Annotated in this window: 116 protein-coding genes, 2 tRNA genes and 1 pseudogene (1 of these 119 only partly in view); 72 read left to right on the top strand and 47 right to left on the bottom strand. The window is 57.4% G+C overall.

The genetic code is table 11. The features are described from left to right. Window positions 1-34: 34 nt before the first annotated feature. Window positions 35-111, top strand: a tRNA-Met gene (locus ACR0AP_RS09905). 136 nt (window positions 112-247) lie between these two features. On the opposite strand, the gene ACR0AP_RS09910 is transcribed toward ACR0AP_RS09905, so the two are convergent. The 3 genes and pseudogenes from ACR0AP_RS09910 to ACR0AP_RS09920 form a co-directional block, all read right to left on the bottom strand. Further along, entirely contained in the window at window positions 248-646 is a 399-nt protein-coding gene (locus ACR0AP_RS09910; protein ID WP_480506609.1) for a cupin domain-containing protein, read from the bottom strand. A 296-nt stretch (window positions 647-942) separates the two neighbouring features. Then, on the bottom strand, window positions 943-1,638 hold the full coding sequence (locus ACR0AP_RS09915; RefSeq protein WP_480506815.1) for a LysR substrate-binding domain-containing protein: 696 nt from the start codon (window positions 1,636-1,638) through the stop codon (window positions 943-945). Window positions 1,639-1,662: 24 nt separating this feature from the next. Continuing rightward, window positions 1,663-1,854 (bottom strand): annotated as a pseudogene (locus ACR0AP_RS09920) (helix-turn-helix domain-containing protein); the annotation flags it as partial. A 121-nt stretch (window positions 1,855-1,975) separates the two neighbouring features. Here ACR0AP_RS09920 and ACR0AP_RS09925 point away from each other — a divergent pair. The 7 genes from ACR0AP_RS09925 to ACR0AP_RS09955 all read left to right on the top strand — a co-directional run bounded on the left by ACR0AP_RS09925 (window position 1,976) and on the right by ACR0AP_RS09955 (window position 9,181). After that, a complete protein-coding gene (locus tag ACR0AP_RS09925; protein WP_480506610.1) occupies window positions 1,976-3,031 on the top strand; it encodes a dipeptidase in 1,056 nt (351 codons plus the stop codon). 34 nt (window positions 3,032-3,065) lie between these two features. Next, window positions 3,066-4,661 (top strand): ABC transporter substrate-binding protein, encoded by a 1,596-nt coding sequence (locus ACR0AP_RS09930; protein ID WP_480506611.1) that lies wholly within the window; start codon window positions 3,066-3,068, stop codon window positions 4,659-4,661. Beyond that, window positions 4,662-5,720 carry an ABC transporter permease gene (locus ACR0AP_RS09935; RefSeq protein WP_480506613.1) on the top strand — a complete coding sequence of 353 codons (1,059 nt, stop codon included), beginning with the start codon at window positions 4,662-4,664 and terminating at the stop codon, window positions 5,718-5,720. Next, a complete protein-coding gene (locus ACR0AP_RS09940; RefSeq protein WP_480506614.1) occupies window positions 5,717-6,628 on the top strand; it encodes an ABC transporter permease in 912 nt (303 codons plus the stop codon). The genes ACR0AP_RS09935 and ACR0AP_RS09940 overlap by 4 nt, the downstream gene beginning before the upstream one ends. Then, a complete protein-coding gene (locus tag ACR0AP_RS09945; RefSeq protein WP_480506615.1) occupies window positions 6,625-7,473 on the top strand; it encodes an ABC transporter ATP-binding protein in 849 nt (282 codons plus the stop codon). Before ACR0AP_RS09940 ends, ACR0AP_RS09945 begins: the two co-directional genes overlap by 4 nt. A 1-nt stretch (window position 7,474) precedes the next feature. Beyond that, complete coding sequence (locus tag ACR0AP_RS09950; protein WP_480506616.1) at window positions 7,475-8,230, top strand: ABC transporter ATP-binding protein; 756 nt, start codon at window positions 7,475-7,477, stop codon at window positions 8,228-8,230. A gap of 210 nt (window positions 8,231-8,440) precedes the next feature. After that, window positions 8,441-9,181, top strand: a complete 741-nt coding sequence (locus ACR0AP_RS09955) for an outer membrane protein (protein ID WP_480506617.1) — start codon at window positions 8,441-8,443, stop codon at window positions 9,179-9,181. Window positions 9,182-9,337: 156 nt separating this feature from the next. Here the strand turns inward: ACR0AP_RS09955 and ACR0AP_RS09960 are convergent. Further along, window positions 9,338-9,427, bottom strand: a tRNA-Ser gene (locus tag ACR0AP_RS09960). A gap of 433 nt (window positions 9,428-9,860) precedes the next feature. On the opposite strand from ACR0AP_RS09960, the gene ACR0AP_RS09965 reads away from it, so the two are divergent. Further along, complete coding sequence (locus ACR0AP_RS09965; protein ID WP_480506618.1) at window positions 9,861-11,843, top strand: phosphatase PAP2 family protein; 1,983 nt, start codon at window positions 9,861-9,863, stop codon at window positions 11,841-11,843. 31 nt (window positions 11,844-11,874) lie between these two features. Beyond that, window positions 11,875-13,236, top strand: a complete 1,362-nt coding sequence (locus tag ACR0AP_RS09970) for a hypothetical protein (protein WP_480506620.1) — start codon at window positions 11,875-11,877, stop codon at window positions 13,234-13,236. Between the two features lie 8 nt (window positions 13,237-13,244). On the opposite strand, the gene ACR0AP_RS09975 is transcribed toward ACR0AP_RS09970, so the two are convergent. Next, on the bottom strand, window positions 13,245-14,186 hold the full coding sequence (locus tag ACR0AP_RS09975) for a YcaO-like family protein (protein WP_480506621.1): 942 nt from the start codon (window positions 14,184-14,186) through the stop codon (window positions 13,245-13,247). 68 nt (window positions 14,187-14,254) lie between these two features. On the opposite strand from ACR0AP_RS09975, the gene ACR0AP_RS09980 reads away from it, so the two are divergent. Continuing rightward, window positions 14,255-14,566, top strand: coding sequence for a hypothetical protein (locus tag ACR0AP_RS09980; protein WP_480482958.1), 312 nt, complete (start codon window positions 14,255-14,257; stop codon window positions 14,564-14,566). Window positions 14,567-14,598: 32 nt separating this feature from the next. Further along, entirely contained in the window at window positions 14,599-16,218 is a 1,620-nt protein-coding gene (locus ACR0AP_RS09985; RefSeq protein ID WP_480482960.1) for a hypothetical protein, read from the top strand. Window positions 16,219-16,224: 6 nt separating this feature from the next. Here ACR0AP_RS09985 and ACR0AP_RS09990 read toward each other — a convergent pair whose 3' ends face one another. From ACR0AP_RS09990 to ACR0AP_RS10000, 3 genes are all read right to left on the bottom strand, one after another. Continuing rightward, window positions 16,225-16,608, bottom strand: coding sequence for a carboxymuconolactone decarboxylase family protein (locus ACR0AP_RS09990; protein ID WP_480506622.1), 384 nt, complete (start codon window positions 16,606-16,608; stop codon window positions 16,225-16,227). Window positions 16,609-16,843: 235 nt separating this feature from the next. Then, complete coding sequence (locus ACR0AP_RS09995) at window positions 16,844-17,932, bottom strand: aromatic ring-hydroxylating oxygenase subunit alpha (protein WP_480506623.1); 1,089 nt, start codon at window positions 17,930-17,932, stop codon at window positions 16,844-16,846. Continuing rightward, a complete protein-coding gene (locus ACR0AP_RS10000; RefSeq protein ID WP_480506624.1) occupies window positions 17,929-18,816 on the bottom strand; it encodes a MurR/RpiR family transcriptional regulator in 888 nt (295 codons plus the stop codon). The genes ACR0AP_RS09995 and ACR0AP_RS10000 overlap by 4 nt, the downstream gene beginning before the upstream one ends. Window positions 18,817-18,883: 67 nt before the next feature. Here ACR0AP_RS10000 and ACR0AP_RS10005 point away from each other — a divergent pair, with 67 nt between their 5' ends. The 6 genes from ACR0AP_RS10005 to ACR0AP_RS10030 are packed head-to-tail and all read left to right on the top strand — an operon-like array spanning window position 18,884 to window position 26,470. Then, window positions 18,884-21,337, top strand: a complete 2,454-nt coding sequence (locus tag ACR0AP_RS10005; protein ID WP_480506625.1) for an FAD-dependent oxidoreductase — start codon at window positions 18,884-18,886, stop codon at window positions 21,335-21,337. Next, the gene (locus ACR0AP_RS10010; RefSeq protein ID WP_480506626.1) at window positions 21,337-22,419 is read left to right on the top strand and encodes an alcohol dehydrogenase family protein; all 1,083 of its coding nucleotides are present in this window, start codon (window positions 21,337-21,339) and stop codon (window positions 22,417-22,419) included. The genes ACR0AP_RS10005 and ACR0AP_RS10010 overlap by 1 nt, the downstream gene beginning before the upstream one ends. Beyond that, window positions 22,416-22,994: a dimethylsulfonioproprionate lyase family protein gene (locus tag ACR0AP_RS10015; protein ID WP_480506627.1), complete on the top strand. Its 579-nt coding sequence runs from the start codon at window positions 22,416-22,418 to the stop codon at window positions 22,992-22,994. The genes ACR0AP_RS10010 and ACR0AP_RS10015 overlap by 4 nt, the downstream gene beginning before the upstream one ends. Continuing rightward, a complete protein-coding gene (locus ACR0AP_RS10020) occupies window positions 22,991-24,097 on the top strand; it encodes a mandelate racemase/muconate lactonizing enzyme family protein (protein WP_480506628.1) in 1,107 nt (368 codons plus the stop codon). The genes ACR0AP_RS10015 and ACR0AP_RS10020 overlap by 4 nt, the downstream gene beginning before the upstream one ends. After that, window positions 24,094-25,197, top strand: coding sequence for a mandelate racemase/muconate lactonizing enzyme family protein (locus ACR0AP_RS10025; RefSeq protein WP_480506630.1), 1,104 nt, complete (start codon window positions 24,094-24,096; stop codon window positions 25,195-25,197). Before ACR0AP_RS10020 ends, ACR0AP_RS10025 begins: the two co-directional genes overlap by 4 nt. A 1-nt stretch (window position 25,198) precedes the next feature. Next, on the top strand, window positions 25,199-26,470 hold the full coding sequence (locus tag ACR0AP_RS10030; RefSeq protein ID WP_480506632.1) for an aspartate aminotransferase family protein: 1,272 nt from the start codon (window positions 25,199-25,201) through the stop codon (window positions 26,468-26,470). 223 nt (window positions 26,471-26,693) lie between these two features. Here ACR0AP_RS10030 and hemC read toward each other — a convergent pair whose 3' ends face one another. Then, the gene (gene hemC / locus ACR0AP_RS10035) at window positions 26,694-27,659 is read right to left on the bottom strand and encodes a hydroxymethylbilane synthase (protein ID WP_480506634.1); all 966 of its coding nucleotides are present in this window, start codon (window positions 27,657-27,659) and stop codon (window positions 26,694-26,696) included. Between the two features lie 106 nt (window positions 27,660-27,765). Here hemC and hemE point away from each other — a divergent pair, with 106 nt between their 5' ends. Next, on the top strand, window positions 27,766-28,800 hold the full coding sequence (hemE, locus tag ACR0AP_RS10040; protein WP_480506635.1) for a uroporphyrinogen decarboxylase: 1,035 nt from the start codon (window positions 27,766-27,768) through the stop codon (window positions 28,798-28,800). A gap of 81 nt (window positions 28,801-28,881) precedes the next feature. Here the strand turns inward: hemE and ACR0AP_RS10045 are convergent, their stop codons facing one another. Then, complete coding sequence (locus ACR0AP_RS10045; protein ID WP_480506636.1) at window positions 28,882-29,970, bottom strand: CaiB/BaiF CoA transferase family protein; 1,089 nt, start codon at window positions 29,968-29,970, stop codon at window positions 28,882-28,884. Window positions 29,971-30,140: 170 nt separating this feature from the next. Between ACR0AP_RS10045 and ACR0AP_RS10050 the strand changes: the two genes are divergently transcribed. The 6 genes from ACR0AP_RS10050 (at window position 30,141) to uvrC (ending at window position 36,828) form a co-directional block, all read left to right on the top strand. Beyond that, window positions 30,141-31,070: an ABC transporter ATP-binding protein gene (locus tag ACR0AP_RS10050; protein ID WP_480486548.1), complete on the top strand. Its 930-nt coding sequence runs from the start codon at window positions 30,141-30,143 to the stop codon at window positions 31,068-31,070. Then, window positions 31,067-31,828, top strand: a complete 762-nt coding sequence (locus ACR0AP_RS10055; RefSeq protein ID WP_480506637.1) for an ABC transporter permease — start codon at window positions 31,067-31,069, stop codon at window positions 31,826-31,828. Before ACR0AP_RS10050 ends, ACR0AP_RS10055 begins: the two co-directional genes overlap by 4 nt. Window positions 31,829-31,942: 114 nt before the next feature. After that, complete coding sequence (locus ACR0AP_RS10060; RefSeq protein ID WP_480474918.1) at window positions 31,943-32,740, top strand: S49 family peptidase; 798 nt, start codon at window positions 31,943-31,945, stop codon at window positions 32,738-32,740. Window positions 32,741-32,911: 171 nt separating this feature from the next. Next, window positions 32,912-33,874, top strand: coding sequence for a calcium/sodium antiporter (locus tag ACR0AP_RS10065; protein ID WP_480506816.1), 963 nt, complete (start codon window positions 32,912-32,914; stop codon window positions 33,872-33,874). 21 nt (window positions 33,875-33,895) lie between these two features. Then, entirely contained in the window at window positions 33,896-34,675 is a 780-nt protein-coding gene (locus ACR0AP_RS10070; RefSeq protein ID WP_480506638.1) for an SDR family oxidoreductase, read from the top strand. A gap of 290 nt (window positions 34,676-34,965) precedes the next feature. Beyond that, on the top strand, window positions 34,966-36,828 hold the full coding sequence (gene uvrC, locus ACR0AP_RS10075) for an excinuclease ABC subunit UvrC (RefSeq protein WP_480506640.1): 1,863 nt from the start codon (window positions 34,966-34,968) through the stop codon (window positions 36,826-36,828). Here uvrC and ACR0AP_RS10080 read toward each other — a convergent pair. Beyond that, complete coding sequence (locus ACR0AP_RS10080) at window positions 36,825-37,709, bottom strand: DMT family transporter (protein ID WP_480506642.1); 885 nt, start codon at window positions 37,707-37,709, stop codon at window positions 36,825-36,827. The genes uvrC and ACR0AP_RS10080 overlap by 4 nt on opposite strands. A 174-nt stretch (window positions 37,710-37,883) precedes the next feature. Here ACR0AP_RS10080 and pgsA point away from each other — a divergent pair, with 174 nt between their 5' ends. Genes pgsA through ACR0AP_RS10095 form a run of 3 tightly spaced genes read left to right on the top strand, consistent with a single transcriptional unit; the run spans window position 37,884 to window position 39,248 of the window. After that, window positions 37,884-38,552 (top strand): CDP-diacylglycerol--glycerol-3-phosphate 3-phosphatidyltransferase, encoded by a 669-nt coding sequence (gene pgsA, locus ACR0AP_RS10085; RefSeq protein ID WP_480506643.1) that lies wholly within the window; start codon window positions 37,884-37,886, stop codon window positions 38,550-38,552. A 3-nt stretch (window positions 38,553-38,555) separates the two neighbouring features. Further along, complete coding sequence (gene moaD, locus ACR0AP_RS10090) at window positions 38,556-38,801, top strand: molybdopterin converting factor subunit 1 (protein WP_209506660.1); 246 nt, start codon at window positions 38,556-38,558, stop codon at window positions 38,799-38,801. A 3-nt stretch (window positions 38,802-38,804) separates the two neighbouring features. Next, a complete protein-coding gene (locus tag ACR0AP_RS10095) occupies window positions 38,805-39,248 on the top strand; it encodes a molybdenum cofactor biosynthesis protein MoaE (protein WP_480494390.1) in 444 nt (147 codons plus the stop codon). A gap of 55 nt (window positions 39,249-39,303) precedes the next feature. On the opposite strand, the gene ACR0AP_RS10100 is transcribed toward ACR0AP_RS10095, so the two are convergent. From ACR0AP_RS10100 to ubiA, 3 genes are all read right to left on the bottom strand, one after another. Beyond that, window positions 39,304-39,624, bottom strand: a complete 321-nt coding sequence (locus tag ACR0AP_RS10100) for a hypothetical protein (protein ID WP_267365430.1) — start codon at window positions 39,622-39,624, stop codon at window positions 39,304-39,306. Between the two features lies 1 nt (window position 39,625). Beyond that, window positions 39,626-41,545, bottom strand: a complete 1,920-nt coding sequence (locus ACR0AP_RS10105; protein WP_480483002.1) for an OmpA family protein — start codon at window positions 41,543-41,545, stop codon at window positions 39,626-39,628. Between the two features lie 64 nt (window positions 41,546-41,609). Beyond that, on the bottom strand, window positions 41,610-42,572 hold the full coding sequence (gene ubiA / locus ACR0AP_RS10110) for a 4-hydroxybenzoate octaprenyltransferase (protein ID WP_480506645.1): 963 nt from the start codon (window positions 42,570-42,572) through the stop codon (window positions 41,610-41,612). Window positions 42,573-42,583: 11 nt separating this feature from the next. Between ubiA and ACR0AP_RS10115 the strand changes: the two genes are divergently transcribed. The 8 genes from ACR0AP_RS10115 (at window position 42,584) to pheT (ending at window position 51,332) form a co-directional block, all read left to right on the top strand. Then, complete coding sequence (locus ACR0AP_RS10115; protein ID WP_480506647.1) at window positions 42,584-43,309, top strand: 16S rRNA (uracil(1498)-N(3))-methyltransferase; 726 nt, start codon at window positions 42,584-42,586, stop codon at window positions 43,307-43,309. Next, window positions 43,306-44,151, top strand: coding sequence for a GNAT family N-acetyltransferase (locus ACR0AP_RS10120; protein ID WP_480506648.1), 846 nt, complete (start codon window positions 43,306-43,308; stop codon window positions 44,149-44,151). The genes ACR0AP_RS10115 and ACR0AP_RS10120 overlap by 4 nt, the downstream gene beginning before the upstream one ends. After that, window positions 44,148-44,675, top strand: a complete 528-nt coding sequence (locus ACR0AP_RS10125) for a hypothetical protein (RefSeq protein WP_209506653.1) — start codon at window positions 44,148-44,150, stop codon at window positions 44,673-44,675. The genes ACR0AP_RS10120 and ACR0AP_RS10125 overlap by 4 nt, the downstream gene beginning before the upstream one ends. A 66-nt stretch (window positions 44,676-44,741) precedes the next feature. Continuing rightward, complete coding sequence (locus ACR0AP_RS10130; RefSeq protein WP_267365439.1) at window positions 44,742-46,112, top strand: glutamate--cysteine ligase; 1,371 nt, start codon at window positions 44,742-44,744, stop codon at window positions 46,110-46,112. Between the two features lie 71 nt (window positions 46,113-46,183). After that, window positions 46,184-47,257, top strand: a complete 1,074-nt coding sequence (gene pheS, locus ACR0AP_RS10135) for a phenylalanine--tRNA ligase subunit alpha (RefSeq protein WP_480506650.1) — start codon at window positions 46,184-46,186, stop codon at window positions 47,255-47,257. Next, a complete protein-coding gene (locus tag ACR0AP_RS10140; protein WP_480506651.1) occupies window positions 47,258-47,836 on the top strand; it encodes a hypothetical protein in 579 nt (192 codons plus the stop codon). 214 nt (window positions 47,837-48,050) lie between these two features. Then, a complete protein-coding gene (locus ACR0AP_RS10145) occupies window positions 48,051-48,857 on the top strand; it encodes a CE1 family esterase (RefSeq protein WP_480506652.1) in 807 nt (268 codons plus the stop codon). Between the two features lie 78 nt (window positions 48,858-48,935). Continuing rightward, complete coding sequence (gene pheT, locus ACR0AP_RS10150; RefSeq protein WP_480506654.1) at window positions 48,936-51,332, top strand: phenylalanine--tRNA ligase subunit beta; 2,397 nt, start codon at window positions 48,936-48,938, stop codon at window positions 51,330-51,332. 43 nt (window positions 51,333-51,375) lie between these two features. On the opposite strand, the gene ACR0AP_RS10155 is transcribed toward pheT, so the two are convergent. Continuing rightward, a complete protein-coding gene (locus tag ACR0AP_RS10155) occupies window positions 51,376-52,260 on the bottom strand; it encodes a LysR family transcriptional regulator (RefSeq protein WP_480506656.1) in 885 nt (294 codons plus the stop codon). A gap of 86 nt (window positions 52,261-52,346) precedes the next feature. On the opposite strand from ACR0AP_RS10155, the gene ACR0AP_RS10160 reads away from it, so the two are divergent. Together ACR0AP_RS10160 and ACR0AP_RS10165 are read left to right on the top strand one after the other, a co-directional pair. Then, on the top strand, window positions 52,347-52,979 hold the full coding sequence (locus ACR0AP_RS10160; protein WP_480506657.1) for a methyltransferase domain-containing protein: 633 nt from the start codon (window positions 52,347-52,349) through the stop codon (window positions 52,977-52,979). A gap of 74 nt (window positions 52,980-53,053) precedes the next feature. Continuing rightward, the gene (locus ACR0AP_RS10165) at window positions 53,054-53,503 is read left to right on the top strand and encodes a YtoQ family protein (protein ID WP_209506645.1); all 450 of its coding nucleotides are present in this window, start codon (window positions 53,054-53,056) and stop codon (window positions 53,501-53,503) included. Window positions 53,504-53,550: 47 nt separating this feature from the next. Here the strand turns inward: ACR0AP_RS10165 and ACR0AP_RS10170 are convergent, their stop codons facing one another. Then, a complete protein-coding gene (locus tag ACR0AP_RS10170) occupies window positions 53,551-54,249 on the bottom strand; it encodes a glutathione S-transferase N-terminal domain-containing protein (protein WP_480506659.1) in 699 nt (232 codons plus the stop codon). A 142-nt stretch (window positions 54,250-54,391) separates the two neighbouring features. On the opposite strand from ACR0AP_RS10170, the gene mscL reads away from it, so the two are divergent. Both mscL and ACR0AP_RS10180 read left to right on the top strand, forming a co-directional pair. Beyond that, window positions 54,392-54,820 carry a large conductance mechanosensitive channel protein MscL gene (gene mscL, locus ACR0AP_RS10175; RefSeq protein ID WP_209598698.1) on the top strand — a complete coding sequence of 143 codons (429 nt, stop codon included), beginning with the start codon at window positions 54,392-54,394 and terminating at the stop codon, window positions 54,818-54,820. A gap of 130 nt (window positions 54,821-54,950) precedes the next feature. Continuing rightward, on the top strand, window positions 54,951-55,739 hold the full coding sequence (locus tag ACR0AP_RS10180) for a mechanosensitive ion channel family protein (protein ID WP_480506817.1): 789 nt from the start codon (window positions 54,951-54,953) through the stop codon (window positions 55,737-55,739). 161 nt (window positions 55,740-55,900) lie between these two features. Here ACR0AP_RS10180 and ald read toward each other — a convergent pair whose 3' ends face one another. Further along, on the bottom strand, window positions 55,901-57,019 hold the full coding sequence (gene ald / locus ACR0AP_RS10185) for an alanine dehydrogenase (RefSeq protein ID WP_480506660.1): 1,119 nt from the start codon (window positions 57,017-57,019) through the stop codon (window positions 55,901-55,903). Between the two features lie 135 nt (window positions 57,020-57,154). On the opposite strand from ald, the gene ACR0AP_RS10190 reads away from it, so the two are divergent. Then, a complete protein-coding gene (locus ACR0AP_RS10190; RefSeq protein ID WP_209506641.1) occupies window positions 57,155-57,613 on the top strand; it encodes an Lrp/AsnC family transcriptional regulator in 459 nt (152 codons plus the stop codon). A gap of 3 nt (window positions 57,614-57,616) precedes the next feature. On the opposite strand, the gene ACR0AP_RS10195 is transcribed toward ACR0AP_RS10190, so the two are convergent. Next, window positions 57,617-58,456: a CPBP family intramembrane glutamic endopeptidase gene (locus ACR0AP_RS10195; RefSeq protein WP_480506662.1), complete on the bottom strand. Its 840-nt coding sequence runs from the start codon at window positions 58,454-58,456 to the stop codon at window positions 57,617-57,619. A gap of 252 nt (window positions 58,457-58,708) precedes the next feature. Between ACR0AP_RS10195 and ppk2 the strand changes: the two genes are divergently transcribed. Then, on the top strand, window positions 58,709-59,647 hold the full coding sequence (gene ppk2, locus ACR0AP_RS10200) for a polyphosphate kinase 2 (protein ID WP_267365547.1): 939 nt from the start codon (window positions 58,709-58,711) through the stop codon (window positions 59,645-59,647). Between the two features lie 48 nt (window positions 59,648-59,695). Here the strand turns inward: ppk2 and ACR0AP_RS10205 are convergent, their stop codons facing one another. Further along, window positions 59,696-60,823: a CAP domain-containing protein gene (locus ACR0AP_RS10205; protein ID WP_480506664.1), complete on the bottom strand. Its 1,128-nt coding sequence runs from the start codon at window positions 60,821-60,823 to the stop codon at window positions 59,696-59,698. Between the two features lie 297 nt (window positions 60,824-61,120). Then, window positions 61,121-61,327 carry a 30S ribosomal protein S21 gene (gene rpsU / locus ACR0AP_RS10210; protein WP_005614280.1) on the bottom strand — a complete coding sequence of 69 codons (207 nt, stop codon included), beginning with the start codon at window positions 61,325-61,327 and terminating at the stop codon, window positions 61,121-61,123. A 111-nt stretch (window positions 61,328-61,438) separates the two neighbouring features. Between rpsU and ACR0AP_RS10215 the strand changes: the two genes are divergently transcribed. After that, window positions 61,439-62,131: a COQ9 family protein gene (locus ACR0AP_RS10215; RefSeq protein ID WP_480506665.1), complete on the top strand. Its 693-nt coding sequence runs from the start codon at window positions 61,439-61,441 to the stop codon at window positions 62,129-62,131. A 61-nt stretch (window positions 62,132-62,192) separates the two neighbouring features. Next, window positions 62,193-63,179: an NAD(P)H-quinone oxidoreductase gene (locus ACR0AP_RS10220; protein WP_480506667.1), complete on the top strand. Its 987-nt coding sequence runs from the start codon at window positions 62,193-62,195 to the stop codon at window positions 63,177-63,179. 30 nt (window positions 63,180-63,209) lie between these two features. Here ACR0AP_RS10220 and ACR0AP_RS10225 read toward each other — a convergent pair whose 3' ends face one another. Further along, window positions 63,210-64,067 (bottom strand): DUF2189 domain-containing protein, encoded by an 858-nt coding sequence (locus tag ACR0AP_RS10225; protein WP_480486575.1) that lies wholly within the window; start codon window positions 64,065-64,067, stop codon window positions 63,210-63,212. Window positions 64,068-64,260: 193 nt separating this feature from the next. On the opposite strand from ACR0AP_RS10225, the gene ACR0AP_RS10230 reads away from it, so the two are divergent. Next, entirely contained in the window at window positions 64,261-65,244 is a 984-nt protein-coding gene (locus tag ACR0AP_RS10230; protein WP_480483039.1) for a quinone oxidoreductase family protein, read from the top strand. A 128-nt stretch (window positions 65,245-65,372) separates the two neighbouring features. Here the strand turns inward: ACR0AP_RS10230 and ACR0AP_RS10235 are convergent, their stop codons facing one another. The 8 genes from ACR0AP_RS10235 to ACR0AP_RS10270 form a co-directional block, all read right to left on the bottom strand. Then, a complete protein-coding gene (locus ACR0AP_RS10235) occupies window positions 65,373-65,849 on the bottom strand; it encodes a YHS domain-containing (seleno)protein (RefSeq protein WP_480506669.1) in 477 nt (158 codons plus the stop codon). A gap of 193 nt (window positions 65,850-66,042) precedes the next feature. Further along, window positions 66,043-66,312 (bottom strand): hypothetical protein, encoded by a 270-nt coding sequence (locus tag ACR0AP_RS10240; RefSeq protein WP_480506671.1) that lies wholly within the window; start codon window positions 66,310-66,312, stop codon window positions 66,043-66,045. Further along, window positions 66,309-66,914 carry a glycerol-3-phosphate 1-O-acyltransferase PlsY gene (plsY, locus tag ACR0AP_RS10245; RefSeq protein WP_480506673.1) on the bottom strand — a complete coding sequence of 202 codons (606 nt, stop codon included), beginning with the start codon at window positions 66,912-66,914 and terminating at the stop codon, window positions 66,309-66,311. Before plsY ends, ACR0AP_RS10240 begins: the two co-directional genes overlap by 4 nt. Beyond that, a complete protein-coding gene (gene pyrC / locus ACR0AP_RS10250; RefSeq protein WP_480506674.1) occupies window positions 66,914-68,194 on the bottom strand; it encodes a dihydroorotase in 1,281 nt (426 codons plus the stop codon). The genes plsY and pyrC overlap by 1 nt, the downstream gene beginning before the upstream one ends. Continuing rightward, the gene (locus ACR0AP_RS10255; protein WP_480506675.1) at window positions 68,191-68,577 is read right to left on the bottom strand and encodes a hypothetical protein; all 387 of its coding nucleotides are present in this window, start codon (window positions 68,575-68,577) and stop codon (window positions 68,191-68,193) included. Before ACR0AP_RS10255 ends, pyrC begins: the two co-directional genes overlap by 4 nt. Further along, entirely contained in the window at window positions 68,562-69,080 is a 519-nt protein-coding gene (locus tag ACR0AP_RS10260; RefSeq protein WP_480506677.1) for a hypothetical protein, read from the bottom strand. Before ACR0AP_RS10260 ends, ACR0AP_RS10255 begins: the two co-directional genes overlap by 16 nt. After that, window positions 69,077-70,012 (bottom strand): aspartate carbamoyltransferase catalytic subunit, encoded by a 936-nt coding sequence (locus tag ACR0AP_RS10265; protein ID WP_267366053.1) that lies wholly within the window; start codon window positions 70,010-70,012, stop codon window positions 69,077-69,079. The genes ACR0AP_RS10260 and ACR0AP_RS10265 overlap by 4 nt, the downstream gene beginning before the upstream one ends. Window positions 70,013-70,071: 59 nt before the next feature. Beyond that, complete coding sequence (locus tag ACR0AP_RS10270; RefSeq protein WP_480506678.1) at window positions 70,072-70,686, bottom strand: scavenger receptor class F, member 2; 615 nt, start codon at window positions 70,684-70,686, stop codon at window positions 70,072-70,074. Window positions 70,687-70,769: 83 nt separating this feature from the next. Between ACR0AP_RS10270 and ACR0AP_RS10275 the strand changes: the two genes are divergently transcribed. The 6 genes from ACR0AP_RS10275 (at window position 70,770) to ACR0AP_RS10300 (ending at window position 78,261) form a co-directional block, all read left to right on the top strand. Beyond that, a complete protein-coding gene (locus ACR0AP_RS10275) occupies window positions 70,770-71,537 on the top strand; it encodes a uracil-DNA glycosylase (protein WP_480506679.1) in 768 nt (255 codons plus the stop codon). After that, window positions 71,534-72,133, top strand: a complete 600-nt coding sequence (locus ACR0AP_RS10280; protein ID WP_480506680.1) for a metallophosphoesterase family protein — start codon at window positions 71,534-71,536, stop codon at window positions 72,131-72,133. Before ACR0AP_RS10275 ends, ACR0AP_RS10280 begins: the two co-directional genes overlap by 4 nt. Next, window positions 72,130-72,750 (top strand): LysE family translocator, encoded by a 621-nt coding sequence (locus tag ACR0AP_RS10285; RefSeq protein ID WP_480506682.1) that lies wholly within the window; start codon window positions 72,130-72,132, stop codon window positions 72,748-72,750. The genes ACR0AP_RS10280 and ACR0AP_RS10285 overlap by 4 nt, the downstream gene beginning before the upstream one ends. Window positions 72,751-72,756: 6 nt before the next feature. After that, window positions 72,757-73,299 carry a molybdenum cofactor biosynthesis protein B gene (moaB, locus tag ACR0AP_RS10290; RefSeq protein WP_480483061.1) on the top strand — a complete coding sequence of 181 codons (543 nt, stop codon included), beginning with the start codon at window positions 72,757-72,759 and terminating at the stop codon, window positions 73,297-73,299. Window positions 73,300-73,405: 106 nt separating this feature from the next. Then, a complete protein-coding gene (locus ACR0AP_RS10295) occupies window positions 73,406-74,854 on the top strand; it encodes an efflux RND transporter periplasmic adaptor subunit (RefSeq protein ID WP_480506818.1) in 1,449 nt (482 codons plus the stop codon). Window positions 74,855-74,859: 5 nt separating this feature from the next. Continuing rightward, complete coding sequence (locus ACR0AP_RS10300) at window positions 74,860-78,261, top strand: efflux RND transporter permease subunit (protein WP_480506684.1); 3,402 nt, start codon at window positions 74,860-74,862, stop codon at window positions 78,259-78,261. On the opposite strand, the gene ACR0AP_RS10305 is transcribed toward ACR0AP_RS10300, so the two are convergent. Both ACR0AP_RS10305 and ACR0AP_RS10310 read right to left on the bottom strand, forming a co-directional pair. After that, a complete protein-coding gene (locus tag ACR0AP_RS10305) occupies window positions 78,258-78,677 on the bottom strand; it encodes an NUDIX hydrolase (protein ID WP_480506686.1) in 420 nt (139 codons plus the stop codon). The genes ACR0AP_RS10300 and ACR0AP_RS10305 overlap by 4 nt on opposite strands. Before the next feature lie 4 nt (window positions 78,678-78,681). Beyond that, on the bottom strand, window positions 78,682-79,482 hold the full coding sequence (locus tag ACR0AP_RS10310; protein ID WP_480506687.1) for a protein-disulfide reductase DsbD domain-containing protein: 801 nt from the start codon (window positions 79,480-79,482) through the stop codon (window positions 78,682-78,684). A gap of 157 nt (window positions 79,483-79,639) precedes the next feature. On the opposite strand from ACR0AP_RS10310, the gene ACR0AP_RS10315 reads away from it, so the two are divergent. Further along, window positions 79,640-80,194 carry a YqgE/AlgH family protein gene (locus ACR0AP_RS10315; RefSeq protein ID WP_209506616.1) on the top strand — a complete coding sequence of 185 codons (555 nt, stop codon included), beginning with the start codon at window positions 79,640-79,642 and terminating at the stop codon, window positions 80,192-80,194. Here ACR0AP_RS10315 and ACR0AP_RS10320 read toward each other — a convergent pair whose 3' ends face one another. Then, window positions 80,195-81,145, bottom strand: coding sequence for an L-threonylcarbamoyladenylate synthase (locus ACR0AP_RS10320; protein WP_480506689.1), 951 nt, complete (start codon window positions 81,143-81,145; stop codon window positions 80,195-80,197). Between the two features lie 138 nt (window positions 81,146-81,283). Between ACR0AP_RS10320 and ACR0AP_RS10325 the strand changes: the two genes are divergently transcribed. The 7 genes from ACR0AP_RS10325 (at window position 81,284) to ACR0AP_RS10355 (ending at window position 87,788) form a co-directional block, all read left to right on the top strand. Next, the gene (locus ACR0AP_RS10325) at window positions 81,284-82,987 is read left to right on the top strand and encodes an acyl-CoA dehydrogenase (protein WP_480506690.1); all 1,704 of its coding nucleotides are present in this window, start codon (window positions 81,284-81,286) and stop codon (window positions 82,985-82,987) included. Then, window positions 82,987-84,033: an MBL fold metallo-hydrolase gene (locus ACR0AP_RS10330; protein WP_480506691.1), complete on the top strand. Its 1,047-nt coding sequence runs from the start codon at window positions 82,987-82,989 to the stop codon at window positions 84,031-84,033. Before ACR0AP_RS10325 ends, ACR0AP_RS10330 begins: the two co-directional genes overlap by 1 nt. Before the next feature lie 4 nt (window positions 84,034-84,037). Then, on the top strand, window positions 84,038-84,490 hold the full coding sequence (locus ACR0AP_RS10335) for a DUF6173 family protein (protein ID WP_267364542.1): 453 nt from the start codon (window positions 84,038-84,040) through the stop codon (window positions 84,488-84,490). 56 nt (window positions 84,491-84,546) lie between these two features. After that, complete coding sequence (locus ACR0AP_RS10340; RefSeq protein ID WP_480506693.1) at window positions 84,547-86,388, top strand: glycerophosphodiester phosphodiesterase family protein; 1,842 nt, start codon at window positions 84,547-84,549, stop codon at window positions 86,386-86,388. Further along, entirely contained in the window at window positions 86,375-86,914 is a 540-nt protein-coding gene (locus ACR0AP_RS10345) for a hypothetical protein (RefSeq protein WP_480506694.1), read from the top strand. The genes ACR0AP_RS10340 and ACR0AP_RS10345 overlap by 14 nt, the downstream gene beginning before the upstream one ends. 89 nt (window positions 86,915-87,003) lie before the next feature. After that, window positions 87,004-87,138, top strand: a complete 135-nt coding sequence (locus ACR0AP_RS10350) for an aa3-type cytochrome c oxidase subunit IV (protein ID WP_267364539.1) — start codon at window positions 87,004-87,006, stop codon at window positions 87,136-87,138. 17 nt (window positions 87,139-87,155) lie between these two features. Continuing rightward, window positions 87,156-87,788 (top strand): hypothetical protein, encoded by a 633-nt coding sequence (locus ACR0AP_RS10355; RefSeq protein WP_480475007.1) that lies wholly within the window; start codon window positions 87,156-87,158, stop codon window positions 87,786-87,788. Here ACR0AP_RS10355 and ACR0AP_RS10360 read toward each other — a convergent pair. Then, window positions 87,777-88,109: an AzlD domain-containing protein gene (locus ACR0AP_RS10360; protein ID WP_267364537.1), complete on the bottom strand. Its 333-nt coding sequence runs from the start codon at window positions 88,107-88,109 to the stop codon at window positions 87,777-87,779. The genes ACR0AP_RS10355 and ACR0AP_RS10360 overlap by 12 nt on opposite strands. Beyond that, a complete protein-coding gene (locus ACR0AP_RS10365; protein ID WP_209598672.1) occupies window positions 88,106-88,816 on the bottom strand; it encodes an AzlC family ABC transporter permease in 711 nt (236 codons plus the stop codon). The genes ACR0AP_RS10360 and ACR0AP_RS10365 overlap by 4 nt, the downstream gene beginning before the upstream one ends. Here ACR0AP_RS10365 and ACR0AP_RS10370 point away from each other — a divergent pair. From ACR0AP_RS10370 to ACR0AP_RS10390, 5 genes are read left to right on the top strand one after another with little or no spacing between them, the layout of a single operon-like run. Next, window positions 88,815-89,753 (top strand): formate dehydrogenase accessory sulfurtransferase FdhD, encoded by a 939-nt coding sequence (locus tag ACR0AP_RS10370; protein ID WP_480506695.1) that lies wholly within the window; start codon window positions 88,815-88,817, stop codon window positions 89,751-89,753. The genes ACR0AP_RS10365 and ACR0AP_RS10370 overlap by 2 nt on opposite strands. Next, window positions 89,750-90,406, top strand: coding sequence for a molybdenum cofactor guanylyltransferase MobA (mobA, locus tag ACR0AP_RS10375; RefSeq protein WP_209506605.1), 657 nt, complete (start codon window positions 89,750-89,752; stop codon window positions 90,404-90,406). The genes ACR0AP_RS10370 and mobA overlap by 4 nt, the downstream gene beginning before the upstream one ends. Next, window positions 90,403-90,894, top strand: a complete 492-nt coding sequence (mobB, locus tag ACR0AP_RS10380) for a molybdopterin-guanine dinucleotide biosynthesis protein B (RefSeq protein WP_480506696.1) — start codon at window positions 90,403-90,405, stop codon at window positions 90,892-90,894. The genes mobA and mobB overlap by 4 nt, the downstream gene beginning before the upstream one ends. Continuing rightward, window positions 90,891-92,960 (top strand): molybdopterin-binding protein, encoded by a 2,070-nt coding sequence (locus ACR0AP_RS10385; RefSeq protein WP_480506697.1) that lies wholly within the window; start codon window positions 90,891-90,893, stop codon window positions 92,958-92,960. The genes mobB and ACR0AP_RS10385 overlap by 4 nt, the downstream gene beginning before the upstream one ends. After that, the gene (locus ACR0AP_RS10390) at window positions 92,957-93,550 is read left to right on the top strand and encodes a GNAT family N-acetyltransferase (protein ID WP_480506698.1); all 594 of its coding nucleotides are present in this window, start codon (window positions 92,957-92,959) and stop codon (window positions 93,548-93,550) included. Before ACR0AP_RS10385 ends, ACR0AP_RS10390 begins: the two co-directional genes overlap by 4 nt. On the opposite strand, the gene ACR0AP_RS10395 is transcribed toward ACR0AP_RS10390, so the two are convergent. The 3 genes from ACR0AP_RS10395 to ACR0AP_RS10405 form a co-directional block, all read right to left on the bottom strand. After that, window positions 93,547-94,542, bottom strand: coding sequence for a hypothetical protein (locus ACR0AP_RS10395; protein ID WP_480506699.1), 996 nt, complete (start codon window positions 94,540-94,542; stop codon window positions 93,547-93,549). The genes ACR0AP_RS10390 and ACR0AP_RS10395 overlap by 4 nt on opposite strands. Before the next feature lie 14 nt (window positions 94,543-94,556). Beyond that, window positions 94,557-95,027 carry a transcription elongation factor GreA gene (gene greA / locus ACR0AP_RS10400; RefSeq protein ID WP_209506599.1) on the bottom strand — a complete coding sequence of 157 codons (471 nt, stop codon included), beginning with the start codon at window positions 95,025-95,027 and terminating at the stop codon, window positions 94,557-94,559. Between the two features lie 234 nt (window positions 95,028-95,261). After that, window positions 95,262-95,642: a VOC family protein gene (locus ACR0AP_RS10405; protein ID WP_209598670.1), complete on the bottom strand. Its 381-nt coding sequence runs from the start codon at window positions 95,640-95,642 to the stop codon at window positions 95,262-95,264. 81 nt (window positions 95,643-95,723) lie between these two features. On the opposite strand from ACR0AP_RS10405, the gene soxR reads away from it, so the two are divergent. The 4 genes from soxR (at window position 95,724) to ACR0AP_RS10425 (ending at window position 100,589) form a co-directional block, all read left to right on the top strand. Next, the gene (gene soxR / locus ACR0AP_RS10410) at window positions 95,724-96,179 is read left to right on the top strand and encodes a redox-sensitive transcriptional activator SoxR (protein WP_209598669.1); all 456 of its coding nucleotides are present in this window, start codon (window positions 95,724-95,726) and stop codon (window positions 96,177-96,179) included. A 136-nt stretch (window positions 96,180-96,315) separates the two neighbouring features. Beyond that, window positions 96,316-97,962, top strand: a complete 1,647-nt coding sequence (locus tag ACR0AP_RS10415; protein WP_480506700.1) for an electron transfer flavoprotein-ubiquinone oxidoreductase — start codon at window positions 96,316-96,318, stop codon at window positions 97,960-97,962. A gap of 145 nt (window positions 97,963-98,107) precedes the next feature. Then, a complete protein-coding gene (locus ACR0AP_RS10420) occupies window positions 98,108-99,778 on the top strand; it encodes a tetratricopeptide repeat protein (protein ID WP_480506819.1) in 1,671 nt (556 codons plus the stop codon). Next, window positions 99,768-100,589 carry a 4-(cytidine 5'-diphospho)-2-C-methyl-D-erythritol kinase gene (locus ACR0AP_RS10425; RefSeq protein WP_480506701.1) on the top strand — a complete coding sequence of 274 codons (822 nt, stop codon included), beginning with the start codon at window positions 99,768-99,770 and terminating at the stop codon, window positions 100,587-100,589. Before ACR0AP_RS10420 ends, ACR0AP_RS10425 begins: the two co-directional genes overlap by 11 nt. Here the strand turns inward: ACR0AP_RS10425 and ACR0AP_RS10430 are convergent. Further along, window positions 100,582-101,580: a polyprenyl synthetase family protein gene (locus ACR0AP_RS10430; RefSeq protein ID WP_480506820.1), complete on the bottom strand. Its 999-nt coding sequence runs from the start codon at window positions 101,578-101,580 to the stop codon at window positions 100,582-100,584. The two genes, ACR0AP_RS10425 and ACR0AP_RS10430, sit on opposite strands and share 8 nt — an antisense overlap. A gap of 56 nt (window positions 101,581-101,636) precedes the next feature. Between ACR0AP_RS10430 and ACR0AP_RS10435 the strand changes: the two genes are divergently transcribed. The 3 genes from ACR0AP_RS10435 to ACR0AP_RS10445 all read left to right on the top strand — a co-directional run bounded on the left by ACR0AP_RS10435 (window position 101,637) and on the right by ACR0AP_RS10445 (window position 102,909). Beyond that, window positions 101,637-101,852 carry a putative signal transducing protein gene (locus ACR0AP_RS10435; protein ID WP_050604033.1) on the top strand — a complete coding sequence of 72 codons (216 nt, stop codon included), beginning with the start codon at window positions 101,637-101,639 and terminating at the stop codon, window positions 101,850-101,852. Continuing rightward, window positions 101,849-102,613, top strand: coding sequence for a tRNA1(Val) (adenine(37)-N6)-methyltransferase (locus ACR0AP_RS10440; RefSeq protein ID WP_480506702.1), 765 nt, complete (start codon window positions 101,849-101,851; stop codon window positions 102,611-102,613). Before ACR0AP_RS10435 ends, ACR0AP_RS10440 begins: the two co-directional genes overlap by 4 nt. A 131-nt stretch (window positions 102,614-102,744) precedes the next feature. Then, on the top strand, window positions 102,745-102,909 hold the full coding sequence (locus ACR0AP_RS10445) for a YdcH family protein (protein ID WP_083445267.1): 165 nt from the start codon (window positions 102,745-102,747) through the stop codon (window positions 102,907-102,909). Here ACR0AP_RS10445 and yddG read toward each other — a convergent pair. The 9 genes from yddG to ACR0AP_RS10490 form a co-directional block, all read right to left on the bottom strand. Then, complete coding sequence (yddG, locus tag ACR0AP_RS10450) at window positions 102,906-103,772, bottom strand: aromatic amino acid exporter YddG (protein WP_209598665.1); 867 nt, start codon at window positions 103,770-103,772, stop codon at window positions 102,906-102,908. The genes ACR0AP_RS10445 and yddG overlap by 4 nt on opposite strands. Further along, window positions 103,769-104,716, bottom strand: a complete 948-nt coding sequence (locus ACR0AP_RS10455) for a transcriptional regulator GcvA (protein ID WP_480506704.1) — start codon at window positions 104,714-104,716, stop codon at window positions 103,769-103,771. Before ACR0AP_RS10455 ends, yddG begins: the two co-directional genes overlap by 4 nt. Before the next feature lie 298 nt (window positions 104,717-105,014). Then, window positions 105,015-105,737 carry an acetoacetyl-CoA reductase gene (phbB, locus tag ACR0AP_RS10460; RefSeq protein ID WP_209506587.1) on the bottom strand — a complete coding sequence of 241 codons (723 nt, stop codon included), beginning with the start codon at window positions 105,735-105,737 and terminating at the stop codon, window positions 105,015-105,017. Between the two features lie 187 nt (window positions 105,738-105,924). Next, window positions 105,925-107,100: an acetyl-CoA C-acetyltransferase gene (locus ACR0AP_RS10465; RefSeq protein WP_480506706.1), complete on the bottom strand. Its 1,176-nt coding sequence runs from the start codon at window positions 107,098-107,100 to the stop codon at window positions 105,925-105,927. Window positions 107,101-107,290: 190 nt separating this feature from the next. Next, entirely contained in the window at window positions 107,291-108,124 is an 834-nt protein-coding gene (locus ACR0AP_RS10470; RefSeq protein WP_480506708.1) for an EAL domain-containing protein, read from the bottom strand. A gap of 103 nt (window positions 108,125-108,227) precedes the next feature. Next, window positions 108,228-108,416 carry a hypothetical protein gene (locus ACR0AP_RS10475; RefSeq protein ID WP_480506710.1) on the bottom strand — a complete coding sequence of 63 codons (189 nt, stop codon included), beginning with the start codon at window positions 108,414-108,416 and terminating at the stop codon, window positions 108,228-108,230. 91 nt (window positions 108,417-108,507) lie between these two features. Then, window positions 108,508-109,479 carry a sterol desaturase family protein gene (locus ACR0AP_RS10480; protein ID WP_480483110.1) on the bottom strand — a complete coding sequence of 324 codons (972 nt, stop codon included), beginning with the start codon at window positions 109,477-109,479 and terminating at the stop codon, window positions 108,508-108,510. Continuing rightward, entirely contained in the window at window positions 109,476-109,862 is a 387-nt protein-coding gene (locus tag ACR0AP_RS10485; protein ID WP_480506712.1) for a hypothetical protein, read from the bottom strand. The genes ACR0AP_RS10480 and ACR0AP_RS10485 overlap by 4 nt, the downstream gene beginning before the upstream one ends. A gap of 304 nt (window positions 109,863-110,166) precedes the next feature. Then, the gene (locus ACR0AP_RS10490) at window positions 110,167-110,733 is read right to left on the bottom strand and encodes a TlpA disulfide reductase family protein (RefSeq protein WP_480506714.1); all 567 of its coding nucleotides are present in this window, start codon (window positions 110,731-110,733) and stop codon (window positions 110,167-110,169) included. A gap of 21 nt (window positions 110,734-110,754) precedes the next feature. On the opposite strand from ACR0AP_RS10490, the gene argH reads away from it, so the two are divergent. Continuing rightward, a protein-coding gene (gene argH / locus ACR0AP_RS10495) for an argininosuccinate lyase (protein ID WP_480486632.1) crosses the window boundary here: on the top strand, window positions 110,755-110,772 show its beginning. The gene runs 1,371 nt beyond the window's last position; the window shows 18 of its 1,389 coding nt (coding positions 1-18); its start codon is at window positions 110,755-110,757; its stop codon lies off the right edge, out of view.

Here is a 110,772-nt window from a genome sequence, read left to right on the forward strand (position 1 = left end):
CTCTCTAACACGATGAAAACAAATCTGACTCTGACGCGGGATGGAGCAGCCCGGTAGCTCGTCAGGCTCATAACCTGAAGGTCGTAGGTTCAAATCCTACTCCCGCAACCAATACTTCCAGTCAGATATCAAGCACTTAGCCTCGCATCACGCGAGGCTTTTTGCGTTCGGGCCTTTGGCACTGGAAGCACTGTGGAAGCAAATGGGACGAAAAAACTGCGCTGCTGGTCCCCAACGGTATTTTGCGTCACCCTGGTACAAGGCTTTCAAGTTCCGGCATCAGAACAACGCTTTCCTGTTCGTTCGGGTCCGTGCGTGCGATAACTGCAACTGCGGGTTCATTCCCATCGTTGAACGGAAGGTGCGGAGTGTTTGATGGTATATAGATCAGGTCTCCTGCTTGCGTTTCCATAACGTGTTCTAGCCTGTCGCCCCAATACATCTTAGCAGACCCGGAAATCACATAAATCGCGGTTTCATGTGTCTCATGTTTATGCGCCCTGGCGCGCCCTCCGGGCGGGACCGTGAGCAGATGCATGCAGATAGCTTGGCTTCCTACCGTCTGTCTGGCGATGCCTTCGAAGTAATCGAACCCCTGTTTCCCGGAATAGGTTTCGCCGGGGTGCAGTTTCGCACAATCCGCCATCTAGGTATTCCTTCCTAAGATTTGAGCGAGAGAATGATACGCCAGCTTCGCCTGGAAACGTAGGGAAATCAGAAGCGGGTTTTGGGCGGAGATTCTAACGAGCCTTATGAACGAACCGCATACCGGGTGATACGGCCTGAGATACATAAGGACGAAGAAACCCACGTTTGCGGACGTTACTCATACCAAACTGTGCACGTAGCCATGACAGGTCCGTACCTCGACCCTCCTCCAAAATCTTCCCTGTTGGGCGGTCACATGGCGTATTGCCATTGAAGACCTTTGGAAAGATTTCATTACCTCGGGTCAGAGAAAGGGTCCGGAGGGGTATTCAATCGCAGATGCCGCATGAATGCCCGTGCGATCCTTGGAACCGGTTTTTGATCAGAGACCACAAAATGGCCCCGGTACCGCATAAGAGATTCAAATCGGACAAATGCCAGGTCGGGAGATCGGTAATGGTAGACGGGAAAGGGATTGATAACAGACAGCCCCAATCCTTCGCGCGCCATGTCGGCAGCGGCGAATGAGGTTGAAACTTCGGCAACGATCCTCGGTTTAGCGCGCACTTGATGAAGCAACCGGTCCAGCTGCCCGCGCCGCCCATGTCGATACGTCAGCGCGATCAGCTCTTGCTCATGCAAGTCTGAAGGCGTCAGAACGGTGCGTTCAGACAGAGGATGTTCGGGTCGCATGACGCAAACGGCTGGTGACTCGCGAAATGGTATAAGTTTGATGCCAGCGCGGCTTTGTTCAATCCCGGTCACGGCAAGATCAAATCGGTTCTCAAGCACGCCAAGCGTGACCATATCCGACGTTGTCACCTCAAGGTTCACGAAAAAACCGGGATTCCCGCGAATGAAACTGGCGATGAGGGAAACGATGTATCGATGAGCATAGCTGGGCGGTGCAACGAGGCGCAGTGTTTCCTGCACAGTTTCGCCCGGACCATCGATCCTGTCCAATGCCTCGAACAAAGGATCCAATCGCATATTCAGCCTTACGGCTTCTTGCGTCGGTCGCAATCTGCCTGCATCCCGTTCGAACAGTGTTCTGCCCAGTCGATCCTCTAAGCTGCTGACCGAGCGACTAACCGCGGACTGAGACAAGCCGAGCTGTCGTGCGGCAGCGGCTGTTGTTCCAGACTGCATGAGCGCACGGAGCGCCTGGTATTCCGGCAGAGAATGCCAGTTGCGAGGTTTCTTCATCGCTGGGCGCCCGCATGATTCCGACTAGCTCTATGAGTAAAACTCATCAAGATTTTTTGCAATCATGATGATTGCGTCTGTTAGCGTGTGTCGAAATGACACTAACCTGGGAAAAACGAGTTTGAGGACCCTCCCTCTTATCTTTGATGGGCACAATGATGTTCTGTCAAAACTGGCCTCGTCAGGCGGTCTGCCCGAAGCGGGCCGCTTCCTGACCGGGCTCGAAGGTGCAATCGACTCTGTTAAATCCAAGGCCGGTGGATTTGGCGGAGGCTTCTTTGCCGTCTGGGTCCCTTCGCCTATCGATGCCGATGCTAAAATGGAAGAAATGGTCCAGCCTAGCTATGACCTGCCGCTTCCCAATCATATAGACGCCGAAGATGCTCTGCCCTCAGCGCTGGGGCAGATTGCCATACTGCTGGAACTGGAACGTTTGGGGGCGTTGAAAGTGGTTCGATCAGTTTCGGATATTCGAAACAGCATGGCGCTAGGCCAGATTGCGGCCATTTTTCACATCGAGGGCGCCGAGCCGATTGATGCCGATCTGCATTCGCTTGACGTGTTTCATGCGGCGGGGTTGCGATCATTGGGGCCCGTGTGGAGCCGACCCAACATTTTTGGCCATGGTGTGCCGTTTAGATATCCATCGGGGCCGGACACTGGCCTTGGATTGACGGATCATGGACTGCGGCTTGTGCAGCGATGCAATGCGCTGGGTATCATGTTGGATTTGTCCCACCTCAATGAAAAAGGTTTCTGGGATGTAGCGCGGTATTCGGATGCGCCTTTGGTCGCAACGCATTCGAATGCCCACGCCATCTGTCCGCACGCGCGAAATCTGACCGATGATCAGCTTCGCACCATCGCGGAAAGCGACGGGATGGTCGGGTTGAACTTTGCCACTGCGTTTCTGCGTGAGGATGGTCGGATGCTGTCCGATGTGCCGTTGATGCAGGTTCTGAAGCACCTTGACCACCTGATCGGGATAATGGGTGAAGACCGGGTCGGGCTTGGGTCCGATTATGACGGGGCGGTCGTGCCGGACGACGTGAAGGACATCTCGATGCTGCCTCGATTGAGAGATGCCATGGTGACCCATGGATACGGCGAAGAGCTCATCAAGAAGCTCTGCCACGAAAACTGGTTGCGTGTTCTTGAGAAGACCTGGGGCTCGTAACCGTTAGTGAAGACTTGATGACAGAGAGGACAAAATGAACGCATTTAACAGATTGCTTACCGGTGCGGCGCTAGGATTGGCGCTGGCCGTGACCTCGACTTCGGCAATGGCCGAAACGCCGCCGAACATGCTGGTTATCGCGCATCGTATCGACGACATCACGACGTTGGACCCGGCCGAAAGCTTTGAGTTTGCGGGTTCGGATGTCAGCCGGAATGTCTATCAGAAGCTGGTGAACTTCGACCCGCTCAATCTGGATGCTGGCTATCAGCCCGACATCGCTGAAAGTTGGGATGTGTCTGAAGACGGCAAATCGATTACCTTCAATATCAGGGAAGGGTTGACCTTTCACTCTGGTAATCCGGTGACGGCAGAAGATGTTGAATTTTCACTGCGTCGGGCGATCATTCTAAACAAGACCCCGGCCTTTATCCTGACTCAGTTTGGGTTCACGCCGGAAAATGTCGAACAAACGATTGTCGCGGACGGCAACACTCTGACGATCACGACGGACAAACCCTATGCGACATCCTTCGTTCTGAACTGTCTGACCGCTACCATCGGCGGCATTGTCGATAAGAAGACGGTGATGGAACACGACAAGGATGGCGACTTGGGCAATGAATGGCTCAAGACCAATACTGCTGGATCTGGGGCTTATAGCCTGGTCAGCTGGAAACCCAATGAAAGCGTAACACTGAAGTCGAACCCCGATTTCTATTTGGGTGCTCCGGCCATGGAGCGCGTGGTTGTCCGTCACGTTCAGGAAAGCGCCAGCCAGCGCCTGTTGCTGGAACGTGGTGATATCGATGTCGCGCGCAACCTGAATCCAGAAGATGTTGCCGGCGCTTCATCTGTTGCCGGCGTAAAGATTGCAGACGAGCTTAAGGGCCGCCTGATGTATGTTTCGCTGAGCCAGAAACACCCTGAGCTGAGCAAGCCTCAGGTTCGGCAGGCGTTCAAGTATCTGGTTGACTATGAAGGGATGCGCGACAGCTTCCTGAAAGGGCAATACACGATCCACCAGAATTTCCTGCCCCAAACCTATCTCGGTGCCTCTGACGAGACGCCGTTTAGCTTTGATGTGGAAAAGGCCAAGGCCCTGCTGGATGAAGCAGGTGTAAGCGGGCTTGAGATCGAAGTTGGTGTGCGTGAAGCGCAGGAACGGATCGAAATCGCCCAGTCGCTACAGAATGCGCTGAGTCAGGTTGGCATCACGATGAACATCACCGTGGGGACCGCCAAACAAATTTTGGCGCGGTATCGTGCGCGGGAACTGGATGTTTACCTTGGCGCATGGGGGCCGGACTATCCCGACCCGCAGACGAACGCAGGTACCTTTGCCTATAACCCGGATAATTCGGACGAAGCCAATGCCACAGGATTGCTGGCTTGGCGGAATTCTTGGGATACCGGCGGGTTGACCGACAAAACGGACGCGGCCGTTATCGAAAACGACACCGCGAAACGCGCTGACATGTACAAGGAAATCCAGGCCGAGTTCCGCGAGACTTCGCCGTTTGTCATCATGTTCCAGCAGATTGAGCAATCGGCCCTGCGTGAAAACGTGACGAATTTCTCAACCGGTCAGGCGATTACATCGGCGTCGTATTGGCAGGTGACCAAGTAAATGGCACTGGCCGAAAGACCAACTGAGGGGCGCCGCTCGGCGCCTCTTATCCATTGGATCAAGAGTATCCTGAAAACTCTTGGCACCATCGCAATTACAATGCTGGGTCTGCTTTTCGTGACCTTCATCATCGGTCGCGTGATGCCGATCGACCCGGTGCTGGCAATCGTCGGTGAACGCGCATCGCAATCGACTTATGATGCGGTCTATCAACAGCTTGGTCTTGATAAGCCGCTGTTGGTTCAATTTGGATATTACCTTTGGGATGTTCTGCACGGTGATTTTGGCGATTCACTTCTGAATGCCCGCCCGGTTTCTCAGGATATTGCCCGCGTCTTCCCTGCCACGCTGGAATTGGCGACTTTGGGCGTTCTGATTGGAATCTTTCTGGGTGTTCCGCTTGGTGTGATCGCCGCAGTCAAGCGCGGATCATGGATCGATCAGATCGCCCGTGTGGTCGCGCTTGTCGGGTATTCAATGCCAATCTTCTGGCTGGGGCTCATGGGGCTTCTGGTCTTCTACGGGATACTCGGCTGGGTTGGTGGCCCGGGCCGCCTGGATATCTTCTACGAGGACATAGTGCCCTCACGCACTGGGCTGATTTTGGTAGACAGTGCCTTGGCCCAGGATTGGGATGTCTTCCGCAATGCGTTGTCCCATATTATCCTGCCCGCGGCATTGCTGGGGTACTACTCGCTTGCCTACATCAGCCGGATGACCCGATCCTTCATGCTGGAACAGTTGTCAGCCGAGTATGTCATCACCGCCCGCGTCAAAGGGCTGTCTGAAAGACAAGTTATCTGGCGCCACGCCTTCAAGAATATCCGGGTGCAGCTGATCACAGTGATCGCACTCAGCTATGCCAACTTGTTGGAAGGATCAGTTCTGACCGAGATCATCTTTAGCTGGCCGGGGATCGGCAGCTATATCACGACGGCCTTGCTGAGCGCCGATATGAATGCCGTTCTTGGAGGAACCGTTGTTGTCGGGCTGATCTTTATCTGCCTGAACATATTCTCGGACCTTCTTTACCGTTTCTTTGATCCGAGGTCGAAATGAGCGACATGACCTTGCGCCAGTGGCTGCTGACCGACGAGCCGACTTCGCGCCGCCATGCCAGATTGGCCAGCTTCTACAAAAGCTGGCTGACTTTGCGATCAAACTCGATGGCAATGGTCGGGTTGGCGATTCTTGTCGTCCTTGTTCTGACAGCGGTCTTTGCGCCTTTTCTCGCGCCGCACGATCCCTTTGTTCAGAGCCTGTCCAGCCGACTTCTCCCCATCGGGGCTGAAGGGCACCTGTTGGGAACCGACAGCTTGGGGCGGGATATTCTGTCACGCCTGATCTTTGGGGCGCGAATTACACTCTACATCGTAGCTCTTGTGGCGCTCATCGCACCGATTGCGGGGCTTCTGGTCGGGACTGTTGCGGGATATGTGGGGGGATGGACGGATGTGATCCTTATGCGCATCACGGATATTTTCCTCGCTTTTCCACGACTTGTTCTGGCGTTGGCGTTTGTCGCGGCGCTTGGGGCAGGGATTGAAAACGCTGTTCTGGCAATCTCACTCACGGCGTGGCCGCCCTATGCACGTATGGCGCGTGCAGAAACCCTGACCATCCGGTCAACAGACTATATCAACGCGATACGCCTTCAGGGTGCCGGGCCGCTGCGCATCATCACCCGGCATATCTGGCCACTTTGCATCTCATCTTTGATCGTGCGGGTCACGCTGGATATGGCCGGGATCATTTTGGCTGCCGCCGGCCTTGGTTTTCTGGGGTTGGGGGCACAACCTCCAAGCCCGGAATGGGGTGCCATGATATCCGAGGGTCGAAGGTTCATCCTTGACCACTGGTGGGTGGCCACGGTGCCGGGGCTCGCAATTTTCACGGTTTCGCTGGCCTTCAACCTGTTGGGTGACGGGCTGCGGGACGCGCTTGATCCAAAGGACGGTGGGCAATGAACTTACTCGACATCGAAGATCTGTGGGTTCGTTTCCCAACCCGTCAGGGCGTGTTTGACGCCGTGCGGGGCGTGTCGTTTTCGCTGGGGCGCGAGCGTCTGGGGATCGTCGGCGAAAGCGGCTCGGGCAAGTCGATGACGGGGCGGGCGATTCTGCGCCTGATCAGAAATCCGGGTATCGTGGAGGCCAAACACATCAATCTGGAAGGCCGAGACCTGATGAAGCTCAGCGAGCGCGAGATGCGTGAGGTGCGAGGCAAGCAGATCTCCATGGTTATGCAGGACCCCAAGTTTTCTCTGAACCCGGTGGTCACGGTTGGCGAGCAACTCATGGAGGCATACCTTCAACACAATTCCGGCTCTAAGGCCCATGCGAAAAAGATGGCTATTGAGATGTTGGACAATGTCTCAATCCGTGATCCTGAGCGGGTGATGCGGGCATACCCGCATGAGGTGTCCGGAGGCATGGGGCAGCGGATTATGATTGCGATGATGTTGATTCCCAACCCCAAGATACTGATTGCCGACGAACCAACGTCGGCACTTGATGTCAGCGTTCAGCGGCAGGTGCTGAATATCATGGACGGATTGGTCAAGGAGCGGGGGATGGGCCTGATATTCATCAGCCACGACCTGAATCTGGTGTCTGAATTCTGCGACCGTGTCCTCATCATGTATTCAGGTCGGATCGTCGAGGTTTGCGAGGCTGACAAGCTGCATCAGGCCCAACATCCCTATACCCAGGGCTTGCTGAACTCGCTGCCGCGCCTTGATGAAAAATGCAACCACCTGAGTGTTCTCACACGCGATCCGTCTTGGTCCGAAGCCCCAAGCGTGAGGGGCTGAAATGAAGGCACTGGAAATCAACCATCTGAATGTCTGGTTTGGTCATGCACACGACCGGGTCGATGCGGTGAAAGACGCAAACCTTGAAGTCGCGCAGGGCGAGAGTTTTGGCCTTGTGGGCGAAAGCGGGTCCGGCAAGTCGACAATTCTGAGGGCAATAACGGGACTTGCACCGCAATGGTCGGGCACAATCCGCGTAGAAGGTCAGGCGATATCCGGGTCCCGGCGGGATCGGTCATTCTTTCGAACCGTCCAGATGGTGTTTCAGGACCCGTATGCATCGTTACATCCCCGACATACTGTCGACCAGGTCCTCAGTGAAACAATTCATCTGCATGGGTTTGGAGATATCGATAAACGCGTGAGCGATTTGCTCAACGACGTCGGACTTGGGCAAAGATTCCGGTTTCGGTATCCACACCAGCTTTCCGGTGGTCAAAGACAACGCGTGGCAATCGCAAGGGCCTTGGCAGGTGAGCCGGACATCCTGCTTTTGGACGAACCCACGTCAGCTTTGGATGTCAGCGTTCAGGCCGAGGTTCTCAACCTGTTGACTGACCTGCGCAAACAGCGCGGATTGACCTATCTGATGGTGTCTCACGATCTTCCGGTTATCGCACATATGTGCGAGCAGTTGGCGGTCATGAGAAATGGTGAAATTGTTGAGGTCATGTCCTCGGAAACACTGCGTTTGGGGAACCCAAGCCACGAGTATTCCAAGCAATTGTTGACCGCCTCTGTTGCCCCAAACCAGTAGCGACTGTTCGTTAGAAGCAGGATTATTCTTCGTATGATCATTTCGGGGGACGCACGACAGCGTCCTTTAGCATTTCCGGTGTGAACGCACCTTTTGATTGATAAGGACCGTGTTGGCACTACAGCGATCGAGATATTGGAAACGGCTACAAATTGTGTAACCGTAAAGCATGCAAGTAATGCAATATAAATTTTAGCAACGAGGTCACTGATGAAAAGCAAGGTGCAAAACTTGGCGATTGCGGTTGCGTTACTGATCGCGCCACCTGTTTCAGCCCAGCAATCTGATTGGTCTTTTTCGGGCACAGCTTATCTGTTCATGGCCGAAACGGATATTTCTCTTGCAACACCAAGTGGAACAATCGACGGCACGTTGAGTTTTTCAGACGCTCTCGAAAACCTGGATTTTGCGTTTATGGGCAGTATTTCCGCGTCTAACGGGCGCTGGTTGTTGCTTGCGGATTACAACTACACCGATTTGGCGTTCAGTAACTCAACTCCCGGCCCGGCGTTTTCGAGTTTGGATACCTCTGCCACAACACAATTCCTCAGCGGCTATGTCGGGTACCATGTTTATGAGACACCTGCGATCAGCGTGGCCTTAGCAGGGGGGTTCAGGTGGTTCAGCACGGAAACCACGTTCAGATTGCAACCGGGAGTTGCCGCCGGACGAAGTGTGACGACCGATGACAACTGGACTGATCCAATCGTCGCTGCCCGTGCACGCGTTCGGATTTCTGACAAATGGTCAGGGACCGGATTTGTGGATTACGGCGGATTTCGGAGTGGTAGCGAAACCTGGCAAGTTCTGCTGACCGCAGATTATGAAATCAATGACAGATGGCTGATCCGGGGCGGGTACCGCTATGTTTCCTTCGATCATGAGATCAACGGCAATGATTTCAAGTTTGACCAATCAGGTCCGCTGCTGGGCGCAACATACAGGTTCTGAAGATAACGTCAGGCGCAACCCCGGTACTAGTCAATTAAATAAAAGCGGTTGAGCGCTGTTGTTAACAAGGGGCGTTGTTGCCCGCCAGACCGGAACGCACAACTTGATGTCTTGTAAGCAGTTGTTTTTATATAATTATTTATTGACTTTGGTGGGTGGCGGAGACGAAGGGATTCGAACCCTCGAGACGGTTTCCCGCCTACTCCCTTAGCAGGGGAGCGCCTTCGACCACTCGGCCACGTCTCCGCCGACGGGTATATCCGTGCAAGCAACGGAAATACAAGGTCAATTCCGCAGTGTTTGGATTTTTTTACAGATCCATCCGAACTCTTTGAAATAGAACGGAATCGCGCCGGTTTGCATCCTCCATTGGCAAGACTTGGTTCACTTTCTTCAGACCCAATGCAGTTCGTAATATCCTTAGAATCGCGGGCCTTGCCTGTGGCATCTGGCCTTATTTTGCGAGAATCTGAACGTGGCAAGTCTACAGCCGCGTTCAAGTGTTCGGTTGGCTTTGCAACGTGATAACGAGTCACGATTTCTTGCGTGACTGCCTTCCGCACGCCAGCGAGAATCTGACAACTTATTGAAAAAGCGTAGAAAACACATTCCCTTTTTTGAAGTCACGATCTGGTAACGCCGTGATGCGATTCGTTCTGTTGTTGATGAGGAGAACATCATGTCGCAACATACCGTTCCGTCTGAACCATGGCAGAACCCTGATGAAGCCAATCAAAAGGTAAGCCGGGGTCGGCGCCGTTTGAGTGTGTTGGCGCGTTCCACTCAGGAGGTTTTCAAGGATCACAACGGTGAATCGGACCTTTTTGAAGGGACATGGCCCACGAATTTCTCGAAGGGTTTGCGTCATGACGTGAACGGGATTGTCGACGCGCAGGTCTATACCGAGTTTCTGGAAGAAGTGGCTGATCCGACCTGCACCGACAATCATGGCAATCGGTTGGCGTTGTTCGACACGCCAGCCTACTCCGGGCCCTTCCGCACCGCGCCATCAGAGGGTGGTGAATTTAGGTGGCGTGCGTGGGAAGGGCCAATCCTGGGCCATCGGCTTGGCCTCAACGGATGTGACGCCGGGGGTTTGGGAATTGCCCCTGCGCCCCGGCTTGGATCGGATGAGTTGGCGGCGGAGATGGCCGAGATTTACGCGATGGCCTATCTGCGGGATGTGCCGTTCGAATCCATCAGGGATGGTGTCAGTGATGCGGCCAACGTGGCGGGTGCCCTTTGTCAGATGGAATGGTTCCGGCGCGATGGCAGCCCTCGGGACGCTGATGGCGCAGAGATTGGAAAGGTTTCGGCGGCGCGGCGGGTTAGGGACGGTGGCGGCCTGACCCCTCAAACCCTGTTTCGCGGTTGCTCACAGGGCTGTGCACAGGGACCGTATCTGTCGCAGTTCCTGGTACAAGGCCACGATCCACTGACAGCAGATCAAGCGCGCCGACAAAAGCAAAAGCTGACTCAGGCAATGGCCGCCGGGGCTGTTCCCTTCGGCGCTTTGAGGATCGACCAGAAGATCCAGCCGCAGGCGGCGGGCGTGGACTATCTGCGGGATTGGGCTGAGTGGCTGGACGTTCAAAACGGGGCGGACACGACGGCTGAACAAGCCTTTGAGAGCTTTGGATCGAAATTCATTGAAACACCGCGCGACCTTGCCTCTTACGTGCATTTTGACAGAATTTATCAGGCTTTTTTCAATGCTTGCCTGCTGATGCTAGGACAAGGCACGCCGACAGACGAAGGTCTGCCTGAGGATGGATTTGCTGGTGTGCGTGATCCAGGCTCTGCCTGGGGCGGTGCGCATGTTTTGTCCCTGCTTACGGAAACCGGAGCGCGGGCCCTGCGGGCCGCGAAACGACAGACCTTTCAGGTGCACAATCGTGCCCGACCGGAAAAGCTGGGCAGTATCACGAGTTTGATGGCGAACGGTTACGGCACGGAACTTGGCGCGGCCGAGCCATTTGCCGCGGCCCATCTGGGAAAACTCGAAGCGGCGACAAGCGAAGGTTTCAGCCTTATGGATGCAATCGCCGCCTCGCCTTCGGTGAAGCGGTTTGCGCATAACGCCATGTCCCATAAAGGCTTGCCGCGAAATGACCGTAACTTGCTGCTTCCGGTTGCTTACCCCGAAGGGTCGCCAATGCACCCGTCTTATGGGGCGGCTCATGGTGCCGTTGCCGGGGCATGCGTCACAGTGCTCAAGGCTTTCTTCAGAACGCACGCTTTGGATGGATTACGGGTTTCTTTGGCTGCGGCTGGTCTGCCTCGGGTCCTTGTGCCAGCTGCGGGGGGTAAGACCCTGATCGACTCGACCCGACCGGAAGACAGTGCAGACTGCCTGACGCTGAATGGCGAGCTGAACAAGCTGGCTGCGAATATTGCACTTGGGCGCAATCTGGCAGGGGTTCATTTCTATAGCGATTATTTCGACAGTATCCGGATGGGTGAGCGTATCGCGGTCGGAATACTGGCAGAGCATATGGCAAAATCACCGACGTCATCGAAAGTGTCGCTGGAGACTTTTGACGGCGATCATCTCAGCATCTCGGGAAAACGGTCTTCTGGCAGTGAAATCCACGTAGCCAATAGTTCGCCTGAATTGTGGTGGACCCGCCACCTGCCAGAGCAGGCAGGTTGGGGCGGATGAGGTTTCAGATTTTTTCGGAGGGAGATTTTTCATGATGCTTACGTACCCGTCAACGATGATGATCTCTCGAACCAGGCTGGAACTGCCGTGGCAAGTATTGATGGCAGATCAGCCCTGCGTTTCAGATACAGATCGGTGTTCGGTGATGGCTGTTTTTCAATCTCCAGGTTGCGCCGATAGGGGGGTGAGTGAAGCCGCCCTGTCGGACTGGAACTCGAGAATTGAAGGGTTCTTTGATGGCAATGGAGTGAGCCCGTTCCTGGTCATGGACCCAGACGACATCGTCGATGGTCAGATATCGACGGGGTTCAAATGGTCTGCCAACCCGCGCGAGCCCCGGGATTGTCTGGGCGAGGATCTGGCCGCCAGTCTTTCGGATCAGGGTTGGGCAAGCAGGGCTGAGCTGCACAATGAATTTCTGGAATATGCGCTGATTTTACGGCCCGGTTCCGACGGCAAAATGCGGCCGAAGCGCTTTGTCGCTACGACCGAACTGATGGAGTGGTGGAGAACCATGGCAGTGTTCGATCTGGATCACTTCCTTTCGGTCGTTGAAACCGTATCCAGATGTTCATATTCCTGCGAAGAGTTGTTCGGGGTTTCGCGAGCAGACTGGTGCGCATTGGATGTGCCTCAACGCATTGCTCGTTTTCACAAAAGACTGGTGGGAACAGATTTTGCCCACCCACCAGAGCATCCGTTGAATATCGAACATGCTTTGTTCATGATCAGAGAAACGAACAGCCTGAGCGACCTGATCGCTACAATGCATCTTTCCTCATTCCCATATGTTGTCGGCAATGGTGAAAACAGAAGGCCCGCGCGGCTTGATGAAGTGTTACATTTTGCCGACCGACAGGATTTGTATTGTCGCCATGCGGGATCTGGGTTGGCGGGTGAAGCCCTTGATCTGGCCTTCTCCAGGGGCACAGCGACACCGACAGGGCGCGCGATGGCGTTCGCGAATCCTCTGGGGCTTTATATTCGGGCGTTTCACATGTCCGAACTCTTCGTGGATGCGGTGAATGTGCCGACAGATTGGGTGCGTTATCCGCGCGGTGAAGCGGGAATGCCCATGCGCCTTGAGTTCGGGCCGGGCGACGATGATCCGCGGTTTCTGGACGATATCACCATGGGAACAGGGTCGACCGCACGGCCTGCGTCGGGTTATGCGCTTGCCGGCCTGATCGAGGTTGGCCCTTTGATAACAGTGGCGGCCAATCCACGCGCGATCACAAGGGTCGAATTTGTTGAAGTCCCGCCAGTTGATCCAAGCGACATCGTTTGTGGACTGCCGGAAACCCAACGATGCAAACAGATTTCTGAATTTGCGGACCGGACTGAAACCGAGGTCTCTGGCAAACTGGCGCTAACTCGCCAATTCAGTCACTGACAAAGGTTTCAAACCGGCACGGCTTTGACAACGGGCAAAGGTATTTCCGGCGCGGTCATATCGAATATGGCAATCGGGCGACCGGCAGCGTTGGCCGCCGCTGTCAATACAGTCATCAGCGTCGGGTCGGGACTCTGCCAGGCGTCCACATCGAAAAAGGATGCCGGAGTTGCCGGGCGATCGGTTCGCGCGCCGCGATACAGTCGGAACAAGCGCGCCTGTTCCTCATTCATCGCGTCATCTGTCACGCCGGTGTGGTCAAGGGTCACCATGTTGCGCCAGGACACAACCGCTTCGCATGCTGCGTGCCAGACACCTGTCGCCAGATCGGCGGAAAAAGCCGTTCCATAAGTTGGCCGCCCGCCATCCGCATCAGCGCAGACCGCACGCAGTAGCAGGCCGACGCCCGAAACCACGCGAACGTGAACGCTCAGATTGCGCAGGTGGGTGTTCAGCCAGCGGGCCAGATCGCGCGGCAACGCTGTTTCGGGTAACACCTGGTCGAACCCGCGTGGTCCAAGCGCGTGTTCCAGACATTCAAGCGCGGCCCACAGCGCAGCGGCTTCATGTGTTGGTCCGGCTGCGGCCCCCTTCGACGTGATCTGTCCGTTGCTGCCCTGCGCACCCAGAGCAAGGGCATCACGTGGCAGAACATGCGTGGCACCATCCGATGAAATCAGGCTTTCGCGGGTTTCGGGCGAATCCGCGCTGTATTGCAGCGCATAACGTTCGATCGCCTCGAATCCCGAAAGCCGCGCGGCTTCGTTCCGGTTACGCGCCGTGCCAAAGGACACTCGTTGTTTCATTGCGCCAGCGGGTGGCACTGTTCCGTTTCGCAAATTGATCATGCGAAAGGCGGTGTGGATCGGAGCACTTTTGGGAAATTCAGCAAAAGAAGGTCCGGAAATAATCCCTGCGTTTTCGGCCAGTTCAATCAGCGCGTCGGTCATTTTTGTTTCCGGATAGGTATGTAACGGGTTATACAAATGGTTGTGGTTGTTAAGAAAGGACTTTTAGTATGGCTCGTTTGACTATTAATCCGAAATACACACTTAAGGATCTTGGGTGTGAAGTTCTGAACGCCGCCCGGAGCAACGCGCTGGGATCACAAGAGGGTCGCGACGCGGCTGAGCGACAGATTCATGAAATCCTTGCTGATGTCGGTAATCCTGCAGTGGAGTTTGTTTATGATTCCAAGAACAAGGTTCATATCGTAATCCCTGATCTGAGCGATAAAGAGCCAGACCCAAATCCCGATCACGAGTCATGGTGCTGCAAGCTGGCCTATGAAGCGATGGGTGGCATTGTCGTTTATGGCTGTGGTTCCTGATCGCAGTATCTGAACTTGCCTGAGGAGTTTATTTGAGTAAGGCAAAAACCAAGATATTCCTGACCGGTCCGTTTCAGGTGATTTGCAACGACGGCCAGGATGCAACACCACGCGGCACCAAGGCGAAAGCGCTTCTCGCCTTGGTGTTGTTGTCTAAGAATGCTGTTCGCAGCAGGGCCTGGCTGCAAGACAAGCTTTGGAGCAAAAGCTCACCTGCACAGGGTGCGGCCTCGTTGCGCAAGGAACTTAGTGTCCTGACCAAGCATCTGGCCGGGTTCGGTCTGGGGTTTTTGGACATCGGGCGCGAGAATGTCTCCATCGACCTGAAAGCGCTTGAAATTGATTTGTTTGATGAACCGCTTCAACCGGATCGCGCCGAGCTTCTGGAAGGGTTGGATGTTGCAGACCCGGAATTTGAAGACTGGTTGGCAGTTGAACGGCAAGCGTATTGGGACGTTGGTTTTGATGAAAATGCGCCTGTCCCGGTTGGCGCGCGCTTTCCATCCCATTGGGGGCATCAGAGACCTGCAATTGTAGTCGAGCCGTTTGAAGTAATTGGTGACGATAACAATATCAACGTTGCGGCGGCGTCGATACGGGACGAATTGCTTTTCCTCTTGGGTACGTTGTCGGATGTCATCGAATTGCGTGATGCGCGCAGGCAAGAAGGGCCTGTCGACGGCTATATGCTAAGCGGCAGCGTGGTAGCGGCCGAAGGACTGCGGGTGGCGGCACAATTAACATCAACCGTGGATCAGGTGTGCCTATGGACCGAACGTTTCCGGTTTCGGGAAAAGGATACGTTTGACGCCGTTGAAGAAATCGCAATGAAAGTTGTCGAAGCGCTTCAACTACGGCTGCGGGATGGTCACTGGTCCGACATCTGGTCAGCACGCGCCACATCCACCGAAGTTTGGACGGCATTTCAGAATGGTCGCATTCAGGAGAGCCTTACGACCAAGGACGGCCTGTTTCGTGCCATCCGCCAGTATGAGGTCTGTTTGCAGCGCGATCCGGACTATCTGCCTGCGCGGATCGCTGTCGGATTCTGCCGCCTGGATCTGATCCGGTTGGGCATGGAAGATTCGCCGGAAAAAACGCTGGCTCTGGTCGAGGCCGACTGCGCCGTCATGCGTGAAAAACACCCGGCGGATCCTTATTGCGCCGCACTCGAAGCGTTTACCCACAGTGTTGCTGGCCATACTGCCGAGGCTTGCCAGCTGATGCGCAAGGTACTTGAGAGGTTCCACAGCAGCCCCGAATTGCTGGGCTATTATGGTGTCTTGTTGATGTATGATGACCGGCTTGAGGACGGAATAGCCACGTATCGGCAGGCCCTCGCGTTAACGCCGCACCCGCCGATCTGGATCGAGGCGAACCTGTCCATGACCCTTGCCCTCTCCGGAGACAAGGCAGCATGGCAGCACGCGCATAATGTCTTGCGAGTGGACCCCGGCAGCGTGCGGGCGCGGGTTGTGTTATGCATGTTGTCCGCCGCCGCTGGCAACCAGTCACTGGCACGCCGGCACGCCCGTCGCATCCTGGAATTGCAGCCCGGTTTCACGGCAGAGCGCTGGGCCTGGCCGGGCTGTTTCAAAAACAGAAAATACTATGACGAAGGTGCACGACTGTTGGCCGAAGCAGGTCTGTGATGGCGTCTAATTGTCGTCCAGCACTTTGCGGGCGACGCGGAAACACTCCAACGCCTGCGGAACGCCGCAATAAATCCCGACCACGTGGATGATGGCGCGTATTTCTTCTTTGGTCGCCCCGTTGGTGATGGCACCCCGGCAGTGGATTTCCCATTCATGCATCTTTCCCAGTGCTCCGATCATGGACAGGTTCATCATCGACCGCGTTTTTGCGTCGATCACGTCATCCCCCCAGCCAAAACCCCAGCACCAGGCGGTCATGGCTTCCTGAAACGGGCGGGTGAAATCATCTGCTGCTGCAAGGTTCTTTTCCACATACTCTGCGCCCAGTGTATTCTTTCGTTGTTCCAACCCTTTCAGGAACAGGTCTTCGTCAAATAAGTCGGCCATTACGGGTCTCCGGTTTGTCAGCGTGTCAGGCGGTGTTTGTATGCGGGATCGTAGTGTGATTTCATCCGGTGGTGCACCTGTATACCCGGTCCGGCATGTCCACTATGTCGATATACCCAAGTGCTTTGGGCAAAATCCGGTCAATTTCGCAAGGGTGCCAGTCCTTGGGCATCAGCGTGGTTGATCTACCCGCTCAAGGGTAGGGCAAGCAGGTTATGTCTGCCTGGGGTGGGTTTCATTCCACGGCCTCGCGCATCCATTGTTGCAACTTGGCGATTGAGTGTTCGGACATCACACCGCAGCCTGGATCCAGCACCAGCGGGCCGGGGCGGTAACCACGGGATCTGAGGCCGCGATGCACGGATTCCACAAGCCGGATGTCTTCTTCGACCGTTGTTTCCCTGTCCTGAACGGCCAATTGCCTGATCACCGCGCTTTCCGAACCACCTTCGGTGTACCAACCGCGCCAGACGGTGCAGTGATCCGTGTCACTTGCGCGCCAGTGATATGTGTTCAGCACATTGCCCGGATAGCACTGGAACGAAAACATCGGCCACAGGAACCAAGACTGGTAATCGCCCGCATGAGGCACTGACAGGTCGATAGGGTAGGTCATCTTGTCGAGACTCTGACATTCGGTCGTGTGGCGCAGCACGAAACCGCCGCCTGCATCGGGTTGGATGTCGTAGGTTTCGGGCTTGACGACACCTTCAGCGAATGTCGGGTGGTTGGTCGGACAGTGATAACACTCCGAGTAATTCTCGACGCTGACCTTCCAGTTGCAGTGTTCGGGGATCTCGACCCATTCCAGCGGCTCAAGCTCGTCGACATGCGGGACAAATGTACGGATTTCCTGCCGCACTCCGGGATACCAGTCATCCATCGGGGCTGCGTTGTCGTCGAGATTGACGAAGATGAACCCATTGAAGATTTCGGTCCGGACCGCCGTCAGGCAGATTGCACTGCGGTCAAATCCGGGGACGGATTTGATATTTGGACCCGCGCGCAACTGACCTGACAATTCATAGGTCCAGGCGTGGTATGGGCAGACGACGACGCGGGTGTTTCCTGCGCCCGAGACCATTTCATGCGCGCGGTGCTGGCAGACGTTATAGAAGGTGCGGATTTCGCCGTCGCGGCCGCGAATGCAGAACAGGTTCTGGCCGGCGATCTCAAACGCAAAGTAATCCCCCGTTTCCCGGACCTGCGCGACATGGCCCGCAAACTGCCACGTTCGGGCCAGAAGCCCCTGCATTTCCTGTTCGAAAATCGCAGGGTCGGTATAGTATCGCGCGTCCAGTGAGTGGGTCAGGGGTGCGTTCATTCGGGTTCCTCCGCATAGATGCCAAGCTGATGGCGACGACGATGGAAACGTTCGACGCGTTCGACGATCTCGTCGCTGGATACCGCGATCACGAAAGACAGCAGCGTTTCCAGCAGCGCGATGGTCGAAACGGATGACGGGAAAAACTGCGGGGTATCTGCTGCGACGACAAACCCGTGATGGGCGTTCCGGATCACAGGGCTGGCCGGACTGTCCGAGATACCAATGACAGTCAGGCCCTGCTGACGTGCCAGTTTGACCGCCTCGATCACTTCCGTTCGGTAGGGATGACAGGTGATCGCAATCAGCACGTCCTGCTCATCGGCCCAGGCCAGATCGTCTACCGGGGTTGAACCGGGGCGGGGGATTGCATGAAACTGCTTCATCCCGGTCGAAGCCAGATAAGTAAAGTTGCGCGCGTTGGAGTTGTTGACGCCTACGCCGAGTGTGAAAATCTGGCGAGAATTCCAGATGGCTTCGGCAGCAGATTTCAGGCGGTTCGCGTCGATCCCTGCAAATGTTTCCTCGATATTCCGGATCGCGGCACCGATCATATCGGCATACAGCCCGCCCAATTCACCGGATTTGCCGATGTCCTGAAGCCATCTGGCGCGGTCTGGAAACGACACGCGCCCTTTTCGGATCGCGTCGCGAAAGGGTTCGCGAAAATCTTCGTACCCTTCAAACCCCACTTGCCGCGCCATGCGCACGAATGTGTTGGGCTTGACCTTTGCCGCCTCGGCAATTTCGCGCACGGTTGAAACCCCTACATCCGTAGGGTTTTCCAGAACGTAACGCGCGGCTTTCTGCGCCTCAGGGGTCAGGGCGTCCCACTCTTCGGTCAGGCGATCCAGAACAATTGATGATACATTTGTGTCATTCATGATTGACGATGGTACAAATGTGGAATTAGCCTGTCGAGCAGAAAAGCGACTCGGGAAGAGGAAAATCATGTCCGGGATTGAACTGCCTTCACACGCACGTGTGGTCATCGTCGGAGGCGGCGTCATGGGCGTTGGTCTGGCCTACCATCTAGCCCATGAAGGCTGGGGCGAAGAGACTGTTCTGCTGGAAAAGGCCGAGCTGACCAGCGGCAGTACATGGCATGCGGCAGGGCAGATTACGCATTCAACTTCAAGCTTTGGTCTGGGCAAATGCGTCGATTACAACATCGGCTTGTATTCCGGCCTGCTGGAGGCCGAGACAGGTCAGCCTGTCACGTGGCATGGCTGTGGCTCGTTCCGCCTTGCTTATACCGAGGATGAGATGGACTGGCTGCGCCACACTTTGTCGGTTGGTCGGTCGCTGGGCTTCAATATCGAGCTTGTCGGCCCCGAGAAGGTGGCTGAACTGCATCCGTTTTATAACCTCGAGGGTGTTCTGGGCGCGCTGCACACGCCCGATGACGGCCATGTGGACCCGACCAACGTGACCATGGCGATGGCCGCCGGGGCACGCCAGAAGGGCGTGCGCATTTTCCGCAGCTGCCGGGCGACGAACATCACGCAGGGCGCAAACGGTGAATGGATTGTTGAGACCGAACGGGGAGCCATCATCTGCGAGCATGTGGTGAACGCGGGCGGCACCTACGCGCGCCAGATGGGCGAATGGTCCGGGCTGCAACTGCCGATGACGTCAATGACGCACCATTATTTCGTGACCGAGCCGGTGCCGGAATTCCAGAATCTGGACAAAGAACTGCCGGTGATCCGCGATGACCGCAAAGTCTCGGGTTATATCCGGATGGAGCAGAAGCGTGGCCTGATCGGAATATACGAGAAAGCGAATCCGAACTCGGTCTGGCATGATCACTGCCCTTGGGAGTATGAGAACTGGTTGTTCGACGCGGATTATGACCGGGTAATGCCATGGCTTGAGGAAAGCCTGAACCGGATGCCGATCTTTGCCGAGCTGGGCATTCAGCGCGATGTGCATGGGGCGATTTCGCACCCGCCGGACGGCAACCCCCTGATCGGTCCTGCGCCGGGTGTGCGGAATTACTGGTGTTGTTGCGGGACGCAGATCGGGATCGGCTGGGGCCCGGGTCTGACCCGAGAACTGGCGCGCTGGATGGTGCATGGGGCTGCCGATATCTCGATGCGGGATTTCGATCCGCGCCGCTTTGGCAGCTATGCCACCAAAGACTGGCAAGTGATCAAGGCGGAAGAAGATTATTGCTTACGTCACGAAATCCCGTTTCCACACTTCAATCGAATTGCAGGGCGTCCGATCAAGCCGTCGCCACTGTTTGAGTTGCTGAAGTCTAAAGGCGCGGTACATGAAGAGGTCTATGGCTTCGAACGCCCCCGCTGGTTCGCCCGGGACGGCGTGGAACAGCGCGATCACTATTCCTTCCGCCGCACCCCTGCCGACGACATGGTCGCGGCCGAGGTCAAAGCCGTGCGCGAACGTGTCGGCATCATGGATGTCACCGCCTTCACCAAAGTCGAAGTATCGGGGCCGGATGCCTATACCCTGTTGGATCGGTTGACTGCTAACAGGATGCCGCAAAAGGTTGGCTCGATCACGCTGACCCATATGTTGAACCGTCGTGGCCGGATTGAGTTGGAGACTACGATTGTCCGCATCGCCGAAGACCGCTTCTATCTGGTCTGTGCGGCGTTCTTCGAACAGCGCTTGCTTGATCACCTGGCACATCAGCGCAAGGGTGAAGTTGTGCAAATCACCGCGCTGTCTTCTGATTGGTCGGCCTTGTCGCTGAACGGTCCCCGATCACGCGAAGTTCTGGCGCGCTGTACGGATACCGATCTGAGCAATGCCGGGTTCCGCTGGCTGTCAGCGCAGGAGGTCACAATTGCCGGTCATAAACTCTGGGCGTTTCGCATGTCTTATGCGGGCGAACTGGGTTGGGAACTGCATATGCCTAACGCTGCCTGCCTTGATGTCTACAATGCGCTATGGGCTGCGGGCGAAGCGTATGGCATTGCGGACTATGGCAGCTTTGCCATGAACGTGATGCGGATGGAGAAGGGCTTCAAAGGGGCAGGTGAGCTGACCAACGAGGTCACTCTGGCCGAGGCTGGCGTGCTGCGCTTTGCCCGTACGGACAAGGATTACCTGGGCAAGGACAAGACGTTGAACACCGATCTGCCATGGGTATGTGCCTATCTGCAAGTCGAGCCGGATGGCGAAATTGATGGCCATGGAGGCGAGGCGGTGACGCTGGACGGGCGTGTCATAGGCTCGACAGCTTCGGTCGTATTCGGCCACACGGTCGGTAAGATATTGGCCTTTGCATACATCAAATCCGAAGCAGCAAAAGTGGGAACCGAATTGGAGGTCGTGATTCACGGCAAGCCGCGTTCGGCCCGAGTACTGGATAAGCCCGCCTACGATCCAGACAGCCTGCTGCCCCGCACAGACGCAGTAGTGGAGACCGCCTGATGAGCCTGCCCGCCACAATGAAAGCCATGGTCACGATGGGCCACGGAGGGTTAGAGCAGATAGTTTGGCACGATAAATGGCCGCGTCCTGAACCTGCGGAGGGTGAAGTGCTGATCAAGGTTGCGGCATGTGGCCTGAACAATACGGACGTCAACACGCGGTCGGGTTGGTACTCCAAGACGGTCACAGCCGCAACGACCGGTGGTGCGTTTGAAGAGGTTGGCGAAGAAGATCCCACCTGGGGCGGTAATCCGATCACCTTCCCGCGAATTCAAGGGGCCGATATCTGCGGGCATATCGTTTCCGTCGGCGAAGGTGTTGACCAGGCACGTATTGGCGAGCGTGTCATCACGGATGGCTGGCTGCGCGATCCGGTGGAACCCGACAATATGGACAAGACTGGTTATTTCGGCTCGGAACGGGATGGTGGTTTTGCCGAATACGCGACAACTCTGGCGGTGAATGCTGTGGCAATCACCTCGAACCTGACGGATGCTGAACTGGCAACTTTTTCCTGCTCTTACTCCACCGCCGAAGGCATGTTGACCCGTGCCAATGTGACCGGCGAGGATACGGTTTTGGTTCCAGGTGCTTCCGGCGGTGTGGGCGGCGCGCTTGTGCAACTGGCCAAACGGCGCGGCGCGCGTGTGATCGCGATGGCATCCGAATCCAAACACGCGGACGTGGCCAGGCTTGGCCCTGACGTCATTCTGCCACGCGCTCCTGCGAACCTGCGCGAGGCGCTGGGCGCGGAAAAGATCAGTGTGGTTGCCGATGTCGTAGGCGGGCCATACTGGCCGAACCTGATCGACATATTGGAACGGGGTGGCCATTATACCTGTTCGGGCGCAATTGCAGGCCCGATTGTCGAACTTGATCTGCGTACATTCTACCTGCGCGATCTGACCTTCACCGGTTCGACCGTCATTGACCCTCAGGTCATGAAGAACCTCGTAACATACATCGAGGCCGGTGAGATCAAGCCAGCGCTTGCCGCGACATACCCGCTGGAGGAGCTCCGAGAAGCACAAGCCGCGTTCATCGCCAAAGAGCACACCGGCAACATCGTGGTGATGCCATGACGCTTGATGATGTTCTCGAAGTTGCCCGGCAAATGCACCATGCGCATCCTGATCTGTCTGCGTTCGCGCCTTGGCCGGGTGATCTGACCCCGACGGGGTTGGATCCCGCACCCATTCCCGCAACGAGACTGGTGGCAGCCTTTGACCTAGTTGAAGACGTGCCAACCCGCGACCTGATCGCGGCGGTCAAAGCGACTGCGCATCTGGCACATTGGAAACACACCTACACCGAAAACGAAGTTGGTGCGGATTTCCTGAACCGATACGGCTATTATGAGCTGTTCGGTCCAACCGGACATTTTCACTCGACCCTGCTGCGTGGCTACATCGCGTTTTGGGGGGCTGGCCTGAATTACGATTGGCACAGCCATCAGGCCGAAGAACTCTACCTCGTCCTTGGCGGAGGTGCGTTGTTCAAGGTCGATGGGGACGAAACATATGTTGGTGCCAATCAAACGCGCTTGCACGCAAGTTGGCAAAGTCATGCCATGGTTACCACAGATCAGCCGATCCTGACTTATGTTCTGTGGCGCGGTGAAGGCATGTGTGATCTGCCCCGGATGGATATCGCATGAAGATCAAGGCTATCACTGTATATCACATCGATCTCCCGCTAGAGCATCCATATTGGTTGTCTGGTGGGCGGCTGAAATTCGAAACGCTTGACGCGACAGTCGTGAAAATCGATACCGATGCGGGGTTTGTTGGCTGGGGTGAAGGGACCCCATGGGGCCATACCTATGTGCCCGCACATGGTCCGGGTATCCGCGCCGGAATTGAAACGATGGCGCCGTTCATTCTGGGCCTGGATCCGCGGCGGGTTCTGGATGTGGAACGGGCGATGGATCTTGCCGTGCCCGGGCACCTTTATGCCAAAAGCCCAATTGATATGGCCTGCTGGGATATCGCGGGTCAGGCGGCGGGTGTGCCGATTGCCGATCTGATGGGGGGTGGATCGCGGACACCGCGCCCGATAGCGTCCTCGGTCGGGGCGAAATCCGTCGACGAAACGCGCGCGGTCATAGAGCGGTACCGCCAGCGGGGCTACATCGCCCATTCTGTGAAGATCGGTGGTGACGTTGAACGGGACATCGCGCGTGTTCGCGATGTCGAGAGTATTCGGCGACCCGGCGAGATCGTTCTTTATGATGTCAATCGTGGCTGGACGCGTCAGCAAGCGTTGCGTGTGATGAGCACCTGCGCGGACCTGAATGTCATGTTCGAACAACCTTGTGAGACGCTGGATGACATTGCTGCAATCTCGGGGCTTCACCCGTCACCCGTTTCAGTGGACGAAAGCCTCGTGACTTTGCAGGATGCGGCCCGTATTGCCCGCGATGGTCTGGCTCAGATTTTCGGGATCAAGTTGAACCGCGTCGGCGGGCTGACCAAGGCTGCGCGCATGCGGGATATCGCGCTGGCCCATGGGATAGACATGTTTGTAATGGCCACAGGCGGTACGGTTCTGGCCGATACCGAAGCATTGCATCTGGCCGCGACCATCCCGGATGACAACTGCCTTGCAGTATGGGCCTGTCAGGACATGATCACGGTCGATATTGCCGGTGGGCGTGGGCCTCGGAATGTTGATGGCCATTTGCACCTGCCAGAAGAACCCGGGCTCGGTGTTCATCCGGATGAAAGCACATTGGGTGATCCAGTGGGAGTATACGCTTGAAAATCAACAAGATAACGCTCTGGTCTGTTGATCTGACAAGTCACGAAACGTACCATATGGCTGAAGGCAAGACCTGTGCCACTGTGAAATCCCATGTCCTGAGCCTTGAAACGGACACCGGTCACAGGGGGTGGGGTGAGGTCTGCCCGATCCCGCATTACCTGCCGGCCTATGCGGACGGGGTGCCAGGTGCCATTGCTGAGATGGGGCCCGAAATTCTTGGGATCACCCCTTTTGGTGCAGACTCTCCCATGCGCAAGCTGGACGGGTTTCTGCAAGGGCATCAATACGCGAAATCGATCGTCGATATCGCGCTTTGGGACCTGTTCGGTCAGGCGGCAGGGTTGCCGGTTTATGCGGTGTTGGGTGGGCGAACGCAGGCGGATATGCCGCTCTATCATTCGATCACCTGCATCGCACCGGACGAGATGGCGCGTATTGCCAAATCCGCTTTTCAAACCGGAATCCGGCAGTTTCAGGTCAAGCTGGGTGTCGAGGGAGATTGGCAGGCGGATGCCGAGCGGCTGATCAAAGTGCGCGAAGCCGTGGGAACCGGGCCGTTGGTATATGGTGACTGGAATTGTGGAGCATCGCGATTGCAGGCGACCCGTACCGGGCGTGCGGTGGCACATCTGGACGTGATGTTGGAACAGCCCTGCAAAACGCTGGAAGACTGTGCCGCTGTCCGTCAGGCTACTGGTCTTCCGATGAAAATCGACGAGAGTGCCTTTGATCTTGCCTCGCTTTTGCGTGCGTATGAACTGGGTTGCATGGATGCGGTGGCGCTTAAACTTTCGAAATTCGGCGGATTGTCAGCAATGCGTCGTGCACGGGATCTGACCGTGCATCTGGGTGCCGAGATTTGCGCGGAATGCACATGGGGGTCTGACATTATTACTGCGGCTTCACTTCACTTTGCGGCGTCGACGCCGAAAGGTTCTCTGATGAACACGTGCGACTTGTCGTCTTACGTGGCCCCGCGTCTGTGTCCTGATGCACCAATTCGTGAAAACGGCCGGATTGCTCCGCCCGAAGGTCCGGGTTTAGGTGTTGTGCCGGACCTCGATATCCTTGGCACCCCAATTCTGGAGATCGACTGAGATGCTGAAAATCCAATCACAATCCGAATGGATTGCTCGCGCGAACGAAGTTCTACCCGCCGGGGGGTTTGGCAACTTCGATCCGGGCATCATCATCGCCCGTGGTGAAGGCAGCCGTGTCTGGGACGAGGACGGCAACGAATATGTCGATTACCTGATAGGGTCGGGTCCGATGCTGCTGGGCCATGGCCACCCCGAGGTGATGGAAGCCGTATTGGAACAGTTGCCAAAAGGGATGACGTTTTTTGCAAACAACAGCAAGGGCATCGAATTGGCCGAGGCCATCATCGACGCCGTTCCCTGCTGCGAGCAGGTGCGCTTTGTCGCGTCAGGCGGCGAAGCCGACATGTATGCGATTCGCCTGGCGCGGGCTTATGCCGGGCGCAGCAAGATCCTGAAGTTTGAAGGCGGTTATCACGGTATGAGCGCCGAGGCGCAGATGAGCCTTGCCCCAAGCCGCAGAGTCAATTTCCCGCAGGCAGTTCCCGACAGCGCTGGTATCCCGGACAGCGTGGCCGAGCAAATGCTGATCGCGCCCTTTAACGATCTGGAAGCCGTCGCTGCTTTGCTGGAGGAAAATGACGACGTTGCCGCGATTATGGTCGAGCCTTTGCAACGGATCATTCCGCCAATGCCGGGATATTTGCAAGGCCTTCGAACCCTGTGTGATCAACATGGTGTGTTGCTGATCTTTGATGAGATCGTCACCGGATTCCGGCTGGCTTATGGCGGGGCGCAGGAACGATACGGGGTCAAACCGGATATCTGCACTCTGGGTAAGATCACAGGCGGTGGCTTCCCTCTGGCTGCGCTCGGTGCCAGCGTCGAGATCATGAAGCATTTCGATAAATCGAAGGTCGGGGAAGAAGGTTGGCTGATGCAGTTGGGGACCCTATCAGGGAATCCGGTCGCCTCGGTCGCAGGGCTTAAGACGATGGAGATTCTGCGGCGTGATGGCGCGTACGAGCGTTTGCGCGCAATTGGAAAACACTTGCAGCAGATTCAGACGGACGCCTTGAATGAAGCGGGTATCGCGCATCGGATATGCGGTGACGAGACTTTGTTTGACATCTATTTCACCAACGCCGAGTGCCGCGATTATCGCAGTGCAAACCATGATGATCCACAGCGTAACGCCACTTATAATGCGGTGCTGCGCGCTCATGGAATCTTTAAGTCTCCGGGCAAGCTTTATCCGTCGCTGGCGATCACCGATGCGGATTTGGATCAGACACGCATCGCCGTCCGTCACGCCGTTGATGCGATTTCCTGAAGGTTGGATGTATACAACGTAAACGGGTCGCTGTTGAGTTCAACAGCGACCCGCTACCTTTGGAAGTCGGGGGTCAGCCTCGCCCCCTCGAATACTGATTAAATCACCGGCAATCTGAAAACTTTTCGATACTTTCGAGACTGACCCGACTTCCTCATCGGTATGTCACTTTAATGCCCGAGAATCTCGGCGGTCACAGTGATCAAGTTCACACTGCCTTAAATTAATTTGAATTTTTCCAATCGAAAAAACCCGGACCTGCCTGTTCCAACAGGTCTGCCGCCATCGCGCGGGCCATTTCCGGCCCGTCTTTGATGGAACCGGTCACATCTCTGTTCACGGTTTCCGATCCATCTGGGCGCAGGACTTCGCCGCGCAGCCTTAAGTTGTCTCCGTCCAGTTCTGCCAGACCAGCGATCGGAGTTTCGCAAGATCCGTCCAGCGCGGCCAGCAAGGCGCGTTCAGCGGCCAGCCGCCATCCTGTTTCCGTGTGATGAATCGCTTCAAGCATTTCAGCCGCGCGCATATCGTTGCTGCGCCGTTCGATGCCAATGGTACCCTGTGCAATCGCGGGCAGCATGTCATCCGGAGAAATGGCGCTGGCTGGAATCTCGTCCATGCCCAGACGGCGAATGCCAGCCATGGCCAGAAAAGTGCAATCCGCGACACCGGCTTCCAGCTTTTTCAGCCGCGTCTGCACGTTCCCGCGAAACTCAACCACTTTCAGGTCCGGCCGCCGGTTCAGCAGCTGTGCCCGGCGCCGTAAAGACGAGGTGCCGACGACGGCCCCTTCAGGCAGATCGTGGATCGAGTTAAGGCGCGGCGAGATGAAAGCGTCACGCACATCCTCGCGCGGAAGGAATGTGTCCAGAACCAGCCCTTCGGGCTGCTCAACAGGCATGTCTTTCGTTGAATGCACGGCGATATCGATTTCGGCGCGCAACATCGCCTCTTCGATTTCCTTGGTGAACAGGCCCTTGTTGCCGATTTCCTTCAGGGGACGATCCGCATCGATCATGGCGCGATTGTCGCCAGTTGTTTTGATCACGACGATTTCAAAGGCCGCTTCGGGCAGATCGAAGGCATCGCTCAGACGTTGGCGCGTTTCATAGGCCTGAGCCAGAGCCAGCGGCGAACCACGAGTGCCGATTCTGAGGGGCGATGCGGGGGTGGGCAGGGTCAAAGTCATGTGCACAGCTTTAGTCGCGTCACATTGCCCTGACAATGGGGGCTGAGCTTGACAAATTGCCGCCGAAGGACGACCCGTTGCGAAAACCGGAAGACTGGGGGCGAAAATGGCCGAAACAAAGAAACTGCTGCGGGCGCTGGCGGGCGAAGTACAGGATGTGCCGCCAATCTGGATGATGCGCCAGGCGGGTCGGTATCTGCCGGAATACCGGGCTACCCGTGCCCAGGCTGGGGATTTTCTGTCATTATGCTATAACCCGGAACTGGCCGCCGAAGTCACATTGCAGCCAATCCGGCGCTATGGGTTTGATGCTGCGATCCTGTTTGCCGATATCCTGCTGGTACCGCAGGCGCTGGGTGCGGATTTATGGTTCGTGACCGGTGAAGGCCCACGTTTATCGACTATCACGCGGCAAGCGGAGTTTGATGCGCTGAAACCGGTTGACGCGATTCATGAGACATTGTCGCCCGTTTATGAAACGGTTCGGATCCTGTCGCGAGAATTGCCGTCTGAGACCGCGTTGATCGGGTTTGCCGGCGCGCCCTGGACAGTCGCGACTTACATGATCGCCGGGCGTGGAACACCCGATCAGGGACCAGCTCACGCTCTGCGAGAAAGCGATACTGTTTTATTCGAGGCGCTGCTGGATCGCATCACGGCCGCAACAATCGAGTATCTGTCGGCTCAGATCGACGCCGGGGCTGAGGTGGTCAAGATTTTCGACAGCTGGGCGGGTTCCCTGAAAGGTGAGGCGTTTCGCAGATACGCTGTGGAACCATGCCGTGTGATTACGCAGGCCATCAAGGAGCGTCATCCCGGCATTCCGGTGATTGGTTTCCCGCGCGAGGCGGGGGAGGGGTATATTGGATTTGCCAAGACGACTGGCGTGGATTGCGTCGCGCTGGACAACTCGGTGTCGCCCGATTGGGCCGCCAGACATGTACAGATTGATGGTTGTGTACAGGGAAACCTGGCCTCGTCGCATATGGTGACCGGTGGACAGGCTCTGGTGGACGAAACGCGGCGGATTGTCGAGGCGTTCTCGAACGGGCCACACATCTTCAACCTGGGTCATGGGATCACGCCGGATGCCGATCCTGAGAATGTTCAGTTGATGATCGATACGGTGCGCGGGCGGTAGTCAGATTAAAGGGGGCCAGCCCCCTTCTTGGCCTGCGGCCAATTCATCCCCCGGGATATTTTGCGCCAGATGAAGTGCGGATCAGCTCAGGCTGTCGAGCTCTGCGAGGATGTCCTTGGTATGCTCGCCGCGTATGGGACTGGGTTTCGGGGTCCAGTCATGACCTGAAAACCGTGGGGCGGCGGCGGCCTGAAATGCGCCGTCAAAATCCTGCCAGCAGTTGCGATGGGTGTTCATCGGGTGTGAGCGGGCTTCGTCCGGGCTGAGAACAGGAGCAACGCAGGCATCTGTTCCGCGAAACAGGGCCTCCCAATGGTCGCGCGGTTGACTGGCGAAGATGTCGGTTAGACGGCGTGAAAGCGAAGGCCACAGATCTCGGTCGTATTGCCGCTGAAACTCGGTATCGTTTGTGAGGCCCAGTAAGTTCAGAAATTGCATGTAGAATTTTGGTTCGAGGCATTGAACGGAAATAAAACCACCGCAGGCGCAGGCGTAGGTGCTGCTCCAGTGGGGACCGTCCAACAGGCTTTGACCCCGGGTTTCAGACAGGTTGCCGGTTTGGCGCATTGTCATCAATAGGTTCATCATATGGGCCGAGCCGTCATAGATTGCCGCGTCAACGACGGTACCTACACCGGTGCGTTGCGCATTGATGAGCCCTGCCAGAACGCCTGCCACAAGATACATGGCCCCACCGCCGATATCACCCACCAAAGTTGGCGGGGTCTGCGGTTCTTGGCCGGGACGTGATGCATACCAGAGCGCCCCGGACAGGGCGATGTAATTCAGGTCATGCCCAGCCGTGTCGGCCAGCGGGCTATCCTGCCCCCAGCCCGTCATGCGCCCATAGACCAGTTTTGGATTGCGGGTCAGGCAGACATCGGGCCCGAGCCCCAGTTTTTCCATCACACCAGGGCGGAATCCTTCGATCAGCGCATCGGCTGTGTCAATAAGGCGAAGCGCGGTCTCCAGATCATTGGCGTCCTTCAGATCAAGTGCGATGGATCTTTTGCCCCGATCCAGCAGGGAACGTTCCGGCATGCCCGGTGTCGTGGCGCCCCCTTTGCGATGGATTGTTATCACGTCAGCGCCAAGATCTGCCAGAAACATGGCTCCAAACGGGCCGGGACCCAGACCTTCAAGTTCGAAAACACGTATTCCGTTCAGCATCAGGGCCCTCCATTCCCGGCAGAGTTTGCTGGCTGGTGTCGGGATTGCAAGCCGGATGATTGCTGGCGCGGGCGGTCTTCCTTTTGGCAGTTGTTCATCACATGGTGCGGAATGGGCCTGTTATCCCTGTGTTCGGGGCGATAGGGTTTGGGCCAGAACGGGGAGCGGATATGACGACCATTTTATCCATCAGAGATCTGCGCAAATCCTACGCCGATGGGTTCGAGGCGCTGAAAGGTGTGTCTCTGGACATTGAAGAAGGCGAAATTCTTGCGCTTCTGGGGCCGAATGGGGCGGGAAAAACCACTCTGATCTCGACGATCTGTGGAATAACCACGCCAACATCCGGCACGGTCTCAGTCGGCGGGCACGACATTCAGTCGGACTATCGCGCAGCGCGCAGGATGATCGGGCTTGTCCCGCAAGAGATCGCGCTGGAACCGTTTGAAAAGGTCTGGAACACAGTTCGGCTGTCACGCGGGTTGTTTGGGCTGGGCAAAGACAACGCCCGGATAGAGGACATTCTGCGCAAGCTCTCGCTATGGGACAAGCGCAAGAACCCCATCAAGGAGTTGTCGGGCGGCATGAAACGCCGCGTGCTGATCGCCAAGGCCTTGGCGCATGAACCACGGGTTTTGTTTCTGGATGAACCGACGGCAGGTGTGGATGTCGAGCTGCGCAAGGATATGTGGGAAATCGTGGCCGAGCTGAAACGGGACGGTGTCACCATCATTCTGACCACCCACTACATCGAAGAGGCAGAAGCCATCGCGGATCGCGTCGGCGTCATCGACAAGGGTGAGTTGCTTTTGGTGCAGGACAAAGACACGCTTATGGCGCAGATGGGCAAAAAGCAGATTGTCGTCATGCTCACCGAGCCAATCGCCAAGATTCCCGATGATTTGGCCAGCCACAATCTGACCCTCAACGGCGCGGGGGATAGCCTGATCTATACCTACGATACCCATGCGGATCGCACGGGGATAACGACCCTGTTGAATGACGTGTCGCAGGCCGGACTGGTGTTGCGCGATGTGCAGACACGGCAATCGAGCCTGGAGGAGATATTTGTCAATCTGGTATCCGGAGAGGCGGCATGAACTGGACCGCAATCGCTGCAATCTACCGGTTCGAAATGGCCCGCTTCTTTCGCACCCTGGCGCAAAGCTTCCTGTCACCGGTTCTTTCCACTTCGCTGTATTTCGTGGTATTTGGCACCGCCATCGGCAGTCGAGTTCAGGAGGTCGAGGGTGTATCCTACGGCGCGTTCATCGTCCCGGGCTTGATCATGCTGTCTGTGGTGATGCTTTCGATCTCGAACGCGTCTTTCGGAATTTATTTCCCAAAGTTTCTGGGCACCATCTACGAGCTGTTGTCGGCGCCGGTGAATTTTATCGAAATCGTGATTGGGTATGTCGGTGCGGCGGCCACCAAAGCGCTGTTCGTGGGGTTGGTCATTCTGGCCACGTCGACCTTTTTCGTCGACATACGGATCGAACATCCCTTTGCCATGGCGGCGTTCTTGATCCTGTCATGTCTCAGCTTCTCGTTGCTGGGTTTTATCATCGGGATATGGGCCAGTAATTTTGAACAGATGTCATTGGTGCCGCAGCTTGTGGTCACGCCGCTTATCTTCCTTGGCGGTACGTTTTATTCAATCTCGATGCTGCCGCCTCTGTGGCAGACGATCACGTTGTTCAATCCGGTCGTCTATCTGATTTCGGGGTTTCGCTGGTCGTTTTTCGGGCTTGCGGATGTGCCCATTGCCCTGAGTTTGCTGGCCATCATAGCCTTTACCGGGGTGTGTCTGGCGGTCATTGGCTGGATCTTCAAAACCGGCTGGCGCATTCGCAGCTAACCCACGCCGGTGCGTTGCATTTTTGCCCATCGAGTGTGTGAATCTGGTTCACGTCGCGTTCAAGGTTCGAAGAGTCCCTTGTTTACGGGATGGCGGCACTCTACATCGGCACCCATGAAGCTCAGCCTGCCGTTCGTCAAAAAACATCCCTGTGTGGCCATCGTCCGCCTGTCCGGCGCCATTGGAATGGCCGGGCGCGGGTCCTTGAATGACGCCACGCTGGCGCCGGTTCTCGAGAAAGCCTTTCGCAAGGGAAAACCTGCGGCCGTGGCGCTTGAGATCAATTCACCGGGCGGATCCCCTGTCCAAAGTTCAATGATCGGTGCGCGCATTCGGCGTTTGTCCGAAGAACTGGACGTGCCGGTCATCGCTTTTGTCGAAGACGTCGCTGCATCCGGTGGGTATTGGCTGGCCGCCGCAGCGGATGAGATCTGGGCCGATGACAGTTCCGTGCTGGGATCGATCGGTGTGATCTCGGCTGGGTTTGGCGCGCATGTCTTTCTGGCGCGGCAAGGGTTTGAGCGGCGGGTTCATACCGCTGGGAAATCGAAGTCCATGCTCGACCCGTTTTCACCAGAAAAGAAAGAGGACGTAGCCCGCCTGCAAGGGTTGTTGGGTGATATCCACGAGAATTTCATTGCGCATGTCAAAGATCGGCGCGGGGACAAGCTGAATCAGGAAACTGATCTGTTCACGGGCGAGGTCTGGCTGGCGCGTCGCGCGCAGGAACTGGGGCTGATCGACGGCATCGCCCATCTGAAGCCAAAGATGCAGGACCGTTTCGGTGACAAGGTCAAATTCCGCCGCTATGGCGTGAAAAAACCGATCTGGACCCGGTTTGGGACCAGCCTGGCGCAGGACGCTATTGCAGGATTAGAGGAGCGGGCAGCCTACGCGCGTTTCGGTTTGTGACGTGATCGTAAAGGCTGTCACTCTTTTTCTGATCGCTATGGGCGTATTGGCAATGTTCGGCAAGTTGCGGTTTCCCGGGCAGAAAAAGCTGAGCTCGGCAAAATGTCCGCGATGCGGTCGGTATCGCATCGGAAAGGGCCCCTGTACCTGTGAAAAAGGAGGCCGGGCTTGATCACCACGTGGCTGCTGTCTGGTCTTGGCTTGTTGATCCTGTTGCTGGCAGGCGATGCCTTGGTGCGTGGCGCAGTGAACCTGAGTCTGCGTTTAGGTGTCCCGGCTCTGATCGTCAGTCTTACGATTGTGGCCTTCGGCACGTCCGCGCCCGAGTTGTTGATTGCTATCAGCGCCGTCAAGGAACACGCACCGGGTATCGCGCTGGGCAATGTTGTCGGATCAAACACGGCCAACATCCTGTTGGTTCTTGGCCTTCCAGCGATGCTGGCAACGATCCACACCAGCGAGTGCGACAGCCGTAGGAACTATGCCTTCATGCTGATGGCGACGGCCTTGTTCATAGGGTTGGCGTTTTGTGGAACATTCACCGTCGTCAGCGGCCTGATCCTGCTGGCGGCTTTGGGCCTGGTTCTGATGAATGCCTTTCGTGAAGCAAAGGCGCACCGCAAGGCCTGTGGGGAAGCCTGTGCCGATGACGACGACCTTGAAGGCCTGGAAGAAGCCGATCCTGACATGCCTTACTGGAAGGTATCGGTTTACCTGATCCTAGGCCTTGTAGGCCTTCCAATGGGGGCGCACCTGCTGGTGGAAAATGCGACGGTCATCGCCCGGACCTATGGTGTCAGTGAGACGGTTATCGGTCTGACCCTGATTGCGGTTGGAACGTCTTTACCCGAACTGGCAACAACCGTCATGGCCGCGTTGCGCCGGCAGGCCGATGTTGCCCTAGGCAACGTGATCGGATCGAACATGTTCAATCTTCTGGCCATTATCGGGATCGCAACCTGGTTCGGGCGTATCCCGGTTGATCCCGGTTTCCTGTATTTTGACCTTTGGGTCATGCTGGGCGCTTCGCTGCTTCTGGTTCCCTTTGTTGTTTTCAAGCAGGATATCTCTCGCGTTTGGGGTCTGGTACTGACCTTCCTTTATGCGATTTATATCACTGTATTGCTGGTGTGATCTGACAAAACGAGGTGAAGCATGACCCGAGCTTTAGTGACCGGTGCCGGTATTCGTCTGGGTCGGGCCATGGCGCTTTTTCTGGCGGGTCGCGGATATGATGTCGCCGTTCACTATGCGTCCTCAGAACGCCCCGCGCACGAGACTGTGGCGGAGGTTCAGGCATTGGGCCGACGGTCGGTGGCCTTGCAGGCTGATCTGCTGGACGAGGCACAGGTGCAGGACCTGCTGCCCAAAGCAGCCGAGGCTCTGGGCGGGCCGATCACCTGTCTGGTGAACAACGCCTCAATCTTTGAATATGACAGTGTTCACACCGCGACCCGTCAAAGCTGGGACCGCCATCTCGACAGCAATCTGCGCGCACCGTTCGTTTTGACCCAAGCCATGGCCGGGCAGGGGCTGGCCCCGGACACAGACGAAAATGGCGAACCCCTTGCGACCGGTCTGATCATCAACATGGTGGACATGCGTGTACGCAAGCTGACACCCGAGTTCATGTCTTACACCATTGCCAAAATGGGGCTATGGACGCTGACCCGTACCTCGGCACAGGCGCTGTCCCCGGCAATCCGGGTCAATGCCATTGGGCCTGGCCCGACGGTACAGGGGCATCGTCAAAGCGCCGAGCATTTCCAGGCGCAACGATCGAATACTGTTCTGGAACGCGGGTCAAATCCATCGGATATCACTGCCGCATTGGGGTTTTTTCTGGATGCGCACGCGGTAACGGGACAACTGATATGCGTGGATGGCGGTCAGCACCTGGGGTGGAAAACACCGGATGTTCTGGGTGTGGAATGAGCATTTCCGCTGCAAGTTTTGCACCGCGCACGTTCATGTTACCTACGTGTTACAAAAATGTCTTTTTTTTCATACACTTGCTAAATGCTTGAAAAAATAACTATCAAAATCAATAGCTTGATAATGTGCCTATTTTTTGTGCAGGTTGATGAAGTGGTAATGAAACAAGGGAAATTCTAAGACTGTGAAAACTTATCTTCACACTTATCCACAGGAATCGTGGATTTGTTTTCTCTTGATCTGAGGCCCGCAAGATTGCAGCCAGTAAAAGAGAATCATATCGGAAACCCATGACTACCCACAGTGAATCGTCCCCGACCGGTTATGCCTGCATTCAGCGTTACGCAAAGACGCTGGACAGCTCACCGGGGGTGTACAGGATGCTGGATGCCGAAAGCCGGGTTTTATACGTGGGCAAAGCGCGAAACCTGAAGGCGCGGGTATCGAACTATGCAAGGCCGGGTCATTCGGGCCGGATCGAGAAGATGATTGCCTCGACCGCTTCGATGATGTTTCTGACGACAAGAACCGAAACCGAGGCGCTGCTGCTGGAGCAGAACCTGATCAAGCAGCTTAAACCGAAATACAATGTGCTGCTGCGGGACGACAAAAGCTTTCCAAACATCCTGGTCGCCAAGGATCATGACTTTCCTCAGATCAAGAAACACCGCGGGGCCAAGAAGGAAAAAGGCGCCTATTTCGGGCCGTTTGCCAGCGCGGGTGCTGTAAACCGCACGTTGAACCAGCTGCAAAAGGCATTCCTGCTGCGGAACTGTTCGGATTCCATGTTTGACAGCCGTACGCGGCCCTGTTTGCTCTATCAGATCAAACGGTGCTCGGGGCCGTGTGTCGGTTTGATTTCGGAACAGGATTACAGTGAAAGCGTAAAGGATGCAGAACGTTTCCTGTCGGGGCGCTCGACCAAGGTGCAAGAGGAACTGGCTGAACAGATGATGGCCGCGTCCGAGGCCATGGAGTTCGAACGCGCCGCCGGTCTGCGCGACCGTATCCGTGCGCTGACGCAGGTTCAAACTTCACAGGGTATCAATCCGCGCGGTGTAACCGAGGCGGATGTGATCGGTCTTTATATGGACAGCGGGCAGGCCTGTGTTCAGGTATTCTTCATCCGTGCCAACCAGAACTGGGGCAACAAGGATTTTTACCCGCGTGTAGGACCAGATGTATCTCCGGCCGAGGTGATGGAAGCTTTCCTTGGTCAGTTCTACGACAACAAGGAACCGCCGCGGCAGTTGATTTTGTCGGACGGGATCGAAAACGCTGATCTGATGCAGGAAGCTTTGACGGAAAAAGCTGGTCGTAAGGTCGAGCTTCTCGTGCCGCAGCGTGGGGAGAAACAGGAACTGGTTGCAGGCGCATTGCGCAATGCGCGAGAGTCTCTGGCCCGGCGCATGTCGGAAAGCGCGACACAGGCCAAGTTGCTGCGCGGTGTGGCCGAGGCATTTGATCTGGACGGCCCGCCCGGTCGAATCGAAGTTTACGACAACTCTCATATTCAGGGCACCAACGCAGTTGGCGGCATGATCGTGGCAGGGCCCGACGGGTTCATGAAAAACGCCTATCGCAAGTTCAATATTCGTGGCGATGACCTGACACCGGGTGATGATTTTGGCATGATGAAAGAGGTTTTGAACCGTCGCTTCACCCGCCTGCAAAAAGAAGATCCGGACCGGGACAAAGGGCTTTGGCCCGACCTGCTGCTGATCGATGGCGGTGCCGGACAGGTCAGCGCCGCGCACGAGATCATGCAGGCCCACGGGGTCGACGACATTCCGATGGTCGGTGTTGCCAAAGGGGTCGACCGTGACCACGGCAAGGAAGAGTTTCACCGGATCGGCCGGCGCCCTTTTGCGCTGAAACGCAACGATCCCGTCTTGTACTTTGTTCAACGGCTAAGGGACGAAGCGCACCGTTTTGCCATTGGTACCCATCGTGCGAAACGCGCCAAGGCCGTTGGTGCCACGCCGCTGGATGAAATTCCGGGCGTTGGGGCTGCACGCAAGCGCGCCTTACTGACTCACTTCGGCAGCGCCAAAGCGGTAAGCCGGGCCAATCTGGCGGACCTGAAAGCGGTCGAGGGAATCTCGGCCGGGTTGGCTCAGAAAGTCTATGATTTCTTCCACGACAAGGGTTAGACCTGTCGCCCCCGCCACAGGATATAGAGGCCCGAAGCCACAATAAGCGCGCTGCCGACCCACATAGTACGGTCCAGGCTTTCGCCGAACAGGGCGATACCCAACCCGATACCGAACAGCAGTCGCGTATAGCGGAACGGGGTCACGGCAGACACTTCACCCGTGCGCATTGCGTTCATGAGCGCGGCATAGGCCATGACGCCCATCAGAACCGCGCCCGTCAGATGCAGGCTGGTGTGCAGGCTAACCGGTGCCACGGGCGCGCCTTCCCACATCCGATATGCAAGGCCCGCGACGATAATGCTGAGGAAACCATAAAACCCCAGTACTTCGGTTCCAAGGGTCGCAGGGGCCGCGCGGCTGGCCAGATCACGCCCTGCGAACCCTAACATACCCAGCACGGCCAGCATCGACAGTAGTGAAAAACTGTCCCCGGTCGGTTGCAGAATAATGACGACTCCGATCATACCGACAAAAATCGCGCTCCATCGCCGCCAACCAACCGCTTCACCAAAGAATAACGCCGCGCCCGCGACCACAACCAACGGCGTCGCTTGCAGGATCACCGTGGCCGAGGACAAGGGCGTCAATGCGATGGCGAGCACATAGAACAGCCGACCAAAGACTTCGAACAGCACCCTAACTTTCATCGGGCGGGAGAGAACGTCTGGGTGTATCAGACGTTTTCCACGAGCCGACGCCAGCGCGGCAAAGATTATGGACCCACCCGTCCCGAACAGCACCAGTACCTGCCAGATCGGAAGTGCGGAGGATGCTGCTTTCAGCAACGCATCCTCCAGCGCAAAGCCCGCCATTGCCGCCACCATCCACAGGCTGCCGACCATGTTCGACCGGGCGTCGGTTTGAATATGCGCTGTCATCCTGTACGTTCCGCTTTGCAGTCGACGGATAATCTGACCGCAAAGACGTGAAACGCCAAGTGCACGAGGCGCAAAGCGTCGGACCTGCGGCGCTTTGACCAAGCTGTTGTGAGTGATGTAGTTTTTTACCGGTTTGTCTTTTCTGTCTTGAACCGTCGATATAGGGTCCAAGCCATGAAGTGGAATTTGCCCAATATCCTGACGGTTCTACGCCTGCTGGCTGCGCCCGGTCTGGCCGTTATGTTTTTGTACTTCACCCGGCCCTATGCGGACTGGTTCGCTTTGATCCTGTTCCTTTCGGCGGCGATCACCGATTGGTTCGATGGCTATCTGGCCCGTGCGTGGAAACAGGAAACCAAGATGGGCGCGATGCTGGACCCGATTGCCGACAAGGCAATGGTGGTGATCGCACTGATGATTCTGGTTGGCTATTCGACCGAACACTGGACGCCATGGCTGGTGCTACCGGCCACCGTGATCTTGTTCCGCGAGGTTTTTGTCTCGGGCCTGCGCGAATATCTGGGCGATGTGGCGGGGACGCTGAAGGTTACAAAGCTGGCCAAGTGGAAAACAACAGCGCAGATGATCGCCATCGCGGTACTGTTCTCGCAGGGTATCTTTGAACACTATGCCGTGATGGCAAGTTTCGGTATGGATGCCGAGCTGGTGGAACAGATCATCGTGGGGAAGGTTGAAGACGTGAACCACCTGCGCTGGCACATCAACGGCATGTTCTGGTCGGGTCAAGTCGGGCTGTGGTTGCTGTGGATTGCGGCGGCGCTGACATTGATCACCGGCTATGATTACCTACGTAAAGCCATGCCACATCTGAAGGAGATCTGAGGGATGGATGTGCTGTATTTTGCATGGGTACGCGAACGTATCGGTTTGCCAAAGGAAAAGGTCGAGACGCAGGCAGTCACTGTCAATGATCTGGTGGCCGAGTTGAGCGCTCGGGAAGAACGCTATGCCGCGGCATTTGCCGATTTGTCCGCCCTGCGCGTTGCACTGGATCAGGAGTTGTCGGATTTTGACGCCTCGCTGTCGGGCGTTCGGGAAGTGGCGTTTTTTCCACCAATGACGGGCGGTTGAGCGATGCGGATCGCTGTTCAGCAGGAAGCATTCGATCTGGGCGCCGAGGCCAATGCTTTTGCCGCCGGGGATGATGCCAACGGAGCCATTGTCACCTTCACTGGCGTTGTGCGCGACCTGGCAAGCGGTGATCTGGATGTGATGGAGATTGAACACTATCCGGGTATGACGGAACGGGCGCTGACCAAGATTGCCCAGGAAGCCAAGGAGCGGTGGTCATTGGGTGACGTGCTGGTGATCCATCGTCATGGCCGACTGGCCCCGGGAGACAGGATCATGATGGTGGCGACCGCTGCGCCGCATCGTAAAGATGCGTTTGAGGCAGCGGAATATCTGATGGATTATCTGAAGTCTCGCGCACCTTTCTGGAAGAAGGAAATCACCCACTCTGGTGCGGAATGGGTCGCAGCCAAAGACGAAGACGAAGACGCGCTGACCCGGTGGTAGTGATTTAGCGACCGTTTATTCTTGCAAACTTGGGCGGTGGCGCAAGGTCGTATACTTAATCCGCGTTGTTGATCCGTCCGCGCAGTTCTTCGGCCTCCTGACGCGCGGCCCGCAGGCCATCCATAGCAGCTGCCAGCTCGGCCTCTGTCTGGGTTAGCTGGTTTGTCAATTCGGCCTCACGTTGCTGCAAATAGGTGATGGCCTGATCGCGGGTTTCCTCGGCCTCGTGCAACTCCTGACTCATCCGATCCAGATCGGCAACGTCGCTTTGACTTACTCGGGACAGGCGGTGCGCCAACCAGTTGGCAAACCAGCCCATGCAGAAGGCGGCGAACAGGATAATGGCAGTTACAATGACGAATTCTGTTCTGTTCAACTTACTGGTCCCCTGCATCCGCATCTGGTGCGGTCGTGTCGGTTTGGTCCTCTGCGGAAGTCGCAGCCTCGGCCTCAAGCGCTTCAAGGCCTGTTTCTCTACCCTCAACAGGCTCAGGGCGGATCAGACGGAACTCGATCCGGCGGTTTTCTTCCCGACCCTCTTCGGTGTCGTTGTCAGCGATGGGTTGCGTTTCCCCATACCCCACGGCGGTGTAGCTGCTGGTAGGAATGCGCCGCCCGCGCAGCTCGTTCAGAATGGATTGCGCCCGCGCCTGGCTGAGTTGTTGGTTCATCTCTTCACGGCCCTGACTGTCTGTGTGGCCCTGAATCTCCATACGGATCGGACCGCAGTCGCGCAGGATATCCGCAATCTGGTTCACCACATCGCGCGAGTCTGATGCAATCGTGGCCGATCCGGGCTCAAAGGCGATTTTGCTGGTGGCCTGAATTTCAGCAATTTGGGCCTCGCAGACTTCCGGGTCGGGCAGGGCGTCCTCGGGTTCCGGTGGGGGCTGATAGGTGATGGTCAGGGTGTATTCCTGCCCCTCGCCCAACTTGTCGGACAATTGACCTGCGATGCGGGCCTTGGCGTCTTCTTCGTGGCTGAGGCCGATCAGTTCGACCGTATCGGGTGTTACGGTCAATACGCCGTTGTGGAGCTGACCCAAAGCCTCCAGACCGGCCAGAACACGTACAGGCCAGTCCGTCGGGAGATCCGAAACGATGCGGGTGGCAGTATATACCTGATCGGATCCAAAGGCCGCGCGCGCGTAGCTGTCGACCATGTCGCGCAGAGTTTCATCACCCAGCCGTCCGCGCAATTGCACCAGCCCCTCAGGGCTGCGGGTGGCCGAGAACTCGACCGGGCCATTTGGGTTCGTTGTCTCAGGCTCGGGCAATACGGCGTGCAAGGCGAAGACCGCAGGCAGCTCGGTTTCAAGCTCGCCCACAACCCGGTCGAACAACGCAGGATCGGTTCCCTCCGCTGCGATCAGGGTAATGTCCGCGTCTGACATGGTGACCGAACCCTGGCCTATCCGGAACAGCGCCTGAATGCTTTTCTCGGCTGCTTCTGGCCAGCGTGGCGATGGTTCGCCCAAGGCGATGGTGCAGGAATAAGGCCCCGTTAACCCGGCGTTTTTCGCGGCGGCCACGATTCGGTCACGTGCCTTCTCATCCTGCGCCGAGCAGGCGTCAAAATGCCCGCCTTCTTCGTCGATCAGGTAACGCAAAGTAAATGGAGTGACGACCGGGCGAGGTGCTGAAATTGCCAGCCCAACCCGCAGGCTGGGCGGTGCCGTACGCGTCAGGTCGCGTTCCAGTTTTTGTTTTTCTTGCTGACTGTTGGCAATTGCCGTGATCCTGACCAGATCCGGGCTGGCGGAAATTTTGGCGCGGGGCAGGTGGGTCAGGGCCTCCAACGCGTAAGATATTGCGGCATCCCACCCTTTGGGCTTTGGGTAATCTGCTGTTTCCATCAGGTCCGAAATGGCAACAGATCTGTCCAGATTGCCAAGCCGTTGGATCAGCTTGTCCCTGTTCTCACTGGCCGGGATCAGACCTATCACCGAAATTCCACTGTCATTTCGCAGGATTTCTACCGAAAAGCGCGGTGCTGCGAGGGCGGAAGTTGCGATAACCTCCATTTCGTCGATTACGCGGGATGTATCAACTTCGGTTCCCGCGGCGGTCAGAGCGTTAAAGCGGGTCGCTTCATCTGGCGCTGTACCGGTCAGGACCACCCGCAAACCATCGGCTTCGACCTCGGCCCAATCGTGTCCTTTCAGGTCCAGCGAGCGCCGTACAGCGAGTTCCGATGATTCTTCGATCTCGGTAACAGCATAGCTGGCCGCCAGAAGTGACAGGCCAGCTGATACAAGAAAGATCAGGGAAACAGCGATAAAATACGGCAGACGCATGTTTGGGTTTGGCACTCCTCAGGCGTTTGCGCCGATCTTTACAGGCCCCGTTCAGCGGGTGCAATCAGAGCAACAAGGCGACGCAAAGGAAGATCAGCGGAATAAAGCCGGTATCGCGGTTGGCCCGAAACAGCAGCAGCAGCTTGGCGTTGTCTTCGGTATCAAGCCCGCGCAATTGCCACATCATGTGCCAGCCCATGGCCCAGGGGCCGCAAAGCGCGACCCCCAACGCCAGAATTGACGCGTCAGGCACCCCGGCATCAATAATGGCCAGCCCCATCAGCGATACTGTTGCGACCAGAAAATACTTCAGCCATTTCGCCGTGTCGGTGCCAAACAGGCGCGCGGTGGATTTGATGCCGACCAGTTCATCATCCTCGGTATCCTGATGTGCATAGATCGTGTCATAGAACAGGGTCCAGGCGATGCCGGACAGGTACAGCGTGACAGCAGGCCAGCCGAGCGACCCGCTATGCGCCGTCCAAGCCAGTAATGCGCCCCAGTTGAAGGCCAGCCCCAGAAAAACCTGAGGCCACCACGTAAACCGCTTGGCAAACGGATAAACGGTCACCGGCAGTAAAGATAACACACCCATGGCAATCGCCGCCTGATTGAAGCTGAGAAGAATGCCAAGCGCCAGAAGGCTTTGCAGTATCATCCAGGCCGCAGCTTGCCGGACACTGACTTGCCCCGACGGTATCGGGCGCGAGCGTGTGCGTTCAACCTGTGCGTCGAATTCCCGGTCTGTAATGTCATTCCACGTGCAACCGGCACCTCGCATCAAAAAAGCTCCGAATGCGCAGCCTAGGGCAATCCACAGATCTTCCCAACGCGGTTGACCGTCATGCAGGATGGCCAGCGCCAGCCCCCACCAACATGGAAGCAGCAACAGCCATGTGCCGATGGGCCGGTCTGCGCGGCTGAGGCGCAGATACGGTCGGGCAAAGGCTGGGGCATGGGTGTCGACCCAGTTGCCGGTGACGGCATCGGCGACTTGACCATCTGGTGTTGGGGCATTGCCTTGCATATGTAGGTCTCATGAATGCGAAAATCAGACTGTATGTAGAGCAGCCCTTGGGGCAGGGGCAATCGGTTCCTTTGACGCGCGATCAGGCGCACTATCTGTTTGGCGTCATGCGACTGCCGGTTGGCGGAGCAGTGGCGCTGTTTAACGGCAAAGATGGAGAGTGGCTGGCCGAGGTGGCCGAGTCCGGAAAACGCGGTGGCGCTCTGACCTGTGTCAGGCAGACCAAACCTTTGCAGCTGCCCCCCGATCTGTGGTTCCTGTTTGCGCCGATCAAAAAGGCGCGCACCGATTTCATTGTTGAAAAAGCAGCTGAAATGGGCGCGGCTCGCATCCTGCCAGTTCAGACCGAATTCACCAACGCAGACCGTATCCGGCAGGACCGGCTTCAGGCTCATGCAATCGAAGCAGCTGAACAATGCGGTGGAACCTACGTGCCCGAGGTGGCAGACCTTCAGCGGCTGGACCGTGTGCTGAAGACCTGGCCTGAAGGGCGGCAGTTGATGTTCTGCAACGAAGCCGAGGTCGGCTCGGCCCTGCGGCTGGCAGCGAATGAAAAAGGGCGCCCCTGGGCGATTCTCATCGGCCCGGAAGGCGGGTTTTCCAACGCTGAGCGTGCACGGCTGTCGACTTTACCCTATGCGCATGTGGTCAGTCTGGGCCCGCGTATTCTGCGGGCCGATACAGCGGCGGTGGCCGCATTGACCATGTGGCAGCAGGCATTGGGAGATTGGTCGTGATTCGCGAGGCGGTTCAATCGGATGCCCCGGCGCTAGAGAGGTTTCTGTCCCGCTACCCTGACAGTTCAATGTTTTTGCGCAGCAATTTGGCGGCCCACGGGGTGGGGTTGAATGCGAATGAATATTCCAGCCGCTACTTCATCTGGGGTGAGGATCAGGTCCGGGGTGTCTTCGGGCTCAGCAAGAAGGGCTATCTGATGGTTCAATTGCCCAACGCCGAAACCGAAGCTGCCGAGTGTTTCGCGCGGATGATCGAAGGCGAAACCGTTTTGGGTATGACGGGAGATGCACCTCAGGTCGAGCTGACGTTGGGCGCTCTGGGATTGGGGCAGGCGAAGTACCGGTTGAATCACGATGAACCGCTTTATCGACGTGACCTGCGAGGTCTGACTGAGGCACCTGTTCCTTATCGCGCTTTGCGCGCCGAGGATCGGTCAAGACTGCACACTTGGTTCGCGGATTACTTCGAAGATACTGGACAGGCCGCAGGCGAAGAGGCGCGTGAGCTGGCGGCAGAGCGCGTCGAGGCGGAATTGACCGCAGGTAGGGCGATTGTCCTGATGGAAGGCGACGCGCCGGTTGCCATGGCGTCTGTAAATGCCAGGGTTCACGACCAAATTCAGGTCGGTGGTGTTTTTGTTCCACGTAAAAACAGAAATCGTGGCTTGGGTCGACGGGTCACGACCGCATTGATGCAGAAAGCAAAATCCGAGGGCGCGGCGGCAGCGATCCTGTTTGCGAACAACGCACCTGCCGCCCGTGCCTATGAGGCGATTGGGTTCCAACAGGTGGGTTGGTACAAGGTCGCTTTGCTTCAGGAACCGCAAAGGGTTCTCTCATGAGTTTCATCCGACCTGAAGCAAAACTGGCGCTTTGGCGTTGGCGCGAGGTTCTGGTCGCAGCTTTTGTCCTGATCCTTGGTCTGAGCTGGATCAGCGGGCCGGGCGGACTGTTGGCCTGGATAGGCTGGTTTCTGATTGTCGTGTCAGCGGCTTTGGCCGTGATCGGCATACAGCGCGCGCGCTTCAGAACAGGTGTGGGCGGGCAAGGTGTCGTGACGATTGATGAAGGTCAGATCACTTATCTTGGCCCCTTGGATGGCGGCATCGTCGCGTCCCGCGAAATTGAGCGTTTGGCCCTTGACCCGACCTCCGACCCCGCACATTGGGTTCTGGATCAGCCGGGCCAGCCAACGCTTCACATTCCTGTGAATGCAGAAGGAGCCGAGGCGTTGTTCGACGTGTTCTCAAACCTGCCGGGCCTCAAAACCGAGCAAATGCTGTCGGAACTCAACGGCAAATCGCGGCATCCGGTCGTTATCTGGGAACGCACACCGTCGCGTCCGGCGCATTTGCCGTTGCATTGACACTGACGCCATTTGCGACCACGACTTGACCTTCAAAACAGACACAGCAGGATCGGAGCACGGTTCATGTCCATCCCTCAGTCCGGCGGCGGTCCGATCGAACGCCATGAACAACTGGCCGAATATCTGGAATCGGGTTGCAAACCCAAACAAGATTGGCGCATCGGCACCGAGCATGAGAAATTCGGCTATTGCAAGGACACGCTGAAACCTCTGCCTTTTGAAGGAAAGCGATCCATTGTCGCCGTGTTGGAGGGGTTGCGGGATCGCCACGGCTGGGGAGAGGTCCGTGAATCCGGTCATCTGATCGGTCTGGAAAAGGACGGCGCAAATGTCAGCCTTGAACCGGGTGGCGCGCTGGAGCTGTCGGGGGCCCCTCTGGAGACGATCCATGAAACCTGCGATGAGGTGAATACTCACCTGCGCGAGGTGAAGGATATCGCCGATGAGATCGGTGTGGGATTCATCGGTCTGGGCGCGGCGCCGATCTGGACGCATGACCAGATGCCGCTGATGCCCAAGGGGCGGTATCGGCTGATGAACGATTATATGGAAAAAGTTGGCACCATGGGCCGCGCCATGATGCGGCGGACGTGTACCGTTCAGGTCAATATCGACTTCGGGTCCGAGGCCGACATGGTACAGAAACTGCGCGTGGCGCTGGCATTGCAGCCCGTAGCGACGGCGCTGTTTGCCAATTCTCCGTTCTTCGAAGGTAAAGTGAACGGCCAGAAAAGCTGGCGCAGCCATATCTGGCGACATTTGGACGATGCGCGCACGGGCATGTTGCCCTTCGTGTTCGAGGATGGCTTTGGATTCGAACGCTATGTCCAATACGCGCTCGATGTGCCGATGTATTTCGTCTACCGCGACGGGCAGTACATCAACGCGCTGGGCATGTCGTTTCGCGATTTCCTCAAAGGTGAGTTGCCTGCATTGCCGGGGGAAACGCCGACCCTATCGGATTGGGCCGATCACCTGACGACGGCCTTCCCCGAAGCGCGGATCAAGAAGTTCATGGAGATGCGTGGCGCGGATGGTGGCCCTTGGCGACGGCTTTGCGCCTTGCCCGCCTTCTGGGTCGGGCTGACCTATGACCAAACCGCGCTGGATGCAGCGTGGGATCTGGTCAAAGGTTGGGATGCAGAAACGCGCGAGGGGCTGCGTGTTGCGGCGGCCAAAGACGGGCTTCAGGCGCAGGTTGGCAATGTCAACATGCATGATCTGGCGCGTGAAGTTGTGGCGATCTCTGAGGCGGGCCTGAAAGCCCGCGCGCGCCCTGGTGCTGGTGGGCTGGTCCCGGATGAGACGCATTTCCTGAACGCGTTGAAGGAAAGCATCGACACCGGCAAGGTTCCGGCAGATGAGTTGCTGGAACACTACAATGGCGACTGGAATGGCGATCTGACCCGGATTTATCCCGAATACAGCTATTGATGCGCACCGTCCCGCTTGCAATCGCGGGGCGGGGCCGATAGCAGGTTCTCGACCAAATTCAGAGGGCCGTCATGGACGATCTTAAGGCAAAATATCTGGGCCAAATCGCCGAAGCAGGCGACGAAAACGCGCTTGAGGCGATCCGCGTCGCGGCTGTTGGCAAAAAAGGCGAGGTCGCGCTGAAGATGCGCGAGCTGGGCAAGATGACGCCCGAGGAACGTCAGGTCGCAGGCCCGGCGCTGAATGCCCTGAAGGATGAAATCAACTCGGCGCTGTCCGCCAAGAAAGCCGCGCTGGCCGATGCTGCACTGGATGAGCGCCTGCGCACCGAATGGCTGGACGTCACCCTGCCGACCCGCGCCCGCCGTCAGGGCTCGATCCACCCGGTCAGTCAGGCGACCGAGGAGCTGACCGCGATTTTTGCTGAACTGGGTTTCTCGGTGGCCGAAGGGCCGCGTGTTGAAGACGACTGGTACAATTTCGACGCGCTGAACATCCCCGGTCACCACCCCGCACGGGCCGAGATGGACACGTTCTATATGCACCGCGCCGAGGGTGATAACCGCCCGCCGCACGTGCTGCGCACCCATACGTCTCCGGTGCAGATCCGGTCGATGGAGAAACAGGGCGCGCCGATCCGCGTGATTTGCCCGGGCGGCGTGTACCGCGCCGACTATGACCAGACCCACACGCCGATGTTCCATCAGGTCGAGGGGCTTGCCATCGACAGGGACATCTCGATGGCGAACCTGAAATGGGTCCTGGAAGAGTTCGTGAAAGCGTTCTTTGAGGTCGACGATGTCGAACTGCGCTTCCGCGCTTCGCACTTCCCGTTCACCGAGCCGTCGGCCGAGGTCGATATCCGCTGTTCCTGGGATAACGGCCAGCTGAAGATCGGCGAGGGCGACGACTGGATGGAGATTCTGGGATCCGGCATGGTCCACCCCAAGGTGATCGCCGCTGGAGGGATCGACCCCGAGGTCTATCAGGGTTTTGCGTTCGGGATTGGCATCGACCGTCTGGCGATGCTGAAATACGGTATTCCGGACCTGCGGGCGTTCTTTGATTCCGACCTGCGCTGGCTGCGCCACTATGGGTTTGCAGCGCTGGATATGCCGAACCTGCATGGTGGTTTGAGTAGATAAATGGAGCTAGTAGGCGCGGTTTGGGAGTTTATTACATCGCTGGGCGAGCAGTTTGTTGCGCTGGCGTTTACGCTGCTCGCCGCGCTAGTTTTCTATGCATTTCGCCTGAGGCCAATTCTGGTTTTCGGTCGCGCCCACTCCAGTCTACACAACCTGAATCTATCCCAAAATCAGGAGGGTCCCCCTGAAAAGGACCACTTCCTAGAGATTTATAACGAGCAATTTTTTGTTCAAAACAAGGGTAGGAAACCCGCCACAGACGTAAGTCTAGTCCTTAGCCATTTTCCTAGAAATATTTCCATTAATCCGGGTCAAAAAGTTAGTTATGAAGCTATTGAAAATGGACAGTGCCTGATCAAGTTACCCTACATCGCAGCCGATGAGTTGATTACCCTTGATTGCGTCTATCTTAATCAACGAGCTGCTTATCTTGCCTCGGTAAGGTGTTCGGAGAGCGTTGGAAAAGAAGTCGACTTCTTCACTGTGCAACGCTTCTCGAGCCTTACTTACAGTTTGTTGTGGTTGCTGATTTTGTTTGGTCTGGCTTTTCTAGTGCAGTTCGTAGCGGGACTGTTCTAGGTGAATAAAATAGGTGCGCGGAGCAAAGGCCCATAGGCCGCGCTATCGCCATCATGCGGTCTGGCCATAGCGCGGCTTGATGCTTTGACCTGACGTAGGGCGGGCTTCAGCCCGCCATGTGCGGTGGGTGGGTGCCGGGCTGAAGCCCGGCCTGCGTTCGGACCACACCGATATGTTAAGTGACAGGGCGGAATGCCCCGTTAGGGTCGGGCGCATGATCCGTCGATTGCTCTGCCTTCTCCTGCTGATGACCGCGCCCGCCTTTGCCATGGGTCCCTGGAAAACCGAATGCCACGGCGATATTGCCTGTGATCTCGGTGACCGCTCGTATCACGTTCTTGAACCTGATGGCTGGGATGGTGAAACACCTCTGCCCGTGCTGCTGCATTTCCATGGTTGGGCGCGGCAGGGGACCGTTGTGGTGAACCACGAACGGATTGCCGGGGCCACGAAACGTCGGGGTGTGCTGCTGGTTGCCCCGAACGGTTTGGGCAAAAGCTGGGATTTCTGGTCCGCACGCTCGGATGATGTGCCTTTTGCCGACCGGGTGCTTGAGGACGTGGCCAAGCGCTATCCGATTGACCCTAACCGCATCTATGTCTCGGGCTATTCCTTCGGCGGTGCGATGGCGTGGCGCTATGTGTGCCAGTCGGGCAATGACGTCGCTGCTTTGCTGGCCGTTGCGGGCAGCATTCGCCAGACAGAAAACTGCCCCGAAGCCCCGCGTGAGGCGCGCCATGTACACGGGCTCAGCGATACGGTGATGGATTTTCCTTATGGCGCAAATGGCGACACGACCCATCCGGTCTCGCTTTGGCGTGAAAAGTACAATTGCAACGGAGCGACCCCGCGGGGTGATTGGAGTGTGGAACCGTTCCTGACGCTTAGCCGAGTGGAATGGACCGATTGCACGCAGGGGCAGGTGACGCTGGACACGCATCCCGGCGGGCATTTCATCCCGCATGGCTGGATTGGGCGGCAGTTGGATGAGCTTTTGGGCCGCACCCCCAGCTATCCGTGACGCGCAGCGCTTGCACCCCGGCGCATTCTTTGCCATTGCCTGTGCCGACTGGATGTTTGCCAAAAAAGGCCCCGTGCAATGAAATTCACTCTGTCCTGGCTGAAAGACCACCTCGACACTGATGCTTCGGTTGATGAAATCGCCGAGGCGCTGACCGATCTCGGGCTTGAGGTCGAAGAGATCGTGAACCCGGCCGAACGGCTGGCAGGTTTTACACTGGGCTATGTGAAACACGCCGAGAAACACCCTGACGCGGACAAGCTGCGCGTTTGCAAGGTCGACACGGACGAGGGTGAGCTACAGATCATCTGCGGTGCGCCAAATGCGCGTGAAGGGATCACCGTCGTGGTCTGCAAACCGGGCATGTACATCCCTGGCCTGGACCTGACCATCAGTGTCGGCAAGATCCGTGGCGTCGAAAGCTTTGGCATGATGGCGTCCGAGCGTGAGCTGGAGCTGTCGGATGAACATGATGGCATCATCGAACTGCCTTCGGGCGAAGTGGGTGATACATTCGTGGACTGGCTTGCAGAAAGCGACCCGTCCAAAGTCGACCCGATGATCGAAATCGCGATCACTCCGAACCGCCCGGATGCGTTGGGGGTTGAAGGGATTGCGCGCGATCTGGCCGCGCGTGGAATTGGCACGTTGAAGCAGCGTGATTATACGCCTGTTCCGGGTGATTTCGATTGCCCGATCAAGGTGACGATCGACGAGGACACGCTGGACGGAGCGCCGCATTTCACCGGCCGTTTGATCCGTGGCGTGAAGAATGGCCCCAGCCCGCAATGGCTGCAGGATCAGTTGAAGGCCATAGGTCTGCGTCCGATCTCGGCGCTGGTGGATATCACCAATTACATGACCTACGATCACAACCGCCCGTTGCACGTGTTCGACGCCGACAAGGTGCAGGGCAACCTGCGGGTGCACCGCGCCAAAGGCGGCGAGACGCTGGTCGCACTGGATGAAAAAGAATACACGCTGCAACCCGGAATGATGGTGATTTCGGATGACAAGGGCCCGGAATCGATTGCGGGCATCATGGGCGGTGAGGAAACCGGATGTACCGAGGAAACGGTAAACGTTTTCCTCGAAAGCGCGTTCTGGGATCATGTGCAAATTGCGCTCACAGGCCGTGCGCTCAAGATCAATTCCGACGCGCGCTATCGGTTCGAGCGCGGTGTCGACCCGGAGTACACCCGCGAGGGGCTGGAACACGCGACCCAGATGATTCTGGACATCTGCGGCGGAGAAGCCTCCAACGTGGTTGAGGCTGGCAAAGCGCCGAACCATGCGCGCGCATACAAGCTGAATGCGGAAAGGGTGCAGTCTCTGGTTGGGATGGATATTCCCGAAAGCGAACAGCGACAGACCCTGACCCGTCTGGGCTTTCGTCTGGAAGGCGAGATGGCCCATGTCCCCAGCTGGCGCCCGGATATCCTGGGCGAGGCCGATCTGGTGGAAGAGGTCGCGCGGATTGCTTCCTTGACAAAGCTGCAAGGCAGGCCGCTGCCGCGCGTGACCGAGGGGATACCGAAACCGGTGATGACCCCGGCGCAACGCCGTCAGTCCATGGCGCGCCGTACCTGCGCGGCGCTGGGTTATAACGAATGCGTCAGTTATACGTTCATTGATCAGGCTTCGGCGGCTTTGTTCGGTGGCGGCGATACTACGACCATGCTGGAAAACCCGATCTCGTCCGAGATGAGCCATATGCGCCCCGATCTGTTGCCCGGCCTGTTGCAGGCTGCGGCCCGCAATCAGGCGCGTGGTTTCGCGGATGTCGCCCTGTTCGAGGTCGGTCCGGTCTTTCACAATGGCGAGCCGGGTGATCAGAAAACCCAGATCACCGGTCTGCTGGTAGGACGTTCGGGCCCCAAGGATGTGCACGGTGCTGCGCGCCCAGTGGACGTTTTCGACGCCAAGGCAGATGTAGAGGCCGTTCTGGCCGCCATTGGCGCACCCGAAAAGGTTCAGATTCTGCGCGATGACGATCCATGGTGGCATCCGGGCCGTCATGGCAAAATCTGTCTGGGCCCGAAAAAAGTACTGGGTGTCTTCGGAGAGCTGCACCCACGCATTTTGCAGGCCATGGACATAAAAGGTCCGGCAATGGCATTCACCATCTGGCCGGACGAAGTGCCTTTGCCCCGCAAATCTGGTGCCACCCGCGCTGCGCTGGAACTGCGCGACTTGCAGGCGGTCGAGCGTGATTTTGCTTTTGTCGTCGATGCCGATGTCGAAGCGCTGACGCTGGTAAACGCAGCCGCAGGCGCTGACAAGGCACTGATTGAGGGCGTGCGTGTCTTTGACGAATTCATCGGCGGCAGCCTTGGCGAAGGCAAAAAGTCCCTTGCCATTACAGTGCGCCTGCAACCGACCGAGGCGACTCTGAAGGAAAAAGACATCGAAGCTGTGGCCGAGAAGATCATTGCCAAGGTTGCCAAGGCGACGGGTGGGGTCCTTCGCGGTTAGAGCTCTGAGGCTCCAATGGAAAGCGCGCCTTCGGGCGCGTTTTTTATTTGGACAGGAACTTGGTCAGTAAGTCATAGACCAGCCGGATGCGGCGGCTGGTGTGCAACTCGCGATGCGTGGTCAACCAGATCGGAAATGTGATAGCCTCCATCCCGGGGCACACACGCTCCATACCTGGTGCCGCATCACCGACGGTCTGCGACATGGGCGCTATGCCAAAGCCTTGTTTGGCATATTCCCAAGCCACTATTCCGTTCTGAGACCCAAGCCGGAAATTCTCGTTGGTCAGGTGAATGCCAAGCGGTTTCAGATAGGCGATCATCTGATTGTCGTCGCCGAAGCTGATGAACTCATGCCGTGAAAGGTCCTGCTTTGATTTCGGGCGTCCCGCACGGTTGAGATACTCTGTGGTTGCATAGAAATGCCCCGACGCCTCCTGTACCAGTTTCGCGATTAGGTCGGGTTGATCAGGACGGACATGGCGGATCGCGATATCTGCCTCGCGCCGCATAAGATCCTGAATATCGTTTGAGGCAATCACGTCAATCCGCAGGCGCGGGGCTTGCGTCCGGATTTCGCGCAGCAGGTCGGGCAAGACATAGGCCGACATCACGTCACTGGCAGTGATGCGAACCCGGCCTTCAATGGATTGTGCCTGTCCGGATGCCGTCAGCGCGATGCGGTTGGCGGCGTCCCCCATTTTGCGAGTATGATCCAGCAGCTCCAATCCAGCCTGAGTGATCTCAAGAGTTCTGCCAACCCGTTCAAACAGCATCACGCCCAAGTCCTGTTCAAGCGCTGCTATCTGGCGACTAAGCGTAGGCTGGGTTTGCCGTAGCTGCCGTGCCGCTGCGGAAAATGACCCGGTTTCAGCCGTCGCCAGAAAGGCCCGGATGTGGTTCCAATCAAAATCGCCAAAATCATTCATACAAAAATGTATAGTAAACCTGCAAATTTCGGCAATTTATATTCGGTCTGCGCATGAATAAATTCTCGCCGAAAGGAGACTCCTCTATGACCACGACCGCGAAATTTTGGGATGGAGTGGCCGAGAAATATGCCCGCTCGCCTATCAAAGACATGGCTTCGTACGAGCAAACGCTGGAACGGACAGCGTCTTACCTGAAGAAAACCGATGATGTTCTGGAACTTGGGTGCGGCACGGGCATGACTGCTCTGAAGCTTTCCGGATATGTAGGATCTATCACTGCAACCGACGTGTCCCCCGGTATGTTGGCCGTTGGACGTCGAAACGCCGCTTCGCAAAGCATCGAAAACGTCACCTTTGCCGAGGCTGATGCAAATCAACCGCCTCAGGGTTCATTTGATGCGGCGCTGGCATTCAACCTTTTGCATCTGGTCGAAGATCTGGATCTGACATTGAGCCGAGTACACTCGGTCCTTAGACCCGGCGGACTGTTTATTTCGAAAACCTTTTGCCGGCCGTCCAGCGGGGCGAGCCTGAAGTATTACGCTGTTCGTCTCGCGCTGCCGATCATGCAGTTCTTTGGTAAGGCTCCGTTTGTGCGATTCCTGCCTGAGGCGGATCTTGATGCGGCCCTTGAACGCGCCGGGTTCAGCATCATCGAGAGCGACAGTTTCCCCTTACGTGACGCCCGCCGATTCCTAGTGGCTCGTAAAATGTAAGGTTTTTCCGGAATCCGCGTTGGGCTTTGGGTGTGGGACCCTTAAATTGGTCGGGAACAACAGCGGAGTTTGCCATGGGCCTGAACGTATATCTTTCCGGAGAAATCCACACCGACTGGCGTGAACAGATCATCGATGGGGCGCAAGGGTTGGACGTGACCTTCAACGGCCCTGTGACCGATCACGCGGCCAGTGATGATTGTGGTGTAGCCATTCTGGGGGCCGAGCCGAACAAGTATTGGCACGACCACAAGGGTGCGATGGTCAATGCGATCCGGACCCGCAAGGGGATTGCGGATGCGGATGTTGTCGTCGTCAGGTTTGGTGACAAGTACAAACAGTGGAACGCCGCCTTTGATGCGGGTTATGCTGCAGCACTGGGCAAGTCTATCATCGTTCTGCACGGCCCGGATCATCAGCACGCGCTGAAAGAAGTTGATGCCGCCGCACTGGCCGTTGCGGAAGAACCTGCTCAGGTGGTCGAAATTCTGCGTTACGTGCTGACTGGTGCTCTGCCCGGCTGATCGATGAAAGGGGCGCCGGTTTGGCGCCCCATTTCTTTTAACTGTTATCAGTCTCGTGCCGGTATGGCTTTGCCGCGCTGAACCGCTGGGCGTTGGAAGAAACGATCAACATAAGCGACGACATTGGAATAGCCGTCCCAATCAACCACATCCTTCGCGCCATAGAAATCCAGCGCATTCAGCCACGGAGCAAGCGCGATATCCGCGATGGAATACTCGCCTGCGATCCAGTCCTGTCCTTCCAGTTGCGTGTTCACTACGTTCAGCAGGCGCTTGGCTTCGTTGATGTAACGCTCGCGCGGGCGCGGATCTTCTATCTCGCTGCCAGCGAACTTGTAGAAAAACCCGAGCTGGCCAAACATTGGCCCGATGCCTCCCATCTGAAACATCAGCCATTGGGTGATCCGGTGCTTGTCCGCTGCGCTTTGACCCAGGAACTTACCTGTTTTTTCGGCCAGATACAGAAGGATGGCACCGCTTTCGAACAGGGCCAGCGGCACACCATCCGGGCCGTCGGGGTCGATTATCGCCGGGATCTTGTTGTTCGGGTTCAGCGACAGGAACTCGGAGCTTTTAACATCAGCATCTGCCAGTGTCACCAGATGCGCCTCATAGGGCAGGCCGGTTTCCTCAAGCATGATCGAGGCTTTAACGCCGTTTGGTGTTGGATAGGAGTAGAGTTGAAGGATGCTGGGATTCTTCGCAGGCCATCTGTCGGTTACGAAAAAAGGTGCAAGTTGAGACATGAAACCCCCTGAGTAATGCCGTTTGGGGAAAAATAGGGTGGCTTTCCCCTAAAAAACATACCCTTCTTCATGCGTTTAACGCACAATTCCTATGCGCTCATGCGTGAACAGAGGCGTGGTCTAAAAAAACAAGAGGGATGCTATGCTGGAAGAATTCAAGACTTTCATTGCCAAGGGCAATGTCATGGACATGGCGGTCGGTATCATTATCGGTGCCGCATTTACTGCAATCGTTACCTCGTTGGTGGGCGATCTGATCAATCCGCTTATTGGATTGTTCACAGGGGGTATCGACTTTACGAACAACTACGCCGTTCTGGCAGGTGACGTGGCCGAAGGTGCCAGCCTTGAAGCGGCACGTGAAGCAGGCGCATCTGTCTTTGCCTATGGTGCTTTCATAATGGCTATTATCAATTTCCTGATCATCGCCTGGGTCGTCTTCATGCTGGTAAAAATGGTGAACAAGGTCAAAGACGCTGCCGAAGCAGAGGAAGAAGCGGCTGAAGAGGCGCCCGCAGGTCCTAGCGAACTGGACATCCTGATGGAAATCCGGGACGCTTTGAAGAAATAGACCAGTAGTTCTGTTATGACATCGGGCTCCGCACCAATCGCGGAGCTTGTTTTATTGGAATTGACGAACAGAAAACACGAGGAAATTCGAGATGGAACAAACCGCCGACTTGGCTGAGCAGGCGATTGGTATGGCCAATCAATACTTGCCCATTGCCTTGAATGCAGCGAAGGCACTGATCGTTCTTGTTTTGGGCTGGATCGCCGCCCGAACGATCGCGGGTGTTGTACGCCGCCGGATCAACAAAACACCGCAGATCGACCCGACTCTTGGGAATTTTGCCGCCAGCGTGATCAAGTGGGCGATTTTGGCAATTGTTCTGGTCGCCGTTCTGGGGATCTTCGGGATAGAAGCCACCAGTATCGTCGCCATTCTGGGTGCTGCCTCTCTGGCTGTCGGGTTGGCACTGCAGGGTACGCTGAGTGATCTTGCGGCCGGTGTAATGTTGGTGGTTTTCCGGCCCTACAAGCTGGGACAGTATGTGGATATCGGTGGCACGGCAGGAACCGTTATGGACCTGAGCCTGTTCACGACCGAGCTTGTGACCCCCGACAACGTGCAGATCATTGTTCCAAACGGTCAGGCATGGGGGTCGATCATAACCAATTATTCAGCCCACGACACACGTCGTGTCGATCTGGTGTTTGGAATTGATTACGGGGACAGCGCAGATACCGCCATGCAGATCATTCTGGATGTGGCCAAGGCCGACCAGCGCATTCACAGCGATCCTGAACCCTGGGTGCGGGTCACGAATCTGGGCGACAGCTCAGTCGATCTGACTGCGCGGCTATGGTGTGCGGCAGCCGATTACTGGGACGTCAAGTTCGAGCTTACGAAGGCGGTGAAAGAGGCGTTTGACGCCAAAGGTGTTTCGATTCCGTATCCGCATTCGGTCGAAATTCAGAAACAGGGGTGACAGCTGGCGCCCATTGTTTGGGCGAGCATTCATCCTTTCCGCGCATTGAGAAGGGCACCGCGCAGAAACGCGGTGCCCTTTTTTGTGAAAGTCGTCGGTTCGATACCGACCGCGCCACCCTGAAAATTACCATCAACAGGCAACTTCAGGAGTGGAGGCGCTTACGATTTGACCACCACGTTTGGCGAAACGACGTCGATGCCAAGGGCCTTGCCAACGGCATAGTAGGTCAGTTTACCAGCATGAACGTTCAGACCTTCCAGCAGGTGCGGATCGTCCTGACATGCCTGTTTCCATCCCTTGTCGGCCAGCGACAGCATGAACGGCATCGTGGCATTGCCCAGTGCTATGGTCGAGGTGCGCGCAACAGCGCCCGGCATGTTGGCAACGCAGTAATGCATAATGCCATCGACATCGTAGATCGGATCGGCATGGGTGGTGGCTTTTGACGTTTCAAAGCACCCGCCTTGGTCGATGGCGACATCCACCAGTACTGCGCCGGGTTTCATCGTCGACAGTTGAGCGCGCGACACCAGTTTCGGTGCGGCTGCGCCGGGGATCAGAACAGCACCGATGACCATATCGGCGTCCTGGATCAGTTCAGCGGTCGCGCCTGCTGTCGAATACTGGTTCTTGAAAGTTCCGCCAAAGACATCGTCCAGATAGCGAAGGCGCGGCAGCGACCGATCCAGAACGGTGACATCAGCCCCCATTCCGGCGGCAATCTTGGCCGCGTGTGTCCCGACGACACCGCCGCCAATCACAACAACTTTGGCCGGGCCGACGCCGGGAACGCCACCCATCAGAACCCCACGGCCGCCATTGGCCTTCTGCAGGGTCCAGGATCCGACCTGAGGGGCCAGACGACCGGCGACCTCGGACATAGGTGCCAGCAGCGGCAGGCCGCCGTTGGCATCCGTTACGGTCTCATACGCGATTGCGGTACAGCCCGACTCCAGCAGGTCATGCGTCTGATCCGGGTCCGGAGCCAGGTGCAGATAGGTGAACAGCAACTGTCCTTCACGCAGCATCTTGCGTTCAACCGCCTGCGGTTCCTTGACCTTGACGATCATGTCAGCGGTGGCAAACACCTCTTCCGCGGTGTCAATAATTTGCGCACCAGCGGCGACATAGGCGTCGTTGTCGAAACCTGCGCCGATGCCTGCACCGGATTCGATCAGGACTTGGTGTCCGCGTGCGACCGCTTCCTGAGCGGCATTGGGCGTCATCCCGACGCGAAATTCCTGAGGTTTGATTTCCTTGGGGCAACCGATTTTCATTGGGCTCTCCGTTCACAAGCTGCTTAAATTATGTGCATCTTGCCGCGCAATTTCTGTGAAAGAAAACGTGCCAACGGACTTTTCTTTGGAAGAATTTCCCGTACTATTCGAGAAACTCGCAAAGGAATTGCAGGAATGAGCCTAGACACGACTGATCGAAAGATTCTGGCCGCACTTCAAAAGAATGGCCGGATGTCGAATTCGGAACTGTCTGAACAGGTCAACCTGTCTCCGTCTGCGTGCCACCGCCGCGTTCAACGGTTGGAGGTTGACGGCTATATCCGCAACTACGTGGCTCTGCTTGACGCGCGAAAAATGAACGTGCCTACCACCGTCTTTGTCGAGATCACGCTACAAGGCCAGGCCGAAGAAGTTCTGGATGTTTTCGAAAAGGCGGTGGCCCGGATACCGGATGTGCTGGAGTGTCACCTGATGGCCGGCACCGCAGACTACATTCTTAAGGTCGTGGCGGAAAACACAGAAGATTTCGCGCGTATCCACCGGCAATATTTGTCGCGCTTGCCTGGGGTGGCGCAGATGCAAAGTTCATTTGCGCTGCGTACCGTGTTCAAGACCACGGCCTTGCCGGTCTGATCGTCATAACGGGCCGGGATAGGTGAACAGCAGCAGGTGGGTCAGATTGAACCCGAAATGCATCGCAACAGGCACCCAGAGCCGACCAGTTGCATAGTATCCCAACCCGCACCCCAACCCGAGAAGGGATGCAAAGCCCACAAGCGCGGGTCCTCCGCCGATATGCGCCAATCCAAACAGCAGGCTGGCAGCGACCAGACCGCCTGTTACCCCAAGGCGCGAAGTAATGGCAGATTGCAAGTAGCCGCGAAAGAACGCCTCTTCCGTAAGACAAGTCAGAAACAGGTTGGACAGGCAAAAAACCAACCACCAATAAGGGGCTGAGAGGTCCACGCGCACCGCGCCCAGCGATAGACCCAGCAGAAACAGGCCGGGTAAAATCAGCAAACCCGTTAGCAAAGGTCTTATTCTGGTCTGGATTGCGCTGTTCAGCATTCCGGGCCAAGCCAGAAGAACGGCAAAGAAGACCATGGGTTTGTCCAGATTCAGATGCAGTGTGAAGCTTGCGCTGGAGACACTTGCCTGCACCTGATCCAGCAGTTTCAAATTGTTGAATCCTGGCAACAGATGTGCCCCCAATGCCAGGCACCACAGGATCAACAGCGTATGCCCCGCAATAGCCAGCAGACCTGTATGGCGAGGGAGGAAGAAGGCCACGATCAGACCAAGCGCCACCGCCACGATTGCTGTCGGTGACATCAGCCCGGTAACCGAGGCGACACTGACGAACAGAATCAGCAGGGCAAACGCAAGTCCGGATCGTCGCCCCATCGCCGCGACTTGCGCTGTGATCAAGATCAGCCAGGGCCATGTGACCGGCAATGTCGAAAAGAAATACGTCACGGCGTTCTCGTCTGAATTGTGGACCCAGTCATGCCGCACAAAAACAAGGCAATGCAAGCAACCTGAAAGCGCGCGATTGGCGCCTTGTGTCAATTCTTGTGCTTGTATCCTTTGGGCCAGACGTACACATTCGGGTAAAAGACCATATACCCGTCCAGACCCTGATTTCCGATAGAGACTGCTGCAACGGATCGGCTTCGATTTATCTGATGACATCAGGCGGTTACACAGGCCCGATATGGTTCGAACCCGATGACTGAGAAGGAGCTGATCTTGGCTTACGAGAACGATGGGGGCACCAAGAACTGGCTTGAGGCCGAATTGGAAGACACGCTGGATGAAGACTTCGAAATCGAGTTCAGCGAGCCTATGCTGTCGATGGAAGTCCGCAAAATCTATCGGGACCAGCACCCTGAAATGCTGGATCGCAAAGTCTATTTCCGAAACCTGCTGCGGTTGCAGGCCGAGTTGATCAAGGTGCAGGATTGGGTTCAGCACACTGGCGCCAAGGTTTGTATCCTGTTTGAAGGCCGTGATAGTGCGGGCAAGGGGGGCGTGATCAAACGGATCACGCAGCGCCTGAACCCCCGTGTCGCCCGTGTGGTCGCTCTGCCTGCCCCCAGTCGCCGCGAGCAGAGCCAATGGTACTTTCAACGCTACGTGCCGCATCTGCCTGCGGCTGGTGAAATCGTGTTGTTCGACCGCTCGTGGTACAACAGGGCGGGGGTTGAACGGGTGATGGGCTTTGCGTCCGAGGATCAGGTCGAACAGTTCTTTCAGGACGTTCCCGAATTTGAACGGATGCTGGTGCGGTCAGGGATCATTCTGCTGAAATACTGGTTCTCGATCACGGATGAAGAGCAACAACTGCGGTTCCTCATGCGTATTCACGATCCGATGAAACAGTGGAAACTGTCACCGATGGATCTTGAATCCCGCATTCGCTGGGAGGCGTACACGAAGGCCAAGGAAGACATGTTGTTTCGAACCAACATACCAGAAGCACCGTGGTATATCGTTGAGGGCAATGACAAGAAACGCGAACGTCTGAATTGTATCGAGCATCTGTTGACAAGAATCCCCTACGAAGACGTGCCACAGGAAAAGGTCAATTTGCCTGACCGGCGGTACAATCCTGAATACGAGCGGCGGGTATTGCCAGACGAGCTTTACGTCCCAAAGATTTACTGAGCAACGCATGCGAGGCCGGCAGGGCCGACCTCGCACAATTTCAAGTGATCAGGCTGCATCCATCATGCAGTCATGGGTGAAGATATTGATCATGAAGACATCGCAGCCATCGTCTTCGGTCGTTTCGGTGTCGACAGGCTCAATCTCGGTCTCCGGAGTGGTATCTATGGTCGGCAGGGTATCGACATCGTCGACATCTGCCACATCAGTGCCGTCATTCATGTCGTCGCGCCAATCAAACTCGTCAAACTGCGTTTGCAGGTTTTCAAGGAAGCTGGCGATTTCATCCAGGAATGCCTGAATGTCAAAGCAGAAGGCTTCCGGCTCACCACCATCGACGACTTCAGTATCGGGCGTTTCAGGTTGCGGGTCTTCGGTTTCGGTAACGTCAGTATCCGGCGCTTCAGGTTCCGGTTCTTCAGTTTCGGTTACGTCAGTGTCCGGTGTTTCGGGTGTTGTTTCCTCGGTACCGGGGGTTTCAGGTTCCGGTTCTTCGGTCTCAGTGACGTCGGTATCAGGTGTCTCGGGGTCCGGCTCTTCCGTCTCTGTGACATCGGTGTCCGGTGTTTCGGGTGTTGGTTCCTCGGTTCCGGGGGTCTCGGTCCCAGGCTCTTCGGTCTCGGTGACGTCAGTATCCGGGGTTTCGGTTTCTGGTTCCTCGGGCTCAGCAACCTCGTCCGGTGTTGTCGGAGGAACGGGCGGGGCGTTTGTATTGCCGTTGTCCAGCATGACAGCCGCGTCGGTTGCGGCAAAGTTTTGCGTGACCATCACGGCATCGAAGCCTTGCATGTCACCGGTTTCGATCCCGATCCCGATATACTTGAAATCCGGGTTCAGGATATTGGCGCGGTGACCCGGACTGTTCATCAGGTTTTGATGCAACTGGGCGACATCGTCGCTGATACCCGGCGCGCCGCGTTCGGACTGCCATGCGATGTTTTCCCCGGTGCGCCAGCTTCCTTCAAGATCGAACCCCGCGTTTTGCATCCGCTGGGTTGCGCTGGAACCGCCTGAACCGGTGTGGCTGAAGGTGTCTGTATTCAGCATCCAGGTGCTGTGATCTTCGGACGAGTCGTTCAGCTGCGTTTCAAGCTGCAGCGGGTTGAGCCCGCGGGATGTGCGCTCCTGGTTTATCAGCGCCAACATCTCACGTTCGTATGTACTTGCAGTCGACATATTTGCCTCCGTTTGTGTTTGTGTCCTTGCGGACGGGCTCACTTAGAGGCGGGGATGTCGGGGGCGATAGAGGGCGGCGCAATTCAGGCGAGTTTTGGCGGCGCGATGCTACCGAGACGAGATTCGCTGCGCTGCAAAGCGCCGGGCAAAACACTGCCTGTACGGAATTGGCAGCTTGCCGCACAACCTGAACCACGAGTCGGCGGATTGTATCCGAGCCCTGAAACGACAAACCCCCGGGCCATGCCTCGGGGGTCGTCAAATAGTGTCATCCAAAGCTGGACGAAATCAAAGATCTTAAAGCAGACCTTCGCGCTGGGCTTTCTTGCGCGCCAGTTTACGGGCACGGCGAATCGCTTCAGCTTTCTCGCGCGCTTTTTTCTCGGACGGTTTCTCGAAATGTTGCTTGAGCTTCATTTCACGGAACACGCCTTCGCGCTGCAGCTTTTTCTTCAGGGCACGAAGCGCCTGATCGACGTTATTGTCGCGAACACTAACCTGCATGTGGTTGTCACCACCTTTCTAGATAGAGTTGCAAGGAAATTGCAGGAGTTGGCCGTATAGCAAAGCCGCCCTAACTTGTCTAGTACTGGGCCTGACAACCGGAGAACCGTCATGACCACCACATATGAAGATGCAAAACGGCAGCTTTTGGACGCGATGCTGAACCATGTTCCTTTCGACGGCTGGTCGGAAACTAGCTTTCGCGCCTCGGTTTCCGATTGTGGGCTGGATGACGGTTTGGCACGTGCAATCTGCCCGCGCGGGGCGGTTGATCTGGCACTGGCCTTTCATGCGCGCGGCGATCAGGTGATGCTGGACCGCCTCAGGTCCGAGGACATGAGCGGGCTAAAATTTCGCGACAAGATTGCCGCCGCGGTCAGGTTCCGGTTGCAGGCTGTTGAAGACAAAGAGCTGGTGCGCCGGGGCATGACGCTGTTTTCCCTGCCAGCATATGCGGCCGATGGGGCCATGGCCTTATGGCAGACCTGTGACCTGATCTGGGGCGCGCTGGGCGATACATCGGACGATGTGAACTGGTACACCAAACGGGCAACCTTGTCGGGGGTCTATTCCTCGACCTTGCTGTTCTGGCTGGGCGATGACAGCCCCGACTATCAGCGCACCTGGGAGTTTCTGGATCGCCGGATCGCAAATGTCATGGAGTTCGAAAAGCTCAAGGCTCAGGTGCGTGACAACCCGGTGTTGAAACCCTTTCTTGCAGTTCCGAACTGGCTGGCGGGTCAGGTGAGGGCGCCGTCCAAGATGCAGGGTGATCTGCCTGGAGTGTTGAACCCCCGAAAGTAACACGTCTTGGTGCTGGGCCTTGCCTCTGATGCCTGTTAGGCATTGGGCAAAGGAGGTGCTTATGACCCAGATGATGCGTGCTGTTGAGATCACTCAACCGGGTGGTCCCGATGTTTTGCAGCTGACCGAACGGCCTATCCCTAAGCCGGGGGCCGGACAGGTTGTATTGAAAGTGTCCTATGCCGGGGTGAACCGCCCCGATGCTTTGCAACGCGCGGGCGCTTACGATCCGCCGCCGGGCGCCAGCGACCTGCCGGGGCTTGAGGCTTCGGGCGAAGTGGTTTCAGTTGGTGCGGGGGTTGAAGGACTGTCTGTCGGCGATCGGGTCTGCGCACTGCTGCCGGGCGGAGGATATGCGGAATACGTTTCGACCCCAGCGACCCATTGTTTGCCAGTGCCTGCAGGTATGGGAATGAAAGAGGCAGCGTGTCTGCCCGAGACCTTCTTTACAGTCTGGTCCAACGTGTTCATGCGTGGCGGGTTGAAGGCAGGTGAACGCTTTTTGGTTCACGGTGGGTCCAGCGGAATTGGTACGACGGCAATCCAACTGGCCAATGCCTTTGGCGCGCGCGTTTTTGCCACGGCTGGGTCGGATGAGAAATGTGAGGCTTGCGTCAAGCTGGGCGCGGAAAAGGCGATCAACTATCGAAACGAGGATTTCGTAGCAGCCATGCGCGCCGAAGGTGGGGCAAACCTGATCCTTGATATGGTCGGCGGTGATTACATTCCGCGCAACGTCAAAGCTCTGGCCGAGGATGGGCGGCTGGTGCAAATCGCGTTTCTGCAAGGGCCTGTGGTCGAGCTGAACTTTGCCGTGATGATGGTCAAGCGTCTGACCCTGACCGGCAGCACCCTGCGCCCGCAAAGCGATCTGGCCAAGGCGCAAATCGCGCAGGACCTGCGCGAAGCTGTCTGGCCTCTTTTGGAAGCCGGAAAAGTTGCGCCCGTGATGGACAGCGAGTTTGATCTGACCGAGGCAGCCGCCGCCCATGCGCGCATGGAAAGCTCGGGCCATATTGGCAAGATTGTTCTGAAGATCGCGGGTTGAGTTTTGAATGCGCGGGCGTGTCCCGCGCGTTCACGCAACGGCTCGGCGATACAGATGCCACGTGGCATGACCCAGAACGGGCATCACCACGATAAGACCCAACAGCAGTGGCAAAGCCCCCAGGAACAAAAGCACCGCTACAATGAACCCCCAGGTCAGAATGACTCCGGGGTTGTGACGCAGCACTCTGAATGATGTCACAACAGCAACCGGTAGGCCCACTTTGCGGTCCAGCAGTAAGGGAAAACTGACCACGCTGATCGCCAGAGCGCAAAGGGCAAAAACAAACCCAACCGCAGTTCCGACAATGACCATCGCCCAGCCCGCAGAGGTCGTGAAAACCTGCGTGGCAAATGCGCTGAGCGACGCTGGAACCTCGGGGCCCATCGTGTAGGTGTGAATGCTTTGCGCCACCATTAGCCAAAGCAGCAGCAGCATTACTAGGTAAAACCCCAAAACCAGAATTGCTCCGAACGACGGCGATCGAAGCACACCAAATGCGTCCAGCCAGTGAACCTCGCTGCCCTGTTCACGTTTGCGGCTGATTTCATAGAGGCCCACGGCCGCAACAGGCCCGATCAGCGCAAAGCCTGCGACCAGAGGGGCCAGAAGCGGAACCAGATTGGCATTCAGGGCAAAGCCGAACATCAAAAGCCCGGCGATCGGATAAACCAGGACAATGAATACGACATCCGCTCGGGTTTCGAGAAAATCCTGATACCCCGCCCTCAGGCAGGCCCGTAGGTCTTGCAGGGTCAAGGTCTGCACCATTGGCACTTGCGTTGGATCTGCACTGCCAAGTTGCGAGACGCTTTCGGTGACGTGGTCACTTGTGGCGCCCAGAGCCTGGGCTGCCCAGCTGATCGGATTTCCGATTGTCTTAGCCATTTCTTCACCCTTCCCTGGCGAGACTTGCGCCGCGGAACGGATCCGGCATTCAGTTGCCCGTGGCCGGTCCAACCGGCAACGCCATACCTCAGTATAACATAAATTTGCGAAATCTGGATCAATACTCCGGCATCGGACGGATTGCCCTGTGTCACAGTCATGTTAGCTTGATGGCAGGCAAGAGGAGATCAGGATGCAGCAAACAGCGAAAACGGTTGTGATTCATGAATTTGGTGGGCCTGAGGTTCTGCGGATCGAAGACAGGCCAGTGGGCGACCCCGGTCCGGGTGAGATACGTATTCGGCATCAGGCCTGCGGGTTGAACTTCATCGACGTATATCAACGCACCGGCCTGTATCCCCTTGATCTTCCACATGCTTTAGGCATGGAAGCGGCGGGTACCGTTGAAGCGGTTGGGGAAGGGGTGACCCACCTTCAACCGGGGCAGCGCGCCGCTTACGCCGCAGCCCCGCCCGGTGCATATTGCGAGGCGCGTGTGATGCCCGCAGCGCAGGTTTGCCCGCTACCGGATGGCATCACATTCGAAGCCGGCGCAGCGATGATGCTGAAAGGTCTGACAGTTGAATACCTGTTTCACCGGACCACACCATTGAAGCGGGGCGATACGGTTCTGTTCCATGCGGCAGCTGGCGGGGTCGGGTTGATTGCATGCCAATGGGCTAAATCCGAAGGCATCACCTTGATCGGAACGGCGGGGAGTGACGAAAAATGCAGCCTTGCCCGGTTTAACGGGGCCGCGCATTGCATCAATTACAGGTCCGAGAATTTCGCCGAACGTGTGGCTGAGATTACAAAGGGTCAGGGCGTAGACGTGGTGATGGATTCGGTTGGGGCGGACACGTTCGAAGGATCACTGGATTGCCTGAAACCGCTGGGCATGATGATTTCCTTCGGCAACGCCTCGGGCCCGGTTCCACCGTTCAACCTTGGGATTCTGGGCCAGAAAGGTTCGCTCAAGATCACCCGGCCCACGTTGTTTACACATATCGCGGACCATGCGGTGTGTCAGGCAATGTCGCGTCGCCTGTTTGGCAAAGTCGAGGGGGGTGAGGTCAAAATCCATGTCGATCAGCGCTTTGCCTTGGATCAGGTTGCTGATGCGCATCGCGCGCTTGAGGCGCGGCAAACGACCGGCAGCACAATTCTGGACCTGTAACGCAGTACCGAAACGCCATTGCCCTTAGAATTGGGATACTTGATGCGCCGGATGGGAAGGACAAGAGGTCTTCAATGACATACGGCGGCGGAAAAACCGCCGCCGCTGTGCCTGAAAAAAATCAGGTTTTACTGCGATTGCAGCTCTGCGGGAGATTTTTCAGCAATCGTTTCCCAGTTTGCGCTCGCGCTTTCGATGAAACCTGGGATGTCGCCTTCCCAGCGCTCCTGAATGTCTTTGGACAGGTTCAGATACAGCTTGTTGTCAACGATCTTCCAGTGGTTCGGGTCGCCGTCGAATTTAAAGCCCATGGCCGCGCCGAAGGCACAATAGCCGCCATATGCAGGCAGGTACGCTTCGGGGTTGGCTTCAAAGGCAGCTTTGTTTTCTTCCGACGAGAAACGGTACAGGGCCTCATCATGCAGCGCAGTGATGCGGTAATCGCCTTTTGTCGCTTCGCCAGCGGTGAAGTACGCCACCGGATCATAACCCTGCATGGCCAGACCGGTCGAGCTTGCGTTGATTTCGACGCCAGCCGCCAGTGCGGAGGTTGCCAAAGTGACAGACAGTGCCACGCCACTGATCAGAGATTTAAACTTGTTCATTGCTTCACCTTTCGTGAAAAGAGCCCGTTCGGCACCGCGAAAATTGCCGCCGTAAGGCCCAGATTGTTGTCCTGTGTGGCCCGTAATTGACCGTCACGATAGCGATTTGGGAAGCGGGCTGATCACGTTCAAAACAATGATTTGTGATTGTGCGCAGGTGATAGAACCACTGTTATTTTTTGCCGATCTCGCCTCAGGCATCCGGCCTTAGGTTCAGGACAAATGCGATGACTTTGCATGCGGACATTTCACAGGGTCTTAGCAACGCGCCGCTGCCCATGGTCTGATACAGGTTCAGGCTGATATAGTCGGCTCCGCCCAGTTCGTGCGCAACCAGCTTGTGGGATTTACCACCCGCCATTCGTTGACGCACAACAACATAGCGTCGACCGCCGGAGGTTCCGGTGAAACTGCCCAAGGGCAGTGCAAAAAGAGCAGACAGAAACCCGTCTGGCGCGATCACGGCTTTCCGATTCTGGGTTCCGTTCCGGCCTTGATCCGCGCGACGTTCGAGCTGTGCCGCCAGTAGACCAGAAGTGTCAGAATTATCCCAAGGATAAATGTAGTCCCGTTTGACAGCAACAACACCCAAGTTGTTGAAAGCGCGGCCGCAGCCAATGCGCCAACCGAGGATATCCGCCAGATTGCCGCCGCGACCAGCCAGGTCAGGCAGCAGGCAACACCGATGCGCCAGTCCAGTGCCAGCCAAAGCCCCAGAAAGGTTGCCACGCCCTTGCCACCCTTGAAGCTCAGCCAAACCGGAAAGCAATGGCCTAGAAACACCAAAAGAGCGGCAACCTGGGCCGCATCTTCACCCGCATATGCGTGTGCGATCAGAACGGCCGCCGCCCCCTTGCCTGCGTCAAACAGCAAGGTCAGTGCCGCAGCGGCCTTGTTGCCGGTGCGCAGGACATTTGTCGCCCCGATATTCCCGGACCCGATCTCGCGCAGATTTCCCAGCCCCATGATCTTGGCAAGCAACAAGCCGAAGGGAATGGAGCCCATCAGGTATCCAACCACCGCCCACTGGAGCAGTTCGCTAGTCGAGTTGTCGATTGGGGGCATCAGGGTCTCCGGAACACTTCATTACCTGCCACATAAGTCGAAATGACCTTACCTTGCATCCGCTGGCCGTCAAATGGAGTGTTCTGAGATTTTGATTTTAGTGCAAACCGATCAAGCACAAAAGGCACATCCGGGTCGAACAGAACCAAATCGGCTGGCGCGCCTTTCGACAGGCGACCGCTGTCCAGTCCAAGCCGCTTGGCCGGGTTAAGGGCCATGGCCCGAAACAGCGTCGGCAAATCCAGCTGACCCGCGTGATACAGACGCAAGGCCGCGGGCAGAAGCGTTTCCAGCGCGACCGCACCCGAGGCCGCTTCTTCAAACGGCAGCCGCTTGCTTTCTTCGTCCTGAGGGGTGTGCATCGAGCTGATGATATCGATCAGCCCGGTGCGAACGGCTTCAATAACCGCTTGCCTGTCGTCTTCTGATCGCAGCGGCGGCTTGACCTTGAAGAAGGTGCGATAGTCGGCCACGTCAAGCTCGTTCAACGTCAAGTGGTGGATCGACGTCCCTGCGGTTATGTCCAGCCCATTGCGCTTGGCGCGCTCCAGCGCAGGCAGCGCCCGGGCAGTGGTGATTTGGTCGGCGTGATAGGCGGCGCCGGTCATCTCCAGCAGGGCAATGTCGCGGTCCAGCCCCATCCGCTCTGCCATCGGTGACACTGTGGGCAGGCCGCGCAATGCCGCGAACTTGCCACTGGTCGCTGCGGCCCCGGCGCTCAGCCCCGGCTCTTGCGGGTGGGCTATCACAAGCGCGCCACAGGATTTCGCATAGGTCAGGGCACGGGAAAACACCTTGGTATTAGTGATGACGTGATCGCAATCGGTGAAGGCGATTGCACCCGCGTCCATCAGAAACCCGATCTCGGTCATCTCACGCCCTTCGCGCCCTTTGGTCAGGGCAGCCATCGGCAGAACATTGACTGGCGCATCGGCCTGCGCCCGGCGTGTCGCGAATTCCAGCGTTTCCGGTGTGTCGACTGCTGGCAGAGTATCCGGTCGGGTGACAATCGTCGTGACACCGCCAGCTGCAGCAGCAAGTCCTGCTGACCGATAACTTTCCTTATGACGTTCACCGGGTTCACAGACCTTGACGCCAATATCGATGATGCCAGGGGCGAGGCACTTGCCGTTGCACTCTACGATATGCCCTTCAGTACACGGCGCGCTTCCTTCGCCTCGGGCGGTAATCCGGCCATTGTTCACCTGCAACCAGCCAGTTGACTCTGTTCCGGCTTCGGGGTCGATCAGGCGGGCGTTGGCGAAAAGAACGGAAGTCATGGAACAGCCCTTTCGATGGCGGCCTTCGTGGCGGCGGGATCGGCCTGATACTTGATCAGGTGTTTGTCGCCGCCTTTGGTAACGACTTGGACAAAACTGCCCATGGTTTTAACCGCCTCGACCTGATTCAGCGGTACTTTGCGGGGACCGGGGCCGGTCAACAAAGTGCCGGTCATCTCCCAGTTAGCAGCCAGTTCTTCCGATGCCAGATACCACGCGCGGATGCCAATTGCGGCGAGGCCGGCGGGTGCTCCGGTCCAGACATAAGGGTTGCCGGTCAACCACAAGACAGCCATTGCACCGGCCATGGCAGCCGCCGCTAGCCATGCATTGGTGCGGATATACGCGCCCTTGTCCGGGGCAAAGACTACAGGATCAGCCATAGAATCCCTCCGGTGACCAAAAGTACTGCCAATGCCATAACAGCCGAGCCTATGCGGAGCGGTTTGTTGTCAACCGGCGCGGTTTGCGGGGCGGAGAAAGGCTTGGCACTTTCGGTTTCGATCACACCGCCGGTCCAATTGGTTGCCACTTCCGTGAAAAGACCCGTCAGGTGAAGCCGGGGATCGGGTTCAAGGGTCGTGGCCTGGTCTTTGAACGCCGCGCTGCGCAGAACCATGACCCATCCGCCGATCTGCGCCAGCGCCGCACGGTCCAACTGATCCTCGGACACGCCGCACCCTTCGTTCAGATAGCCGTAAAGCCCAAGTTCTTCGAGGTCGGATACCGGAAAGATGTCGATGTGCTCGGGGTCCAGCCCGTCGATGCCAAGCACCTGTTCGGCAGCCCCCGGTTCGCGCAGGAACTTCGCCTCTTCCGGGCGCATGTCCAGCGCGAACAGGCGCAGGACGCCGCGTTCATGAGGGGCGACGGTCAGATTGCTCATGCAACCTCGCGCAGGTTTCGGGCCAGAAGGTCCATGGCGGCCATGCGGACAGCGACCCCCATCTCCACCTGCTCCTGTATTACGGATCGATTGATGTCATCAGCCAGGGTTCCGTCGATCTCAACCCCGCGGTTCATTGGGCCGGGGTGCATGACGATGGCATCGGGCTTGGCCAGCGCCAGCTTTTCAGCATTCAAGCCGTAACGGTGGTAGTATTCGCGTTCTGACGGGATGAAGCCTCCGTCCATTCGTTCTTTCTGAAGGCGCAGCATCATGACCACATCGACGTCTTTGAGACCCTCGTTCATGTCGTCATAAACCTCGGCCCCGAACTCGGCGAATTGCGACGGCACGAGTGTGGGCGGGCCGATCAGACGAATGCGGTTTTCCATCTTGCCCAGCAGGATCAAATTGGATCGAGCAACACGAGAGTGCGCGACATCGCCGCAAATGGCGATGTTCAGACGGTGCAGGCGACCTTTGGCGCGGCGGATCGTCAGCGCGTCCAGCAAAGCTTGTGTCGGATGTTCATGCCGCCCGTCGCCTGCGTTCAGAACAGCGCAGTTGACCTTTTGCGCCAGCAGGTCGACCGCGCCCGAATGCGGGTGACGCACCACCAAAAGGTCGGGATGCATCGCGTTCAGGGTCAGCGCAGTGTCGATCAGCGTCTCGCCCTTTTTGATCGAACTGGCCTGCATCGCCATGTTCATCACATCTGCACCCAGACGCTTGCCAGCCAGTTCGAAGCTTGCTTGCGTTCGGGTCGAGTTTTCAAAGAACATGTTGATCTGGGTGAGCCCCGACAACACATCCGAATGCTTGGTCGACTGGCGGTTCATGTCGACATAGGTTTCGGCCAGATCGAGAATTTCGGTGATATCGGATTGCGACAGATGCTCGATGCCAAGAAGGTGACGATGGGCGAAACGCATGGGCGGGCTCCTGTCTGACAATCGGGCCGCTTATAGAAAGCCACGCGGTGCAAAGCAACCTAAGGATCAGAACCCTCTGACAGTTTTTCGCAGCCGCCTTCGGGCAGACATTGTTCACCTGGTTTGCACCATTTGCCGTATCCGCAGTCGATGGCTTTGATCGGCACGCAACCCTGATGGTCCGAGCATTTGAATCCCGGACGGCACTGCGAGCCTGTTTCTTCGCACAGGAACCATCCCGGACGGGAACACCCCCCACCCGGCAGACAGGACGAGCCGCGCGCACAAGTGCGGCCATCCTCGCATATCGTAGGAGGGGCTGTACCCGGATCTGGTGTGATCCGTTCACATTCGCCGCGCCCATTGCAAAAACTGTCACCGGGGCAATCCAGACGCGATGTGCATTTGTTCACGCCTGCGGGTGCACAACGCGCTCCTCCCGCTACGCAGCGTTCAAACGGGCCGCAGCTGCGCCCGCCACCGCAATAGGTGCCGCCCAGCGGTATGCAGTGCCCATCAAAGCTGCATCTTTGACCGCCGGAACAGCAGGTGGTGCCGCATTTGAACTGGCCCGCACGGCACTGGCCCTGTGCGTTGTGGAACGTCGCCAATGCCGGATTGCCGGTAAGCACCAGCCCAAGCCCGATCAGGAGGATTCGCAAGGTTCTGAGCATCGTGCCCTGATGGTCGGCGCGACAGAGCGACCGATCAAGCCCAATTCGCTTTCCATCAGCCCTCAGGCGGGTAAATTATCCATATGGAATCGGGCTTGGACTATTACTCTGCACGGGCCTTGCTGGAATGGCAGGTCGAACTGGGCGTGACCGAGGCAATCGGGGATACTCCGGTTGATCGATATTCGGTGCCGGACACGTCACCAAAGCCCAAGAAGGCAGAGGTTGCGGCAGCCATCCCGTCAAAGCCCGGACAGGCCGACCCGGTAACGGTTGCGCAAGCAGCGGCCAAGGGGGCAGGGTCACTGGATCAGCTGCGCGATGCGATGGAAGCTTTTGATCACTGCGAGCTGAAGCGCGGTGCGCGGCAGTTGGTTTTTGCTGATGGAACGCCCGGTGCGCGGGTGATGATCATTGGTGAGGCTCCGGGCCGCGACGAAGACCGCGAGGGCAAGCCCTTTGTCGGGCGCGCGGGCCAGTTGCTGGATCGCATGTTGGCCGCGATTGATCTGGATCGCAGGCAGAACGTCTATATCACAAATGTGCTGCCGTGGCGGCCCCCACAGAACCGTGACCCAAAGCCCGAAGAAATAGGGATGATGAAGCCCTTTCTGGAACGTCACGTGGCGCTGGCCCGGCCCGAGGTTCTGGTGGTAATGGGCAATATCAGCTGTCAGGCTGTTCTGGGGAAACGCGGGATTACCCGATTGCGCGGCCAGTGGGATCAGGCGATGGACCTGCCTGTGATCCCGATGTTTCATCCAGCTTATTTGCTGCGCCAGCCGCAAATGAAGCGGCAGGCCTGGGCTGATCTGCTGGAGTTGAAAGCCCGGCTGCGAGGTGAGTCATGAAGGTCTTGGCGTTCTCCGATCTTCATATGGCGCGAAACCGCGCCGCTGATCTGGTAGCCGCCAGCGCTGATGCCGACCTGGTCATCGGCGCAGGGGACTATTGCAATATGCGGCAGGGTCTGGATGAGGCGATGCAAATGCTTTCGGGCGTTTCAGCGCCGCTGGTCCTGATACCCGGGAATGCCGAAAGCGCAGAGGATCTGGGCAAAGCGGTGCCCGAGGGTGTGCATGTTCTGCACGGAACGGGAATGACAGTGGATGGATTGCGCCTGTTCGGGCTTGGCTACGGTGTTCCACCCACACCGTTTGGTGATTGGTCCTGTGATCTGACCGAAGGTGAGGCCGCCGAACTGCTGGCGCGCTGCGGCGGAGCAGATATTCTGATTTCGCACTCGCCGCCCAAGGGTCATGGGGATGTGACCTCGCAAGGCGTGGCTGTTGGTTCGGTCGCTGTCCGGAACGCGATCGAGCGGATACAGCCTCGTTTCACGTTTTGCGGCCATATTCACGACAGCTGGGGATATCGCGGCTCGATCGGCCGCACCCGGATCGCCAACCTTGGTCCCAAGGTAAACTGGTTCGAGGTCGCCGTATGATTGAGTTGGTAACGCTGCTTGCCTTCATTCCCGCTGCACTGGCGCTGAACCTGACACCGGGCGCGGATATGATGTTCTGTTTCGGTCAGGGTTTGCGATCAGGTCCGCACGCCGCGATTGCCGCAAGTGCCGGAATTTCCGCGGGTGGAATGTTACAGGTCCTTCTGGCTGGGCTGGGCCTTGGCGCGGCGGTTGCGGCCTTGCCATGGCTGTTCGATGTCATTCGCTGGGTTGGTGTTGCATACCTGTTGTATCTTGCCTGGGGTGCTGTTCGAAATGGCGCAGTGTCGGCCGAGGCCCCCGTCAAACCGGCTCGGTTGTCCTTTCGGGATGGGATGCTTGTCAATCTGACGAACCCCAAGGTTATTCTGTTCGTTCTGGCCTTTATCCCGCAATTTGTAGACCCGTCGCGGGGGTCGGTCCTGATGCAGTTTTTGATCTTCGGCACAATCATCGGCATCGGTGGGTTCGTCGTGAACGGGCTGGTTGGTGTTTTCGCCGGAAGCGCGGGGCGCCATCTGGTCTCGAATCCGCGCGCCTCACGTATTCTGGGCTGGATTACAGGGGGCATTTTTGCGGCCCTTGCGGTCCGGCTTGCCATTCTGGAAAGGGCCTGACACCACATGTCGCGCATTGACGAAACCATGGAGTTCATCCCGGTTAAGATCGCCGTACTGACTGTTTCGGATACCAGATCGATGGAAGAGGACCGCTCGGGTCAGACATTGGTGGACCGGATTGAAAAGGCTGGCCATGTCGTCGCGGATCGGAGAATAATTCGGGACGAGCGCAAACAGATCGCAGAGCAGTTACGCGCGTGGGTGGCGGACAAACAGATCGACGTCGTGATTTCGACCGGCGGCACGGGTCTGACTGGGCGCGATGTCACCGTCGAGGCGCATCGCGATGTCTATGAAAAAGAGATCGAAGCCTTTGGCACTGTCTTCACGATCATCTCGATGGAGAAGATCGGAACTTCGGCGGTGCAGTCGCGGGCGACGGGGGGCGTTGCGGGGGGGACATACCTGTTCGCCTTGCCCGGCAGCCCGGGGGCCTGCAAGGACGCGTGGGACGGTATTTTGGAAAAACAGTTCGATTATCGCCATCGCCCGTGCAATTTTGTGGAAATAATGCCCAGATTGGACGAACATCTGCGACGGAAGTAGACTGGTCATACGTTCCATTCCGTATAATCGCCTTGTGGCTTGGCATATTTCCTGATCCAGCTACATGTTGTGGACGGCAGCGTGGTGCAACCGGGGTAACTGATTGATGCGATTTCTGCGGCATAGTCTTGTCGGTATTTTTCTGGCGTTTCTGGCGCTGGCTTTGTTGTTCGTTGCTGCACAGATGATCGTTGGGGCCGTTCAGGAGGCTTTGACGCACGATAACGCGACACCTCCCGCTCGAGAAAGGATCTTTTCTGTTTCGGTTCGGCCTGCCGAGGCGGAAACCGTCACCCCATATCTTGAAGCTTTCGGAGAGGTTCAAAGCCGCCGCAGGCTGGAGTTGCGCGCGGCGCTTGGTGGTCGCGTTGTCGCGCTGGCGGAAGACTTTGAAGATGGTGGAATTGTTGAGGCTGGCGAAGTGCTGGTTGAACTGGACCCGGCAGATGCGCAATCCGCACTGGATCGGGCCAAGTCCGACCTCTTGGACGCTCAGTTTGAAGAGCGCGATGCAGAACGCTCGTTGCTGCTGGCGCAGGACGAGCTGAAATCGGCTGAGGCTCAGGCGGAACTGCGGGAAAGGGCGTTGCAACGTCAACGCGATCTGGAATCTCGGGGCGTGGGGGCCGCCGCCAGCGTGGAAGAGGCCGAACTGGCTGCCGCAGCGGCGCAACAGGCCGTACTGGCGCGGCGTATTGCGCTGGCACAGGCTGAATCCCGTGTGGATCAGGCATCAACCCTGTTGGCCCGCGCCATGATAGCACTGGAAGCTGCGGAACGTGATCTGGGCGACATGACAATCCGGGCAGGCTTTGGCGGTACTTTAACGGATGTGACGCTTGTGGAAGGGCGGCTGGTATCGGCAAATGAAAAGCTGGCTGAACTGGTTGATCCCAACGACCTTGAGGTGGCATTTCGGGTGTCAACTGCGCAATATGTGCGGCTTCTGGATGGCGGTGATCGTCTGATCAACGCGCCGGTCACCATATCGCTCGAAGTGACAGGGACCGATCTGACTGCGATTGGCCAGATTAGCCGCGACAGCGGGTCTGCCGGTGAAGGCCAGACCGGGCGGTTGATCTATGCCCGCTTGCAAGAGGCATCTGGGTTCAAACCCGGGGATTTCGTTACGGTCTCTGTTCAGGAGCAACCTCTTGCCGGAGTTTACCGGTTGCCGTCCTCGGTCCTTGATGCATCTGGAACAGTTCTTGTGCTTGGACCTGACGATCGATTGGAAAGCTTGCCGGTTCAGCTGATCCGCCGCCAGGGGGACGAGGTTCTGCTGCGGGGCGACGGTTTGGAAGGGCGAGAGGTCGTCGTCGGGCGAACCCCCCTGCTTGGGTCGGGCGTGCGGGTGCGGCCCCTGCGGTTTGAGGCGGGTGCAGACCCCGGAATGGTCGAGCTGACGGACGAGAAACGAGCCGAACTTGTAGCTCAGGTCGAAGCGAACAGTGCGATGCCTCCAAAGGAAAAGACGCAGGTTCTAACCCGGCTGCGCGAAGCTCGTGTGCCGACATCTTTGGTTCGCAGTATTGAAACCAGGGCTGGGGGATAAACGCCATGATGCGCGAGATACCTGGCGCGGCGGGTGGCATTCTCAGTTATTTCACGCGGCATCGGACAGTTGCCAACCTGCTGTTGCTTGTCATGCTGGTTCTTGGCGCGGCGGCAATCCCGAACATGCGGGCGCAGTTCTTTCCGGACGTCATTCTGGAACGCGTCGATGTATCCGTAACCTGGGATGGTGCCGGGCCCGAGGACATGGACGCCGGGATCGTGCAGTTGCTGGAACCTGCGTTGCTGGCCGTCGAAGGGGTGACCAGTACCGAGGCTTCCTCGCATCCGGGCTGGACCCGTATCAGGCTGGAATTCGAACCCAACTGGGATGTGTCCCGTGCTGTTGAGGAAGTCCGGACCGCCATAGACGCTGTCACAGATCTGCCGGAAGACGCTGAGGAGCCCAAGATTCAACGTGGTGCGTGGCGTGATCGGGTGACGGATGTAGTGATCACAGGGCCGACCGATACTGCTCAGCTGGCGAAACTGACGGATGAGCTTGTCAATCGTTTGTTCGCATCGGGTGTGACCCGCACAACGATCCGGGGTATTGCCGCACCGCGCATCGTTGTCGAAGTCACCACAGCGCAATTGATTGCCAACGATATCTCAATGGCGGAAATCGCGGCGGCGATCGGGGCCGAAGTCACCACGGATCCTGCGGGCGATGTGGAAGGCGCCGGGGCTCGTATCCGGGCAGGAACTGAGAAACGTACACCCGAACAGATCGAAGGCATCGCGCTGCGGGTGAACGAAGATGGGTCGAAGCTGAAGGTTGGTGACATAGCAACACTTCGGATCGAAGACGTCACCCGGCACCGCAGCTATTACGTGGGCGACAATCCCGCCATGTCCATCAGAGTGGACCGGTCGAACCTGGGCGATGCGATAGGTATTCAGCACACGGTCGAGGATGTAGCCCGCGAGATGCAGGCCAGCCTTCCTGAAGGTGTGAGAATTGATCTGATCCGCACCCGGGCGCAAGCAATTACCGACCGGCTAAATATCCTCGTGGATAACGGGCTGATGGGGTTGGGGCTGGTTGTCATCCTGTTGTTCCTGTTTCTGAATGCGCGCATTGCGTTTTGGGTTGCTGCAGGCATTCCGGTGGCGATGTCGGCGGCGATCGCGCTGATGTATCTGGGCGGTCTGTCGCTGAACATGGTTTCCCTGTTCGGTCTGATCATCACCTTGGGGATCGTCGTAGATGACGCCATTGTCGTGGGAGAGCACGCCGATTATCGCGCCCGTCGATTGGGTGAGACACCTGTGGAAGCCGCTGAGCGTGCCGCCCGTCGAATGGCAATGCCGGTTCTGGCCGCCACAGTAACGACCGTGATTGCGTTTTTCGGCCTGACGTTGGTTGGAGGACGTTTCGGAGAGCTGATCCGCGATATCCCCTTCACGGTGATCGCAGTTCTGGTTGCATCGCTGGTGGAATGCTTCCTGATCCTGCCCAATCACATGGCGCACGCAATTGCGCATTCGGCCAAGGAACACTGGTACGATCTGCCGAACCGTGTCGTCAATCGTGGCTTTCGTTGGGTCCGGGATCACTTGTTCCGCCCGCTGATCGCCTGGGTGATCTGGGCGCGTTATGTGGTCGCGGCGTTGATGATTGCTATTCTGGCCAGTCAGGTTGCATTGTTCATTCGTGGCGACGTGAACTGGCGGTTCTTCAACGCACCTGAACGCAGCTCAGTCAGCGGCGGGTTTATCATGCGCGAAGGGTCGACCCGGTCAGATACGCTTGAAATGATGCGCATTCTACAGGATGCGACCAACGAGCTGGGCCGGAACTACGAAGAGCGTCATGGCCGAAATCCAATTGACTATGTCCTGGCCGAGGTTGGTGGCAATGCCGGGCGTGCGCTTGCTGCGGCTGACGGCAAGGACGGCAGTGTGCTGGGGGGCATTTCGATTGAATTGATCGACGCCGATCTGCGCCCATATTCGAGTTTTGAGTTTGTGGGCGAGCTACAGGATTTCGTACCGCGCCACCCCAAGGTCGAGGTGATCAGCTTCCGCGGTTGGCGGTCCGGCCCCGGTGGCGACGCCATCGACGTGCAGTTCTATGGCTCGGACGTAAATGTCCTGAAAACCGCATCAGAAGATCTGCAAACCGCGCTGTCTAAGTTTCCTGAAGTCTCGGCGCTCGAAGACACTCTGGCATATGACAAGGAAGAGTTTCTTCTGGACCTGACAGCGCAGGGTCAGGCGCTGGGCTTTCGGATCGAAACGCTGGGGCGGGCTTTGCGCAACCGTTTGAACGGGATTGAGGCCGCAACCTTCCCCGACGGGCCGCGCAGTGCCGAGATCCGTGTCGAACTGCCCGAAGGTGAACTGACGGCAGATTTTCTGGAACGAACTCTGATGCGTTCTCCTGATGGGGTCTACGTACCTTTGGCTGATATCGTTTCGGTCGAGCGCAAGTCCGGGTTTTCGACGGTTCGGCGTGAAAACGGCCTGAGGGTGGTTTCGGTAACAGGTGACATTTCGGAAGACGATCCGGCACGGGCCGCCGAAATTGAACGCGTGATGCAGGACGAGATCCTGCCCAATATCGCAGCCGAAAGGCAGGTTGAGTGGCGCATGTCGGGTCTGAGCGAACAGGAAAACGAGTTCCTGTCCGAGGCCCGCAACGGTCTGATCCTGTGCCTGACCGGTATTTACCTTGTACTGGCCTGGGTTTTTGCCAGCTGGACACGACCCCTTGTGGTCATGGCGATTATTCCCTTTGGCCTAGTCGGGGCGATTTGGGGCCATTACATCTGGGAGGTGCCACTGAGCATGTTCACGGTTGTCGGGCTGCTGGGCATGACAGGGATCATTATCAACGACTCGATCGTTTTGGTGACTACGATCGACGCATACCAGCAGGATCGCGGGTTGATTCCGTCGATTCTGGATGGCACGGCGGACAGGTTGCGACCTGTCATGCTGACCACGCTGACGACGGTTCTTGGGCTAGCGCCCTTACTATACGAAGGCTCTCAACAGGCGCAGTTCCTGAAACCGACAGTAATCACACTGGTCTACGGGCTTGGTTTCGGAATGTTGCTGGTGTTGGTGCTTGTGCCCGCCTTGCTGGGAATTCTCAATGACGTGGCACGTCCGATGACAGCCATGCGCCGTGCTGCACGGGCCCCTGACAAGGTTGTTCGTGGCGCGTTGGCCGGAACCGGCGTGATGCTTGGGATCTGGTTTGCCTTGACGATGATCTGGCCCGCCGTCAACGGTGCACCGCTTGCCATGCTACAAAGCCTTTACCCCGGTGAGGATGGCATTGCCGCATTGAAAATGGGGTTGGGCGCGTTTGTTGTCGGCGCTGTGCCGATTGTGATTCTGAGCATTGTTGCTTCAGGTATGCTCTATGGTCGCCTCACGAAATCGGCAGGTGCTTAAACCGCACGCAAGGCATATTCCATTAGCTCTATGACGCGCGCGCTCATGGGCAGGTTGCCCTGGCGTATCTGATCAATGGGAAACCACCGGGCATCAAGTGCGTCGTCACCGGCCCTCGGCGTGCCCGAGCGATACTGACATGCGACCCCGACCAGTAGGTAATGGGACACGACCAGCCCATCTGGGGTTCGGCGCAGAAGGTCCAGATTGTTCAGATAATGTGACGGTTGCGCGATCACCGAGGTTTCTTCCAGCAATTCGCGTTGCGCCGCTTCCAATACGGTTTCACCCCATTCGACATGGCCACCAGGAAACCCCCACAGCCCTGCGTCGGGCTGCTTGCTGCGCTGAACCAGAAGAACCTGATCCTGATGCAGAACAACGGCCAGGGCACCGATTTTTGGCGATTGGGTCATGAATTCAGCCTGCGCTGCAACCCTGAATATCAACTGCGTGATTGGCGCCCAGAACCGTAATCCGGATTTCAGACCGATCCAGCGCAAAGGGTGTGCCCGATGCATTGATAATCTCGGCCTCGGCCACCAACGTATCACCTTGCCGTTGCGCAATCGGCTGCGACGCCCAGAGGGAGGGATTGCCGGGTTCGATCACAGCCACTTCATGACCACCTGCCGATGGCATGGTCACCCGTGCTTCGATACGCATACCATCCTTCGTTGGCGTCAGACGACACGTGGCACTGGACACACGAGCTTCGGCTGCGGAATAGGGGCGTTGCGCCAGTGCGGCGGCAATCGCGGGATGGCGCCCGGCATTGGCGTCGAGCGTGTGGTCAAAGCCCAGACGTTCCGGAATACAAACGTCTTTGCAAACGCCCAAATCCATTTCGCCCTGCAATCGGACCGGCTTGGCAGGGTTGCGCGGCGTAATCTCAATCGGAAGAACCAGTTGGTTCTTGTAACCGATCGACTGCAACCCGTACTGATCAAAGACATCAGGGGCAGGCCATGTGATCTCAACACGCCCGACATTGCTTGAGCGTTTCCAGTTGATTTCCGGCGGGATGCCAGCATCTCCTGGCGCGCGCCAGTAGGTTTTCCAACCATCCTCGAGCGTCAGCTTCAAGGCGGTAAGATAAGTGCCGTTTGCAGTCCGGCCGCCATCCAGAATATCCAGCCGAACCACACCATCCAGACCCTGTGCGGCAACCGGGACGGACAGTTGCAGGCAAGCGATTGCGGCGACGGCAGTGTGTTTCATCGACATCTTCATCCTTCTTAAATGCGTGGCGTTGGCCCGGATTCCAAGTCACGTTCTGTTCACTGGGATGAATTCCGCCAAAATACCTGTTGTTCTCTTGCCAATGGACATGCTGCGGGGCCATTGTTGAGGTGTTCTGAGAAAGAGATGGCGGCCCATGGACCTGACCGGAAAACTGTTGATTGCGATGCCCGGTATGGGGGATCCGCGATTCGACCATTCGGTTGTGTATGTGTGCAGCCACGGAGACGATGGTGCGATGGGTTTGATTGTGAACAAGCCCTCGGACCTGCGGATTAAGACCTTACTGGGTCAGCTGAACATCGCCTGCCGTATTCCGATTGTCGGAGAGCGCCTTGTGCATTTTGGTGGGCCGGTCGAGATGTCGCGCGGCTTTGTTCTTCACAGCGCCGATTATGAGGCCAACCTGCATTCAATGCAGATTTCCGAGGACTTCAGCATGACGGCGACACTTGATGTGCTCGAGGATTTGGCGTCAGGCAGCGGGCCGCTGAACTCGATGCTGGCGCTGGGTTATTCTGGCTGGGGTCCCGGTCAGCTTGAGGATGAAATTGCCATGAACGGCTGGCTAACCACCGAGGCAACGTCGAAACTTGTTTTCGATGTGCCCGATGATGCGAAATGGGAGGCAGCGTTGGCTACTTTGGGCGTGGACCCGCTGACCCTTTCTGCCAGCGCGGGGCGCGCCTGATCAGCTGTCGCGGGGTGCAGCAGCACGCCGCAGCCGGTCATTGATTGCCACCCCCAATCCCGTGCCCGGGATCGGAGAAACGGCAATCGGTCGCCCGGTTTCGTTCAGCTGATGCAGAAACGCAAACAGATTTGCCGCTGCTTCGGTCAGGTTGCCAGTGACGGACAAGTTCAGGTCGCACTCAACCTGTCCAAATCCCAGCAACACCTCGTCACCCTGACGGATTTCGGCATTCAAACGGACCGGGGCGTCCGGCGCATAGTGTGATTGCAACTGGCCGGGGGCGGTCAGAAGATCACCGGATTGATGCAAATGCAATCGCGTTTTCAGCGTCTCTTCGACCTGCTCCAGCGCGATGCCACCTGGACGCAAAAGTGCAGGTTCCCCGGCCAGGCCGATGATGGTGGATTCAAGCCCGACATCGCACGGCCCGTCATCCAGAACAGCCGCAATCTTGCCGCCAAGACCCGACCAGACATGACTTGCCGTGGTCGGACTGATCTGACCCGACGGGTTTGCCGAAGGCGCCGCAACCGGGCCATCAAATTCGGCCAGCAGCGCGCGCGCTGTCGGATGTGCCGGAACGCGGACGGCCAGCGTATCCAAACCTGCGGTCACCAGCGATGAAATCCCGTGCCCTTCGCGCAAGGGCAAAACCAAGGTAAGCGGACCGGGCCAAAAGGCCTGTGCCAGATGCTCGGCCTGATCTGACCATTGCACATACCGTTGCGCCGCGGCGACCGATGCGACATGTGCGATCAGCGGATTGAAGCTGGGCCGCCCCTTGGCCTCGTAGATAGACGCCACCGCCTGCCCGTTGCGCGCATCGCCGCCCAGACCGTAGACCGTCTCGGTCGGGAAAGCGACCAGAAGGCCCTGCCGCAACATATCTGCAGCCCGCGCGATGCCGCCGGGATCCGCCGTCAATTCCTGAGTGCCGGTTGAGATCATAACTGGTGACGCCGCGTTTTGGTTGCTTGAAACATAAGGGACAGTAGGTAATTGATCCAAGCTCATACGCTTACCGGCGCTTGCCCACAATTCCAAGCCTGCCGATATGTTCTGAATTGTTAGCCTTCGAGAGTGATCATGCCCTACCGCACCCCAATTTCAGATTACCAGTTCCTGCTGGACCATGTGGTCGGGTTCGACCAGGTCGCTGCGACGGATAAATTTGCTGATGCCAGCGGGGATGTGGTCAATGCGATCCTGACCGAAGCTGGAAAAATGTGCGAAGAGGTGATGGCCCCTTTGCAGCGCCCCGGTGATCTGGAACCCGCACGACTTGAAAATGGCGTGCTGCGAACTTCTCCGGGATATGCAGATGGCTGGAAGGCTATTGCTGAAGGTGGCTGGATCGGGATCAGTGGTAATCCTGAATACGGGGGGATGGGGTTGCCTATGACCATCACCACGGCGGTCAACGAGATGATGAGTGCCGCTTGCCTGTCGCTGCAACTTGCGCCGCTTATGTCTCAGGGCCAGATCGAGGCGTTGGACCATCACGCCAGCGACGAATTGAAAGCGCTGTATCTGCCTAAGATGATGACGGGGGAATGGTCGGGCACCATGAACCTGACCGAAGCTCAGGCCGGGTCGGATGTCGGCGCGTTGTCTGCGAAGGCTGAGCCGAACGGTGACGGGACATATTCGATCACCGGTCAAAAGATCTTCATCTCGTGGGGCGATACCGATTTCACCGAGAATGTCTGCCATCTGGTACTGGCCCGCCTTCCAGATGGGGTGCCCGGCACCAAAGGGATCTCGTTATTCCTTGTCCCCAAATTCCTGCCTGATGAAAATGGTGATCCGGGCGCGGCCAACGATCTGAAAGTGGTTTCGCTGGAACACAAGATGGGCTTGCACGGGTCACCCACCTGCGTGATGCAATATGACAAAGCCAAAGGCTGGCTGGTGGGCGCCGAACATGGCGGTATGGCGGCCATGTTTACCATGATGAACAATGCGCGTCTGGGTGTGGGCGGACAGGGCGTGGGTGTGGCCGAAGGTGCATATCAGCACGCGTTGGCCTATGCGCTGGAACGGAAACAAGGCAAAACGCCGTCCGGGACGATTATCGACCATGCGGATGTGCGCCGTATGCTTTTGGATATGCGTGCTGATGTTTATGCCGCGCGCGCGATCCTGTTGGCCAATGCGGTTGCAATTGATATGGCAGAGGCCACTGGTGACGCCGATTGGGCTGCGCGGGCCGCGCTGTTGACGCCGATCAGCAAGGCGTTTGGTACTCAGACTGGGATGCGTGTGGCTGAAACCGGGGTCCAGGTGCATGGTGGCATGGGATATATTGAGGAAACCGGAGCGGCACAGTTCTATCGCGATGCGCGTGTCACCGCGATCTACGAGGGCACCAACGGCATTCAGGCGATGGACCTTGTGGCGCGGAAGATGATGGACGGGGGCGAGGCTGCTTCGAACTTGCTGGATGAGATTGAAGACCAGGCTGAACGCGCCCGTGCAACACTGCCTGATCTGGCGGGCCCTGTTTGGGAAGCCACCGAAACGCTGCGCGAGGCGACAGAATGGCTGGTGGCACAGGACGATATGAATAACCGCTTTGCAGGCGCAGTTGCTTATCTGCAGGCATTTGCCCGGGTGCTGGGCGGGCATTATCACCTGACCGCAGCCCTTGCCGACCCAGAGGGGCCGCGGGCGAAACTGGCGCGGTATTATATCAACGCCCTGTTGCCCGAACATACGGGCCTTTTGGCACGGGCACAGAACGGGGCGGATGACCTTTTCGCGCTGAGCACGGACGAGTTTGCAGTTTGATGGACGGGGATCACGTATTGGGGATCAGATATCCGTGGTCTGAACCGCCCGCGCAGGGCGAAGCCACCGAGATTGCCCAAGGTGTTCTCTGGATGCGGTTGCCCCTGCCTATGGCGCTGGACCATGTAAATATCTACGCACTGGACGATGGCGACAGCTGGACGGTGATCGATACGGGGCTGTCCTCGAACAAGACGCGGCGCATCTGGGAAGCATTGATGGCCGGACCTCTTGCAGGCAAGCCGATCAGGCGGGTGGTGGTGACTCACCACCATCCCGACCATGTTGGCAATGCCGGATGGTTTCAGACGGAACACGGCGCCGAGCTGGTGACAAGCCGCACCTCGTGGCTGTTTGCGCGGATGCTGACGCTGGATGTGCAGGAAACCTGGCCGCAAGAAACGCTGGGTTTCTATCGCAGCGCGGGCATGGCATCCGAAGTTTTGAACAAACGGATGGCGGACCGGCCCTTTAATTTTGCCGACACGGTCTATCCCATGCCGCTGGGTTTTACCGGGATCAAGCAGGGTGACGTGATCCGTATGGGCGGACGTGACTGGGACGTTCATATGGGCAATGGCCATGCACCGGAACACGCCACCTTCTGGAGCCGCGATGACAATCTGGTACTCAGCGGCGATCAGATCTTAAGTTCGATCAGTCCCAATCTGGGTGTCTATGCGACCGAACCCATGGCCGATCCAGTGTCAGGATGGATGGAGGCCTGTGAGAGGCTTCAGGCGCTCGCCCGTCCCGATCATCTGGTTTTGGGTGGGCACAAACTGCCCTTCACGGGTCTGCCGTTGCGTATGAAGCAGCTGATTGACAACCACCATGGCGCGCTGGAACGGCTGCTGGATCATCTGGATCAGCCCAAATCTGCCGCTGACTGCTTTATGCCGCTGTTCAAACGTACAATCCGCGAGGGTGAGTATGGCCTTGCGCTGGTCGAGGCGGTTGCACATGTAAATCACCTCTACCACATTGGTGCAGTAACCCGGACGCAACGCGCGGATGGGGCATGGTTGTATCAACGCAAAGGGTAGACGAATGCAGGACCAGATCGAAACCTCGGCCGAGGCCGCAGAAGCCGCAGCTTTGCCAAAGTGTTACGAGGTGCACGCCGATCCCAAAGCCGAATCCGGAAGCAAAAAACTGCCCGAGACGTTGAAAAAACCGGTGGCTAGCAAGAGCCCCGCACAATGGGCATACGAGCGGTTAATCCTGTACATCCAGAATTTCGAACAGACGCTGGACGGTGATCATGAGGTCGCCATGGGGTTCACCGGTGGCGACGCGGGCGTGATGCGGATCGAGGGGATGGGTTATTTCGACCCTGACATGATAACCTTTTACGGGTCAGATGGGACCGGAGCCCGCACGCAATTGGTGCAACATGTCAGCCAGTTGAACGTGATGTTACGTGCGCTTCCTAAATCGGTTGAGGACAAGCCAGCCAACCGCATCGGGTTCCGCCTGGCTGCGGACCTGAAAGACAGCTGACTTGCAATTCACGTTTGCGCGCCTTTGAATGACTGTACCAGTTCGGAGGCGACCGCGTGAGCAGATATTTCCATGCCGTAACACATGCCTATGCGGGGGCCTGGGCCCGGCGTCGGGTTTTTGTGCCAATTTATTTCGCTGTGCGATTGCTGCTTGTGGGGCTGATTGCGCCAGGGGTGGCGCTGGCGGTCAATCTGGCAGTTTCCCTGTCTGACCAGACGGCCTTGACCGATCAGGACATTGCCATGTTCCTGCTGTCTCCGGTCGGGTTTATCTCGTCTGTTGTGGTGCTGAGCCTGTTTCTGCTGGCCGAGGTCTTTGTGTTCTCGGTCATGGCCGGTTCGCTGCGAATGGGCGAACAAGACCCCTGGCGTGCCGGCAGTGCGGCGCTCGCATTGATCCTTTCCCGTTTCCCGGCGTTGTTCGGATTTGCCGTGCGTTTCATCCTGCGCGTCCTGTTGCTTGCCCTGCCGTTCGTGGCCGTTGCCGGCCTGATCGCGTGGTGGACGCTGACTGAATATGACATCAACTATTACCTGACCTTCCGCCCCCCCGCCTTCAAGGTGGCGGTTCTTCTGATCGGAATGGTTGTTCTTATACTGGCGTGGCTTTTGATCCGCCGCCTGTCCGCCTGGGCGCTAGCCCTGCATCTGGTCCTTTTCGAACGAACTGCGCCCCAAGCAGCGTTTGCCCAAAGTGCGCAGAAAATGGAAGGCAAGCGCGGGCGGCTGAAGATCGAACTTGCCCTTTGGCTGGGAATGCGCCTTGTCGTCGCCGCTTTGATTGCCGCAGTGGCCAGCCTTTTGTTTACTTTCGTACCCGTGCAGGACGGCGGCAACCTCAAGCTGGCCCTGACCTTCAGTTTTGTCGTCGCAGGGCTGTGGTCATTGGCGGGGCTGGTTCTGGCGGCAACGGCGCTGGGCGCGTTGGCCGTCTTGTTGGACGGGTTTTTCGATATTGACGCAAAAAAGATCGCCCACCCAGAACCCCGGAAAATTCGGGCGCCTGTATTTTTGACAGTGGGCGCATCCCTTGCCGCGTTGGTTATTGGCCTTTGGTCAGGTCAAAGTCTGCTGGAACGTGTGCAGGCCCCGGATCATGCCGAGGTCATTGGCCACCGGGGTGCTGCGGCCTTGCGGCCGGAAAACACGATGGCCTCGGTTCTGAAAGCCATCGAGGACGGCGCGGATTGGGTTGAAATCGATGTTCAGGAATCTGCGGATGACGTGATCATCGTGGCCCATGACAGCGATTTCATGAAGCTGGCGGGTGTTAATCTGAAGGTCTGGGATGCCACAATGGCGGATGTGGCCGATATCGACATCGGCAGCTGGTTCGACCCGGAATACGCCTCGGAACGCACGCCAACTCTGCGTGATGTGCTGGAGGCGGCCAAAGGCAAGTCCAGGGTTCTTATCGAACTGAAATACTATGGCCATGATATCGATCTGGAAAACCGGGTGATCAAACTGGTGGAAGAGTTGGAGATGCAGGACGAGGTTGCCACCATGTCGTTGAAATACCCGGCTGTCCAAAAGATGAAGAAACTGCGCCCGGACTGGCGTTCGGGTGTATTGGCGGCCACAGCCGTTGGTGATCTGTCGGGGTTGGAGGGCGAGTTTGTCGCCGTTAACGCAGGGATGGCGACGCCGGGTCTGATCCGAAAGGTTCACGATGCCGGCAAGGATATCTATGTCTGGACAGTGAACGATCCGCTGCAAATGTCTAAAATGGCGTCTATGGGCGTTGATGGTCTGATCACCGACCGCCCGGCCATGGCCAATGAGGTTCTGCGCGTGCGTGCCGAAATGGGACCAGCAGAGCGGCTGATGTTGTGGTTGGCCACGGCGTTCGGATTACAGGTCGACACCAAGGCGATGCGCGATGAAAGCCCTTAATCTGTCGCTGCTGTTACTCATCATTCCGCATGTTGCCTTGGCACAGGACTTGATGCGCCGGTTCGAAATGCCTGCCCATCGCGCCTTGATGGACCAGAGCGACGGAGCCGAGCTGCAACCATTTGAAACAGACGGGTGCTCGGGTGGGTTGTCCGCAAGCTGGCGCTGGGTGGCAAAGCAATTCCCGCAGGTTGGTGAACTTTTTGAAGAACATCCACCTTGGGAAAACTGTTGTGTGATCCACGACCGGGCATATCACAATGCTGGCGGCGCGGATTCGGCCGAGGAAAGCTATGACGCGCGTTTGGCGGCGGACGATGCCCTGCATGCCTGTGTTGCGGCGCATGGAGATCTGAATGCCGACGAATATGCGGATCGCTACGATATGGAACCTGATCAGATCCGCACCATTCATGCGATCACTGCGGATGCCATGTATGGGGCGGTTCGTTTCGGTGGCGGGCCGTGCAGCGGCCTGCCCTGGCGGTGGGGGTTTGGGTATCCAGGATGCTCGGTCCTCAAGTAAGCGCGCCCTGCGCGCGAATGACGTGGTGACAGGCGTATTGTTTTCCATTATCCAACAGGTCAAACACGCGAATTGGGATTCTGAGACTCATGGCTGAATACAAGCACGGCGAAATGAACATCGACGTTCAAACCAAAACTTTCAACGGTTTCATCAAAGCCACCACTTGGTGTGTGGTCGCGATCGCCTTGTTGTGCCTGTTCCTGGCAGTTTTCGCCTCGTAAGCAATTCGGGGGCGGCTTTGCTCAGGATATTGACTGCGTGCCTCGTGGCCGCAACGCTGGCTGGTTGCGCTGCATCACAGCGCCCGCAAGCGGATCAGACTGAAATTACGTCCCGCTCCTATCGCGATCCGGGGCCATCGACCCTGACCTTGTACACGATGATCAGCACCCGAACCGGTTCGGGTGCGCATACGTCGTTGATGATCAGCGGCAGTGAGCGGGTTATTTTCGACCCGGCAGGATCGTTCCGGGCGGATGTTGTACCGATCAGGAACGATGTGCTGTACGGTATTACCCCGAATGTCGAACGTGCGTATCGCAGCAGCCACGCCCGCGAAACACATTATGCGCGCATCCAGACGATCGAGGTCACTCCGCAACAGGCCGAAATTGCATTGCAACTGGCCAAGCAGATGGGCCCGGTGGCTGGTGCATTCTGTGCGAACTCTACCTCGCAGCTGTTGCAGCAGGTTCCGGGGTTCGAACAGATCACGACCACATTCTATCCGGTCAAACTGTCGGATCAGTTTGGGGCCTTGCAAGGCGTTCAAACGGCGGAGTACCGTGAAAACGACGACGCGGACCTGCAGAAGGGACTGGCGTTCAACAATGCGCGCCTGAACCAGCTGGACGCGGCTTCATCCAACTAAATACAGCAATATGTAAAGTGTTGCCGCCCCGGTAAAAATGGCCGCCAGCACGTTCTTGGTTAGAATGCCCACAGACAATGCAACCGCTGCGGCCGACATACGGGGGATATCCGGTTGTCCTTCGGTGGCCGCAGGCCAAACCACCAGCGGCGCGATCAGTGCGGGCAGGATGGCCACGGCAGTATATCGAAGGTGACGTAACAACCAGGGCGGCATCGGGCGATCACCGACGAGACCGATGAAGGTAAAGCGCAAAGCATAGCTGCCCACCGCAAGACCCGCGATGATGATCCATATTGTTGTCTGATCGATCTGGTTCATGGCGCGTTCCGCTTTAGCATCAATTCTGCCTGCGCACCGGCCATCATCCCTGCTGCGCCCGCGATCAGCAGGCCCAGATTGAACGGCACACTCACGGTCAGCAGGGCAACAACAATGGCGACCAGGGCGGCGATGACATGGGCCAGCGTACGCATCATTGGCCCAATCATCGCCAGAAAGGTGATCGGCAGGGCAAAGTCCAGCGCCCAGCTTTCCGGTATTTGAGCACCCAGCACGGCACCCAGACAGGTTCCCAAAACCCACAGCGGTGTGATCGGAGTGACCGAACCCAGGAAATAGGCCATTCGCTGGGGGATCGTCAGATCAGGCTCTTTTTCGAACTGCGCGATTGAACAGGCGTAAGACTGATCCACGATCAGGTAAGCCGCACATGCTCTCTGCCACAAGGGCGCGGCACCCAGATACGGCGTCAGCGACGCGGAATACATCGCGACCCGCAGGTTCACTGCCAGGGCCGAGATCAAAACGATGATTGTCGGCGTTTCATCCTGCAGAAGTTGCAGAGCTGTGAACTGCGCCGCGCCTGCAAAGACGGTGATGGAAAAGGCGATGGTCTGTACGATATTCAACCCGGCTTCTGTCGAGAAAACACCGAATAACAGACCAAAAGGCACAGCCACGAAGACAAACGGCGTGCCGTCGCGAAAACCTTTCCAGAAGTATGACTTGGATGTGGCAGAGGCCATGGCTAAATCCTATGGTGACGCCAGCAGCAGTATCGGTCTTGTGAAGGGGTTGCAATTGGTCACCGAATCCGACGTGTCAGACTATATAATCGCTCCTGATCCGGGCGCGGCCCGCCTGACCCGTGCGGTCGAGGGGGTGGACCAGAATGGCGAGGTCAGTCAGATTTCAGTGGTTGAAGAGCGCCCACTGACGATCTTCCTCAACGCGCAGGAAATTGTGACGGCGATGACCATTGGCGACTATCCCGAATATCTGGCGCTGGGTTTTCTGCGAAATCAGGGCATGCTGCTGGCTGGTGATGAGATTACCCGTGTCGATTACGATGATGATCTTGAAACCGTAGTTGTCCGCACCGCACGCGCGACTTCGTACGAGGACAAGCTGAAGAAAAAGACGCGCACCAGTGGTTGCGCTGTGGGCACAGTATTCGGGGACATGATGGAGGGCCTTGAGGGCGTTCAGCTGCCGCAAGTGCAGGTGCGGACCTCGTGGCTTTACGAACTGGCGGCCAAGATCAACCGCACCCCGTCGCTGTATCTTGAAGCCGGGGCAATTCATGGGACTGTCTTGTGCCGGGAAAACCGCCCGCTGGTTTATATGGAAGACGTGGGTCGCCATAACGCTGTCGACAAGATCGCAGGCTGGATGCTGTCCGAGGGGGCGACGGCAGAGGACAAAATCCTTTATACCACCGGTCGCCTGACATCGGAGATGGTGATCAAAACGGCGATGATGGGCATTCCCGTGTTGGCGTCCCGTTCCGGATTCACCGCCTGGGGTGTTGAGATCGCGCGTGAGGTCGGCCTTACGCTGATCGGCCGGATGCGCGGACAGCGCTTTGTTTGTCTTTCCGGTGAGGAACGGTTGGTTCGTGATGTGGATCCGTCGACGGTTGTGGCCGAAGACAGGAAACACAGGCGGAAGAGTAGCCAATGAGTGATGAAAACAGGAAACCCCTCGGCGTCATCCTCGCAGGCGGGCAGGCCACCCGGATGGGCGGCGGTGACAAAGGTCTATTGCAGATTGGTGGGCAGAGCCTGCTGTCCCATGTCGTTGACCGGCTGTCTCCGCAAGTCGATGGTTTGGCCCTGAACGCAAATGGCGATCCCGAGCGTTTCAGCGATCTGACGCTACCCGTTCTGCCTGACTCGATCGAAGGCTTCGCTGGCCCTTTGGCCGGTGTTCTGGCGGGGCTCGATTGGGCGGCAGATCAGGGGGCCGACAGCATCGTAACGGCTGCCGCAGATACACCGTTCTTCCCGCGTGATCTGGTGGCGCGCCTGCAAGAGGCGGCAGCGGGGCAGGTGCATCCTCTGGTCTTGGCCACTACTCCGCGAACGGGCGACGAGGCGCTGAAATCCGGAGGGGGCAGGCGGGTCAACCGGCACCCGACCTTTGGGCTCTGGCCTGTGGCGTTGCGCGATGATCTGCGGGCGGCTCTGACGGACGGGTTGCGCAAGGTCGTGCTGTGGACTGATAAACATGACGGACGCGAGGCTTTGTTTCAGGCTGACCCGTTTGATCCGTTCTTCAATGTTAATACGCCTGACGATCTGGACCGCGCCCGGACATTGTTGGAGCAGGTATGAGGGTCTACGGCGTCACCGGCTGGAAAAACGCGGGCAAAACCGGGCTGATGGAACGGCTGGTGGCCGAAATCACGGGGCGGGGCTTTACCGTCTCAACCGTCAAACACGCGCATCACGGCGTCGATGTAGACCAACCGGGCACGGATAGTCATCGTCACCGCGTTGCTGGCGCCAGCGAGGTGTTGCTTGCGTCGGGGCGGCGCGTCGCCTTGATGCAAGAGCTGCGCGGCGCGCCCGAGCCGCCATTGGGCGAACTGCTGGCGCGGCTTTCTCCGGTTGATCTGGTGCTGGTTGAAGGCTTCAAACGGGAAGGCCACCCAAAGGTCGAGGCGTTTCGCGCCGAGGCAGGAAACCCTCTGATCGCGATTGAAAACGATACCGTTCGAGCCGTTGCCAGCGACACGGCGCTGGAACTGGATCGCCCGGTTTTCGACCTGAACGACACAGTCAGGATCGCGGACTTCATATTGGATGAGGTCGGTTTGTGACCCTGTTCCAGACCTTTGCCATGGTGGACTGGTCTGGTGGAAATGACACAGGACCAACGCCGCGCAAAGACGCGATCTGGGTCTGTATTGTGCGTGAAGGGCAGGCACAGGAACCCGAATACCTGCGCAACCGGGCGCTTGCCGAAGCGTGGCTGGATGCCCTGATCCGCACCGAACTGAAGGCAGGTCGTCGCCTGTTTCTGGGGTTTGATTTCCCTTTTGGATACCCGAAGGGTTTTGCCCGCGCGATGACCGGTACGGATGACCCCTTGACCTTGTGGGACTGGTTCGAACAGCATGTCGAAGACGGTCCGAAAACGAACAATCGTTTCGACTTGGCAGGCCGGATCAATCGACAATTCGGAGGAAGAGGCCCATTTTGGATGAATGGCCTCGGGCGTGACATTGATGGTTTGCCGAGAACCAAAACGGGCTATTCCAATCCGTTTTCCGACCGTCGTGCGGTTGAAGCCTTGGCAAAAGGCAGTTTCACCTGCTGGCAGATGGCGGGTGCAGGCGCGGTCGGTGGGCAGGTGATGATGGGGCTTCCAGTTCTAAGCAGGCTCCGCCATCGCTTTGCCGGACAAGTCGCGGTCTGGCCGTTCGAGCCGTTGGATAGACCCGTTGCCTTTGTGGAAATCTGGCCGTCGCTCACCTTGGGTGCGCCACCGGACGGGCGGATCAAGGATGCCTGGCAGGTCGAACAGGTCGCCTTGACTCTGTCGCGTTTGACAGAGCAGGAGTTGAATGCGCAATTAGATGTTTCAGCGGCAGAGGAAGGCTGGATTTTGGGTGTTACACAGAACAAGCCGAACATAGCCCCGCCACCGTTGCGCAACGACTGTTTTGCGCTGCCAGCGGGTGTGGAGTGGACGCCGGTTGATGACGCCTTGGCCTATTTGCGCGACAGGTTGCATCCGATTACCTCGGTCGAGGTGGTCGCGCTGAATAAGGCGAGTGGGCGCATTCTGGCAGAAGATGTGACAGCCCAACGTTCCAACCCGCCGCAGCCGAATACAGCCGTGGATGGGTTCGGGTTCGCTGGTCCGGTTTCAGATGGGCCACAGGTCCTGCCGCTGGTCGATGGGCGTGCAGCAGCCGGTATCCCGTTCGACGGTGATGTTCCCGAGGGTCAGGCAGTGCGCGTTCTGACGGGTGCCGCGCTGCCTGACGGGGTGGATACGGTTATTCTGGAAGAGGATGTCACAGTTAAAGACGGGCATATCGCATTCCACGGCCCGCTGAAAAAGGGGGCAAATACCAGGCAAGCGGGCGAGGATGTGGCCGCAGGCGATCTGGCCCTGCCTACAGGGCGCCGATTGACACCGGCTGACCTTGCGCTGCTCACCGCTTTGGGCATTGCCGAGGTGAAGGTGCGCAAACCGCTGCGTGTCGCCGTGGTATCGACCGGCGATGAACTGATCGACGCCGGAGAGTGCGCCGGACCGGGTCAGATATTCGACGCCAACCGCCCGATGCTGTTGTCTCTGGTCGAGAGATTGGGGTTTGTACCTGTGGATATGGGGCGTGTGTCAGATGATCGGGATGCCCTGCGGGAACGGCTGGACCAGGCTGCGGAACAGGCAGATGTGATACTGACGAGTGGTGGCGCATCTGCTGGTGACGAAGACCACGTATCTGCCTTGCTGCGCCAGGCGGGGGCGATGCAACATTGGCGGATCGCCTTGAAACCCGGTCGCCCTCTGGCTTTGGGGTTGTGGTCCGGAACTCCGGTCTTTGGACTGCCCGGCAATCCCGTTGCCGCCTTGGTCTGCACCTTGATCTTTGCGCGACCGGCGCTGGGCCTGATGTCTGGCGAAGGCTGGATCAAGCCGCAAGGGTTCGAAGTGCCCGCTGCCTTTGAAAAGCGCAAGAAACCGGGCCGCCGCGAATACCTGCGCGCGCGCATACGGGAAGGCCGGGTTGTAGTCTTCAAGTCAGAAGGATCAGGCCGGATCAGCGGGCTCAGCTGGGCCGAAGGGCTGGTCGAAATAGAAGATGGTGCCCGGCATATCCAACCCGGGGATATGGTTCGGTTTATCCCGTATGGCAGTTTTGGGTTGTGAAAATCACGGTCTCACGCGGTTTTTCTGATGCGGAACGCCCACTGGTGGCGACCCTGTTCTGGCAGGCATTTTCGGCGAAACTGAACAAAGTCATGGGTCCGGATGAAAAGGGGCTGGCTTTCTTCGAAACTTCGTTGAACCCGGATTTCGCGCTTGTTGCACGGGACAAGGAAGACCGGATTTTGGGGCTTGCAGGTTTCAAGACACGCGATGGTGCATTGGCCGGAGGCGGAATGTCAGACCTAGCAAAGGTCTATGGCTGGCTTGGGGCCATTTGGCGCGCCCTCATCCTCAGTATTTTGGAGCGCGAACTGAAACCCGGCGTGTTTCAGATGGATGGCATATTTGTGGCCGCGGGCTCGCGTGGCAAAGGGGTTGGTACTGCCTTGCTGGATGCCGTTAAGTGTGAAGCGCGGAAACAAAACATGTCAGTGGTTCAGCTTGACGTTATCGACACAAACCCCCGCGCCCGCGCTTTATATGAGCGCGAAGGATTTTGGCCTGTGGGGGAAGAAAAAACCGGGCCTTTAAGTTACGTGTTTGGTTTCAGCAGCGCGACCAAGATGTCTTGGATCGTTTTGCCTGATTAATCAAACGTCCCGGCCACGCGCCCCAGCAACATGAACGCCCGCGCGGTGCGGGTCTCACCCAACGCGCTCAGTTCTGCATCGCTTGCGGTGGGCTCGAACTCGGCCATCATCTTGTCGAAGCGGCGAAGAAAATGGTGGGCGGCGTCGCGAAAAATGGGATCCTGTTTCATCCGCGCAGCTGTCAGCGCCAGCGAGGACCGGTCGCGTACACCCCCCAGCGAGGCGACAGCGCGACCCCGCGCGCCCTGCGCGAACTGACGCCAGATTTCGGGCCGGGCCATGTCAGGACGCAGGTCGTCCATGTAGATGCCTTCCTGGCTGAGCAGTGTAAGAACATCCTGCGAGGCTTGCACGATCTGCGCCGTCTTGCGGTCTTTCAGCGCCACGCGCAGGGCGTTGAACCCTTCGGTGTCATTCTGAGTTTCCGGGAAGTTCAAGGCGCGGATAAAGATATCGATGCTCAGCGGTGGCGCAATTTCTTCCGCAGATGTGCCCAGTTCAAGCGAGGTTTGAGCACCCGCAACGAGTGGTTTTGCAGGGGCGTAAGGGGGCGTTGTGCGCTTGGTCGAAAATGTTGCCAGCGTGCTTTCGGTTTTTCGCGTCGCGGCTGCGATCTCATCCAGTTTCTTGGCCACCGCCGGTTCGTAGGTGCTGGATGCGCGCTGCTGCTGCGCCACATAAGCCTGACGGATCGCATCAATCGCAGTTTGCAGCCGCGCGCTTTCCTCGCGCATCACGCGGCTGGCCCGCATGGCAGTGGCTGCGACCCAGATCATCGCCACAGGCATGAAAACGGCCAGAAAGGTGACAACAAAACCGCCGCTTTGCCCCTTATCCGGCAACACCAGAAAAACAACCGACACCACCAGCCAAATCAGGCTGAGCACCAGCGCGGCAATCTCAATCTCGGTGACAGACAGTGTCTTTGGGCGGTCATAGATGCCCAGCGAAGTCGGTCTTTCAGTTTCCGGGTCAGGTTTGTGCCCCGACATTACATGCGCTCCGGTCAGGCGTACTTGATGCTCAGAATTTCATAAGAGCGCACGCCGCCAGGGGTGCGCACCTCGACACTGTCTCCTTCGTCCTTGCCAATCAGGGCACGGGCGATGGGGGATTTGATGTTCAAAAGGCCAGCTTCGATATTGGCTTCATATTCGCCGACGATCTGCCACGTCTTTTCTTCGTCGGTATCCTCGTCGACCAAAGTAACCTTTGCGCCAAACTTGATCGCGCCGGACAGTTTTGCAGGATCAATTACATCCGCCAGCGACAGGATACCTTCCAGTTCTTTAATGCGACCTTCGATAAAGCCCTGCTTTTCGCGGGCTGAATGGTATTCCGCGTTTTCTTTCAGGTCGCCAAGTTCACGCGCCGATGCGATGGCTTCGATAATCGCAGGGCGTTCGACGGATTTGAGGTTCTTCAACTCAGCTGCGAGTGCGGCATTGCCCGCAGGCGTCATCGGGATCTTTTCCATACTCTCTACGTCCACGCATAAACTGACTCGCCCCGCCGCACAGAAGCGGCGGGGCGAGTCCTAGGTTGACGATTACCTGACCCAAATACCACGTGAATTGCAAGGGGTGTCAGCAGCTGCCGCGATCAATTTGCAACATTGCGCCGCCGGGATTGTTTCGGGTGTGGCCTATGGCGATGGTCCGGTTGCCCGCCCTTGCACCATCGCCTCGAAGACGTGCAGAGCCACAGCATCTCAATCATATTGTACCACTTCAAACTCGATGCCGTTGTCATCCCTGAAATAGAACCGACGCCCCGGTTCGTAATCGGCATGATTATGGGGTTCGAACCCCGCCTTGCGCACCTTGGCCTCGGTTGCGTCGATATCTTCGACCAGAACACCAACATGGTTCAGCCCGCCGACGATATCGTAGCTGCTTTCGACCAATGGTTTCGGCGCATCGGGTTTGTAAAGCGCAAGATAGGTGTGGGCCGATCCGACATGCACCGTGTATCCGCCTGATATTGCGGGTCCTTCCCAGCGTGTTTTCCAGCCAAAGACCTGCTGCATCCAGGCGGCCGAGGCCTGTGGGTCGCTGACAGTGAAATTGGTATGTTCAAGCGTTGCCATCATGGGATCTCCTTTTTTGGCTTGTTTCGACTCACCGTAATTTCTAAACCTAACTTTAGGTCAAGGTATTTCTTCGAGGGCGACATGGCTGTTTCAGAAGGGTTGGCAATCGGGGCATTGGCCCGACGTACGGGGTTGGCTGTTTCAGCGATCCGGTATTACGAAGCACAGGGTTTGATCGCGCCCTGGCGTAATGCGGGTGGGCAGCGACGTTACCAGCGGGCAGATATCCGGCGGCTGAGCTTTGTCATGATCGCACAGCAGTTCGGCCTGACCTTGCCTGAAATTCGCGAGGTCTTGTCGGGCTTGCCGGGAAAGCGAACACCGACACCACAGGATTGGAAAGCTATAAGCGTGCGGTTGCGCACTCATCTGGACCAGCGAATCGATACCCTGATGCGATTGCGCGACAATCTGGACGGCTGCATCGGGTGTGGGTGCCTCAGTTTGCCGAAATGCAAGCTTTATAACCCCGATGACAGGGCAAAATCCCATGGTAGCGGTCCCAGATACCTGATGGGTGATGCACCAGAGGACTGATGTGTCGAATAGCGCCCTTGTTACGCCGTGTTTCGATTGACCAAAGTCTTTCTGACCATGTAATCAGCCGTGAAACAAAATTGCGCAGATCCTGCAGTGACAGCGCCAATTCGGAAAGTAAGCTAGGGAGCCCGCGATGGCCGAGATTGAACGCGAAGCAATGGAATATGACGTGGTGATCGCAGGCGCAGGTCCTGCAGGCCTGTCGGCTGCCATTCGTCTGAAACAGCTGGATGCGGACCTGAACGTCGTCGTTCTGGAAAAGGGCTCGGAAGTAGGTGCGCATATCCTGTCTGGCGCAGTTCTCGATCCCTGCGGACTGGATGCATTGATCCCGGATTGGAAGGCAAAGGGTGCTCCGCTGAACGTGCCGGTGCATGAAGACAATTTCTACATGCTGGGCGAGGCAGGCAAGATCCGCATTCCCAACTTCCCGATGCCGCCGTTGATGAACAACCATGGCAACTACATCGTTTCGATGGGCAATGTTTGCCGCTGGATGGCCGAGCAGGCCGAGGAACTGGGCGTGGAAATCTTCCCCGGCATGGCCTGTTCCGAACTGGTTTACGGCGATAACGGTGAAGTCAAAGGCGTAGTGGCCGGTGTCTTTGGTCTGGAAGCGGACGGCTCTTATGGCCCCAACACCGAGCCGGGTATGGAATTGCACGGCAAATACGTCTTCCTGTCGGAAGGTGTGCGCGGCTCACTGTCCAAGGAAGTCATCGCCAAATACGACTTGTCTGCCGGCAAAGAGCCGCAGAAATACGGCGTCGGCATGAAAGAGATCTGGGAGATCGATCCGGCAAAGCACAAGGAAGGTACGGTCACGCACACAATGGGCTGGCCTCTGGGCGGCAACGCAGGCGGCGGGTCGTTCATCTATCATCTTGAAAACAATCAGGTCTATGTCGGCTTTGTGGTTCACCTGAACTACAAAAACCCGCACCTGTACCCCTACATGGAATTCCAGCGCTTCAAGCATCACCCGATGGTGGCGGAGCTGCTGAAAGGCGGCAAGCGCGTGGCTTACGGTGCCCGTGCGATCACCGAAGGCGGCCTTCAATCGATGCCCAAGCTGGTGGCGCCGGGCGTGGCGCTGCTGGGCTGTTCCGCGGGCATGGTCAACGTGCCGCGCATCAAGGGCAACCACAATGCGATGCTGTCTGGTAAGGCCGCGGCTGAGGCTGCTTATGACGCGATCAAGGCTGACCGTTCAGGCGATGAGCTGACCGCTTACGAGGCCGATGTCCGCAATGGCGCAATTGGCAAGGACCTGAAGAAGGTGCGCAACGTCAAGCCGATGTGGTCCAAGTGGGGCATGATCCCTTCGCTGGTGCTGGGTGGTCTGGACATGTGGACCAACACATTGGGCTTTTCGCTCTTTGGTACGCTGGGACATGGCAAGAACGATGCACAGTCGACCGAGGAAGCCAGCAAGCACAAGCCGATCAATTATCCCAAGCCCGATGGCACGCTGTCCTTTGACCGTCTGACCAACGTGTCCTTTGCGGCAACCAATCACGAGGAAAGCCAGCCCTGCCACCTGCGCCTGACGGACCCGGATATCCCGGTCAAGGTCAACCTGCCCAAGTTCGACGAACCGGCGCAGCGCTATTGCCCGGCAGGTGTGTACGAAATGGTCGAGGATGACAACGGTCCGCGATTCGTCATCAACTTCCAGAACTGCGTTCACTGCAAAACCTGTGACATCAAGGATCCAAGCCAGAATATCACCTGGACCACGCCGCAGGGGGGCGACGGACCAAACTATCCGAACATGTAAGCAAAAAACCGGCAATGGCAGGGTCGTGAAGGCTCTGCCATTGCCTCTTGCCGACCGAAGCCCTAGCTTAACCGTCAGTCAACGATAGTAAGGCAGGATTTCGGTGGTTTCCCTGGTTCGTCGCGCGGCATTGTCCGTGCTGCTCATGTCGTCGGTCGCAGTTCCGGCCTTTTCGGATTCGGGTGCCGGTTCATATCTGGCCGGGCGTCAGGCGATCTACGAAAGCGACTATTCTGCGGCGGAAAGATACTACGCCCAGGCTCTCAGGTTTGATCCGGAAAACGCGCTGCTCTTGGAAAGCGTTGTCGTCGCCCGCCTTGCGCTGGGGGAAATTGCCCGTGCTTTGCCTGTTGCAAAGCAGATCGAGGAAGCCAACCTTCCCAGTCAGGCCGCGCGTATGGCGATTTCGGCTAATTTGATTGCAGACGGCAAGTTTGACGAACTTTTGGCGCGTGACCCTGAAACGCAGGGGATCGGTCCTTTGGTTGATGGGCTGATGATTGCATGGGCCCACCTGGGGCAAGGTGAAATGACAAAGGCCATGGAGCAGTTCGATGCCGTGGCCACGCAGGAAGGCCTCAGGGAGTTTGCGCTGTATCACAAAGCCATGGCACTGGCCTCTATCGGCGATTTCGAAGGTGCCGAGGTGATATTTGCGGATAACAACGGCGCGGTTGCGCGGTTCTCGCGCCGGGCCGCGCTGGCCCGTACAGAGGTGCTGTCACAGCTGGATCGCAACGAAGACGCCATACAGTTTCTGGACGATGTGTTTGTTTCCGGTAGCGATCCGACCATTGAAGCCTACACCGGCCAATTGACCGCGGGCGAGACGCTTCCGTTCACCCACGCGGGCTCTGCGCTGGATGGAATGGCGGAAATTTTCTTTACCGTTGGTGCCGCATTGAACAGCGAGGCTTCGGCTGACTACGTCCTGCTTTACGCACGACTGGCGAGCTTTCTGCGCCCTGACCACGTGGACGCCATTCTGCTGAGCGCGGAATTGCTGGACAAGCTGCAACAGTATGATCTGGCCGTTGCCGCCTATCGCATGGTCCCGGCAAGCAGCAATGACCACCATGCCGCAGAACTTGGGCGGGCCGAAATCCTGGACAAATCCGGAAAAACCGATGCAGCCATTGAAGTTCTTCAAAATCTGGCGTTGCAAAATCCTGATTTGCCCAGCGTGCATGTTTCTCTGGCAGATCTTCAGCGTCGTCAGGAAAACTATGCAGCTGCGGTTGCCTCTTATGACACTGCGATTGCTCTGACGGACAGTCAGGCAGGTGGGAATTGGTTCCTGCACTACGCGCGCGGCATAAGCCACGAGCGGCTGAAGCAGTGGGATCAGGCTGAAACCGATTTCCGCCGGGCGCTGGAGTTGAATCCGGATCAGCCGCAGGTGCTGAACTACTTGGGCTATTCTTTGGTAGAACGGAAAGAAAAGCTGGATGAAGCGCTGGACATGATCCAACGCGCGGTCGAAGCCCGCCCGGATAGCGGCTACATCGTGGATAGTCTGGGTTGGGTTCTGTTCCGTCTGGGTCGTTACGGAGAAGCGGTCGAGCATATGGAGCGCGCGGTCGAGCTGATGCCCGTTGATCCTGTCGTCAATGATCATCTGGGGGATGTCTATTGGGCTGTTGGGCGTGCACGCGAGGCCGAGTTCCAATGGAAACGGGCGCTGTCCTTTGTTGATCCCGAAGACACGGACGGCGAGGCTGACCCAGATCGCATTCGACGCAAGATCGAGGTCGGACTAAGTGCCGTTCTGGCCGAAGAAGGTGCGGAACCTTTGAAAGTCGCAAATGGAAATTAAGGCGTTTGCGCCCGCCAAGATCAACCTGACCCTGCATGTGACCGGACGTCGTAAGGACGGTTATCACCTGTTGGATTCGTTAGTGGTTTTTGCAGATCTGGGCGATCAGTTGACATTCTCGCCCGGTCCCGAGCTGACTATCGACGTGACTGGGGAGTTTGCCGAAGGCGTGCCCACGGACAGCCGTAACCTGGTCTGGAAAGCGGCCGAAGGCGTCGGCTGGACCGGGCATGTCGAGCTGATCAAGTCTCTGCCCCACGGGGCAGGTATAGGGGGCGGGTCATCGGATGCGGCCGCCACGCTTTGGGCATTGGCAGGTCAGGGATGTGACGTCCGGCCTGACCTGCCGTTGTCACTGGGGGCAGATGTGCCCGTTTGTCTCGAAAACCGGGCGATCAGAATGCAAGGCATTGGCGATCGTTTGGCGGCGGTGAACCTTCCGCACCTGCCCGCGCTTTTGGTCAACCCGAATGTGCCGGTGCCGACAGGTACCGTTTTCAACGCGCTGGCGTCCCGAGACAATCCACCGATGCCTGAAAGCACACCTGAGTTTGAAAGTGCTGATGAGTGCGCCCAGTGGCTGTGCAATCAACGCAACGATCTGCAAGTGCCCGCCATGAACGTCGCACCTGAGATCGAGCAGGTGTTGGACGAGTTGACGATGACCAATCGCGCGCTCGTGGTGCGCATGTCAGGGTCAGGATCAACCTGTTTTGCGCTCTATCCGACGATGAAAGACGCGCATTTTGCGGCCTATGAGATCGGTGCGGCGCATCCTGACTGGTGGTGCCGCGCGACGCAGCTTAACTAAGGCGCGAGACCACGTAATCGGCCAGTTCGCGCAGCAGGCTGCGAATTTCATGATCGGGCAGAACATCCAAAGATGCCTTTGCCTTGTTCGCCCAGCCCAAAGCGTCCTGCCGGGTTTTTTCCAGCGTTGCGTATTTGTCCATCAAACCCAGCGCATGATCCAGATCACCGTCCTGTTGGCGGCCTTTTTCGATTGTACGCTCCCAGAATGCGCGTTCTTCGGGCGTGGCCTGTGCAACAGCCTTGATGACAGGCAGGGTCAGCTTTCGTTCGCGGAAATCATCGCCCACATTCTTGCCGGTTGTCTTGCTGTCCCCTTGATAGTCCAGCAGATCGTCTGCAATCTGGAATGCGATCCCCAATGCGTCACCATAATCGAACAGGGCCTTGATCTGTTCTTCCGATGCACCGGCGATCACGCCGCCCACCTCGGTCGCAGCTGAAAACAAAGCTGCTGTCTTGCCGCGCACGACCTGTAGGTAAACGCTTTCATCTGTCCGCAGGTCGGTTGCTGCGGTCATTTGCAGCACCTCGCCCTCGGCGATGGTTGCTGAGGCATTGGCCAAGATATCCAGAACCCGCAGCGAACCCGTTTCGACCATCAATTGGAAGCTGCGAGAAAACAGGTAATCACCGACCAGCACACTGGATTTATTGCCCCAAAGTAGATTTGCGGTCGGGCGTCCGCGCCGCTGCGCGCTCTCATCCACAACGTCGTCGTGCAGAAGGGTAGCGGTATGGATGAACTCGACCGTGGCAGCAAGGCGTACATGGTGCTCGCCCGAATAGCCAAACAGCCGCGCCGCTGCCAATGTCAGCATCGGGCGCAGGCGCTTTCCGCCCGCCTCGACCAGATGCTGGGTCACTTCGGGGATACGTGGGGCATGGTCCGACGCCATCCGGGTGCGGATCAACGTGTTCACAGCCTCCATTTCACCCGCCAATATATCAGCGAGGCGCTCATGCGGTTTTGAGATCATGCCGACGGTCATCATTCTCCTGATACAAGGCTCGACTTCCGCCCCGCCTTGCCCTTACATCCATCCCCATGAAAGAACTATTGCGCAGTACCGATCCGACGATCCTGGCCTTTGCATCCGCTCTCCTTGAAGGCGAGGATATAGACTGCTTTCAGATGGACGTAAATATGAGCATCCTCGAAGGTGGGATCGGAATCTTTCCCCGCCGACTGATGGTTCGCGCCGAAGACCTGACCCGTGCTGAACGTGTGATGCGCGACAATGAAATTCCGCTGGGCCGATGACCCGGTTTTCCGATAGCGAACTCAGCTGCAATGATTTCTTGGGGGGCAGGGTTCGATTGCTGCAACCTCGGTCGGGTTATCGTGCCGGGGTCGACCCGGTATTGCTTGCCGCATCCGTTCCGGCCAGCGCAGGTCAGTCCGTGTTGGAACTGGGGTGCGGCGCAGGGGCTGCCATTCTTTGCTTGTCCTCCCGAGTGCCCGGTCTGCACCTGACAGGTATCGAGCTACAGCCTTCCTATGCGGAATTGGCCCGCAGAAATGCGGAAATCAACCGGATAGAGCTGGAAGTTGTCCAAGCTGATCTGACTGCTTTGCCTGAGGCGTTTCGGCAGCGCCAGTTCGATCACGTAATTGCGAATCCGCCCTATTATCGGGCGGGGGCGCATAGCCCTGCAAAGGATGCTGGACGAAGTGTGGCCCTGAGCGAAGACACCCAGTTGGCCGACTGGATTGCAGTGGCTGCCAAACGCCTTGCGCCAAAAGGGTACCTGCACATGATCCAGAAAGCCGATCGACTGCCCGACATGCTGGCAGCGTGCCAGGGGTTTCTGGGATCGGTAGAGTTGTTGCCGCTAAGCCCACGGACAGGGCGAGAGGCTGAGCTGATCATTCTGCGCGCCCGCAAAGGAGGGCGTGCGGCATTTCGCCTCCACCCACCTTTGATTGTGCACACGGGTGAACGTCACGAAAAAGACGGCGAAAGCTATACGGATGCAGTTTCGGCCGTGCTCCGGAAGGCCGCTGCCCTGCCCGGGTTTTGACGACGACCGGCAATGTCCAGCCGATTTTGTCGGATTTGTTTCAGATTCTGTGCGTCTGCAGCGTGACAGGGTGGAAACGATGTGATCAACTTCTTACGTGACATTCAGACACGTATAAAAGGAGGATCGCAATGAGCGTGAGCGCACATCTGACAGAACTGAAGAAAAAGCACGAATCTCTCGGTCTAGAAGTAGAACAAGCCCAACGCTCGCCAGGCATCGATGATCTCCACATAGCCCAGCTGAAGAAACAGAAGCTCAAGCTGAAGGAAGAGATCGAGCGACTGTCTGCTTAAGATTTCAAACTGGAACGGGCCGCGATCAAGGCCCCGCCGGTAATCAGAAAGGCCGCGATCGCCAGCCCCCAGGATGGGGCAGCGATCCCGGCCATCACCAAAGCAAGTGTCGACAATAACGGGGCCGCGTAAGATGAGGTTCCGAGCATTTGAATATCGCCCTGCTTTACCCCGATATCCCAGATATAAAAGGCCAGTCCAACGGGCCCGAGGCCAAGCGCCAGTACAGAAACCCACCCCAGTGTCGTGTTAGGCAGCACGGCGTCTTCTATAGCCAGATGCAGCAGACCCGAAGCCAACGCAGCCATCAGACAAAAGACCGCAACCGAACTGGTCGGTGTACCCCCCAATTTGCGCGACAGAACCGAATAGCCTGACCATGTCAGGGCGCAAAGCAAGGCCAATGCATACCCGGGTAGATGTTGCGCCTGAAAACCGGCGCTTCCGCCTCCGGTGATGATCAAAGCAGCCCCAGCAAAGCCAAGGCATGCCCCAACCAGATGACCAGCGCGAAGCCGTTCGCCCGGCAGCAGGCCGGAAAACAGAACGATAAGAAGGGGCCAGAGATAGGCAATAAGTCCGGCCTCGGCCGCAGGGGCCATACGCAGGGCCGAAAAATACAATGCGTGGTACCCGAACAGACCCAATGAACCGAACAGGTAGGTCGTCCAGGGGACTTGTTTCAACCCGCTAAACCCACCGGTTGCTGCTGTCCAGATCAACCCAAGCGCCCCACCAATCGAAAAGCAAATCGTGTTCAACAGCAAAGGTGGTGTGGGTGCAGAGCCGACGGTCAAAAGTGCCAGCAAAGCCCATAATAGTACGGCCCCAAAGCCGATGGCTGTTGCGCGCGTTTTGGTCATGATCCGGAAACCTCTTCGATCGGAATAATGTCGAACTCATCCGAAATATGCGCGGTCTTTTCAATCTCGGTCAGGAACCAATCCCGAAATGCTGCGATCTGAGGGCGTTTCTCGGCCCCCGGAAGGCACAGGAACCGGAACCGGCCCTGCGTTTCCAGCGCGACCTTGAAGGGGGCAACCAGCCGACCCTCGGTCAAGTCCTTGAGGATCATGGCGCGTCGTCCAAGGGCGACACCAACACCGGCGACAGCGGCGTCAATCGCGTGATCTGCGTTGGAAAAATGCGCCCCATGAGTGGGGATGAAATCGATACATACAGCGCGGAACCAGGCGGGCCAGTCGCAGGGCGGGGTCAGAAAATTGATCGAATCGTCGTGGATCAACGGTGCGTCGCGCAGGCTGTCTGGCGTGGTGAATTGCTCCGCCAGCTCCGGAGTCATGACCGGGGTCAGCCACTCTTTTCTTACAGGTACGGAATACAGCCCCTCATCGGCGGAATTGCCAAACCGGATGGCAACATCCACATCATCCCGCTCCAGATCCATGTTGCGCAATGTGGCCGAGAATTTCAGGTCGATTTCCGGATGTGCACGGGCGAATTCGTAAAGGCGAGGTGCGAGCCACTTTGCAGTCAGTGCCGGACCTGCGGTGACGGTCAATCCGGTGTCATCCTCCTGCCTGCGTACGGCGCGCCACGCGCTTTGCAATGTGGCAAAGCCCTCTGCCGCGCCGGGGGCCAGGGCGCGGCCCGCATCGGTCAGTTCCACAGCACGGTTCAGACGGCGGAACAGAGGGCGACCCAGATGCTCCTCAAGCGATTTGATCTGAAAGGACAGGGCTGCTGGCGTCACGTGCAGTTCTTCCGCCGCTTTCGCGAACGACATGTGCCGGGCCGCGGCATCAAAAGCCCGAAGCGCGGTAAGTGGGGGCAGATAATCACTCATGGTCAAGAAATTCTTAACTGAAGGTTCAGAAAACTTCGTTTGTCATGATCCCAGGTGACCTTCATATTCACATCAGGTCAAGCAAAACTGAATTGAAAGGCGGCTGCCATGATCGAGATGACAACAAATCCCGCCGCCCAAGTGGCGATCCTGCGCGCGCATGAAGAGCGTGGCAAGGTGGTCCGGCAGTTGTGGAATTGGGTATCGGGTTCCCGCTGATCGCAGCGCGCGCGATCTTACGGGATAAGGATGGGCCGGCCCTGATGGACCGGCCCGTTTTCACAATTCTGATTGCAGATCAGACGAAAAACTGGGCGCCGTTGGCCGAGATGGTCGAGCCGTTGATGAACTGAGATTCGTCCGAGGCCAGGAAGGTCACACAGCGTGCAATCTCTTCTGGTTCGCCCAGACGACCGGCGGGGATCTGGCCAATAATCGATTCGCGTACCTTTTCGGGCACCGCCATCACCATCTCGGTTGCAATATAACCGGGGCAGATCGCGTTGGCCGTGATGCCCGCTCGCGCGCCTTCCTGCGCCAGAGATTTCACGATGCCCAGATCGCCCGCCTTGGTCGCAGCATAGTTCACCTGAGCGAACTGACCTTTCTGGCCGTTGATCGAGCTGATGACGATGACACGGCCAAATTTGCGCTCGCGCATGCCGGGCCAGACAGGGTGCACAGTGTTGAACACGCCGGTCAGGTTGGTGTCGATCACGTCTTTCCACTGATCGGGTGTCATTTTGTGGAAAGGTGCATCACGGGTGATGCCTGCGTTGGCGACAACGATGTCGATGGGGCCAACCTCGGCCTCAACCTTTTCGATTCCCGCTTTGGATTCGTCATAATCGGCGACGTTCCACTTGTAGGTCTTGATGCCGGTTTCTTCGGTGAATTTCGCGGCGGCTTCGTCATTCCCTGCATAGGTGGCCGCAACGTTGTATCCTTCGGCTTTGAGCGCCTTGGAAATTGCTGCGCCAATGCCGCGGGAACCGCCGGTAACGAGTGCTGTACGTGCCATTTAGGACTCCTCCAATTTTAGTCGCCTTGGTAATGCTGTTACTTTGAGAGATGTTTGTGCGCAATATTGTTTCGTCGTTAAGGTGTTTATTTCGGATGGCAATATCGTCGCATCTAAGGGGTACGACCCCAGTGTAACAAAAAAGGGCGTCCCATGGACGCCCTTTTCTATTTGGTTATTGGCGCACTTAGTCGCGCTCCACACACAGGGCGACACCCATGCCGCCGCCGATGCACAAGGTGGCCAGACCTTTCTTTGCGTCGCGGCGCTTCATTTCGAACAGCAGCGTGTTCAGAACGCGGCAACCTGATGCGCCGATTGGGTGGCCGATGGCAATTGCGCCGCCGTTCACGTTCACAATCGACGGATCCCAGCCCATGTCTTTGTTCACTGCGCAGGCCTGCGCGGCAAAGGCTTCGTTGGCTTCAACCAGGTCCAGATCGTCGACGGACCAACCTGCTTTTTCCAATGCCTTGCGCGAAGCGTAGATCGGGCCAACGCCCATGATCGACGGGTCCAGCCCGGCAGTTGCGTAGGACGCGATGCGCGCCAAAGGTTCGATTCCGCGCTTCTCTGCGTTTTGAGCTGACATCAGCAGGGTTGCGGCCGCGCCGTCGTTCAGGCCCGAAGCGTTTGCAGCAGTGACCGATCCGTCCTTGGTAAAGGCGGGGCGCAGCTTTGCCATGGCTTCCATTGTAGCGCCGTGGCGGATGTATTCGTCCTTGTCCATCACGATGTCACCCTTGCGGGTCTTGATGGTGAAGGGCACGATTTCGTCGACAAACTTGCCAGCTTTTTGCGCCGCCTCAGCCTTGTTCTGCGAGGCGACAGCGAATTCATCCTGCATGTCGCGGCTGATCTGCCATTTTTCGGCAACATTTTCCGCCGTTTGGCCCATGTGATAGCCGTTGAAGGCATCCCACAGACCATCGCGGATCATGGTGTCGATATATTTCATATCACCCATCTTGTGACCGGCGCGCAGGGCAGCTGCGTGGGGCGACAGGGTCATGTTCTCTTGGCCACCAGCGGCGACGATGTCGGCATCGCCGAGTTGGATGTGCTGAGCGCCCAATGCGACCGCACGCAGGCCCGAGCCGCAAACCTGGTTGATGCCCCAGGCGGCACTTTCCTGCGGCAAACCGGCGTTGATATGCGCCTGCCGAGCCGGGTTTTGGCCCTGAGCCGCTGTCAGCACCTGACCCAAGATGGATTCGCTGACTTCGCCTTTTTCAATCCCGGCGCGCTCAACAACTGCTTCCAGGACGGCCGCGCCCAGATCATGTGCGGGGGTGTTCGCAAACGAACCACTAAAGCTGCCAACACCTGTTCGTGCGGCGGATGCGATTACTACGTTGGTCATATGATCAGTCCTTTACCGTCATTGTCTGGCGGAATGTCTGACGGCGCAGGCCGAGAGTTTCCCTCTCGAAACAAGAGCGCCCCGTTATCCCCCGCTCAAGTACTTCTGCAATAGCGTAATGCTGCACTTGCAGCAACGGGCAGCTTGCCTCAGCTTGGGAAATGGCGGAAAAATGTCGATCACCCACGGGTCAACTTGCTGTTTTTGAACTTCTTTCCTGCTTCCACGGGGGCGAAACACTGGGCGCACCAAACAAAAAGCCCTGCATGCAATCCACGCCACTCGAACGCAAAAATGCTGCATCCTTGTGAGTTTCGACCGATTCGGCAGTGACCAGGATTTCAAACTCACGCGCCACGGCAATCAGGGCCCGCACCAAAGCCTGGTTGTCGGGGCTGTCGCTGATGCCCCTGATAAACTGTCCATCGATCTTGGCGGCGTCGAACAGAAATTCGCGAAAGTGGCGGAAACTGAAGTTGCTGGCTCCAAAGTCGTCTAGCGCAAAGGCGATGCCACGATCCTGAAGGCGGTCCATGAAGTCGACCACCAATTCAGGCACCTGCATGGCAGAGCTTTCGGAGATTTCGAGGATCAGCCGTTCGCCCAGCTGCGGGTCCCGTTTCAGAAACCGGTCCAGTATTCCGGACCAGTTGGAATAACCGATCGAGCGGGCGGACATGTTGATCGACAGGCGGATCTGGGGGTTCTTCACTAACGTGCGCAGACCAAGTTCCAACGCGACGCAGTCGAGATCACGTCCGATCGGAGTGTTTTCAACCTGTGGCATGAACTCGCGCGCCGGGATAACGCGCCCTGTTTCATCCAATACACGAATGAAGCCTTCGTAAAACGCGATGTCATGCGGCGGGTGCGCCTGGACAACCGGCTGAAAGGCCAACCGACATTGCTTGTGCTTCACAGCATCGGTTGCCATCTGCACCACCGAACGATCCCGCGTTGACACTGCTGCATTCAAAGGGGTGTCCAACCCTTCGGGAAGATTGGTGAGCTTTTTGTTTCCCATAGGCGCAGATTCCCGTGTGTCCGGAACAGGTGTTTTGACACAGTTTCGGGGCAAACAGATGAATCTGCGGTTAAAGCGTCAGAAGAAGTTGCTAATCGTGGTTTCAGCGCGCGGAATGTTCGGCACGGACAAGTGATGCCGCGGCTCCAAGAAGGGCTCCTGTCGCACCCAGAATCATCAGGGCAAAACCCAATGCGACCAGTGCACCAACAAAGCTGCCAAGCGCAGCAAGCATGGCCAGCAACAGGCCAAACAACCCGACGAAGGTCGAAATGGTTGCCAAACGTTTCATGCCGCCCTTCGCTCAGTTATGCGCCACATTCACTCACCGATATGGCGTGCAAAGACCGGAGTTCAAGTCTGGGCGGGGCCTGTTGGCTGTGTCAGGCCTGTTCTGCCTGGCCTTTGGGCAGGATCTTGTCGACCTGCTCAAAACCGGGCGTTCCCCGGTCCTCGGGGTGGCGAGCCAAGTGCTTGGCTTTTATCTGTTCCGAGTTGTCGCGGCTGCCGTCGTGGCTGTACCCAGGAGGTGCAAAACAATAGGCCAGACGTTGCCGCAGTGTCAGGCCTGGCTGCGTGGTATCGTGCCAAATGCCGACCCATTCGTGAAACGCAACGCGCAACGGGTTGAAGGTGCCGATATTGTGAACCAGCCCGTAGTCGACACGGTCGTTTTCCAGTTCAGGCACAAAGGTCCCAAACAGCTTGTCCCAGATGATGAAAACTCCGGCGTAATTACAATCCAGGTACCGCGCGTTCCTGCCGTGATGCGCGCGATGATGGCTGGGGGTATTCATGACCGCTTCGAACCATCGGGGCATTTTGCCGATGGCCTCGGTGTGAATCCAGAACTGATAGATCAGGTTCAATCCACCGACGAACAGAACCATGGCGGGATGGAAACCCAGCAGGATCAGCGGCGCGCGAACGACCATCATGAACGTAAAGGTATAGGTCCAAGTCTGCCGCAGAGCTGTGGTCAGATTGTAGTGCTGTGAACTGTGGTGGTTGACATGGCTGGCCCAGACCCAGCGAATACGATGCCCAAAACGGTGTACCCAGTAATAGCGAAGGTCATCCAGAACAAAGCACAGAATGATAACGGGAATTGACGTGCCAAGGTCCAAAGGAGTGATCTGCCACAGCCACATGAAAAACGCATAGGCAATAAAGCCCAGCAAAAAGCCCGACGCGATGTTCCCGGCCCCCATGATCAGCGAGGTCACAGCGTCGCGCGTTTCATACCGCCCGCCTTTGCCCTTGACTGCGATCCACAGGAATTCCGCCAGTATGGCAGCGATAAAAAACGGGACGGCCCATTGCACCGCATCGGGAAAACTTACCTGGTCTGTCATGCGGGCCTCATCAAGTGTTGCCAGTGCTGGCGTTCTGTCTGGTCAAGGTGAAGGGTCGCGCGCGGTGTGCTGAAGTCGTGAAACCGAACTTCGATGCCACTGGCAGTCTCAAACCAGTCGAAATCCTGAAGATGCCGCGCTACTGTATCGGCCCCAAAGGACCAGATCAGCCCGGCCCCGTTCTGGGTTCGCACCAGCGCCGCGTGGCCGTCATGGGCGATTGTCACGTCGATCACCGTGTCATCGGGAAAATGCCGCATCCATTGGCGCGGCGCCGTGTCCGGCGTCAGCACGTGCAACCGCGACTTGCCCGTCAGATGCAGCAACAGCGTAATCCCGGCTATGCCCCCAACGACCAGCACCAATAGAATTTCCAGCGGCATTCCATCCTCCTGAGCGCAGAGTGCAAAGGAGGATGGAAACTGTCAAAGGTGGCGTCGCGTCAGTTGTGTTCCAAAACCAAGGCTTTGACCGGCCCCATTCGACAAGCGGGAATACTGGTCGGAGATCGTGTAGGTTACCGGATCTCCCTTGCCCTTCTTGCTTACATCCTTGGCAGTAGCAGCATCGGCGGCCATCTAGAAAACACCCGCCATCGCCGCAATTCCTGCAATTGGTTTCACCAAAATATCCTCCGGGTTGAATGCCCGGAGGATAGGATGATTCACTGATTTTCAAGCTATTTCATCAGCTTTCTGCGCCAACAAGCGTCGAGATAATCGCCTTGGCGCTGTCCGAATTCCATTCGGCGTCGCCGATCAAACGCGCGATTTCCTGACCTTCGGGATTCAGAATGACCGTGATGGGCAACGCAATTACGCCAAATTCGCGCGCGGCGGCCGAGCTGAGGTCCTGATGACGCGGCAGGTTGGATATGCCATTTTCTTCAAAGAACTTCTTGATCCCAGCTGGCGAGTTGCGGCCTGTGGCAAGAGTCAGAACCTGGAACTTGTCACCCCCGAACTCGTCCTGCAATTCGGCGATCTGCGGCATCTCTTTGCGGCAGGGGGCGCACCAGGTGGCCCAGAAGTTCAGCAGAACATACTTGCCCTCATAATCGGCCAGCGTGCCGACACCCCCGTCATCTTCCAGCTGAAACTCGATCACTTTTGCCGGTTTGGGTTCTTCATGCAGGATTAGGCGCTTCAGACTGCCTTCCCGTAAGGGGCCCAGTGTCGCGGCATCGGTTGCCAAAGCGGCATTTGCACCTAGCGCAAGGGCCATATAAAGGGGGATCAAACGAAATAGGCGCATATCAACTCCGGGTTTTCTTACATGACCGATCAATCCTCG

Source organism: Ruegeria sp. AF7 (assembly GCF_056541885.1).

What these genes read in the sequence shown, in the direction of transcription:
- ACR0AP_RS09910 (WP_480506609.1), bottom strand. Translation starts at nt 646, where the DNA reads ATGGCGGATTGTGCGAAACTGCACCCCGGCGAAACCTATTCCGGGAAA.
- ACR0AP_RS09915 (WP_480506815.1), bottom strand. Translation starts at nt 1,638, where the DNA reads ATGCGATTGGATCCTTTGTTCGAGGCATTGGACAGGATCGATGGTCCG.
- ACR0AP_RS09930 (WP_480506611.1), top strand. Translation starts at nt 3,066, where the DNA reads ATGAACGCATTTAACAGATTGCTTACCGGTGCGGCGCTAGGATTGGCG.
- ACR0AP_RS09935 (WP_480506613.1), top strand. Translation starts at nt 4,662, where the DNA reads ATGGCACTGGCCGAAAGACCAACTGAGGGGCGCCGCTCGGCGCCTCTT.
- ACR0AP_RS09940 (WP_480506614.1), top strand. Translation starts at nt 5,717, where the DNA reads ATGAGCGACATGACCTTGCGCCAGTGGCTGCTGACCGACGAGCCGACT.
- ACR0AP_RS09945 (WP_480506615.1), top strand. Translation starts at nt 6,625, where the DNA reads ATGAACTTACTCGACATCGAAGATCTGTGGGTTCGTTTCCCAACCCGT.
- ACR0AP_RS09950 (WP_480506616.1), top strand. Translation starts at nt 7,475, where the DNA reads ATGAAGGCACTGGAAATCAACCATCTGAATGTCTGGTTTGGTCATGCA.
- ACR0AP_RS09955 (WP_480506617.1), top strand. Translation starts at nt 8,441, where the DNA reads ATGAAAAGCAAGGTGCAAAACTTGGCGATTGCGGTTGCGTTACTGATC.
- ACR0AP_RS09965 (WP_480506618.1), top strand. Translation starts at nt 9,861, where the DNA reads ATGTCGCAACATACCGTTCCGTCTGAACCATGGCAGAACCCTGATGAA.
- ACR0AP_RS09970 (WP_480506620.1), top strand. Translation starts at nt 11,875, where the DNA reads ATGATGCTTACGTACCCGTCAACGATGATGATCTCTCGAACCAGGCTG.
- ACR0AP_RS09975 (WP_480506621.1), bottom strand. Translation starts at nt 14,186, where the DNA reads ATGACCGACGCGCTGATTGAACTGGCCGAAAACGCAGGGATTATTTCC.
- ACR0AP_RS09980 (WP_480482958.1), top strand. Translation starts at nt 14,255, where the DNA reads ATGGCTCGTTTGACTATTAATCCGAAATACACACTTAAGGATCTTGGG.
- ACR0AP_RS09990 (WP_480506622.1), bottom strand. Translation starts at nt 16,608, where the DNA reads ATGGCCGACTTATTTGACGAAGACCTGTTCCTGAAAGGGTTGGAACAA.
- ACR0AP_RS09995 (WP_480506623.1), bottom strand. Translation starts at nt 17,932, where the DNA reads ATGAACGCACCCCTGACCCACTCACTGGACGCGCGATACTATACCGAC.
- ACR0AP_RS10000 (WP_480506624.1), bottom strand. Translation starts at nt 18,816, where the DNA reads ATGAATGACACAAATGTATCATCAATTGTTCTGGATCGCCTGACCGAA.
- ACR0AP_RS10005 (WP_480506625.1), top strand. Translation starts at nt 18,884, where the DNA reads ATGTCCGGGATTGAACTGCCTTCACACGCACGTGTGGTCATCGTCGGA.
- ACR0AP_RS10010 (WP_480506626.1), top strand. Translation starts at nt 21,337, where the DNA reads ATGAGCCTGCCCGCCACAATGAAAGCCATGGTCACGATGGGCCACGGA.
- ACR0AP_RS10015 (WP_480506627.1), top strand. Translation starts at nt 22,416, where the DNA reads ATGACGCTTGATGATGTTCTCGAAGTTGCCCGGCAAATGCACCATGCG.
- ACR0AP_RS10020 (WP_480506628.1), top strand. Translation starts at nt 22,991, where the DNA reads ATGAAGATCAAGGCTATCACTGTATATCACATCGATCTCCCGCTAGAG.
- ACR0AP_RS10030 (WP_480506632.1), top strand. Translation starts at nt 25,199, where the DNA reads ATGCTGAAAATCCAATCACAATCCGAATGGATTGCTCGCGCGAACGAA.
- hemC (WP_480506634.1), bottom strand. Translation starts at nt 27,659, where the DNA reads ATGACTTTGACCCTGCCCACCCCCGCATCGCCCCTCAGAATCGGCACT.
- hemE (WP_480506635.1), top strand. Translation starts at nt 27,766, where the DNA reads ATGGCCGAAACAAAGAAACTGCTGCGGGCGCTGGCGGGCGAAGTACAG.
- ACR0AP_RS10045 (WP_480506636.1), bottom strand. Translation starts at nt 29,970, where the DNA reads ATGCTGAACGGAATACGTGTTTTCGAACTTGAAGGTCTGGGTCCCGGC.
- ACR0AP_RS10050 (WP_480486548.1), top strand. Translation starts at nt 30,141, where the DNA reads ATGACGACCATTTTATCCATCAGAGATCTGCGCAAATCCTACGCCGAT.
- ACR0AP_RS10055 (WP_480506637.1), top strand. Translation starts at nt 31,067, where the DNA reads ATGAACTGGACCGCAATCGCTGCAATCTACCGGTTCGAAATGGCCCGC.
- ACR0AP_RS10060 (WP_480474918.1), top strand. Translation starts at nt 31,943, where the DNA reads ATGAAGCTCAGCCTGCCGTTCGTCAAAAAACATCCCTGTGTGGCCATC.
- ACR0AP_RS10070 (WP_480506638.1), top strand. Translation starts at nt 33,896, where the DNA reads ATGACCCGAGCTTTAGTGACCGGTGCCGGTATTCGTCTGGGTCGGGCC.
- uvrC (WP_480506640.1), top strand. Translation starts at nt 34,966, where the DNA reads ATGACTACCCACAGTGAATCGTCCCCGACCGGTTATGCCTGCATTCAG.
- ACR0AP_RS10080 (WP_480506642.1), bottom strand. Translation starts at nt 37,709, where the DNA reads ATGACAGCGCATATTCAAACCGACGCCCGGTCGAACATGGTCGGCAGC.
- pgsA (WP_480506643.1), top strand. Translation starts at nt 37,884, where the DNA reads ATGAAGTGGAATTTGCCCAATATCCTGACGGTTCTACGCCTGCTGGCT.
- moaD (WP_209506660.1), top strand. Translation starts at nt 38,556, where the DNA reads ATGGATGTGCTGTATTTTGCATGGGTACGCGAACGTATCGGTTTGCCA.
- ACR0AP_RS10095 (WP_480494390.1), top strand. Translation starts at nt 38,805, where the DNA reads ATGCGGATCGCTGTTCAGCAGGAAGCATTCGATCTGGGCGCCGAGGCC.
- ACR0AP_RS10105 (WP_480483002.1), bottom strand. Translation starts at nt 41,545, where the DNA reads ATGCGTCTGCCGTATTTTATCGCTGTTTCCCTGATCTTTCTTGTATCA.
- ubiA (WP_480506645.1), bottom strand. Translation starts at nt 42,572, where the DNA reads ATGCAAGGCAATGCCCCAACACCAGATGGTCAAGTCGCCGATGCCGTC.
- ACR0AP_RS10115 (WP_480506647.1), top strand. Translation starts at nt 42,584, where the DNA reads ATGAATGCGAAAATCAGACTGTATGTAGAGCAGCCCTTGGGGCAGGGG.
- ACR0AP_RS10125 (WP_209506653.1), top strand. Translation starts at nt 44,148, where the DNA reads ATGAGTTTCATCCGACCTGAAGCAAAACTGGCGCTTTGGCGTTGGCGC.
- ACR0AP_RS10130 (WP_267365439.1), top strand. Translation starts at nt 44,742, where the DNA reads ATGTCCATCCCTCAGTCCGGCGGCGGTCCGATCGAACGCCATGAACAA.
- pheS (WP_480506650.1), top strand. Translation starts at nt 46,184, where the DNA reads ATGGACGATCTTAAGGCAAAATATCTGGGCCAAATCGCCGAAGCAGGC.
- ACR0AP_RS10140 (WP_480506651.1), top strand. Translation starts at nt 47,258, where the DNA reads ATGGAGCTAGTAGGCGCGGTTTGGGAGTTTATTACATCGCTGGGCGAG.
- ACR0AP_RS10145 (WP_480506652.1), top strand. Translation starts at nt 48,051, where the DNA reads ATGATCCGTCGATTGCTCTGCCTTCTCCTGCTGATGACCGCGCCCGCC.
- pheT (WP_480506654.1), top strand. Translation starts at nt 48,936, where the DNA reads ATGAAATTCACTCTGTCCTGGCTGAAAGACCACCTCGACACTGATGCT.
- ACR0AP_RS10155 (WP_480506656.1), bottom strand. Translation starts at nt 52,260, where the DNA reads ATGAATGATTTTGGCGATTTTGATTGGAACCACATCCGGGCCTTTCTG.
- ACR0AP_RS10160 (WP_480506657.1), top strand. Translation starts at nt 52,347, where the DNA reads ATGACCACGACCGCGAAATTTTGGGATGGAGTGGCCGAGAAATATGCC.
- ACR0AP_RS10165 (WP_209506645.1), top strand. Translation starts at nt 53,054, where the DNA reads ATGGGCCTGAACGTATATCTTTCCGGAGAAATCCACACCGACTGGCGT.
- ACR0AP_RS10170 (WP_480506659.1), bottom strand. Translation starts at nt 54,249, where the DNA reads ATGTCTCAACTTGCACCTTTTTTCGTAACCGACAGATGGCCTGCGAAG.
- mscL (WP_209598698.1), top strand. Translation starts at nt 54,392, where the DNA reads ATGCTGGAAGAATTCAAGACTTTCATTGCCAAGGGCAATGTCATGGAC.
- ACR0AP_RS10180 (WP_480506817.1), top strand. Translation starts at nt 54,951, where the DNA reads ATGGCCAATCAATACTTGCCCATTGCCTTGAATGCAGCGAAGGCACTG.
- ald (WP_480506660.1), bottom strand. Translation starts at nt 57,019, where the DNA reads ATGAAAATCGGTTGCCCCAAGGAAATCAAACCTCAGGAATTTCGCGTC.
- ACR0AP_RS10190 (WP_209506641.1), top strand. Translation starts at nt 57,155, where the DNA reads ATGAGCCTAGACACGACTGATCGAAAGATTCTGGCCGCACTTCAAAAG.
- ppk2 (WP_267365547.1), top strand. Translation starts at nt 58,709, where the DNA reads ATGACTGAGAAGGAGCTGATCTTGGCTTACGAGAACGATGGGGGCACC.
- ACR0AP_RS10205 (WP_480506664.1), bottom strand. Translation starts at nt 60,823, where the DNA reads ATGTCGACTGCAAGTACATACGAACGTGAGATGTTGGCGCTGATAAAC.
- rpsU (WP_005614280.1), bottom strand. Translation starts at nt 61,327, where the DNA reads ATGCAGGTTAGTGTTCGCGACAATAACGTCGATCAGGCGCTTCGTGCC.
- ACR0AP_RS10215 (WP_480506665.1), top strand. Translation starts at nt 61,439, where the DNA reads ATGACCACCACATATGAAGATGCAAAACGGCAGCTTTTGGACGCGATG.
- ACR0AP_RS10220 (WP_480506667.1), top strand. Translation starts at nt 62,193, where the DNA reads ATGACCCAGATGATGCGTGCTGTTGAGATCACTCAACCGGGTGGTCCC.
- ACR0AP_RS10225 (WP_480486575.1), bottom strand. Translation starts at nt 64,067, where the DNA reads ATGGCTAAGACAATCGGAAATCCGATCAGCTGGGCAGCCCAGGCTCTG.
- ACR0AP_RS10230 (WP_480483039.1), top strand. Translation starts at nt 64,261, where the DNA reads ATGCAGCAAACAGCGAAAACGGTTGTGATTCATGAATTTGGTGGGCCT.
- ACR0AP_RS10235 (WP_480506669.1), bottom strand. Translation starts at nt 65,849, where the DNA reads ATGAACAAGTTTAAATCTCTGATCAGTGGCGTGGCACTGTCTGTCACT.
- plsY (WP_480506673.1), bottom strand. Translation starts at nt 66,914, where the DNA reads ATGCCCCCAATCGACAACTCGACTAGCGAACTGCTCCAGTGGGCGGTG.
- pyrC (WP_480506674.1), bottom strand. Translation starts at nt 68,194, where the DNA reads ATGACTTCCGTTCTTTTCGCCAACGCCCGCCTGATCGACCCCGAAGCC.
- ACR0AP_RS10255 (WP_480506675.1), bottom strand. Translation starts at nt 68,577, where the DNA reads ATGGCTGATCCTGTAGTCTTTGCCCCGGACAAGGGCGCGTATATCCGC.
- ACR0AP_RS10260 (WP_480506677.1), bottom strand. Translation starts at nt 69,080, where the DNA reads ATGAGCAATCTGACCGTCGCCCCTCATGAACGCGGCGTCCTGCGCCTG.
- ACR0AP_RS10265 (WP_267366053.1), bottom strand. Translation starts at nt 70,012, where the DNA reads ATGCGTTTCGCCCATCGTCACCTTCTTGGCATCGAGCATCTGTCGCAA.
- ACR0AP_RS10270 (WP_480506678.1), bottom strand. Translation starts at nt 70,686, where the DNA reads ATGCTCAGAACCTTGCGAATCCTCCTGATCGGGCTTGGGCTGGTGCTT.
- ACR0AP_RS10275 (WP_480506679.1), top strand. Translation starts at nt 70,770, where the DNA reads ATGGAATCGGGCTTGGACTATTACTCTGCACGGGCCTTGCTGGAATGG.
- ACR0AP_RS10280 (WP_480506680.1), top strand. Translation starts at nt 71,534, where the DNA reads ATGAAGGTCTTGGCGTTCTCCGATCTTCATATGGCGCGAAACCGCGCC.
- ACR0AP_RS10285 (WP_480506682.1), top strand. Translation starts at nt 72,130, where the DNA reads ATGATTGAGTTGGTAACGCTGCTTGCCTTCATTCCCGCTGCACTGGCG.
- moaB (WP_480483061.1), top strand. Translation starts at nt 72,757, where the DNA reads ATGTCGCGCATTGACGAAACCATGGAGTTCATCCCGGTTAAGATCGCC.
- ACR0AP_RS10295 (WP_480506818.1), top strand. Translation starts at nt 73,406, where the DNA reads ATGCGATTTCTGCGGCATAGTCTTGTCGGTATTTTTCTGGCGTTTCTG.
- ACR0AP_RS10300 (WP_480506684.1), top strand. Translation starts at nt 74,860, where the DNA reads ATGATGCGCGAGATACCTGGCGCGGCGGGTGGCATTCTCAGTTATTTC.
- ACR0AP_RS10305 (WP_480506686.1), bottom strand. Translation starts at nt 78,677, where the DNA reads ATGACCCAATCGCCAAAAATCGGTGCCCTGGCCGTTGTTCTGCATCAG.
- ACR0AP_RS10310 (WP_480506687.1), bottom strand. Translation starts at nt 79,482, where the DNA reads ATGAAACACACTGCCGTCGCCGCAATCGCTTGCCTGCAACTGTCCGTC.
- ACR0AP_RS10315 (WP_209506616.1), top strand. Translation starts at nt 79,640, where the DNA reads ATGGACCTGACCGGAAAACTGTTGATTGCGATGCCCGGTATGGGGGAT.
- ACR0AP_RS10320 (WP_480506689.1), bottom strand. Translation starts at nt 81,145, where the DNA reads ATGATCTCAACCGGCACTCAGGAATTGACGGCGGATCCCGGCGGCATC.
- ACR0AP_RS10325 (WP_480506690.1), top strand. Translation starts at nt 81,284, where the DNA reads ATGCCCTACCGCACCCCAATTTCAGATTACCAGTTCCTGCTGGACCAT.
- ACR0AP_RS10330 (WP_480506691.1), top strand. Translation starts at nt 82,987, where the DNA reads ATGGACGGGGATCACGTATTGGGGATCAGATATCCGTGGTCTGAACCG.
- ACR0AP_RS10335 (WP_267364542.1), top strand. Translation starts at nt 84,038, where the DNA reads ATGCAGGACCAGATCGAAACCTCGGCCGAGGCCGCAGAAGCCGCAGCT.
- ACR0AP_RS10345 (WP_480506694.1), top strand. Translation starts at nt 86,375, where the DNA reads ATGAAAGCCCTTAATCTGTCGCTGCTGTTACTCATCATTCCGCATGTT.
- ACR0AP_RS10350 (WP_267364539.1), top strand. Translation starts at nt 87,004, where the DNA reads ATGGCTGAATACAAGCACGGCGAAATGAACATCGACGTTCAAACCAAA.
- ACR0AP_RS10360 (WP_267364537.1), bottom strand. Translation starts at nt 88,109, where the DNA reads ATGAACCAGATCGATCAGACAACAATATGGATCATCATCGCGGGTCTT.
- ACR0AP_RS10370 (WP_480506695.1), top strand. Translation starts at nt 88,815, where the DNA reads ATGGCTAAATCCTATGGTGACGCCAGCAGCAGTATCGGTCTTGTGAAG.
- ACR0AP_RS10365 (WP_209598672.1), bottom strand. Translation starts at nt 88,816, where the DNA reads ATGGCCTCTGCCACATCCAAGTCATACTTCTGGAAAGGTTTTCGCGAC.
- mobA (WP_209506605.1), top strand. Translation starts at nt 89,750, where the DNA reads ATGAGTGATGAAAACAGGAAACCCCTCGGCGTCATCCTCGCAGGCGGG.
- mobB (WP_480506696.1), top strand. Translation starts at nt 90,403, where the DNA reads ATGAGGGTCTACGGCGTCACCGGCTGGAAAAACGCGGGCAAAACCGGG.
- ACR0AP_RS10395 (WP_480506699.1), bottom strand. Translation starts at nt 94,542, where the DNA reads ATGTCGGGGCACAAACCTGACCCGGAAACTGAAAGACCGACTTCGCTG.
- greA (WP_209506599.1), bottom strand. Translation starts at nt 95,027, where the DNA reads ATGGAAAAGATCCCGATGACGCCTGCGGGCAATGCCGCACTCGCAGCT.
- ACR0AP_RS10405 (WP_209598670.1), bottom strand. Translation starts at nt 95,642, where the DNA reads ATGATGGCAACGCTTGAACATACCAATTTCACTGTCAGCGACCCACAG.
- soxR (WP_209598669.1), top strand. Translation starts at nt 95,724, where the DNA reads ATGGCTGTTTCAGAAGGGTTGGCAATCGGGGCATTGGCCCGACGTACG.
- ACR0AP_RS10415 (WP_480506700.1), top strand. Translation starts at nt 96,316, where the DNA reads ATGGCCGAGATTGAACGCGAAGCAATGGAATATGACGTGGTGATCGCA.
- ACR0AP_RS10420 (WP_480506819.1), top strand. Translation starts at nt 98,108, where the DNA reads ATGTCGTCGGTCGCAGTTCCGGCCTTTTCGGATTCGGGTGCCGGTTCA.
- ACR0AP_RS10425 (WP_480506701.1), top strand. Translation starts at nt 99,768, where the DNA reads ATGGAAATTAAGGCGTTTGCGCCCGCCAAGATCAACCTGACCCTGCAT.
- ACR0AP_RS10430 (WP_480506820.1), bottom strand. Translation starts at nt 101,580, where the DNA reads ATGACCGTCGGCATGATCTCAAAACCGCATGAGCGCCTCGCTGATATA.
- ACR0AP_RS10435 (WP_050604033.1), top strand. Translation starts at nt 101,637, where the DNA reads ATGAAAGAACTATTGCGCAGTACCGATCCGACGATCCTGGCCTTTGCA.
- ACR0AP_RS10440 (WP_480506702.1), top strand. Translation starts at nt 101,849, where the DNA reads ATGACCCGGTTTTCCGATAGCGAACTCAGCTGCAATGATTTCTTGGGG.
- ACR0AP_RS10445 (WP_083445267.1), top strand. Translation starts at nt 102,745, where the DNA reads ATGAGCGTGAGCGCACATCTGACAGAACTGAAGAAAAAGCACGAATCT.
- yddG (WP_209598665.1), bottom strand. Translation starts at nt 103,772, where the DNA reads ATGACCAAAACGCGCGCAACAGCCATCGGCTTTGGGGCCGTACTATTA.
- ACR0AP_RS10455 (WP_480506704.1), bottom strand. Translation starts at nt 104,716, where the DNA reads ATGAGTGATTATCTGCCCCCACTTACCGCGCTTCGGGCTTTTGATGCC.
- phbB (WP_209506587.1), bottom strand. Translation starts at nt 105,737, where the DNA reads ATGGCACGTACAGCACTCGTTACCGGCGGTTCCCGCGGCATTGGCGCA.
- ACR0AP_RS10465 (WP_480506706.1), bottom strand. Translation starts at nt 107,100, where the DNA reads ATGACCAACGTAGTAATCGCATCCGCCGCACGAACAGGTGTTGGCAGC.
- ACR0AP_RS10470 (WP_480506708.1), bottom strand. Translation starts at nt 108,124, where the DNA reads ATGGGAAACAAAAAGCTCACCAATCTTCCCGAAGGGTTGGACACCCCT.
- ACR0AP_RS10475 (WP_480506710.1), bottom strand. Translation starts at nt 108,416, where the DNA reads ATGAAACGTTTGGCAACCATTTCGACCTTCGTCGGGTTGTTTGGCCTG.
- ACR0AP_RS10480 (WP_480483110.1), bottom strand. Translation starts at nt 109,479, where the DNA reads ATGACAGACCAGGTAAGTTTTCCCGATGCGGTGCAATGGGCCGTCCCG.
- ACR0AP_RS10485 (WP_480506712.1), bottom strand. Translation starts at nt 109,862, where the DNA reads ATGCCGCTGGAAATTCTATTGGTGCTGGTCGTTGGGGGCATAGCCGGG.
- ACR0AP_RS10490 (WP_480506714.1), bottom strand. Translation starts at nt 110,733, where the DNA reads ATGCGCCTATTTCGTTTGATCCCCCTTTATATGGCCCTTGCGCTAGGT.